At 71.3% G+C, this 115343-nt stretch carries 96 protein-coding genes, 2 pseudogenes and 1 riboswitch (2 of these 99 running past the window's edge); of the genes and pseudogenes, 38 read left to right on the top strand and 60 right to left on the bottom strand.

What is annotated here, in order from left to right; all coding sequences use genetic code 11:
* The 21 genes from OG746_RS24895 to rpmB all read right to left on the bottom strand — a co-directional run.
* Positions 1-591 carry the 5' portion of a hypothetical protein gene (locus OG746_RS24895; protein ID WP_524540449.1) on the bottom strand. The gene continues 729 nt to the left of window position 1, outside the view, so the window shows 591 of its 1320 coding nt (coding positions 1-591); its start codon is at positions 589-591; the stop codon falls past the left edge of the window.
* The gene (locus OG746_RS24890) at positions 588-1886 is read right to left on the bottom strand and encodes a DUF4910 domain-containing protein (protein WP_266718036.1); all 1299 of its coding nucleotides are present in this window, start codon (positions 1884-1886) and stop codon (positions 588-590) included. Before OG746_RS24890 ends, OG746_RS24895 begins: the two co-directional genes overlap by 4 nt.
* The gene (locus OG746_RS24885) at positions 1883-2908 is read right to left on the bottom strand and encodes an NAD-dependent epimerase/dehydratase family protein (RefSeq protein ID WP_266718034.1); all 1026 of its coding nucleotides are present in this window, start codon (positions 2906-2908) and stop codon (positions 1883-1885) included. Before OG746_RS24885 ends, OG746_RS24890 begins: the two co-directional genes overlap by 4 nt.
* A 3-nt stretch (positions 2909-2911) precedes the next feature.
* Complete coding sequence (locus tag OG746_RS24880) at positions 2912-3589, bottom strand: PIG-L deacetylase family protein (RefSeq protein WP_266718032.1); 678 nt, start codon at positions 3587-3589, stop codon at positions 2912-2914.
* On the bottom strand, positions 3586-4380 hold the full coding sequence (locus OG746_RS24875; protein ID WP_266718030.1) for a glycosyltransferase family protein: 795 nt from the start codon (positions 4378-4380) through the stop codon (positions 3586-3588). Before OG746_RS24875 ends, OG746_RS24880 begins: the two co-directional genes overlap by 4 nt.
* Positions 4377-5627 (bottom strand): class I SAM-dependent methyltransferase, encoded by a 1251-nt coding sequence (locus OG746_RS24870; protein WP_266718028.1) that lies wholly within the window; start codon positions 5625-5627, stop codon positions 4377-4379. The genes OG746_RS24875 and OG746_RS24870 overlap by 4 nt, the downstream gene beginning before the upstream one ends.
* A gap of 36 nt (positions 5628-5663) precedes the next feature.
* Positions 5664-6848 (bottom strand): glycosyltransferase, encoded by a 1185-nt coding sequence (locus OG746_RS24865; protein ID WP_266718026.1) that lies wholly within the window; start codon positions 6846-6848, stop codon positions 5664-5666.
* Positions 6849-6850: 2 nt separating this feature from the next.
* On the bottom strand, positions 6851-8179 hold the full coding sequence (locus OG746_RS24860; protein ID WP_266718024.1) for an O-antigen ligase family protein: 1329 nt from the start codon (positions 8177-8179) through the stop codon (positions 6851-6853).
* A 1-nt stretch (position 8180) separates the two neighbouring features.
* On the bottom strand, positions 8181-9722 hold the full coding sequence (locus OG746_RS24855; protein WP_266718023.1) for a right-handed parallel beta-helix repeat-containing protein: 1542 nt from the start codon (positions 9720-9722) through the stop codon (positions 8181-8183).
* Positions 9719-11674: an alginate lyase family protein gene (locus tag OG746_RS24850; protein WP_266718021.1), complete on the bottom strand. Its 1956-nt coding sequence runs from the start codon at positions 11672-11674 to the stop codon at positions 9719-9721. The genes OG746_RS24855 and OG746_RS24850 overlap by 4 nt, the downstream gene beginning before the upstream one ends.
* Positions 11671-13857, bottom strand: coding sequence for a bi-domain-containing oxidoreductase (locus OG746_RS24845; protein WP_266718020.1), 2187 nt, complete (start codon positions 13855-13857; stop codon positions 11671-11673). Before OG746_RS24845 ends, OG746_RS24850 begins: the two co-directional genes overlap by 4 nt.
* Positions 13858-13875: 18 nt before the next feature.
* Positions 13876-15810 (bottom strand): asparagine synthase (glutamine-hydrolyzing), encoded by a 1935-nt coding sequence (gene asnB, locus OG746_RS24840; protein WP_266718018.1) that lies wholly within the window; start codon positions 15808-15810, stop codon positions 13876-13878.
* A gap of 3 nt (positions 15811-15813) precedes the next feature.
* Entirely contained in the window at positions 15814-17340 is a 1527-nt protein-coding gene (locus OG746_RS24835; RefSeq protein WP_266718016.1) for a Wzz/FepE/Etk N-terminal domain-containing protein, read from the bottom strand.
* Positions 17337-18704 (bottom strand): Wzz/FepE/Etk N-terminal domain-containing protein, encoded by a 1368-nt coding sequence (locus tag OG746_RS24830; RefSeq protein ID WP_266718014.1) that lies wholly within the window; start codon positions 18702-18704, stop codon positions 17337-17339. Before OG746_RS24830 ends, OG746_RS24835 begins: the two co-directional genes overlap by 4 nt.
* Entirely contained in the window at positions 18701-19978 is a 1278-nt protein-coding gene (locus tag OG746_RS24825; RefSeq protein ID WP_443059765.1) for a glycosyltransferase family 4 protein, read from the bottom strand. The genes OG746_RS24830 and OG746_RS24825 overlap by 4 nt, the downstream gene beginning before the upstream one ends.
* Positions 19968-21293, bottom strand: a complete 1326-nt coding sequence (locus OG746_RS24820; RefSeq protein WP_266718012.1) for a nucleotide sugar dehydrogenase — start codon at positions 21291-21293, stop codon at positions 19968-19970. The genes OG746_RS24825 and OG746_RS24820 overlap by 11 nt, the downstream gene beginning before the upstream one ends.
* Before the next feature lie 75 nt (positions 21294-21368).
* Positions 21369-22832, bottom strand: coding sequence for a sugar transferase (locus OG746_RS24815; RefSeq protein ID WP_524540477.1), 1464 nt, complete (start codon positions 22830-22832; stop codon positions 21369-21371).
* Between the two features lie 775 nt (positions 22833-23607).
* Positions 23608-25614 carry a glycoside hydrolase family 84 protein gene (locus OG746_RS24810; RefSeq protein ID WP_266718009.1) on the bottom strand — a complete coding sequence of 669 codons (2007 nt, stop codon included), beginning with the start codon at positions 25612-25614 and terminating at the stop codon, positions 23608-23610.
* Positions 25615-25728: 114 nt separating this feature from the next.
* Complete coding sequence (locus tag OG746_RS24805; RefSeq protein ID WP_266718007.1) at positions 25729-27564, bottom strand: ATP-binding SpoIIE family protein phosphatase; 1836 nt, start codon at positions 27562-27564, stop codon at positions 25729-25731.
* A gap of 150 nt (positions 27565-27714) precedes the next feature.
* Positions 27715-28020, bottom strand: coding sequence for a 30S ribosomal protein S14 (gene rpsN, locus OG746_RS24800; RefSeq protein ID WP_266718005.1), 306 nt, complete (start codon positions 28018-28020; stop codon positions 27715-27717).
* Entirely contained in the window at positions 28020-28256 is a 237-nt protein-coding gene (gene rpmB, locus OG746_RS24795) for a 50S ribosomal protein L28 (RefSeq protein ID WP_266718003.1), read from the bottom strand. Before rpmB ends, rpsN begins: the two co-directional genes overlap by 1 nt.
* A gap of 83 nt (positions 28257-28339) precedes the next feature.
* Here rpmB and rpmG point away from each other — a divergent pair, with 83 nt between their 5' ends.
* From rpmG to rpsR, 4 genes are all read left to right on the top strand, one after another.
* On the top strand, positions 28340-28504 hold the full coding sequence (rpmG, locus tag OG746_RS24790; protein ID WP_266718001.1) for a 50S ribosomal protein L33: 165 nt from the start codon (positions 28340-28342) through the stop codon (positions 28502-28504).
* A gap of 61 nt (positions 28505-28565) precedes the next feature.
* Entirely contained in the window at positions 28566-28820 is a 255-nt protein-coding gene (locus tag OG746_RS24785) for a type B 50S ribosomal protein L31 (protein ID WP_266717999.1), read from the top strand.
* Complete coding sequence (locus OG746_RS24780; protein ID WP_266717997.1) at positions 28820-29974, top strand: CobW family GTP-binding protein; 1155 nt, start codon at positions 28820-28822, stop codon at positions 29972-29974. Before OG746_RS24785 ends, OG746_RS24780 begins: the two co-directional genes overlap by 1 nt.
* Before the next feature lie 22 nt (positions 29975-29996).
* On the top strand, positions 29997-30233 hold the full coding sequence (rpsR, locus tag OG746_RS24775; RefSeq protein WP_266717995.1) for a 30S ribosomal protein S18: 237 nt from the start codon (positions 29997-29999) through the stop codon (positions 30231-30233).
* A 106-nt stretch (positions 30234-30339) separates the two neighbouring features.
* Here rpsR and OG746_RS24770 read toward each other — a convergent pair.
* From OG746_RS24770 to OG746_RS24760, 3 genes and pseudogenes are all read right to left on the bottom strand, one after another.
* Positions 30340-30483, bottom strand: a pseudogene (locus OG746_RS24770) (amidohydrolase); the annotation flags it as partial.
* A gap of 110 nt (positions 30484-30593) precedes the next feature.
* Positions 30594-31382: a class II aldolase/adducin family protein gene (locus tag OG746_RS24765; protein WP_266717993.1), complete on the bottom strand. Its 789-nt coding sequence runs from the start codon at positions 31380-31382 to the stop codon at positions 30594-30596.
* Positions 31379-32392: a C-terminal binding protein gene (locus OG746_RS24760; RefSeq protein WP_266717992.1), complete on the bottom strand. Its 1014-nt coding sequence runs from the start codon at positions 32390-32392 to the stop codon at positions 31379-31381. The genes OG746_RS24765 and OG746_RS24760 overlap by 4 nt, the downstream gene beginning before the upstream one ends.
* Positions 32393-32548: 156 nt before the next feature.
* Between OG746_RS24760 and OG746_RS24755 the strand changes: the two genes are divergently transcribed.
* The 3 genes from OG746_RS24755 to OG746_RS24745 all read left to right on the top strand — a co-directional run bounded on the left by OG746_RS24755 (position 32549) and on the right by OG746_RS24745 (position 36866).
* On the top strand, positions 32549-33448 hold the full coding sequence (locus OG746_RS24755) for an Lrp/AsnC family transcriptional regulator (RefSeq protein ID WP_266717991.1): 900 nt from the start codon (positions 32549-32551) through the stop codon (positions 33446-33448).
* A gap of 212 nt (positions 33449-33660) precedes the next feature.
* Positions 33661-35304 (top strand): amidohydrolase, encoded by a 1644-nt coding sequence (locus OG746_RS24750; RefSeq protein ID WP_266717989.1) that lies wholly within the window; start codon positions 33661-33663, stop codon positions 35302-35304.
* Positions 35305-35513: 209 nt separating this feature from the next.
* Positions 35514-36866, top strand: coding sequence for an MFS transporter (locus OG746_RS24745; protein ID WP_266717987.1), 1353 nt, complete (start codon positions 35514-35516; stop codon positions 36864-36866).
* A 74-nt stretch (positions 36867-36940) separates the two neighbouring features.
* Here the strand turns inward: OG746_RS24745 and OG746_RS24740 are convergent, their stop codons facing one another.
* Complete coding sequence (locus tag OG746_RS24740) at positions 36941-40672, bottom strand: S8 family serine peptidase (protein WP_266717985.1); 3732 nt, start codon at positions 40670-40672, stop codon at positions 36941-36943.
* Between the two features lie 183 nt (positions 40673-40855).
* On the opposite strand from OG746_RS24740, the gene OG746_RS24735 reads away from it, so the two are divergent.
* Entirely contained in the window at positions 40856-41695 is an 840-nt protein-coding gene (locus tag OG746_RS24735) for a winged helix-turn-helix transcriptional regulator (protein WP_266717983.1), read from the top strand.
* A gap of 31 nt (positions 41696-41726) precedes the next feature.
* Here the strand turns inward: OG746_RS24735 and OG746_RS24730 are convergent, their stop codons facing one another.
* Entirely contained in the window at positions 41727-45809 is a 4083-nt protein-coding gene (locus OG746_RS24730) for a S8 family serine peptidase (protein ID WP_266717982.1), read from the bottom strand.
* A 177-nt stretch (positions 45810-45986) separates the two neighbouring features.
* Between OG746_RS24730 and OG746_RS24725 the strand changes: the two genes are divergently transcribed.
* Both OG746_RS24725 and OG746_RS24720 read left to right on the top strand, forming a co-directional pair.
* Positions 45987-46238 carry a hypothetical protein gene (locus OG746_RS24725; RefSeq protein WP_266717981.1) on the top strand — a complete coding sequence of 84 codons (252 nt, stop codon included), beginning with the start codon at positions 45987-45989 and terminating at the stop codon, positions 46236-46238.
* A 120-nt stretch (positions 46239-46358) separates the two neighbouring features.
* Positions 46359-50627, top strand: a complete 4269-nt coding sequence (locus tag OG746_RS24720) for a S8 family serine peptidase (protein WP_266717979.1) — start codon at positions 46359-46361, stop codon at positions 50625-50627.
* A gap of 15 nt (positions 50628-50642) precedes the next feature.
* Here OG746_RS24720 and OG746_RS24715 read toward each other — a convergent pair whose 3' ends face one another.
* Both OG746_RS24715 and OG746_RS24710 read right to left on the bottom strand, forming a co-directional pair.
* Positions 50643-51233 (bottom strand): hypothetical protein, encoded by a 591-nt coding sequence (locus tag OG746_RS24715; RefSeq protein ID WP_266717977.1) that lies wholly within the window; start codon positions 51231-51233, stop codon positions 50643-50645.
* Positions 51233-52327: a baeRF3 domain-containing protein gene (locus OG746_RS24710; protein ID WP_266717975.1), complete on the bottom strand. Its 1095-nt coding sequence runs from the start codon at positions 52325-52327 to the stop codon at positions 51233-51235. Before OG746_RS24710 ends, OG746_RS24715 begins: the two co-directional genes overlap by 1 nt.
* A 182-nt stretch (positions 52328-52509) precedes the next feature.
* On the opposite strand from OG746_RS24710, the gene OG746_RS24705 reads away from it, so the two are divergent.
* The 6 genes from OG746_RS24705 to OG746_RS24680 all read left to right on the top strand — a co-directional run bounded on the left by OG746_RS24705 (position 52510) and on the right by OG746_RS24680 (position 60655).
* Positions 52510-53961: a basic amino acid/polyamine antiporter gene (locus OG746_RS24705; protein WP_266717973.1), complete on the top strand. Its 1452-nt coding sequence runs from the start codon at positions 52510-52512 to the stop codon at positions 53959-53961.
* A gap of 34 nt (positions 53962-53995) precedes the next feature.
* Positions 53996-55258 carry an arginine deiminase gene (locus tag OG746_RS24700; RefSeq protein ID WP_266717971.1) on the top strand — a complete coding sequence of 421 codons (1263 nt, stop codon included), beginning with the start codon at positions 53996-53998 and terminating at the stop codon, positions 55256-55258.
* Positions 55259-55288: 30 nt separating this feature from the next.
* Positions 55289-57475 carry a phosphoinositide-specific phospholipase C-related protein gene (locus OG746_RS24695; protein WP_266717969.1) on the top strand — a complete coding sequence of 729 codons (2187 nt, stop codon included), beginning with the start codon at positions 55289-55291 and terminating at the stop codon, positions 57473-57475.
* Between the two features lie 52 nt (positions 57476-57527).
* A riboswitch (cobalamin riboswitch) is annotated at positions 57528-57717 on the top strand.
* Between the two features lie 36 nt (positions 57718-57753).
* The gene (locus tag OG746_RS24690; protein WP_266717967.1) at positions 57754-58809 is read left to right on the top strand and encodes an ABC transporter substrate-binding protein; all 1056 of its coding nucleotides are present in this window, start codon (positions 57754-57756) and stop codon (positions 58807-58809) included.
* Positions 58810-58835: 26 nt separating this feature from the next.
* A complete protein-coding gene (locus OG746_RS24685) occupies positions 58836-59882 on the top strand; it encodes a FecCD family ABC transporter permease (RefSeq protein ID WP_524540448.1) in 1047 nt (348 codons plus the stop codon).
* On the top strand, positions 59879-60655 hold the full coding sequence (locus tag OG746_RS24680; protein ID WP_266717965.1) for an ABC transporter ATP-binding protein: 777 nt from the start codon (positions 59879-59881) through the stop codon (positions 60653-60655). Before OG746_RS24685 ends, OG746_RS24680 begins: the two co-directional genes overlap by 4 nt.
* 35 nt (positions 60656-60690) lie before the next feature.
* Here OG746_RS24680 and OG746_RS24675 read toward each other — a convergent pair whose 3' ends face one another.
* Positions 60691-61311 (bottom strand): L-threonylcarbamoyladenylate synthase, encoded by a 621-nt coding sequence (locus OG746_RS24675; RefSeq protein ID WP_266717964.1) that lies wholly within the window; start codon positions 61309-61311, stop codon positions 60691-60693.
* A gap of 158 nt (positions 61312-61469) precedes the next feature.
* Here OG746_RS24675 and OG746_RS24670 point away from each other — a divergent pair, with 158 nt between their 5' ends.
* On the top strand, positions 61470-62618 hold the full coding sequence (locus OG746_RS24670; RefSeq protein WP_266717962.1) for a hypothetical protein: 1149 nt from the start codon (positions 61470-61472) through the stop codon (positions 62616-62618).
* A gap of 62 nt (positions 62619-62680) precedes the next feature.
* On the opposite strand, the gene OG746_RS24665 is transcribed toward OG746_RS24670, so the two are convergent.
* On the bottom strand, positions 62681-63043 hold the full coding sequence (locus tag OG746_RS24665) for a hypothetical protein (RefSeq protein ID WP_266717960.1): 363 nt from the start codon (positions 63041-63043) through the stop codon (positions 62681-62683).
* A gap of 74 nt (positions 63044-63117) precedes the next feature.
* On the opposite strand from OG746_RS24665, the gene OG746_RS24660 reads away from it, so the two are divergent.
* Entirely contained in the window at positions 63118-63474 is a 357-nt protein-coding gene (locus OG746_RS24660) for a DUF779 domain-containing protein (protein ID WP_266717959.1), read from the top strand.
* Between the two features lie 98 nt (positions 63475-63572).
* A complete protein-coding gene (locus tag OG746_RS24655; RefSeq protein WP_266717958.1) occupies positions 63573-64745 on the top strand; it encodes a phosphodiester glycosidase family protein in 1173 nt (390 codons plus the stop codon).
* Between the two features lie 120 nt (positions 64746-64865).
* Here OG746_RS24655 and OG746_RS24650 read toward each other — a convergent pair whose 3' ends face one another.
* Together OG746_RS24650 and OG746_RS24645 are read right to left on the bottom strand one after the other, a co-directional pair.
* Entirely contained in the window at positions 64866-65060 is a 195-nt protein-coding gene (locus OG746_RS24650; RefSeq protein ID WP_266717957.1) for a hypothetical protein, read from the bottom strand.
* Positions 65061-65171: 111 nt separating this feature from the next.
* The gene (locus OG746_RS24645) at positions 65172-66065 is read right to left on the bottom strand and encodes a phosphatidylinositol-specific phospholipase C/glycerophosphodiester phosphodiesterase family protein (protein WP_266717955.1); all 894 of its coding nucleotides are present in this window, start codon (positions 66063-66065) and stop codon (positions 65172-65174) included.
* A 193-nt stretch (positions 66066-66258) separates the two neighbouring features.
* Here OG746_RS24645 and OG746_RS24640 point away from each other — a divergent pair, with 193 nt between their 5' ends.
* Positions 66259-67011, top strand: coding sequence for an aminoglycoside adenylyltransferase family protein (locus OG746_RS24640; protein ID WP_266717953.1), 753 nt, complete (start codon positions 66259-66261; stop codon positions 67009-67011).
* A gap of 229 nt (positions 67012-67240) precedes the next feature.
* Here OG746_RS24640 and OG746_RS24630 read toward each other — a convergent pair whose 3' ends face one another.
* From OG746_RS24630 to OG746_RS24590, 9 genes are all read right to left on the bottom strand, one after another.
* Positions 67241-67894 carry an ABC transporter ATP-binding protein gene (locus OG746_RS24630; RefSeq protein ID WP_266717951.1) on the bottom strand — a complete coding sequence of 218 codons (654 nt, stop codon included), beginning with the start codon at positions 67892-67894 and terminating at the stop codon, positions 67241-67243.
* On the bottom strand, positions 67887-68804 hold the full coding sequence (locus OG746_RS24625; RefSeq protein ID WP_266719176.1) for an ABC transporter ATP-binding protein: 918 nt from the start codon (positions 68802-68804) through the stop codon (positions 67887-67889). Before OG746_RS24625 ends, OG746_RS24630 begins: the two co-directional genes overlap by 8 nt.
* Positions 68805-68845: 41 nt before the next feature.
* Positions 68846-69751: an ABC transporter permease gene (locus OG746_RS24620; RefSeq protein ID WP_266717949.1), complete on the bottom strand. Its 906-nt coding sequence runs from the start codon at positions 69749-69751 to the stop codon at positions 68846-68848.
* Positions 69744-70736 (bottom strand): ABC transporter permease, encoded by a 993-nt coding sequence (locus OG746_RS24615; protein ID WP_266717947.1) that lies wholly within the window; start codon positions 70734-70736, stop codon positions 69744-69746. Before OG746_RS24615 ends, OG746_RS24620 begins: the two co-directional genes overlap by 8 nt.
* Positions 70733-72316 (bottom strand): ABC transporter substrate-binding protein, encoded by a 1584-nt coding sequence (locus tag OG746_RS24610; protein WP_266717945.1) that lies wholly within the window; start codon positions 72314-72316, stop codon positions 70733-70735. The genes OG746_RS24615 and OG746_RS24610 overlap by 4 nt, the downstream gene beginning before the upstream one ends.
* A 112-nt stretch (positions 72317-72428) precedes the next feature.
* Entirely contained in the window at positions 72429-73559 is a 1131-nt protein-coding gene (locus OG746_RS24605) for an acyl-CoA dehydrogenase family protein (protein WP_266717944.1), read from the bottom strand.
* The gene (locus OG746_RS24600) at positions 73556-74740 is read right to left on the bottom strand and encodes an acyl-CoA dehydrogenase family protein (protein ID WP_266717942.1); all 1185 of its coding nucleotides are present in this window, start codon (positions 74738-74740) and stop codon (positions 73556-73558) included. The genes OG746_RS24605 and OG746_RS24600 overlap by 4 nt, the downstream gene beginning before the upstream one ends.
* Positions 74737-75726 carry an NADPH:quinone oxidoreductase family protein gene (locus OG746_RS24595; protein WP_266717940.1) on the bottom strand — a complete coding sequence of 330 codons (990 nt, stop codon included), beginning with the start codon at positions 75724-75726 and terminating at the stop codon, positions 74737-74739. Before OG746_RS24595 ends, OG746_RS24600 begins: the two co-directional genes overlap by 4 nt.
* Positions 75727-75813: 87 nt before the next feature.
* Entirely contained in the window at positions 75814-76440 is a 627-nt protein-coding gene (locus tag OG746_RS24590) for a helix-turn-helix domain-containing protein (RefSeq protein WP_266717938.1), read from the bottom strand.
* Positions 76441-76535: 95 nt separating this feature from the next.
* Here OG746_RS24590 and OG746_RS24585 point away from each other — a divergent pair, with 95 nt between their 5' ends.
* Positions 76536-77567 carry an NAD(P)/FAD-dependent oxidoreductase gene (locus tag OG746_RS24585; protein WP_266717936.1) on the top strand — a complete coding sequence of 344 codons (1032 nt, stop codon included), beginning with the start codon at positions 76536-76538 and terminating at the stop codon, positions 77565-77567.
* A gap of 60 nt (positions 77568-77627) precedes the next feature.
* Here OG746_RS24585 and OG746_RS24580 read toward each other — a convergent pair whose 3' ends face one another.
* Together OG746_RS24580 and OG746_RS24575 are read right to left on the bottom strand one after the other, a co-directional pair.
* The gene (locus tag OG746_RS24580) at positions 77628-77849 is read right to left on the bottom strand and encodes a helix-turn-helix domain-containing protein (protein ID WP_266717934.1); all 222 of its coding nucleotides are present in this window, start codon (positions 77847-77849) and stop codon (positions 77628-77630) included.
* Complete coding sequence (locus tag OG746_RS24575) at positions 77849-78340, bottom strand: DUF2975 domain-containing protein (protein WP_266717932.1); 492 nt, start codon at positions 78338-78340, stop codon at positions 77849-77851. Before OG746_RS24575 ends, OG746_RS24580 begins: the two co-directional genes overlap by 1 nt.
* 132 nt (positions 78341-78472) lie before the next feature.
* On the opposite strand from OG746_RS24575, the gene OG746_RS24570 reads away from it, so the two are divergent.
* From OG746_RS24570 to OG746_RS24550, 5 genes are all read left to right on the top strand, one after another.
* On the top strand, positions 78473-78883 hold the full coding sequence (locus tag OG746_RS24570; protein ID WP_266717930.1) for a VOC family protein: 411 nt from the start codon (positions 78473-78475) through the stop codon (positions 78881-78883).
* Between the two features lie 29 nt (positions 78884-78912).
* Entirely contained in the window at positions 78913-79446 is a 534-nt protein-coding gene (locus OG746_RS24565; protein WP_266717928.1) for a helix-turn-helix transcriptional regulator, read from the top strand.
* A 5-nt stretch (positions 79447-79451) separates the two neighbouring features.
* Positions 79452-80105, top strand: coding sequence for a VOC family protein (locus OG746_RS24560; protein ID WP_266717926.1), 654 nt, complete (start codon positions 79452-79454; stop codon positions 80103-80105).
* A 70-nt stretch (positions 80106-80175) separates the two neighbouring features.
* Complete coding sequence (locus OG746_RS24555) at positions 80176-80664, top strand: iron chaperone (protein WP_266717924.1); 489 nt, start codon at positions 80176-80178, stop codon at positions 80662-80664.
* A gap of 134 nt (positions 80665-80798) precedes the next feature.
* Complete coding sequence (locus OG746_RS24550; protein ID WP_266717922.1) at positions 80799-81704, top strand: SDR family oxidoreductase; 906 nt, start codon at positions 80799-80801, stop codon at positions 81702-81704.
* 24 nt (positions 81705-81728) lie between these two features.
* Here OG746_RS24550 and OG746_RS24545 read toward each other — a convergent pair whose 3' ends face one another.
* Positions 81729-82160, bottom strand: coding sequence for a PPOX class F420-dependent oxidoreductase (locus tag OG746_RS24545; RefSeq protein ID WP_266717920.1), 432 nt, complete (start codon positions 82158-82160; stop codon positions 81729-81731).
* A gap of 69 nt (positions 82161-82229) precedes the next feature.
* Positions 82230-83069 carry an enoyl-CoA hydratase/isomerase family protein gene (locus OG746_RS24540; protein ID WP_266717918.1) on the bottom strand — a complete coding sequence of 280 codons (840 nt, stop codon included), beginning with the start codon at positions 83067-83069 and terminating at the stop codon, positions 82230-82232.
* A 128-nt stretch (positions 83070-83197) separates the two neighbouring features.
* Between OG746_RS24540 and OG746_RS24535 the strand changes: the two genes are divergently transcribed.
* Complete coding sequence (locus tag OG746_RS24535; protein WP_266717916.1) at positions 83198-83794, top strand: ArsR/SmtB family transcription factor; 597 nt, start codon at positions 83198-83200, stop codon at positions 83792-83794.
* Positions 83795-84052: 258 nt separating this feature from the next.
* Here the strand turns inward: OG746_RS24535 and OG746_RS24525 are convergent, their stop codons facing one another.
* On the bottom strand, positions 84053-85024 hold the full coding sequence (locus OG746_RS24525) for an SDR family NAD(P)-dependent oxidoreductase (RefSeq protein WP_266717912.1): 972 nt from the start codon (positions 85022-85024) through the stop codon (positions 84053-84055).
* A gap of 63 nt (positions 85025-85087) precedes the next feature.
* Here OG746_RS24525 and OG746_RS24520 point away from each other — a divergent pair, with 63 nt between their 5' ends.
* The 3 genes from OG746_RS24520 (at position 85088) to OG746_RS24510 (ending at position 87681) form a co-directional block, all read left to right on the top strand.
* Entirely contained in the window at positions 85088-85630 is a 543-nt protein-coding gene (locus tag OG746_RS24520; protein WP_266717910.1) for a TetR/AcrR family transcriptional regulator, read from the top strand.
* An 81-nt stretch (positions 85631-85711) separates the two neighbouring features.
* Positions 85712-86299 (top strand): TetR/AcrR family transcriptional regulator, encoded by a 588-nt coding sequence (locus OG746_RS24515; RefSeq protein WP_266717908.1) that lies wholly within the window; start codon positions 85712-85714, stop codon positions 86297-86299.
* The gene (locus OG746_RS24510; RefSeq protein WP_266717906.1) at positions 86296-87681 is read left to right on the top strand and encodes an MFS transporter; all 1386 of its coding nucleotides are present in this window, start codon (positions 86296-86298) and stop codon (positions 87679-87681) included. Before OG746_RS24515 ends, OG746_RS24510 begins: the two co-directional genes overlap by 4 nt.
* A gap of 18 nt (positions 87682-87699) precedes the next feature.
* Here OG746_RS24510 and OG746_RS24505 read toward each other — a convergent pair.
* From OG746_RS24505 to OG746_RS24475, 7 genes and pseudogenes are all read right to left on the bottom strand, one after another.
* Positions 87700-88344 (bottom strand): annotated as a pseudogene (locus OG746_RS24505) (LysE family translocator).
* 262 nt (positions 88345-88606) lie between these two features.
* The gene (hemC, locus tag OG746_RS24500) at positions 88607-89539 is read right to left on the bottom strand and encodes a hydroxymethylbilane synthase (protein ID WP_266717904.1); all 933 of its coding nucleotides are present in this window, start codon (positions 89537-89539) and stop codon (positions 88607-88609) included.
* Between the two features lie 62 nt (positions 89540-89601).
* On the bottom strand, positions 89602-90255 hold the full coding sequence (locus OG746_RS24495; RefSeq protein ID WP_266717902.1) for an HD domain-containing protein: 654 nt from the start codon (positions 90253-90255) through the stop codon (positions 89602-89604).
* Positions 90256-90322: 67 nt separating this feature from the next.
* A complete protein-coding gene (locus tag OG746_RS24490) occupies positions 90323-91075 on the bottom strand; it encodes a PIG-L deacetylase family protein (protein ID WP_266717900.1) in 753 nt (250 codons plus the stop codon).
* A gap of 39 nt (positions 91076-91114) precedes the next feature.
* The gene (locus OG746_RS24485; RefSeq protein WP_266717898.1) at positions 91115-92419 is read right to left on the bottom strand and encodes an alpha/beta fold hydrolase; all 1305 of its coding nucleotides are present in this window, start codon (positions 92417-92419) and stop codon (positions 91115-91117) included.
* A gap of 137 nt (positions 92420-92556) precedes the next feature.
* The gene (locus OG746_RS24480; protein WP_266717896.1) at positions 92557-93060 is read right to left on the bottom strand and encodes a nitroreductase/quinone reductase family protein; all 504 of its coding nucleotides are present in this window, start codon (positions 93058-93060) and stop codon (positions 92557-92559) included.
* Between the two features lie 101 nt (positions 93061-93161).
* Complete coding sequence (locus tag OG746_RS24475; RefSeq protein ID WP_266717894.1) at positions 93162-94190, bottom strand: LacI family DNA-binding transcriptional regulator; 1029 nt, start codon at positions 94188-94190, stop codon at positions 93162-93164.
* 276 nt (positions 94191-94466) lie between these two features.
* Here OG746_RS24475 and OG746_RS24470 point away from each other — a divergent pair, with 276 nt between their 5' ends.
* Positions 94467-97571 carry an alpha-L-rhamnosidase gene (locus tag OG746_RS24470; RefSeq protein ID WP_266717892.1) on the top strand — a complete coding sequence of 1035 codons (3105 nt, stop codon included), beginning with the start codon at positions 94467-94469 and terminating at the stop codon, positions 97569-97571.
* Positions 97572-97667: 96 nt separating this feature from the next.
* On the opposite strand, the gene OG746_RS24465 is transcribed toward OG746_RS24470, so the two are convergent.
* Complete coding sequence (locus OG746_RS24465) at positions 97668-98630, bottom strand: helix-turn-helix domain-containing protein (RefSeq protein WP_266717890.1); 963 nt, start codon at positions 98628-98630, stop codon at positions 97668-97670.
* A gap of 273 nt (positions 98631-98903) precedes the next feature.
* On the opposite strand from OG746_RS24465, the gene OG746_RS24460 reads away from it, so the two are divergent.
* The 4 genes from OG746_RS24460 (at position 98904) to OG746_RS24445 (ending at position 104291) form a co-directional block, all read left to right on the top strand.
* Positions 98904-101648 carry a LuxR C-terminal-related transcriptional regulator gene (locus OG746_RS24460; protein ID WP_266717888.1) on the top strand — a complete coding sequence of 915 codons (2745 nt, stop codon included), beginning with the start codon at positions 98904-98906 and terminating at the stop codon, positions 101646-101648.
* A 96-nt stretch (positions 101649-101744) separates the two neighbouring features.
* Positions 101745-102569: an alpha/beta fold hydrolase gene (locus OG746_RS24455; RefSeq protein ID WP_266717886.1), complete on the top strand. Its 825-nt coding sequence runs from the start codon at positions 101745-101747 to the stop codon at positions 102567-102569.
* An 88-nt stretch (positions 102570-102657) separates the two neighbouring features.
* Positions 102658-103488 (top strand): alpha/beta fold hydrolase, encoded by an 831-nt coding sequence (locus OG746_RS24450; protein ID WP_266717884.1) that lies wholly within the window; start codon positions 102658-102660, stop codon positions 103486-103488.
* An 11-nt stretch (positions 103489-103499) separates the two neighbouring features.
* Complete coding sequence (locus OG746_RS24445; RefSeq protein ID WP_266717882.1) at positions 103500-104291, top strand: alpha/beta hydrolase; 792 nt, start codon at positions 103500-103502, stop codon at positions 104289-104291.
* A gap of 28 nt (positions 104292-104319) precedes the next feature.
* On the opposite strand, the gene OG746_RS24440 is transcribed toward OG746_RS24445, so the two are convergent.
* Genes OG746_RS24440 through OG746_RS24415 form a run of 6 tightly spaced genes read right to left on the bottom strand, consistent with a single transcriptional unit; the run spans position 104320 to position 110413 of the window.
* Positions 104320-105357 (bottom strand): LacI family DNA-binding transcriptional regulator, encoded by a 1038-nt coding sequence (locus tag OG746_RS24440; protein ID WP_266717880.1) that lies wholly within the window; start codon positions 105355-105357, stop codon positions 104320-104322.
* Positions 105350-105670, bottom strand: a complete 321-nt coding sequence (locus tag OG746_RS24435; protein ID WP_266719174.1) for an L-rhamnose mutarotase — start codon at positions 105668-105670, stop codon at positions 105350-105352. The genes OG746_RS24440 and OG746_RS24435 overlap by 8 nt, the downstream gene beginning before the upstream one ends.
* Positions 105671-105693: 23 nt before the next feature.
* Positions 105694-106773, bottom strand: coding sequence for a rhamnose ABC transporter substrate-binding protein (gene rhaS, locus OG746_RS24430; protein ID WP_266717878.1), 1080 nt, complete (start codon positions 106771-106773; stop codon positions 105694-105696).
* 50 nt (positions 106774-106823) lie between these two features.
* On the bottom strand, positions 106824-107810 hold the full coding sequence (locus OG746_RS24425) for an ABC transporter permease (protein ID WP_266717877.1): 987 nt from the start codon (positions 107808-107810) through the stop codon (positions 106824-106826).
* Positions 107803-108858: an ABC transporter permease gene (locus OG746_RS24420; protein WP_266717875.1), complete on the bottom strand. Its 1056-nt coding sequence runs from the start codon at positions 108856-108858 to the stop codon at positions 107803-107805. The genes OG746_RS24425 and OG746_RS24420 overlap by 8 nt, the downstream gene beginning before the upstream one ends.
* 43 nt (positions 108859-108901) lie before the next feature.
* Entirely contained in the window at positions 108902-110413 is a 1512-nt protein-coding gene (locus tag OG746_RS24415) for a sugar ABC transporter ATP-binding protein (RefSeq protein ID WP_266717873.1), read from the bottom strand.
* Positions 110414-110688: 275 nt separating this feature from the next.
* Here OG746_RS24415 and rhaI point away from each other — a divergent pair, with 275 nt between their 5' ends.
* From rhaI to OG746_RS24400, 3 genes are all read left to right on the top strand, one after another.
* Positions 110689-111855 (top strand): L-rhamnose isomerase, encoded by a 1167-nt coding sequence (gene rhaI, locus OG746_RS24410; protein WP_266717872.1) that lies wholly within the window; start codon positions 110689-110691, stop codon positions 111853-111855.
* A gap of 52 nt (positions 111856-111907) precedes the next feature.
* A complete protein-coding gene (locus OG746_RS24405) occupies positions 111908-113947 on the top strand; it encodes a bifunctional aldolase/short-chain dehydrogenase (RefSeq protein ID WP_266717871.1) in 2040 nt (679 codons plus the stop codon).
* Between the two features lie 181 nt (positions 113948-114128).
* On the top strand, positions 114129-115343 hold the 5' portion of the coding sequence (locus tag OG746_RS24400; protein WP_266717870.1) for a rhamnulokinase. It continues 228 nt past the right edge of the window; only the first 1215 of its 1443 coding nucleotides appear in the window; it begins with the start codon at positions 114129-114131; its stop codon lies off the right edge, out of view.

Genomic DNA, 115343 nt, shown 5'->3' with positions numbered 1-115343 from the left:
CCAGGCGAGCACGAAGCCGGCCACGCTGCCCGCGCGCGCCGCCAACACCAGGGCCGGGATGAGCGCGACGCCCCACACCACGTCGTTGACGAACGCCTTCCGCCCGGTGCCCGCGGCGAAGAACGAGAACCGCCACGCGTCCTGCAGCAGCAGCCCGGGCAGCACCACGCCGAGTGCCACGAACGCGGCCCCCACGCTGCCGCCGAGAGCAAGGCCGACCACTACGGACCCCACGCCGATGGCACCGCCGACGCCGAGCGCGGTACCCGTCGAGCGTGCGGTCGCCGCGCGCCAGGACGCCTCCGGCACGCCGCTGAAGCGCACCACGAGCGGGTCGGTGGCGAGCCCGCGGGAGACGTTGAGCACCACGCCGTAGGTCACCCAGACCAGGCTGAACGCGCCGAACGCGGACAGCCCGAGCGAGCGGGCCACGTACATCCCCACCAGGAAGTTCGACATGCTGGAGGCGGCCTGGTCGGCGAGTCCCCAGGACAGCCGTCCGACGATGGCCCGCCTGGCGCTCGGCCGGTCCTGCCCGGCTCGGGCCGCCGTTGCCGCCATCTTCTCCCCCTTGGTGGTCATCGGAGTCATGCCTTGACCAGTCCGGCGGCGCCCAGGGCACCGGCCGCGGCGGCGACGGTGTCGAACGGCAGCCCGGACCGCTCGGCGACGTCGAGCAGGCTGTGCTCACCGTCGGAGAGGTTGAGCACCCAGAGCATGGCCAGCTGCGCCTGCTGGGTGTCGCTGCGCCCGCCGAGCGCTCCGTACAGCCCGCGGCGGCCCAACTGCGGTTCGCCGTACGGGCTGAGGTTGAGGTAGCTCCGGTTGCGGTCCAGGAGGTGGAACGCCTCGCGGCAGACGTCGAGCGTGTCCGCCATCGCCTTCGGGGAGACGAAGTCCAGGTTGTCCGCCGAGGTGTGGTACTCGGGGTACCCGGCGTACGGGGTCCTGGTGAGCGAGCCCACGCCGAGGTTGAACCCGGGCGAGCAGTACTGCCGCTCGTCGTAGCCGTACGGCGTGAACTCCGTTACCCGGTGCGGGCGTTCGGAGTCGGCGAGCACGTGCCGCATCACGCGGTCGATCTCCGCGTCGCCGCGCCTGCTCTGCTTGTACGTGAGCCCGCCCCGGTCCCCCGCACAAGCGAGCACGAGCCCGTGCTTGACCCGGTCCACCCGCTCCTTGTTGCGGGCGAGCCAGGTGATCGCGCCGATGGTGCCGGGCGCGAAGATGAACCGGTAGGTGTAGTACGGAGTCTGCTCCGCCAGCGCCCGGGCCAGGAACGTCGCCACCGCGATGCCGGCCAGGTTGTCGTTGGCCAGCGACGGGTGGCAGACGTGACAGGAGACGATCACCTCGTCGGTGACCTGCCCGGGGACCACGTGCTCGGCGTAGGTGAGGTGGCCGTCCTCCAGCGTGGAGTCGACGCACACCTCGTAGTCGCCGTCGGGCATCGCGTCCAGGGTGTCCTGCGCCAAACAGAAACCCCATTGCGGCTTGTAGTAACTGGTGCGGTACGGCACCCAGTTCGGGTGATCCGGCAGGGTGTGCAGGTGCTCGCGCAGCTCCGCCAGCGGCAGGGTCTGCGACACCGGGACGCTGTAGCCGAGTACGTGCAGGCTGGACGCGGCGAAGTCGACGACCCGGTTGCCGGAGCTGTCGGCGATGTACGCGTCGCGGATGTTCCACTCCTGCGGCACCGTCCAGTCGAGCACCTGGGTTCCGGTCGGCACCTCGTGCACCTGGAGCGGGATGTACTCGCCGACGATGTCCAGGGTGGCGCGCACGCCGTCACCCGTGATGCTCCGGCAGAGCGGGTAGAGCCGCTCCACCAGCTCGTACATCTCGGCGCCCGGCGCGGTCGGCGGCGCCGCGTCGGCCGCGGTCATCCGCGCCACCGCAGGGTGTCGTCCACGGCGCCGGACTCGGACGCGGCACGCAGCACGGCGAGGCGGGTGAAGCGGCGGTCGAAGTCGTCCTTGGTGAGCCCGAAGTTCCGGTAGGCGTCGCAGAGTTCGAGTGCGCCCCGCTTCACGTTCCACTCACAGTCGAAGCCGGGAATCGCGGCGCGGAAGCGGGCGAAGTCGACCCGGTAGGAGCGCGGGTCGGCGCCGTTCTCCCCGGTGATGCGCACCTTCGACCCGGACACCGCCTCGGCGACCTGCTCGGCGATCTCGGCGACGGTGACGTTGTTGGTCTCGCTGCCGATGTTGAACGCCCGGTCGTGCACCGCCTCGCGGGGCGCGGTGAGCACGGCGGTGAAGGCGCGGGCGATGTCGGCGGCGTGCACCAGCGGGCGCCACGGGGTGCCGTCGGAGAGCACCAACACCTCGCCGGACAGCAGCGCGTGGCCGACCAGGTTGTTCAGCACGATGTCGGCGCGCAGCCGGGGCGAGAAGCCGAAGGCGGTGGCGTTGCGCATGAAGACCGGGGTGAAGTCGTCGTCGGCCAGCGCGTGCAGGTCGTCCTCCACCCGCACCTTGGACTCCGCGTAGGGGGTCACGGGGCGCAACGGGGCGTCCTCGCCGACGAGTTCGTCGCCGCCCGCGGCTCCGTACACCGAGCACGTCGACGCGTAGAGGAAGCGCTTGACTCCGGCCTCGCGGGCGAGGCGGGCCAGGTGGACGGAGGCGTGGTGGTTGATGTCGTAGGTGAGCTCGGGTGCCAGCGAGCCCAGCGGGTCGTTCGAGAGCGCGGCCAGGTGGATCACGGCGTCCACCCCGGCCACGTGTTCGGCGGTGACGTCCCGCAGGTCCACCCGGTGGCCCGACGGGTCGTCGGGTGCCGGGCCGAGGACGCAGTCGGCGAACAGGCCGGAGTCGAGGCCGACGACGTCGTGTCCGGCGTCCTTGAGGACCGGGGCCATGACGGTGCCCAGGTAGCCCTGGTGTCCGGTCAGTAGTACGCGCAAGGTTCAATCCCCCAGAGTGAGAGCGCCCGGTGTGGGGGCGCCCAGGTCGAGCGTGAGCTTGGTGACGGCGAACGCCTCGGCGTAGCGCTCGTGGCATTCGATGCCGCGGATCCGGGCGAGGCCGAGGAAGGCCTCGCGGTCGTACCAGGGCCGGTGCCGCTGCGAGGGGTAGTGCTCCTGCAGCAGCCCCACCTTCTGTTCGGCGATCTCCGGTGTGAGCGGCTGGTACGCGGTCATCCGGCCGAGATCGCCGTCCCACTTGACGATCTCGTAGCCGAGCACGAGGTGGTCGCGGAACGCGGTGGGTATCAGCTGCGCCAGGCCCCGGTGGTCCTGGTGCGCGTCGTCGCTGCGCGGGGCCAGGACGAGGTCCGGGTCGGTCCCCAGGCGCAGTTCCTCGACCGCGGCCTTGGCCTCTTCCCAGTGGGCGGGCAGTCGGCCGTCCGGCAGCTTGTGCACGGTCAGGCGCAGATCGGCGCCCGGGCAGAAGGCGGCGAGCGCGGCCTGCTCCTCCTGCTCGCGCTCGCTGCCGCCGCCGGAGAGCACCAGCGCGTCGACGCGGATGCCGGGCCGTGCGCGGCACAGCGCGAGGAGTGTGCCGCCGGCTCCGATGGCGATGTCGTCGCAGTGCGCGCCCACCGCGACGATCCGGTCCAGGGGCCCGCCCCCGAATCCGATCACGCGCTCACCCCCATGGCGTCGCGTTCCCAGATGGCCCACGGGCGCTCGCCCCGCGCGTAGCCGTCGTCGAGCGCGGCCCGCTCCTTCACGGTGTCGGTCGGCTTCCAGAAGCCGCGGTGCTGGTGCGCCACGAGGCGGCCCTGCTTGGCGAGTTGGGCGCAGCCGTCGGCGACCAGGTCCCCGTTCTCCGGTATGTGGTCGAAGACCTCCTGGCGGAGCACGAAGTAGCCGCCGTTCTCCCACAGCGGCATGTCGCTGACCGCGGTGATGCCGCCGACCAGGCCGTCCTCGCCCAGGTCCACGCAGTGGAACGAGGACTGCGGCGGCACCACCATCATCGACGCGCCCGCGTCGCGTACCGCGAAGTTCTCGATCATCTCGGGCAGCGGGGCGTCGGTGAGCACGTCGGCGTAGTTGGCGAGGAACATGTCGTCGCCGTCCAGGTGGTGGCGCACCCGGCGAAGCCGCTCACCGATCGGTGACTCGATGCCGGTCTGCGCGAACGTGATCGTCCAGTCGGCGATGTCGTTCGACAGCAGCTCCGTGTGCCCCTTGCGCAGCACGAAGTCGTTGGACGTCGTCTCCTCGTAGTTGAGGAAGTAGTTCTTGATGTGGTGCGCCCCGTAGCCGAGGCACAGGATGAACTCCTTGTGCCCGTAATGCGCGTAGTAGCGCATGACGTGCCAGATCAGCGGGCGAGGGCCGACCATCGCCATCGGCTTGGGCACGTCGTCGGCGGCGCCGCTGCGCATCCGCATCCCGTAGCCGCCGCAGAACAGAACGACCTTCATACGGCTACCTCTTTCGTGGGCTCCTCGACAACGCTCAGTTCCGGGACGGGAAAGACGAGCCGGCCGCCCCAGTCGTGCACGTAGGACAGCTGCTCGACCAGCTCGGCCCGCAGGTTCCACGGGAGGACGAGGACGTAGTCCGGCTTGTCGACGACGATCTGCTCGGGCGACAGGATCGGGATGCGGGTGCCCGGCGTGAACCTGCCGTGCTTGTAGGGGTTGCGGTCGACCGTGTACGCGAGCAGGTCGGGGCGGATGCCGCAGTGGTTGAGCAGCGTGTTGCCCTTGCCCGGCGCGCCGTAGCCGACGACGGTCTTGCCCTGCTCGGCCGCCTCGATGAGGAACTTGAGGAGGTCGCGGCGCACCTTGGCCACGCGGGCGGAGAACTCGGTGTATCCGGACAGCTCCTGGAGTCCGGCGGCCTTCTCGCGGGCCAGCACGTCGATCACCCACTGACTCCGTGCGCCCGCCACCTCGGCCGGCCGGGCCCACAGCCGGATGGAGCCGCCGTGGGTGGGCAGCAACTCGACGTCCACGAGGGCGAGTCCGCCGCTCGCGAGCGCCCGGATCGCGGAGGCGACCGTGTAGTACTGGAAGTGCTCGTGGTAGATCGTGTCGTACTGGTTCTCCTCGATCAGGGTCAGCAGGTGCTGCACCTCGATGGAGACCCAGCCGTCATCCGCGACCAGGGCGCGCAGGCCCTGCGTGAACCCGACGACGTCGGGGATGTGCGCGTACACGTTGTTGGCCACGACCAGGTTCGCCGGGCCGTGTTCGGCGCGGACGGCCGAGCCGGTCTCCGGGCTCAGGAACTCCGTGAGCGTCGGCACCCCTCCGTCGCGCGCCACGGCGCCGACGTTCACCGACGGCTCGATGCCCAGGCAGCGGATCCCCCGGTCCACCACGTGCTTCAGCAGATACCCGTCGTTGCTCGCGACCTCGACCACGAAGGCGTCGGAGTCCAGTCCCACCCGTGCCGCGGCGTCGGCGACGAAGGTGCGCGCGTGCTCCACCCAGGACGTCGAGAAGGAGGAGAAGTACGCGTACTCCTTGAACGTCTCCTCCGGCGTGATCAGCGGCGGGATCTGCGCCAGCCAGCACTCCGTGCAGACCCGCAGGTGCAGCGGGAACGTGGGCTCCGCCACGTCCAGTTGGTCCGCGGCGAGAAAGCTCTCACACGGTGGCGTGGCCCCGAGATCGACGACGCTCGCCAGCGTCTCCGAGCCGCAGAGTCGGCATCGTGTCATTTACTGCCCCCCATTGTTTCCGTCCCCCATTGACTGCTACCGACCCGCGATCGCGGTGCGGTACTCCTCTTCCAGGTGCTCCAGGCCGACGGCCGGGCTGAAGTACTTCTCGTAACGGCGCCTGGCCGCCTGGCCCATCTCCCGGCCCAGGTCCGGGTCGTCCGCGATCCGGCGGATGCAGGCCGCGAGCGAGGTGTGCTCGTCCGGCCGGTGCAGCAGCCCGGTCGCCCCCTCCTCGACGAGTTCGACGAAGGCGCCGTGACCGGCGGCGACGGCCGGGACCCCCGCCGCCATCGCCTCCACGACCACCAGGCCGAACGCCTCCAGCCACGTCGAGGGAGCCACCACGGCGACCGACCGCGCGACGACCTTCCGGCACTCCGCCGGATCCAGCAGGCCGGCGTAGTGCACGTCGTCCCGGCCCGCCGCCCAGGCGGTCACCTCTGCTTCCAGCGGCCCCGCCCCGGCGATCACGAGCGGCACACCCACCCCGCCGCTCGCCGCGACCTCGTCCCACGCGGCCATGAGCAGCCGTATGCCCTTGGCCTCCGCGAGGCGGCCGAGGTAGAGCAGATGCTCGCCTTCGCCCACTCGGTAGACACCCGGGTCCGGCACGAAGTTGTGCTTCAGCGCCAGCCGTTCGGCCGGCATTCCGGCCCTCACCAGGACGTCGCGCTGCGCATCGGAGATGCAGAAGAACCGCTGCACGCCGGACCACCACCGCCGCCGGTTGACCGACAGGCTGAGCGCGAGCGGCACCGTCGCGAGGCGGGAGCCCCGATAGCAGCCGTGCCGGACGGCAGGCAGCGGTGTCGAGCCGACGCACTCGGTGCACGGCCGGCCGTCCCGCTGCAGCGTGCCCGGCGGGCAGACCTGCGTGTAGTTGTGCAGGGTGGCGACGACGGGCACCCCGGCGTCGCCACAGGCGGCGATGACCGCGGGCGACAGCAGCGGGAAGACGTTGTGGACGTGGACCACGTCGGGGCGCGAGGCGCGCAGCCGGGCGGCGAGTTCCTTGCGGACCGACGGATTCCACGGCACGAGGAGCGGCACCGCGGCCTTCTCGAGCAGGGGCATCGCGGCGATGTCGTCGCTGCGCCGCTCGAACACCTCGACCCGGTGGCCGGCCGAGCGCAGCAGGTCCACCTCCCAGTCGACGACCCTGTTCTCCCCGCTCGGCTGTCCCGAGGAGTAGCGGTTGTGCACCACGAGGATGTGCATGCTCAGCTCACCTCCGATCCGCGGGCCCAGCGCGGGACGCGCCGTCGGGGTACCGCGGGTGTCGAGAGTCGAGGGGCTTCGGGCAAGGACGGCTCCGTGGTCTCGGTGGGTGCCGCCAACAGCGAGGCGGCCAGGGCCAGATGCAGCAGATACGGCGAGGCGTCGCCGAGGCCCGCCTCGGTGTACGACGCGATCAGGCAGTAGCTGATGAGGAAGATCGCGCAGGCCCTCTGCAGCGACGGCGGCCGAAGCAGCGCGACGCCGCCGAGGACGAGGACGATCACCGCAACGAGGATGACGCCCATCAGTCCCTGCTCGTGGTAGGCGGCCAGCCAGCTGTTGTCGATCGGCAGCCCGCCGAACGACTTGTCGCCCAGGCCCACGCCGAAGAACTGCTCCGACTTCGTCCGGGGCGCCGCCAGCAGGGCGTCCCAGACCTTGGCCCGACCGGTGAGGCTGGTGAAGTACTCCTGGGTCTGTCCGCGCAGGAACCACGCCTGGAGCGCGGAGGCGAAGCCCACCGCGGCCACCACGCCGCACAGCACCGCCCAGGCGAAGAACCGGCGCGCGGCGGCGCTGGTCAGGAAGAGCGAGCCGATCGCCAGCGTCAGCCCGATGACCAGGCCGAGCATGGCCGTTCGGGTGTGGGTCATCGCGAGCAGCACGAACGACGGCACGATGACCACCGCCGCACTGGCCCGGTCGGTGCGGCGGCCCACCAGGAGCAGCACGGTGAGCCCAATGATCACCGCGGAGTACTGCCCGATCTGCGGCGGCGTGAGCGGCCACAACGCGCCGACGAGACGTCCGCCGTACACGTCCGGCATCGCCGCACCCGGCGAGACGACCAGGCCGACGGCCACCGTGCCGAGCACCACGGAGTAGGTCCGGATGTGGTGCCGGACGAACGTCAGGCTTCCGTCCCACCAGCGGCTGAGCAGCCACAGCGTGGCGACGAACAGAGCGAACCGGGCGCAGCGGAACAGCGCACCGAAGCCGGACTCCAGGTGCAGGCTGGAGATCAGACTCGGCACCAGGAGCAGGGTGAGCAGGAGCACGTAGGCGCTGGCGCGGATGCGCAGCCGGAGATTGACCGCGAGCGCCAGCGCGAACGCGGCGACCAGCGCGCCCATGGTGACCATCTGGACGAGGGAGCGCGGCAGCGGGATGACGGTCTCCGCTCCGGTGGAGCCGAGCGTGTTGAGGACCAGCAGTCCCCAGGCGACGCCGACGGCTTTCGGCGTGCCGGCTCGGCGCGGTTCGGCGCCGGGCCCGGTGACCGCCTTGTCCGGCACGTCCGTCGGCGCGGCGTGCCGCAGGTTCCCGGACATCTCAACCACCGGCCCGTTGCTCGAAGGTGCTGCCCACGTCCTGCTCGGAGGACGTGCCCTGCCACCGCCTGAAGTCGAACACCCGGCTCACGTCTTCGGAGACGAATTTCCACGGTCCGACGTAGACGTTGTCGTGCCACCGGTTGTGCTGGTCGCGGGTGACCGCCCGGGCCACCTTCGAGCCCTTGTACGGCGACCAGTCGGGATAGGTGCCGTAGTTGGCGAGCACGGCCATGCGGTCGCACTTCTCCTTGCACTTCATGACGGACTTCTCCAGGACGAAGCGGTTGTCGTGGATGTCCACCCGCTGGGTCTTCCAGCGGCAGTCGGCGTAGAGCGGCGCCTTGGTGATCGCCGGCCTCGCGCAGCTCTTGGTCTTCTTCACGAGCAGCGTGCAGCCACCGGACGAGGTGTTGGCCGGGCTGTTGCAGAACCGGTCGGCGTTCTCCCACAGGGTGATCCCCGACCAGTTGTTCTCCAGCACGTTCCCGTAGATCTCGAGCTTGTCGGTGCGGGCCTTGATCCGTGGTTCGCCGCCGGACTCGGACACGTAGACGGTCGCGAACGGGAAGCTGTCGCCGCCCTTCGACTGTTCGCGACCCTCGACCCAGTTGTTCCGCCGGATGGTGTTCTTCTTGATGATCGCGTTGTAGCTGGTCTCATAGATCAGCGCGGCGCCGTCGTTGTCCTCGATCACGTTGTTCTCGAGGAGGAAGTCGTTGTTGTTGGTGTCGGCCCACAACCCGGTTCCGCGGTTGTCGTGCACCCAATTGCCGCGTATGTCAGCGCCGTTGACGGCCCAGAACTTGACGCCTCCGGTGCAGCCGCAGCCCTCCCGCCGGCTCTCCCAGTCGCCGGTGTTGTTGCCCACGATCTCGTTGCCCTCGAGCACCAGGCCGGTGATCCGGCCGGTGGGCTTGTACGCGTTCATTCCGTACTGGCCGTTGTCGCGCAGGCAGTTGTCGCGGACCCGTTGGCGGATGCCCGCCATCAGTCCGGCGCCGTCGTTCTTCTGGATCGTCGAGTGCTCGATCACCCACCCGTCGGCCGAGTCGTGGTTGACCACGCCCTGGTCCTGCGGTGCCACGAAGCGCTGCACGGTCAGGTAGCGGATGGTGACGTCGCGGGCGTTGCCGCCGAACGCGTACTGGTTCTTCTTCCCGCCGTCGAGCACCGCGCCGGGGGCGCCGATGTAGCGGTTTCCCGCCTTGGGGATGACCTGCGAATAGCGGTCGGGGTCGAGCCTGTGCTTGCCCGGACGGAGCCAGAACGTGGTGTGCGCGGGGTTGCTCTTGGTCTTCGCCGTCAGGTCGCCGACGACCGAAGGGTCGACCGTCACGGCGCCCGCCGGCGCCTTCGCGGCTCCGGCCGGGGGCTTGGCGCACACCCGGGCCACGGTCGACGGGGCCACGGCCCCGGCGCCGGTCGGCGAGACGCTCGGCTTGTCCTCCGTGTCCGGCGTGCCGGTACAGCCGGTCGCCGCCAGCAGGGCCAGCATCACCGGCACCGCCGGTAACGCCCAGTGCCGCCACTTCATCCTCATGTGTCCCCTCCTCCCTCGTCGCGGAACCTGAGCACGGTGGTGAACTCGCCTCTGTCCTCGGCGAATCCGGTGCCCACCAGCGCGGTGGTGGCTTCCTTGCGACCGAATCCGGCGGAGTACCACCCCAACGGCGGGGCGCTCTCGCCGCGGTGCGCCCGCCAGGACAGCTCCCCGGGCAGCTCGAGCACCGCGGAGCGCCCCTCCCCGTCCCGGATCCAGGTGAGCACGGCCCGGTTTCCCACCAGGTCCGCGGCGATCGCCGGGCCGAGGTGGAAGGCCAGGCGCACGTCACGGCGCGGGCCGCGCACCTCGTCGACCACTGTCAACTCCCGGCTGTTGGCGCCCAGTTCCACGCTGCGACGGTGCACGGAGGGCCGGTAGCCGTCGTGTTCGGCGGACCAGCGGGTCGCGCCCGCCTCCAGTACGCGGCTGCGCGCATGCCGGATCCACAGGAACGGCCCGCCGGAGACGGACTGGTCGGCGTCGTCGATCTGCACGGTGTTGTGGCCGAGCGTCGACCGGAAGTACCGGCGCCACTCGGGCTGACCGTGGTAGCAGTACGTCCCCGGGTCGGCCAGCACATCGACCCCGTCGTGCCTGACCTCGACGGACAGCGCGTCGGCGTGGGCGTGTGCGGCGATGGACAGGAAGCCGTGCGGGCCCGCGTCGCAGCGGCACCAGACCTCCCCCGCGGGCCCCTCGCCGCGCAGGACGGTGAGCCCCGCGTCGGCGAAGTGCGCCGGACGGACCGCCGGTCGGCGCACGGACCACGCGGAGGGCTTGATGAGCGCGGCGAGCAGCGGGGTACGCACATCGGATCCGGTCACCGCGGGCCACCAGTCGAGCCGGCCGAACACGGCCTCCCCGGTGGCCAGGAGCGAGGCCCAGCGGTCGGTGCCCGCCCCGTCCACGATCAGACCGTGTCCGTCGTCGGCGTCGCCCTGGCGCGGGGGCCGCAACCGGCTGTCCACGACGGCGGCGAGCGCATCGGTCATCCGCAGCAGCACGAGGCGTACGGTCGCGGGGACCGGCACGTTGGCGGCGTCGGCCTCGGCCAGCGCGGCCAGGCCCAACTCCAGTACAAGTCCGTGGTATTCGGTGGCCAGCTCGCGGTTGAGGCCGGAGAGGAACGTGTTGCTGCGCAGGTGCCGCTCAAGGGATCGCAGCGCACCGGTCCGCCAACTCGCGGACGTGGGGAACCAGTCGAACGCGCAGGACGCGGCGAACTGTCCGGCGGCCTCGGCGATGACGTGATTGTTCGCCGAGGAGCCCCGGCTGGGGAAGGCGGCGAGCCAGCGCTGGTGGTGCCAGATCTGGTTCAGCGCCATCGGGTTGTCCTCGAACAGACCGGCGGCGCCCTGCCATCCGTCGAGCAGCCGGCGGATCCACACCCACGAAAGGAGTCGGATGCCCAGCTCGATCCCGCTGACCCAATGCACGCCGCGCAGCGGCGGGTTGGCCGCCCACCACGACCGCAGGTGACCGGCCACGCGCTCGGCGTACCGCTCGTCCCCGGTCATCGCATAGGCGGCGGCGAGCACGGTGAGGTACTGGTGCCGGGACGGCTCCCAGATCTGCTTGATGTCCCCCACCGCGTCCTCGTTGCGGTACGGCACGTCGAAGGCGTAACCCCACGGGGCCCGGCGCCCGGTCTTCGGGTCGTACCACCAGTCCGGGTCGACGAGGTCGTCACGGACCACGCCGAAGTACTCGATGTGCCCGGCCATCAGCCGGTCGGCCTCGGCGATCAGGCGCTTCGCGGCGTCCGGCGGCACGGCGGCGGTCGCCCCGGTGGGCAGCACCGCGGTGAACCGGGCGCCCGTCACGGACGGACACTCCGGCCGCGCCGACCGCCACCGCCGCCTGCGCACGGCGTCGGCCGCCCGGCCCGCGACCTCCTGCGGCCCCATCCGGGAGAGGCGCCGCAGGTACCAGCCCGCACTCATGGTCATCGCGGCCCCGCCAATGTCACCGGCGCACCACTGGCCAGGCCGGTCCCCACGGCGAGCGTGGCCGCGGTGGTGGCGACGAGCGACTCCAGCGGCACCGGCATCGGCCCGCCGGACCGAACGGCCCTGACGAACGCGGCCAGTTCGGCGTTCTGCCCCTTGTCCCGCGCCTTGGGGAGCCGCGAACTGACCCACCGCTTGCGGCCGTAGACCGAGGCGCGGACGAAGTCGTCGAGCCGCAGCGCCCGCCCGTCGGCGACGAGGTCGAGCGTCTCCTTCGGGAAAGCGGCCGGGCCGGTGGTGACGTAGCTGATGGTGGCGGTGGACCCGTCCGGGTAGCGCAGGACGACCTGAAGGTCCTCGTTGCCGGACGGGGCGACCGTGTAGACGGAGACCGGGTCGGCCTCGAGCAGCCAGCTCGCCGTGTCGATGAAGTGCCCGCCCTCACCGGCGAACCGGGAGCCCTGGGTGCCCTGTTGGAGGTACCAGCTGCCGTGGTCGAGGCGGCCCGCGTTGACCAGGTAGCGGAGGTTCGCCGGTCCCGTCCTGGCGCCGAACCGCTCCTTGGCCTCCCGCAGCAGGGGTGCGAACCGGCGGTTGAAGCCGACCTGCAGCCGGTCGTTGCCGGACTCCTCCACAGCGGCCAGCACGTCGGCCAGTTCGCCCTCGGTGAGGGCCAGGGGCTTCTCCACGAACACGGCCTTGCCGGCGAGGAGCGCCTTGCGGGTCAGTTCGGCGTGCGAGCTGTGCCGGGTGACCACGAACACCGCGTCGACGGACTTGTCGCCGAGCACGGCGTCGAGGTCGGTGGTCGCCTCGCCGAAGCCGAACTTCCGCTGCGCGTTGGCCGCGGAGAGCGCCGTCGTGGTGACGACCGTGGACAACTCGACGCCTTCGCGCTGCACGAGGTGCGGCAGCAGCATCGACGTCGCGTAGTTCCCGGCGCCGACGAAGGCGAGGCGCACCGGTGTGTTGGCGGGCCTCGCAGGCGCGGTCCTCTTGGTGGACACGGCCACCGCAGGCACGATCACGGCCGGGGCCTCCGCCTCGGCCTCCACCGTCTGCTCGGGGTACTTGAACAGCACGGCGACGGCCTTGAGTTCACCGTCCTTCAGGCTCTGGTACGTCTCGACGGCGTCGTCGAAGTCGGCGACGTGGGAGACCAGGGGCTCCACGTCGACGCGGCCGAGAGCGAGAAGGTCGAGGAAGCACGCCAGGTTGCGGCGCTCGGTCCAGCGCACGTAGCCGATCGGGTAGTCGCGCCCCTCCAGCTCGTACGACGGGTCGTAGCGACCGGGGCCGTAGGAGCGGGAGAAGCGGACGTCGAGCTCCTTCTCGTAGTACGCGTTCCACGGCAGGTCGAGGCGGCACTTGCCGATGTCCACGACCCTGCCGCGGTCCCGGCAGAGCCGGGCGGCCAGCTCGACGGGCTGGTTGCTGCCGCCGCCGGCGGCCAGGTACACCTGGTCCACACCGTGCCCGCCGGTGAGTTCGGCGACGGCCGTCTCCACGGCCGGTGACTCCGGATCGCCGCAGGCCGCGGCGCCCACGCGCTCGGCGAGCTCGCAGCGCACCGGGTCGGGGTCGGCGCCGACGACGCGGACTCCGGAGGCGGCGAGGAGCTGCACCACCAGCTGCCCGATCAGGCCGAGGCCGATGACGAGCGCCACCTCGCCGAGTTGCGGCTCGCCCTGGCGGACGCCCTGCAATGCGATCGACCCGACGGTGCCGAAGGCGGCGTGCCGCGGCGCGAGGCCGTCCGGCACCCGTGCGTACAGGTTCTTCGGCACCCAGTTCAGCTCGGCGTGCAGCGCGTGCTCATTGCCGGCGCAGGCCACGACGTCGCCGACCGCCACGTCGTCGATGCCGGCGCCGACCTGTTCGACCACACCGCACAGCGAGTAGCCGAGCGGCGTGTAGGAGTCCAGCTTGCCCATCACCTTGCGGTAGGTGGCGGGCAGGCCGTTGCTGGCCACGCTCTGCATGACCTTGGCGACCTGGTCCGGGCGGGAGCGGGCCTTGCCCACCATCGACATGCCGGCCTCGGACACCTTCATCAGCTCGGTGCCCGTGGAGATCAGCGAGTAGGAGGTGCGGACCAGCACACCTCCTGGCTTGCACCCCGGTACCGGCACGTCCAGTACCGCCAACTCGCCGCTCTTGTAGTTCTGTACAACCTGCTTCACCCGAACTCCTCTGAATTCCTAAGCCGTTGACCGAGTGCTCTGGCCGGACCCAGAGGTCGCGTCGCGATACCAGTACTCGAGCGTCAGTACGTGCCACAGATGCTTGGAGAAGTCCCGCTGCCCCGAGGCGTCCTCGGCGACCATCCGCCGCAGCGCGTCGCGCCGCAGGAACCCGGAACGGACCAGCTCTCCGTCGTTGATCACTTCGCGCACCAGCGGCGCCAGATCCCGGCTCATCCAGGCCCGCAGCGGGGCGCTGAACAGACCCTTGGGCCGGTACACGATCTCCTTGGGCAGGATCGAGGTGGCCGCCTCCTTGAGCACGGACTTGCCCTGCCTCCCGACGATCTTGCGGTCGCCGGGGAAGGCGAACGCCGCCTTCACGACCTCGACGTCCACGTACGGCACCCGTACCTCGGTCGACGCGGCCATGCTGGAGCGGTCGGTGTACGTGAGGTTCAGGCCCGGCAGGAACATCCGGGCGTCGGCCAGGCACATCCGGTTGACGAAGTCGTCGAGTTCGTTGTCCTCGTACACGTCCGCGTGCTCGGTCAGCACGTCGTCGACCGTTCCGGCCAGGTCCGGATTCAGTAGCGCGAGCAGCTCCTGCTGGTCGTACATCGTGTAGCTGCGCCGGAACGCGGTCTCCTCCGGCAGATCGGCGAAGGACAGGAACCGCTTGGCGAAGCGCACCGACCGGAAGCCGCGGCGCGACGTGGCGACCGGCAGCCGGTCCACGGCCGCGGACACACCGCGCCGCAGCGGCCGGGGCACGCGCTGATAGCGCAGCGCGATCATGTTGGCCAGGTGCTTGCGGTATCCGGCGAACAGTTCGTCGGCGCCCATCCCCGAGAGCATCACCTTGACGCCGGCCTCGCGGGCGGCCTGGCAGATCAGGTACGTGTTGATCGCGGCGGGGTCGCCGATCGGCTCGTCCAGGGAGTACGTCATCTGCGGCAGCAGGTCGAGGACGTTGGGCGCGATCTCGATCTCGTGCAGGTCGACGCCGAACCGCTCGGCGACCTGCCGGGCGTAGCGCAGGTCGTCCGGCATCGCCTCGAACTTGGCGTCCTCGGCGCGGAATCCGATCGTGTAGGCGGAGATCCCCGGCTGTTGGCGGGCCGCGATCGCGGTCAGATAGCTGGAGTCGAGGCCGCCGGAGAGGAAAGTCGCCACCGGCACGTCGGAGAGCAGGTGCTGCCGGGTCGAGTCCTCGACGATGGCGGCCAGGTCCGGCAGCTCACCGCTCAGCGCCCGCTCCCGGCCCTCGGAGGCGACGTCCTTCAGGTTCCAGTACCGGCCGCGCTCCACCTGCCCGTCGGGCCGGAACCTCATCCAGCTGCCCGGCGGCAGCTTCTCCGCCTCGCGGAACGCGCACCGCGAGTCCGGCACCCAGTAGTAGAGCAGCGAGGCCACAAGCGCCGCGTCGTCCACCTCCAGCTTGCCGCCGGTCGCGGCGGCGAGCGCCTTCAGCTCGGAGGCGAACACCAGGCCGCCGCCCCGCCGCAGCAGGAACAGCGGCTTGATGCCCAACTGGTCGCGGGCCAGCACCAGTTCACCGGTGCGCTCGTCGAAGACGCCGAACGCGAACATGCCGCGCAGCCGGGGCAGGCAGTCCGTACCCCAGCGCCGCCAGGCCTCGAGCAGCACCTCGGTGTCGGAGGTGCCACGGAAGCGCACGCCGGCGGACTCCAACTCGGCGCGCAGCTCCGGGGCGTTGTACAGCTCGCCGTTGTAGGTCAGGGCGAGGCCGTCCGAGACCATCGGCTGGGCGCCGGTCTCGGACAGGTCGATGATGGCCAACCGACGGTGTCCGAGCTGCACTTCGCCGTCACCGGCGGGGTGGCCGTAGCGGCCCGCCCCGTCGGGACCGCGGTGGGCGAGGATATCGGTGAGCCGGTCGGTCACGACCTTCCCGTCCGGCCATCTGTACGTACCTGCGATGCCACACACGTGCTACCTCGCCTCCCCGTCGTTGTCCGCGCCCTGTCCGGCCCAGACCGGCAGCCGCTCCGAGGGCAGCTGGCCCGTCCCGTTGTGCCGGGCCGGCCGCTCGGTCCTGCCGCGCAGCGCGGTGTGCACCCCGTCCCACAGCGTGCCGTCGGTCCGGTCCCGCGGATCGGGGTCGATCAGCACCACACCGAGCACCGGGATGTGCTGGTCCGCGAGCTGCCGCGCCACCGTGTGCAGCCATGCGGCGCTACCGCGACCGGCTCGCACGACGAGCACGGTCCGGGTGCCGAGGTACTGGAGGTCGGTCCACGCCGTGCCGGGCGCCACCGATCCGACGCCGATCCGGCGGTCCTGGGCCGACGCGGCCGCGGCCTGCTCGCCGGTGACCACGGCGGGGTCTCCCGGCCGCGGGTGATGGTTCGCGAGCTCCCGGCCGGGCAGGCCGTCGACGACCAGGACGGGTCCGTCCTCCGTCATCGCCCGCGCGAGGTCCAGGGCGATCGCGCTGGCGCCGCGCGCACAGCCCAGTTCGAGCAGCGACACCGGTTCCGCGGAGCCGCGCAGGGTGCGGGCGAGGTGCGCGGTGAGCCGGGTCCGAGTGGCCCGGTTCCGGCGGCGCCGCCACAGCCTGCCCGACCGGCGGGGCAGCTCGGCGATGACCGAGGCACCCAGGTTGGCCGAGATGTCCCGGCGCAGCACGGGGCGGTCCGCCACCACCGCGGTGACCGCGGCGAGCGCGAGCCCGAGCGCGAGCCCGAGGGCCAGACCGATCGCGCCGTTGGTGACGATGGACTTGGGCAGGGAGTGCCGCAGCGCGCGCGGTGCGTCCACGATCTGCGTTCCTGCGGTGACCTTGGGCGTGCCGGTGCGCGCGTCCGCGGCCCGCTCGTCGAAGTCGGCGATCCGCGAGTTGAGTTCGGACCGGCGCGCGAAGAGCGACTCCAGGCTCGCCGACGACTTCGGGTCGGTCACCGCATCCGGAGAGCGGCCTCCGATCTCCTTGTTGACCTCGGCGAGTTCGGTCTGCATGCGGTCACGCTGGTCGAGCAGGGCCTGGGACTCGGCCTTCGCGCTGTCCCGCATGCGCTGCACATGGTCGGCCCGGAACGCGTCGGCCAGCGCCTTGGCCCGGGCCACCGCCTCCGCGTCGCTGTCACCTGTCACATCGATCTGCAGCAGGTTGTTGGTCACGCCGGTGCCCCGGTAGTCCTTCATGAAGTCCTCCGCCTTTACGGAGGACTTGAGGTCCTTCAGGGCCTTGTCGGCGATGCGCGTGGTCCGCAGCACCTCGACATCGGTACGGATCAGCGTTCCGGTGTCGTTCGGCTGGTCCTCCGCGTGCGCGACCAGCAGTTTGACCACCGCACTCGGCGGCGGGGGCAGCACGACCGCCATCGCGGCGCCGGCCAACAGCCCGAGCAGGGCCATGGCGCCCCAGAGGCGGCGGCGCCTGCGCACCGCCACTACCAGTGCGTGCAGGTCGAAGAGCGGAGTGGCCGCCGACGACTCCAACGTCTTGCTCGTCGTCACGCTGAACCTCCCGTCACATGGCCGCCCGCCGCGAGCGCCGGAGCGGCCTGGTCGGGCGGTTGGTCGACGGATCGCGTCGGACGGTCCTGGACCGGCCCTGCGACGACGATGCCGACGAGCTCGTGCCTGCCGTCCGCACAGGCCTGGGCGATACCGGCGAGTTCCTCCGCGGTCCAGTTGCCCGCGCTGAGGACGACCACGACACCGGACTCGGTGCCGCGGTCCGGCACGGTCGGCCGGTCCATCGAAACCACCACGGTCCGCAGCAGCGGATCACCCTTCGCCTCGGCGACGAGCTGCCCCGCAGCCCGGAGGGCGAGTTCGTCGCCGTCCGGCACAACGGCCAACAGCCCCCGCGAGGAGGCGAGTTGACTCCGGAGACGGGCGCACACCCGCCGGTAGCGGGTCCGCCTGTCGGCCTCGTCACCGGACCTCTGCGGGGTCGGGACGTCCCACCGGTTGTCCATGTCGAGCAACCGGCGGACGCCGGCCAGCGCTCCACCGCCCTGCGGCCGGGGCGCCTGCAGTGTGCCGGGCACGTCGACGGTACCGAGGAGCGTCGAGCCGAGCGCCGCGGCGATCTCCGGTTCGGTGCGCAGTCGGCGATTCATCCGGGCGGCCGTGAGATGGGCGATGACCCCGACCAGCAGGAACAGGAGCGCCCCGCCGACGGCGAGTTGCGTGGTGGTCGGCGGCGCCTCGCCGGTCGGCGGCGCGGAGAGACCCATGACGACCGGTCCTGCCTTGTCCGTCGCCGGGCTGGTCTCGTCCAGCTTCTTCATGGCCTCCTCCAGCGAGGTGCGCATCTTCTCCAGCTCGGTGCGGACCTGCACACCCTCCACCGTCTGTCCCGGGTCGGCCTCGTCGGCCAGCTCGGTGATGCGGCGGTTGGTCTTCTGCACCTCCTTGCGCAGCGCATCGGGTCGCGCGGCCGCTTCAGGGCCTGTTTCGCCGCTGGCGATCCGCGCGGCGAAGGCGACGTACTGCTCGGCCACCCTGTCGGTGAGCCGCTGCGCACGCTCCGGGGTGTCGGCCGCACCCGAGATGGTGACGATGTTCCCGTCGGCGGGCTTGACGGTCACGTCGTCCCGCAGCTCGGCGCCGTCGACGCCCGGCCAGCGGAGCTTGTCGGCCGCGCGGTCGAGCACGGACGAACTGGTCGCGACGTCCACCTGGGTCAGCAGCTCGCGCTCTTCCCACGCCCCGGGCAGCAGGACCGACGCGGACGTCGTGTACTTCGGCGGGAACACGGCCGAGATGCCGTATCCGACGAGCGCGCCGAGCACGGCGAGAGCGGCGAGGAGCCGCCACCGCCGACGGAATATCTGCCCGATCGTGACCAGGCGTATCGTGTCGTCGCTCACCTGCGCCGCCTCCTCCCTGTCCGCACCGGGCCGTCCTGCGACACCGGAGCGCGGTCACGGCAGGCAGCGGCGTAGGCAGCGAGCAGCGACTCTTGCGAATTGCGCCAGGAGAGCGGACCGCTGATCCGCTCCTGGCCGATCTTGCCCATGCGGGCCCGCTGCTCCGGATCGTCCAGCAACAGCGCGATGAGCCCGGCGAATTCGGCCTCGTCGTTGGCACGCGCGTAGACCGCCGCATCACCTGCGGAGACGCGCGCCTCCCGAAGATCGAACGAGACGATCGGCCGGCCCATCGCCATGTACTCCAGAACCTTGTTCATGGTCGACACGTCGTTGAGCGGATTGCGCGGGTCCGGAGAGAGGCACACGTCAGCGGTGGACAGGTAGCGCACCAGGTCCGCGTCCGGAATGCGCCCGGTGAACTCCACCTGGTCGGAAAGGCCGAGCTCCTGGGACAGCTCCACCATCGCGTCGAAGGCGTCGCCCGAGCCGACGAACACCGCGTGCCAGTCGCTCCGCCCGAGCCCGTCGCGCAGCTTCGCGAGGGACCGCAGGGCGTAGTCGACACCGTCCTGCGGGCCCATCACGCCGAGATAGCACAGCAGATGGGGCTTGCCGCGCTTCAACTCCGGCTCGGGCGGCACCGGTTGGAACCGCTCGATCTGGGGCGCGCTGCGCACCACGAACACGTCGTCGGCGTGCCGGCCGCCGCGGCTCAGCGCGACGTCCCGGTAGCTCTCGTTCGTGGCGAGGACGATGTCCGCGGCCCGGTAGGTGCGCCGCTCCAGCGCGCACACGGCGCGGTAGAGCAGGTCCTCGCCGCGGTCGAACCGGGAGAGGTACAGCTCGGGCACCAGGTCGTGCTGGTCGAAGACGAACCGCGAGCCGCGCCGCCTCAGCCAGCGTGCCGCCAGGAACAGCAGGTCGGGCGGGTTACAGGCGTGGACCACGTGGACCGGGCCGACCTTGCGGGCCAGACGGGCCGTGTGCCACAGCGCCGATCCGTACTCCCGCAGGTAACCGGCCGGTCCGCCGGTGGCGGCGCGCAGCGGGTAGCGGTGGATCCGCACCCCGTCGATCACCGCTTCCGGCTCCGTGTCCCGCTTCGTGCCCTGCGGACAGATGACGTGCACGGTCCAGCCGGCGTCGCGCAACGTCGTGCACTCCTGCCACACCCGCCGGTCGAACGGCACCGACAGGTTCTCCACGAGGATCAGTGCGCGCCGGCCGTGCCCGCCGCTTCGGGTCGCGTCACTGATCGGGTCACCAAGCAAGGCCCACGTATCCCGGTTCGGTCCGGCGCGCCTCGGCGTCGGGAAGGCGGACGAGATCGACGACCACCGGGCCATCACCCTGGGGCAGCGCCGCCAGGACGGCCGGGTCCCGGGTCCCGACCAGGCACACCTCGGCGTGCTCGAGCACCTCGTCGACGGAGTCCGCGAGCAGCTGCGCGAGGTGCGGCAGCCGGTTCTCGATGTATTCGCGGTTCGCGCCCATCAGCCGGGACAGGCTCACGTTGGCGTCGTAGATCTTCAGGTCGTACCCCTTGCCGAAGAGCCGCTCCGCCAGCTCCACGAGCGGGCTTTCGCGGAGGTCGTCGGTGCCGGGCTTGAAGGACAGGCCGAACAGGCCCACCTTGCGCTTGCCGGTGCGCTCGACGAGCTCCACCGCGCGCTGCAGATGTGCGGAGTTGGAGGCCAGTACGTGGGACAGGATGGGCACCGATACGTCGGCCCGCTGCGCCGCGTGGACCAGGCTGCGCAGGTCCTTGGGCAGGCAGGAGCCGCCGAAGGCGAAGCCGGGCCGCAGATAGGCGGGGCTGATGTTCAGCTTGCGGTCGGCCAGGAACACGTCCATCACCTGGTGCGAGTCCACGCCCAACGCCTGGCACACCGCGCCGAGTTCATTCGCGAAACCGATCTTGAGGCCGTGGAAGGAGTTGTCCGCGTACTTGATCGCCTCGGCCACCGGGACCGGCACCCGGAACACCTCTCCGGGCAGGCCCTCGTACAGCGCCGCCACGACGTCACCACTGGCCGGGTCGAGCTGGCCGATGACGGTCTTGGGCGGATCGAAGAAGTCCCGCACACTCGTGCCCTCGCGCAGGAACTCCGGGTTGACGGCGACCCCGAAGTCCACGCCTGCCGTGCCGCCGAGGCTCTTCTCCAGGATCGGCACCAGCAGATTCAGGCAGGTGCCCGGCAGCATGGTGCTGCGGAACACGACCGTGTGCCGCCCGTCCTCCGCCTTGCGCTCGGCCAGCGCGGCGCCGATCTGCTCGGCGACCCGCTCCAAGTACGTCGTGCACAGGCTGCCGTTGGCCTCCGACGGCGTACCCACACAGATGAGGGACACGTCGCTGCCCAGGATCGCCTCACGGACGTCGCGGGTGGCGCGCAGGGCCCCGGTCCGCACGACCTCGGCGGTGAGTTCGCCGATCCGCTCCTCGACCACAGGCGCTCTGCCGTCGTTGACCAGGTCGACCTTCGCCTGGTTGACGTCCACCCCGATGACCTCGTGGCCCTGGCCCGCCAGGCACGCGGCCGAAACACAGCCGACATAGCCGAGCCCTAAGACGCTGATCCTCATGACCTTTACTCCCCCCAGAGCAGGCCCTTGTGGCCTGCCGTCCATGCGCCGCCGTACGGCGACGCCCCCCTCGTTTCAGTAAGCCCCGTGCCCGTGGAGCACGGCGCGCAGCGTCTTCCACAAGATCACCGTGTCCAGGGCGAGCGACCAGTCCTCGACGTACCGCAGGTCGAGGCGGACCGCCTCCTCCCACGGCAGGTCACTGCGTCCGCTGATCTGCCACAGCCCGGTGAGCCCGGGCTTGACCAGAAGTCGCCGCCGGATGTCCGGGTCGTACGCGGCGGACTCCTCCGGCAGCGGTGGCCGCGGGCCGACGAGCGACATCGACCCGGTGAGTACGTTGAACAGCTGCGGAAGCTCGTCGAGCGAGTACCGGCGCAGCACTTGTCCCACCCGGGTCACCCGCGGGTCCCTGCGGAGCTTGAACAGCAGCCCCGAGCCCTCGTTGCGCTCGGCGAGGCCGGCCCGCTCCCGGTGGGCCCCGACGACCATGGTGCGGAACTTGAGAATGGTGAACTCGCGGCCGTCCTTGCCGACCCTGCGCTGGCGGTAGAACACCGCACCGCGGCTGTCCGCCAGGACGAACAGCCCTATGACCGCCATCAGCGGTGCGAACACCAGGAGCAGGACCGTCGCACCGAGCCGATCGACGACCTCTTTGATCACCCGGCGCCCTCCGGTGAAGGCGGGCATGCTCACGCGCAGCAACGGAATCCCCAGGACCGCGTCGACATGCAGCCGCGGTCCTGCCACCTCCATCAGCACGGGGGCCACGACCATTTCGGCGTCGCTGCCCTCGAGGTTCCAGGACAGTCGTTGCAGCCGGTGCGGTGTCCAGTGCGGGTCCGGGGTGACCGCGACGACCCGGTAGCCGTCGCGGGAGACGTGGCTCGCGACGTCCGTCAGTGGGCCGACGACCGGCACCCCGTCCAGCTGGTCACCCTCGAGCCCGCGGCTCTCCGACAGGCAGATGGCCTCCACCCGCCACCCGATGTGCGGGAACTTGCGGGTCCGGTTGATCAGGTCGCGCACGGTGGCCGGGCTCCCGGCGGCGAGCACCGGTCGCAGGCAGCGTCCCAGCTTGCGCTGTCTGTGCAGCCAGAGGCGGAGCAGATATCGCGCGGTCATGGTGACGAGCGCGATCGCGGGGATCGCGACGAAGATCCAGAGCTTGATATTGCGCGAGGTGAGGGCTATTCCGCCGAGCGCCAGCACGACGGTCGCCATGAACAGTGAGCGGCCGAGCCGGCGGAATTCCTCTGCGCCCTGGCCGAGTACGGCCGGAGCCCACGATCGGCTCACCGCGAGCGCTCCCAGCACCAGCAGTTCGGTGCCGAAGGCGAGGATCTTCCACTTCTCGTGCCAGTTGGCCGCGTCCCGGACTCCGAAGAAGCCTCCGAAGGCCGCCACCACCACGGCCGTGGCCACGGTATCGCTGACGATCACGATACGGCGGTACCGCTGTTCCCAGTCGCTCGCGGGTCGACGGAGTGCCCCGTTCGCCGGGCGCACGCGCCCAGGCGGAAACGGGTTGATCAAGTCCCCCTGCTGTACAGCCCCGTCCGGGTCGCCAGCGGGCTCGACGTGCTCGCTCAACACGGTAACTCCCCCCTCGGAAGGCCCCCCGGCCTCCCGCGCTGTTCCCCTCCTCGGGAGGCCCCCAGCCCCCCGCGCCGCGCCGCTCCTCCCCCACGAGAGGCCCCCGCCTCCCGCACATGACATGCCCGGCTGTTTCAGCGCTACTTGAGCATTCCGCCCATTCGGTTCAGTCTGCGGCGGACTCGCATGCTCTGCTCCACACTCGACGCTCGAGGTACGCGGAAGTCCGCGGCAACCCCGGATGCTCCCCGCACCCAAGGTCCCTCTCGGGCACCAAGAAAATGATCACCCCCCGTTCGGCTCCGGAGACGCGGCTGTCAACTGCCCGTCGAGCCGGACCTATAGATCGCCATTTGTCGCCTGGTGTCCCAGCATGTGAAGCACGGTCAATCTAGACCATTGAACCGGTCCATAGAGAGGGATGTGTGGAATTTGTGGTCACCGTTTGAAGCGGGGCATGCGGACCGGCCACGGCCTGCGGATTCCCTGACGACGGAGACATTCCGTGTGACCTGCGACGACGGCCCCACCCCCGGCCACGGGGACCGACGATTCCAGGACGTTCCGGAACCGCGGATCGCGATCAACTCGACCCTGTTCGGCCGATGTTGGTGGTGCACACGGGGCTGCGGGTGCGAGTACGGACCCCCTGGGTCAATACATACGAAAGCGCCCGCTCCGACCATCCGTCGAAGCGGGCGCCTTCACAGGAGCGTCACATCTGTGGCGCCTGCTCGATGAAGGTGTCCAGCACGCCGTCGGCCACCTTGATCGGACCTTGCGGCCGGGTGGTGTCGGGGATGGTGGTGATGGCGGCGGCCCGCTTCGCCAGGTCGGCCGCCTCGGCGAAGTCCGACTCCCCACTGCCCGAGCCGAGTTGGGCGTGCAGCCCGTCGAGGGTGGCGTTCAGGGAGTCGCCCCACAGGGCGAGGGCGTCGAGCCAGGGCTTCGTCTGCGCCAGGAAGGCCGGATCCTGCACTCCGGCACGGATCCGCTCGGGAGCCCCGGCCAAGAGGTCGGCATAGCCGGCCAGCTTGCGCAGGGCCGCCCGCCGCTCGGCCTTGGACCCGCCGTCCCACGCCTTGCGGAACTCCGCGAGGCGCGCCGCGAGTTCGGGCGCCTGCGGCTGCCAGTTCGTGTCGCCGAAGGTCGGCGCGAGGTGCTGGGTGTCGAAGAAGGCCAGCAGGGCCCGCGCGGTGTCCCGGTCGCCGCCGGCCAGGTAGTCGGCGGACGCGCGCCAGGTGCGGTCGGGGTCGTAGTTCTCGTCGTTCCAGGCGAACGAGGCGCCACCGAAGAGCGCGACCTTGCTCGGCGCCGCCTGGTTCATCGGGTTGAGCACGATGCCGCTCAGCTCCTTGTGCAGGCCGGCTTCCCGCTTGTCGTACGGGGCCATCAGGAGCCGGCCCGCGGTCTGCCCGTAGTCGTTCACCGGGTAGTTGTCCCAAAGGAACACCTTGCGCCCCCACACCGTGGACGCGGCCTTGGCGTCCGCGAGGCTGATGGAGGGCGGCACGACGTCGGTGCCGGTCCACTGCACGACGACCTTCGGGTCCAACTGCTCGCGCAGCACCGACTTGTACGCGGAGTCCGCCGTGTCGGAGTACTCGGTGGGTACGAACTGGAGCGGCTTGGCACCCTCATGCGTGTCGATGAAGTCCTGCTGCACCGCATTGAGCAGATCGGCCTGCGCCTGCCCCGCGGCGGCCCGGCCCGGCGCCCCGTACTTCGCCTGGTCGGCGTCGCAGTTCCACTTGGTGTAGCTGATGTCGTCGAGCGCCACATAGAAGCTGCGGGCCCCCTGCTCATACAGCGAACCCAGCTTCTCCTTCAGGGACTTCACGTCGTCGGGGTCGCTGTAACAGACGGACAGACCCGGGGAGACCGCGTACGTGAAGTCGACATGGTGGGCTGCGGCCTGCTTGATCAGTTCGCCCAGATCGGCGAGCTTGTCCGCGGGATAGGGCGTACGCCACTTCTCCCGCAGGTACGTGTCGTCCTTCGGCGTGTAGATGTACGTGTTCGCCTTGACGTCGCCGTAGAACGCGAGTTGGTCGACGCGGTCGCTGTGCGACCAGGGCGCGCCGTAGAAACCCTCGATGCTGCCGCGCAGCGGCATGCTCGGGTAGTCGGTGACCGAGACGGCCGCGATGCGGTGCGATCCGGTCACCAGCTGACGCAGCGTCTGGGCGGCGTAGTAGACACCGTCGCCGTCGTTGCCCGCGAGGACAACGATGTCAGAACCGGCGGCGCCCCGGGACGCGAGGGAGTAGCCCTCCGGGTTCAGGGTGTCCGGCACGGTGCCGCCCGCGGCCTTGAGCGCGGCGGCCACCGCGGTGTCCTTGATGGAACCGGCCACCACGGTCAACACACCACGCGCCGGCGCCTTCTTGACCGCGTCGCCGGCCTTGACGGTGTCGACGGAACGGGCCCCGGCGGCGGCCAGCGCCCGCTTGATCACATCGATGCTCGACGCGTCGACGCCGTCACCGAGGACGAGCCGCACCCGGTTCGGCACCCGCAGGTCGGCGCCCGCCGATCTCATGGCCTGCGGGGTGGGCGTGACAACGGGCAACCTCGCCGCCGAGCCGGCACCGACCGCGCCCGGCGCACCGTCGCGCGCCTGGGCGGGTACGGCGACCGCCCCCAGGGTCAGCAGGAGCGCGGCGCCAACGAGAGCGGGGCGGGAGACACGGGGGAGACAGGACGAATGACGTTCAGGCATACGGGACACTGCACCTCCACGGAAGCGGACCCTCGCCTTCGGGCGGGGGCACGTGGTCTAAACCACCACCCATCCATGGCGGTGTCAAGATCCCGTAAGCGATGGGGAGTTGCTTCACGGCTCCTCGGGACCGTCCTCGTCCAGTTCGAACCACACCGTCTTTCCCTCCGGCTCCGGGCGGAGGTTCCAGCGGTGGGCCAGGAGGTCGAGGAGGACGAGGCCGCGGCCGGAGGAGGAGAGTTCGCCGGGGGCGCGGCGGCTCGGCACCTCGTCGCTGCGGTCGGAGACCTCCACGCGCAGCCGGCGGTGACCCTCGGCGCCGCTGATGTCGGCGCGCAGGACGGCGGCCTGCTCGGTGTGGATCAGTACGTTGCCGAGGAGTTCGGAGACGAGCAGCAGGGCGGTGTCGACCTGTTCGGGGCGGGCCCAGTCGTGGAGCAGGCCCTGGAATTCGATGCGGGCGTCGGCGATGCCCTGGGCCTGGTCCTGTTCGAGGGTGAACCGCAGATTGCGCCCGGGCCGGTCCGCGTGGTCGCCGAGCGGGTCGCGGCGCAGGAGCAGCAGGGCGATGTCGTCCTCGGTGAAGGAGGTCACGGGACGGTCGCCCGGCTGCGTGGACTGCGGGGCGACGACCGCGTTCAGGAGCCGGTCGGCCATGCCGTCGATGTCGTCGGCGCCGCCCGGTGTCAGCGCGCCCCGGACCCGGAGCCAGCCGGAGTACATGTCGTGGCCGCCGGACTCGATCAGGCCGTCCGTGCACAGCATGAGGATCTCGTTCTCCCGCAGCGTGAGAAGGCTGACCGGGTAGTCGTCCTCGCCGAGGTCGAGCCCCAGAGGCAGCCCGCCGCGCACGTGCTTGAGCAGACAGGTGCCGTCCGGCAGCCGCAGGACCGGGTGCGGGTGCCCGGCGCGGGCGATGCGCAGCGTGCCCGTCGCGGGGTCGGCCTCCAGGTAGATGCAGGTGGCGAAGCGGCCCTCCCCGAGGGATGCCAGGAAGTGGGAGGCGCGGACGAGGACGGCGTCGGGGCCGTGGCCCTCGGCGGCGTAGGCGTGGATGGCGGTGCGCAGCTGTGACATCAGCCCGGCGGCCTGCACATCGTGGCCCTGGACGTCGCCGATCACCAGGCCGAGGCGCCCGTTGGGCAGGGTGATGCTGTCGAACCAGTCGCCGCCGACCATGAGCCCGCCGCCGGTGGGTACGTAACGGGCGGTGACGGTGACCCCTTCGGGCCCCGGACCGATGCGGCCCATGCTGCTGCGCAGGCTCTGCGACAGGGTGCGGTCCGCCTGGCCGTCGTAGGTCTGCTCGATGCACTGGCCCAGCAGCCGGGCGAGGGTCACCAGGAAGGTGCCGGTGCCCCCGGTCGTCTCCACCGGGGCGTCGAAGGCGGCCATCCACACGCCGGTGAGCTGGCCGTACGTGGTGAGCGGCAGGAACGCCCACGACTCGTACTGCGCCGGCTCCGCGTACCCACTGGCGGAGGGGAACCGCTCCCGGTAGTCCTGCGGCGAGGGCAGCACCACGGGCCGCCCTGTTCTGGCCACCTGGGCCGCGGGGTGAGCCGTGCGCAGCGGCAGCCGGAACGCGTCGGCCTCGCCGTCGCTCAGGCCGAACTGGCCGACGCAGTGCAGCACTTCACGGTCCGCCCGGAAGACCGCCTGCCCGCGCAGCGGGAACGTGTCGTCGGCCAGCTGGGAGATCAGCGCGAGGGCCTCCCCCAGTGACGCGACGCGAGCCAGCGCGTGTCCGGTGACGAGCAGGTCGGTGTCGTGGTGTCTCGTACCCGTACGCCGCGGAGGCCGGTCCGAGCCCGTGCCCGGCCCCCCGGAGGCCGGTCCGGCCAGCCGGTTGAGCACGTCGACCTGGCGAACCTCGGCGTCGTACGCCTCTGGTTCCTCGTGCTCCTCGGGCTCCTCTTCGGGGATTCCGCGCTCGCGCCCGCCACCCACCTGCGGCACTCCCCTCGGCTCGACGCACTCCGGTTTCACCCCATCGTCCGACGATCGGCCGTGCCGCGCCTGCTCTCGCACGCCATGCGGGCGACCACGCCGGGCGCCCGACCGGGCCGGAGCCCGTCCGGGCGCCCGGACGCGCCTGTGTCACCAGGAGGACTTGGTGACCCCCGGCAGATGTCCCGCGTGCGCCTCCTCCCGCAGCCGCACACGGGAGAGGCCGAATTTGCGCAGGTGCCCGCGCGGCCTGCCGTCCACGCTGTCGCGGTTGCGGACCCGCGTCGCGCTGGCGTCGCGCGGCTGCCGGCGCAGTTCGGCCAGGGCCGCGGCACGCTCGGCCTCCGGGGTGCCCGGGCGCCGGACGATCTCCTTCAGCGCCGCGCGCCGGACGGCGTACCGCTCGACGATCACCTTCCGCTTCTCGTTCTTCGCGATCTTGCTCTGCTTCGCCATCAGACCTTCCCCCCTCGCGCGCGGATCCGCGCGACCGCGGCCTCGACACCGATGACGTCGACGGTCTTGACTCCCCTGGCGCTCAGGGTGAGCCGCACGCTGCGGCCCTCGCTGGGCAGCCAGTAGCGCTTGCGCTGGATGTTCGGGTCGAAGCGGCGCGAGGTGCGCCGGTGCGAGTGGGAGATGCGATTGCCGAAGCGCGGTGCGGCTCCGGTCAGTTGACAGTGGGCGGACATGCGGTCCCTCTCCGTTCGTCCTGTGTCGTGCGTGACCATGGCCCCGTTATTGAACATGGAAACCATTGCCATATAGTAGCGGCATGGCACGCAACGAACTGCGCCCGATCGTCAAACTCCGCTCCACGGCAGGCACGGGCCACACCTACGTCACCCGCAAGAACCGCAGGAACAACCCGGACCGCCTGGTCCTGCGCAAGTACGACCCCGTGATCGGCCGGCACGTCGACCACCGCGAAGAACGCTGAGCGTCGGCCCCCGCACAACCACTCGAACCACTTGAAGCACCCGAACCATCTGGAGTCCGCCATGAAGCCCGGCATCCACCCGGCCTACCGGCCCGTTGTCTTCCGCGACAAGGCCGCCGGATTCGCCTTCCTGACCCGTTCCACGCTCACCACCGACCGCACGGTCGAGTGGGAGGACGGCCAGACCTACCCCGTGTACGACGTCGAGGTCTCCTCGGCGAGCCACCCCTTCTACACCGGCACCGCCCGCGTCATGGACACCGCGGGACGGGTCGAGCGCTTCGAGCGCCGCTTCGGCCGCCGAGGGGACCGGTGATGGGCGGCCACGACCGGCTGCCCGTCGTGATCGTCGGCGGCCTGCACAGCGAAGCGCGCCGGGAGGTGGTGCGGGGCCTGCTCGACGCGGTGCCGTCCAGCGTGGCCCTCCACCACGACCTCGGCACCGCCCCGTCGGGGACCGTGACCCGCACGATCCGGGACGCGTCCGGTGAACTCGGCCGCGGGGAGGCGCCGTTGGTCAACGACTGCGCCTGCTGCGCCCTGCGCGAGGACCTCGTGCCGGAGCTCGAACGCCTCGCGGCCGACGGGCTGACCCGCCTCGCCGTCGTGGAACTGTGGGACTCCGTCGAGCCACAGGCCATGGCGGATGTCGTCGCCGCGCACGGTGCGCCGGCGCTGCAGCTGACCGGCGTCGTCACGGCCGTCGACCCCGCGCTCGTCCTCCCCTACCTGGGCAACGGGGACGACCTCGCCGAGGCCGGACTCGCGGCGGCCGCGAGCGATCAGCGTACGGTCGCGGACACCTGGGCCCGGCAGCTGGAGTACGCCTCCGTCGTCGCCGTCACCGAGAGCCCGGAGGCGGACGAGGAGGACCGGGCCCTGCTCGCCCAGCTGCACCCGACGGGGCGGCAGGTGCCGGCCCGGTCGACCGAACTGGCCCGGCTCGCCCTCGCCGGGTTCGACGTCGAGGCGGCGCGCACCGCCCAGCACCCGGCCAGCGCCCGGCTGCCGCAGGAGGCGGAGGAGGCCGGGGTCGGCACCCTCGTATGGCACCGCCACCGGCCGTTCCATCCGCAGCGGCTGTTCGACGCCCTGGAGGACCTGTGCTGCGCCGCGGCCCGCAGCCGGGGGCGGTTCTGGCTCGCCGACCGGCCCGACACCCTGCTGTCCTGGGACGCGGCGGGCGGCGCCCTGGGCGTCGACGACTGCGGGCCCTGGCTGCACTCACTGCCCGACGCCGCCTGGGAGTTGGTGCCGCCCGAGCGGCGCGCGGCGGCGGCCATGGACTGGCACCCGGAGCACGGCGACCGCTGCCAGCACCTCGTGTTCACCTCCCCCGCCCTCGACCGCGAAGGACTGACCGCGCTCCTCGACTCCTGCCTGCTCACCGACGACGAGTACCGCGCTGGCCCAGCCGGTTGGAGCCGGCTCCCCGCCGCCTTCGACCCGCTCCTCGACCCCGCACGCTGACCCTCCGAAAGGAAGAACCGACATGCCCCGTTCCCGTACTCCGCGCAAGCCCGCCAAGCCGCGCCCGAACCCGCTCGACGCGGCCGACATCACCTACGTCGACTACAAGGACACCGACCTGCTGCGCCAGTTCATCTCCGACCGCGGCAAGATCCGCAGCCGCCGCGTCACCCGCCTCACGGTGCAGCAGCAACGCCAGGTGAGCGCCGCCATCAAGAACGCCCGCGAGATGGCGCTGCTGCCGTACGGGAACAGGTGACCGGGGCGGCCGCGGCGCGGCCAGCCATGCCGGGGTGGCCACGGGATCCGTGCCGCCGATCCCCCAGTACGTGAAGGGCACGCCGAAGCGTCTCGAACTCCGGTGTGCCGGCGGCGGTCTGCGCGGTGGCGGTCGAGGCGTAGGGAAGGCCCGTCGCCTCGGCCACCGGCAGGGCGTCCGTGTCGGCGCGGAGCAGCACCGTGGGGCCCTCGCCGCCGCGCAGCACGCCGATCAGGCCGGTGCCACCGATGCCCTCTCCTCAAGTCCCTTGAGGACGGTGTCGGTTGCGCGGGTCACGAAGGGGGCCCTTCACCTGGGGGCGTCCCTTCAGTACAACCCGGCCCCGGCACCGCCGCACGCTCACTCCTTGTAGTCCGGCGCGATCCGCTCCACGAGCCGCAGCAGCGCGCCCCAGGCCAGGTCGTACGCGATGTCGTCCTCGACGTCCGAAGACGCCTCGCCCTCGCCGGTGAGCTGCTGGGCGGTGTATTCACAGACCTGCTCGGACGGGATGATCAGCTGTCCGCCCGCCTGCGCGGTGACCTGGATCTCGCAGGCCTTCTCCAGGTAGTACATGCGCAGGAACGCCGACTTGGCGCTGTCGCCGACGGTCAGCAGGCCGTGGTTGCGCAGGATCAGCGCCGGGTGGGTGCCGAGGTCCTCGACGAGGCGCTCCTGCTCGGCGAAGTTGAGGGCGACGCCCTCGTAGTCGTGGTAGCCGACGCGGTTGTGGAACTCCATCGACATCTGGTTGACGGGCAGCAGCCCGCCCTGCTGCGCGGCGACGGCACAGCCGGCCTTGGTGTGGGTGTGCAGCACGCAGTGGGCGTCCGGGCGGGCCTTGTGGATCGCGCTGTGGATCATGAAGCCGGCCGGGTTGACGGGGTGCGGGCTCGGCTCGACCGCGTTGCCGTCGAGGTCGATCTTGACGAGGTTCGAGGCGGTGATCTCCTCGAAGAGCAGGCCGTAGGGGTTGATCAGGAAGTGGTTGTCCGGACCCGGGAGGCGCTGCGAGATGTGCGTGAAGATCAGGTCGGTCATGCGGAAGTGCGCGACCAGGCGGTAGACGGCGGCCAGTTCGCGGCGCAGGCGCAGCTCCTCCTGGGCGGCGTCGTCGGCCGTGACGGGGGCGGTGAGGGTGTCGGTCACGCGAGTGCTCCTTGCGTACGAGAGGCGTTACGAGGGGTGGGGTCGACGACGGGGGTGTGCGGGCGTCCGGTGGCCCACCAGGCGATGACGTTGCGCGCGGGCTCGGTGACGTAGGCGCGCAGCGAGGCGTCGGAGAGGAAGGCGCTGTGCGGTGAGAGCAGCAGGCGCGGGTGGCTGCGCAACCGGTCGTCCGGCGCGGGCGGTTCGACGGGGAAGACGTCGAGGGCGGCGCCCGCGAGGTGGCCGCCGTCGAGGGCGGCGAGTAGGGCGTCCGGGTCGACGAGGTCGCCTCGCGAGACGTTGACGAGGACGCTGCCGGGGCGCATGCGGGCCAGCATGCCGGCGTCGACCATTCCCCTGGTCTGCGGGGTCGAGGGGACGTGCAGCGACAGGACGTCGGCGCGTTCCACGAGCGTGTCCAGGTCGAGGCGTTCGACACCCTCGGGCCAGTTCGTGGCGCGCGGGTCGTGCGCGGCGACCTTGCCGAAGAGGGGCGCGGCGAGGCGGGCGAGGGTGCGGGCGATGCGGCCCATGCCGACCAGACCGAGCGTCAACTCGCTGGCCCGGCGCGGCACTTCGTGCAGTTCGGTGTTCCAGCCGCCGGAGCGGACGACGGCGTCGGCCTGCGGCAGGCGGCGGGTCAGCGCGAGCGCCTGGGCGAGGGCGTGCACGGCGACGTCCTCGGTCGCGGAGTGCGGCAGGTTCGCCAGCCAAAGACCGCGCCGCTCCACCTCCGCGACATCGATCATGTCGTAGCCCGCCGACATGGTGGCGATCATGCGCACCTTGGGCGTGCGGTCGAGCAGGTCCGCGTCCACGCGCGCGTACCCGACGATCAGCGCGTCGGCGTCGTGCGCGACGGCGCCGATCGCCTCCGGGTCCCGGCTGCCGACCACCCGCACCTCCCAGCCGGCATCGACGAGGAGACGGACGCCCGGCTCGGGGTCCAGCTCCTCGGTGTCGGTGATCACGACGACGGGTCGCGGCACACCATCCTCCAGGGCACTCATAAATGATTCGATCGACTTACGGGAACGAAACCTACGTTTCGACTGCCACACTTGTCCAGACCGAACGAGACGGTCGCCCATCCGGTGACCGACAATGATCGGGCGCCCGGCCGGTCCACGGCCTGGCCGCAACCGAACCGCCGAGGGGAACAGCACGTGGATCTCGACGAGACCGACCTGCGCATCGTGCGCGAGCTGCAGAGCGACGGCCGCCTCACGTACGAGACGCTGGCGCAGCGGGTGGGCCTGTCCCGGCCCGCGGCACGAATGCGCGTGCAGCGGCTCCAGGAGTCGGGCGCCGTACGGGTCGTCGCGATCGTGCACCCGGCGGTGCGCGACCTTTCGGCCTCCGCACATCTGGCGATCGACACCGAAGGACCCGCGGGCCCGGCCGCCCGCGCGATCGCCGCGCTGCCCGAGGCGCCGTTCGTGACGCTGACGAGCGGGCGGCGCGCCATCATGACGGAGCTGCGCACGGCGGGCTTCGGCGCGCTCGACCGGACCATCGAGCAGATTCGGGCGCTTCCGGGGGTACGCGCGGTGGACGCGCTCGTCGCGACCCGCCACGTGAAGGACCCGTACCTCCTGACGCAGGAACCGACCGTGAGCGCGCTCGACGCGATGGACGAGCGAATCCTCGCCGAACTGGAGGAGGACGGCCGCCTCGCGTTCGCCGAACTCGCCGCGCGCGTCGGCCTGTCGGCGGGCGCGACCCGCGCGCGCACCCTGCGCCTGTTGGAGGGCGGGGTCGCCAAGGTGGTGGCCCTGGTCCGCCCCGACGTGCTCGGCATGGGCTACCTGTGCGGGTTCAGCCTGCGGGTCGACGGCGTGGCGGCGGACGTCGCCGAACGGGTCGCCGCCTTCGAGCGCGTGACGTTCCTGTCGACCTGCCTGGGTGGCGCCGAGCTGGTCGGCACGATCACCGCGGAGTCGTTCGCGGCGGTGCGCACCACGCTCGAAGAGATGCGCGAATTGCCCGCCGTGCGGGAGGTGGAGAGCTGGCTCCACCTCGAACTGATCAAGGAGCGCTACGACCTGGGGCCGCGCACGGACTGACCCTGGGGACGGGCCACGCGGACCGATCGCGCGGACCGATCACCGGTCCGCACCGGGGCACACAGTCGATACGTAACTCAACCGGCGATTCGACTTTACAAACATTCTTGGCCGGACCCTCTGGTCAATCAGTCGTTCGCTATCTATGGTTCAGCGAGCCGAATCGTCTGTCGGCACACCCCCGTACGTTCCCGGTCGAAAGCAGGCCTGCCATGCCCCGCTCCCCCGAGCACACGCTCCTCGTCACCGGCGCCGCCGTAGCCGCCGCCGGCACCACCGTCCGGGCCGAGGCCCTCGCCGTCCGCGGCGAGCGCATCGTGCACGTCGGCACCGTCGAGGAGGCCCGCGCCGCGCTCGGCGGCCGGGTCGACGAGGAGCTGACGCTCGACGGCGGCCTCGTCCACCCCGGCTTCGTCGACGCCCACTGCCACCCGGTCATGTACGGGCAGGCGCTCGCGTGGGTCGACCTGCGCCCCGAACGCGTGCCGGACATCGACACACTCGTCGAGGTGCTGACCGAGGCGGCCCGCGAGCTGCCCGCCGGCGTCCCTGTGCGCGGCTTCGGCTACGAGCACCGTCGCCTCGCCGAGGGCCGCCACCCCAGCTGCCACGACCTGGACCGCGTCGCCGACGACCGCGAGGTCTACGTCATGAACGCCTCAGGGCACGGCGGCGTCGTCAACTCCCATACGCTGCGCACCTGTCGCATCACCGCGGGCACCCCGTCGCCCGAGGGCGGCAGCATCGGCCACTTCGAGAACGGCGAGCCCGACGGACAGCTGTGGGACGCCGCCTGCGACCTGCTCACCGGGCCTGCCGGCGTGAAGATCGGCAACCACGGCCCGAACTTCCACCTCTCCGAGCCCGAAGACATCATGGCCGACCACCTGCTGCGCGCCCAGGAGGTGTTCCTCGCCGCCGGTGTCACCACGATCGGCGACGCGCAGGTCTCGCGGCGCGAGATGGAGACGTATCTGCGGGCGCGGTCGGACGGTTCGCTGCGCATGCGTGTGTCCGCCTATCTCACCTCGGCGTTGCTCGACACTGCTCTGGAGCTGGGCGCTGTGCGCGGCTTCGGCGACGACCTGTTCCGCATCCAGGGTGTGAAGTTCTACGCCGACGGCACGCTCGGCGGCTGGACCGCGTACTTCCCCGAGGGGTACGCCGCCGACTGCTGCCACCACGGGCAGCTGTACCACTCGGTCGAGGAGTACGCGGAGATCGTCCGCCGTGCCCACGCCGCCGGTCTGCAGACCGCGACGCACGCCCAGTCCCCGTACGCCATCGGCATGGTGCTCGACGCGATCGAGAAGGCGCAGGCCGACCGGCCCCGCGCGGACATGCGGCACCGCGTGGAGCACTCCGGTCTGCCGACCGACGAGCAGATCGAGCGGATGGGCGCGCTCGGCGTCGTCCCCGTCATGCAGCCGCAGCACCATCTGCGCACCGGCGACGGCACGTTGACCGCGATCGGTGACATGGGGCACCGCTACAACCCGGCGGGCCGCTGCCCCGGGGCCGGTGTGCCGGTCGTCTTCTCCTCGGACGCACCGGTCGCGCCGCCCGCGCCGCTGGAGGCGGTGTCCGCGGCGGCCACGCGGCGGACGGTGCTCGGCACGGTCCTCGGTGACGAGTCGCTGCGGCTGCCGGTCGAGGCCGGTCTGCATGCGCACACTGGGGCGGCGGCGAGTGCGCTGCACCGTGAGCACGAGGTGGGTGCGCTCGCGCCCGGCATGCTCGCCGACTTCTGCGTCCTCGATGCGGATCCGCTGACCGTGGCCGCGGATGAGCTGGCCGGGATTCGCGTGCGGGAGACGTGGATCGGCGGCAGCCGGGTGTGGTCGCTTCGCGGGTAGCCGGGTCGGGTCCTGGCCGCGCCGTGCATGGCCGGGGCCCCTTGGCGCGCCACACCGTGGCTGGGGTTGCGCAGTTCCCCGCGCCCCTGAGGGCACCGGCCCCCGCCACCCCGCAACTCTTGGTCGCCCTCACCCCGCATCTCAGGGGCATACCGCCCCACGTTTGAGCACGTCCTGTCCCCGACCGCACTCATTCGCCGGAGGTCCCCTTGACGGACCGCACCACGTCCCGCTCGCCGCAGAGTCCGTTCAGGACGGCGTTCGCCGCTCTGTCCGGTACCTCCATCGAGTGGTACGACTTCTACGCCTTCGCCACCGCCGCGGCGATCGTGTTCAACGACGTCTTCTTCCCCGCCGACATGCCGACGGCACTGAAGACGATCTCGTCCTTCGCGACCTTCGCCGTCGGCTTCCTGCTGCGTCCGCTCGGCGGCATCGTCTTCGGGCACATCGGCGACCGCGTCGGCCGCAAGAAGACGCTCGTCATCACGCTCCTGATGATGGGCATCGCCTCGTTCGCGATCGGCCTGCTGCCGACGTACGACCAGGTCGGCGTCCTCTCCCCCATTCTGCTGATCACGCTGCGCCTCATCCAGGGCATCGCGATCGGCGGCGAGTGGGGCGGCGCCGTGCTCATCGCCGTCGAGAACGCGCCGAAGGGCAAGGCCACCTTCTTCGGGTCGTTCGCCCAACTCGGCTCGTCCGTCGGCGCGTTGCTGTCGACCGGAATGTTCAGCCTCATGAACCTCTTCGGCGACTCCGCGTTCAACAGCTGGGGCTGGCGCGTGCCGTTCCTCGCCTCCGCGGTCCTCGTCGTCATCGGCCTGGTGGTGCGCACCAAGCTGGAGGACTCCCCGGTGTTGGACGACATCCATGCCGCCGAGGCCGAGAAGGAGACGCCGAGCCGGCTGCCGGTCGCCGAGGTGTTGCAGAAGGACTGGAAGACGGTCCTGACCGGCGTCTTCGCGCTGGCCACCGCGACCGGCGGCTACTACGTGGTGACCAGCTATCTGCTCTCGTACGGCACCGAATCGCTGCACCTGTCGGAGTCGATGCTGCTCAACGGCCTCTCGCTGGCCGCGTTCCTGGAGCTCGTGGTCACCCCGCTGCTCGCGCTGCTCGGTGACAAGGTGGGCGCGCACAAGGTCGTCGTCGCGGGGCTGGCCGGTGTCGTGCTGCTTTCGATCCCGCAGTTCATGGTGCTCGGCGGCGGCAGCGTCGTGCTGATCTATCTGATGATGCTGGCGATGCGCCTGGTGATGTCGGCACTGTACGGGCCGATGGCCGCGATCCTGGCCGACGGCTTCGCCCCGCACGTGCGCTACACCGGCATCTCGCTCTCCTACCAGGTCTGCAACATGATCTTCGCGGGCTTCGCCCCGGTCGCCGCGGTCTGGCTGTCGTCCCTGGCCGGCGGGGCGTACTGGCCGCCGGCCGCCGCGCTGATGGCGGTCTCCGTGATCGGCATCTGGTGCACGCTGCGGCTGCGGGTCCACTTCGAGCGCCGGGTCGCCACGGAGGCCGCGACCGCGGCGAAGACCCTGGCGCCGGCCGACGCCTGACGGCCGAGCACGTACGGGTGGCCCGGTCCGGCTCAGTGCGGCCGGACCGGGCCACCCGTATGTCGGCGGGCGTGTCAGCGCACTTCGTACGCCCGGACCATGGTCTGGCTCACCTTCGCGCCGTGCCGGTCGGCGAGCGTGACGCGCAGATGCACGAACGTGCCCGCCGGGGCGTCGCCCGGCAGCTTCGCCGTCCACGTGCCGTGGGCCCGCACGATCCGCGCCGCGTGCCAGCCCGTGACCGCGTCGACCGTGACCTGGTCGCCGTACGCGTAGTCAAGGCGTACGTCGTCCAGGGCGACCGGGCCGTCCGCTCCGTCGATCACGGCGCCGAGGCGGATGCCGGTCACCTCCCCCGCCGGGCGTGCGTTGCGCAGGTCGGAGGGGACGTCGACGGTCGGGACCAGGAGACGCTGGGCGCCCTGGTCCGCCGCGGCGGAGTGGAAGGTCCACTCGGTGGCGTAGGCGAGCCCCAGGCGGTTGACGGCCGACACCGTCCGCTGCCACTTCTGCCGGAACGTCAGCTCGGCGTTCTCCTGCGGCAGCGTGAACAACCCTGACGTCGGGACCAGCGGCTCTCCGTTCAGCAGGAGTTGACGGGTGCCGGAGTCGGTGGACGCGGCCGTCGCGTCGTGCCCGCCCGCGTCGCCGACCGGCGCCATGACGTACGACAGGCGGTTGCTGTCGCGGGTCAGCAGCGGTTTGTCGTAGGTGTTGCGCACCGGACCGTACGGCGTCTTGTACCAGTCGGCGGTCGCGCGGCCCGCCGTGACGGCGTGCGGGCCGTCGTAGGAGGTGCTGCCGTACGGGCCGAGGTCCCGGCGCATCAGCGTCGTCCAGGCCACGCCGTCGCCGCCGGTCTCGGTGAAGAAGTCGGTGCGGCGCTGCGGCGCGTGCAGCGGCAGTGTGGTGCCGCCCGCCCAGACGGAGGCGATGCCGGGCAGCCCGACCTGCACGTCCGACCAGTAGGTCGCGTCGCCCGCGCCCTGCGCGTGGTAACGGGCGTCGGTCGCGGCCAAGTCCTTGTCGTGGACGCGCTGCTTCCCGGCGCCGATCGAGCCGTGGGAGACGTACGCCAGGTTGTAGACGTAGGGGCTGCGCGCGGTCGCGGTGCCGGACCAGGACACGGTGGCGGTGCCCTGCGCCGCCTCCGCCTTGAGGGCCAGGGAGTCGGCCCAGGTGATGGTGGCCTGTGGCACGCCCTCCGAACCGGTCACCTGGAAGCGGCCCTTGGTGTCGGGGACCGCCGCGAGCACGCCCACGGCGCCCGCCTTCGCGGCGGCCGTGTTCCAGGTGTACCCGTTGCCGCCGCCGGTGCCCGCGTCGACCAGGGCGATCTTCCCCTTGATGTCGTGGGCGGCGAAGCCCGCGTCCGTGCCCTTGCCGATGGGTACGACCGCGGCCGTGCCCTTGCCGTCGAACTCGGTGGCCTTCTGTAACGGCAGCGAATCGAGGGTGCGACTGCCGGACGAGGTGAACCGGGCGAGCGGTGCGGGCTGTCGCGCCGACGCAAGGAAGGTCAGATCGTCGGCGCCGCCGACCGGCTGGGCGTACAGCGCCTTCACGTACGACGGGACAGAGGTCAGGTAACCGGCCTTGAGCTGCTTGCTGTCGTCGAGGCCGACGGCGAGGCCGATCGCGTAGCCGGCCGCCCGGCTGGGCCGGTCGGTGTCCCAGGACAGGCGCTTCGCGTCCCGGGCGTCGAGGGCGACGGTGGTGTCGCCGTCGACCGTCAGCTTCGGGTCGTACAGCTGGGAGACGGAGTCGACGCTGCCGATGTTGCCGGGCTCGTCCCTGGTCATGATCAGGCCGCTCAGTGAGTACGTGCCCAGCGGCACGCGGATCGTGGTGCTGCCGGCCTGCGGGTAGCCGAGGGTGTACCGCTTCGCGGTGTCGTGGTGGTCGTCGAAGAGCTGGAACGTCGACGGGTCGGCCGCCGGATCGCCGTGCCGGTCCAGGCCCTTGACCGTGAGGTCGGCGGACGGCTCCTCCATGTGCACGCCGAACGGGACGACCACGCGGGCGCCGCCGTCGGTGGTGGCCACGAGCCGCCCGGTGACGGTGCCGTAGTCGCCCGCGTCGAGGTCGGCCGACGGGTCGACGCGGACCGGGACGTCGGCGCTGCCGCCCGCGGGGACGGTGACAGAGTTGTGCGCGGGGGCCGCGAAGCCGGACAGCTTGGTGTCGTCGTCGCCGCGCACGTCCCGGACGGTGACGTCGAGGGTGACGTCCTTGCCGGTGACGTTGGTGAGGGTGACCGGCTTGTCGACCGGGTCGAGTGCGGCCTGCGGATACGCGAAGTCGCCAAGGAGCGGCGCGGGTTCGGCCACCACGGGCTGGGTGATCGCCCGCGCGACGTCCATCGGGCCCGCGCCCTGTTCGAGGACGGGGGCGTGGGTGTCGGCGGCGGACGACGTGAGCAGCGCCTTCAGCCGGGCCGGGGTCAGGTCGGGATGCTGCTGGAGCAGCAGCGCGGCGCCGCCCGCGACGTGCGGTGTGGCCATGGAGGTGCCGGACATCTGCTGGTACGCCTGGTCGCTGCGGCCGCCCGCCTTCGCGGCGACGACGCCGACGCCCTGCGAGGCGATGTCGGGCTTCGCGCTCTTGCCGTCCACGGAGGGGCCGCGGCTGGAGAAGGACGCGGTGGCGCCCGCGCGGTCGACCGCTCCGACGGTGAGCGCGCCGGGCGCGCAGCCAGGGGTGGAGACGGTGCCGCGCAGCGAGGCGTTGCCCGCCGCGATCACGAACAGCGCCTTGCCGCCGAGGCGTTGGACCGCCTCCACGTCCGGGCCCGCGCAACTGGTGGCGCCGTCGGCGCCCAGCGACATGGAGACGACCTGCGCTCCCTGGTCGACGGCCCACTCCATGCCGTCGACGATGCCGCTGAGCGTGCCCGAGCCGTCGTCACCGAGGACCTTGCCGATGAGCAGGTCGGCCTTCGGCGCCATGCCCGCGTACATGCCGTCGGACGCGGCGCCGGTGCCCGCGACGGTCGACGCGGTGTGGGTGCCGTGGCCGGTGCGGTCGTCGCTGTCCTGCCCGTTGGTGAAGACCTTCGTCCCGGCGACGCGTCCCGCGAGGTCGGGGTGGCCCGCGTCGATGCCGGTATCGAGGACGGCGACCTTGACTCCGGAGCCGTCGAGCCCCACGTGGTGCGCGGCCGTGGCGCCGGTGAGGGGGACGGTGGGCGTGCCGAGGCCGGAGACGGCGTTGCCCTCGACCTTGGCGTCGAGCCAGAGCTTGGTGACGCCGTCGGTGGAGCGCGCCTTGCCGGATTTCGGGGCGAGGTCCTTCCAGGTGTCGGAGGCGGACTTCTTGGTGACGGCGAGGCCCGCGCCGCCGATGGAGTCGAGGTGTGCCGTGACCTCGGTGCCGGGGGTGGCGCCGCGCGGGGTGCGGCCCCCCGCGTACTCGGCCACGACAGGGACGGTGTCGGTGTGCGCGTCGTCGTAGCCGTCGGCGACGAGCTTGCCGATGTCGAACAGGGCGGAGTCGACCACACCCGCGTCGACCAGCTTCTCGACGCCTTGCGGGAACACGTAGGTGTGCGTGCCGTCCTGCCAGACCGCGGCGGGGTGGTCGGTGCCGTCGGCGGCGCGCGGGGCCGCCGAGAGGACCCGACCGTGGGCGCTCACACGGGCGTCGACGACATCGCCGGTGATCAGGGTGACGGTCACGGCCCGGCCGCCCGGCCCGCCGGTGGCGGGCAGCGCGTCGTCGGCGCCGGCCGCGGGCGCGCCCGCGGCGAGCAGGGCGACGGCCGCGAGCCCGGCGGCGGTCCGCCGCCAAGGTCTGCTGCGTCTCACAGGAAATCTCCAGGGAGGAGGATGCGGTGGACCAGCAGAGTGACCAATTCCGTTGCCCTGTGGGGGTGTTCGGGGTGGCGGGTCGCTGCCATGACGTATTCCCGACAGCGGCGCGCCTCCGGATCCCGGCCGCATTCAGGGGGTCACTGTTATGCCGGATCCGGGCATGACGACACTGTTGCCATGTCGTCCGACCTTGGAACATCCGCTCGGCAGACCGCCGACCCCGACTCCCTGCGTGCCCGATTCACCGATCTGCAGGAGGATCTGCGCAGGGCCGACGACGCCCTGACCCACCTGCTCGACACATGGCGGCCGCCCGAGCACACCCGCGGCGAGGACCGCTTGGTCCGGATCCTCGAACGGCGTGCGGAGCAGGCGCGGCGCGTCTACGAGGTCGAGTACGGGGCGCGTACATCCCTGCTCGTCTTCCAGTCGGGCGCCAACACGGTCGCGCCCGTCCCGACGACCCTGCTCGAGCCGGAGCCCGAACCGAATCCCGGTCCCGAGCCCGAGCCCGAAACAGCGGGATCGGACGATGAGTTGACCCGCCGGGGCGGCAACCCCGCCGCCGCCTACCGCGTGGTCGTCGACCGCGCGTTCCTTTCGGAGCCCGCCGCCATCCGGGCGCTCGACGAACGCCTCGCGGCGGGCCATCTGGTCCGGGTCGTCGACCAGCCGCTGATCAAGCTGGTCGTGGCGGACGGGGAGACGGCCCTGGTCCAGATGGAGCCGGGCCGCACGGTCGAACTGCGTGCACCCTTGGTGCTGTTGGCCACCGAGCTCTTCGAGTCGGTGTGGCGGCGTTCGCGTCCGTATCTGCGCGAGGACGGCGATCTGAACCCGACGGACCGCCGCATTCTGCAGCTGATGCTCTCCGGACTGACGGACGCGGCGACGGCCCACCAGCTCGGGACGTCGCCGCGCACGGTCCAGCGCCGGGTGCGCGCGCTCATGGACCTGGCCGCCGTGTCGTCACGCTTACAGCTGGGCTGGTACGCGATGCGCAACAACTGGGTGTGACACGGCGGCCGTTCACTCACCTCGGATCAGGTCACATGAGGTCCAGGTAGTCCTCCAGAGTGCGGCCCTTGGAGCGCTTCACGGGGGCGGTGTACCGGTCGGCCATGGAATTCTGCCGGAGGTAGTTCTGCGCCACCCAGGTGAGGTCCTTGGCACCGACCGTGCCGTCGTGGTCGATGTCGGCGTTCCGGTCGGCGGTGCCGCGCGCGGCGTACACGGCGGCGGCGTCCCGCACGTCGATGACGTCGTCGCCGTTGACGTCACCTGCGACGAGCGTCGCCGACGACCCGGCGCTGGTGCCGGCCAGGCCCCACTCCCCCTTGAGGCCCAGGTCGATGTCCTCGGACCAGGTGAAGTGGCCGGGGATCTTGACCTGGAACCGGTACGGCTTCTCGGCCGGCGTGAGTGAACTCGCAACCACGCGCGCCGCCTTGTCCGCCTCGAGGGTCGTCACGGTGCCGTCCGGCGCGGTGAGGGTGGCCTTGATGTCGTCGGCGCTGTAGTCCCGGTCCGCGTCGTAGGAGTAGCCCTTGGTGAGAAGGGCCTCGGCGGCGGGCCGGGCGCTGAACGAGGACTTCGCGCCGAGCATGCGGACCGCGCCGTAGAACTGGATGTTCAGATTCGTTTTGGTGCCCGCCGTGTCGACGGCGGAGGTGGTGCCCGTGTTCAGGCCCGCCACCGACGTCTGTGTCCCGCCGGTCACCTCGTAGGTGAGCTTGAGCAGCGGCATCGAGTCGCCGGTCAGGCCCTGGGTGTCGCCGACGTCGAAGGAGACGGTGCTGTACGAGGACGCTCCGGCGGAGACGTCGGTCCTGCGGATCCCGGACGGGTCGTGCGCGGCGAGTTCGGCGGTGGGTTCGATGCCGACGAGCTTCACGTTCCGGTCGTCGTAGCGGATCTGCGAGGTGTACGACTTCCAGCGCGCGAGCTGGTGCGCGGTGATGGTGTAGGAGAGGCGGTCGCCGGCCCGGGCGTGGGGCGCGCTCGCGTCGCCGACGAGGTACGGCTGGCCCTTCTTGATGACGTTCACGACGCGGGGTGCGGCGATGTTGCCGGCGGCGTCCGTGGGCCACAGCTTGACGACGGAGGTCGGCGCGCTCGCGGGGAGCGGGATCCGCGCGTTCACCTTGCCGTCGGTGTCCGGGCGCGTCTGCCCGGCCGGGGCGACCAGGTTGTTGACTCCGTAGTGCAGGACGTTGTCGCCCTGGCCGATGTCGATGCCCGCGGCGCGGATCGCGTCGGTCTCGCCGTCGCGCAGGGTGCTCCGGACGGCGAGCGACGGCGTGTCGGCGGCGCGTTCGACGACAGTGGGGTGGGCGGGGTTCCAGGCGCCGTACGTGTCGTCGTAGGTCGGCAGCTTCGAGTCGACGTACACGTCGCGAAGTTCGCTGTCGGTGCCGCCCCGGGCGTCGGTGCCGACGATGCGCAGCTTGTAGTGGCCCTCGTCCATCCAGCGGCCGCGCGGGTCGACGGGCGTGGCGTCGTCGCCGGTCAGAGGGTAGTACCAGGCACCGACGGTCGCGGGCCCGTACAGGATGCCCTCGGTGAGGCCGACGGTGTTGATGCCGCCGACGTAGCCGATGTCCTTGCCGTCGGTGTCGGCGAGGAACACGTCGACGCTGCGCAGTTGCCCGGCCATCTTGAGGTTGAAGGTCGCGGCGCCGCCGCCGACGGCACCGTCGTCCGAGCCCTGGGCCGTGGAGAGGACCGACTTGGTCATGTCGATCTCGTCGAAGCCGGACGTGGCGAGCCGCATCCCGAAGGGGACGCGCAGGGTGTGAAGTCCCTTGCCCTTGACGGGAGTCAGCGTGAGGTGGCCCTCGTAGTAGCCCGCAGGCGCGTCGGCGGGCACGTGCAGGGCCGTACGCACCGCGGACTTTCCGTGGGCGCCGACGGTCACCTTGTCGTTGGTGGTGAGCGTGACGTGCGCGGCGGCGGCGTCCCGTGAGTCACCGGACCCACGGGTGAACTCGGCGGCGACCGCGTAAGTGCCGGGCGTGCCACCGTCGTTGACGAGCTTCAACTTGTGCGTGGCGTCCGTGGCTTCGCCGAGCGGCAGCACACCGAGGTCAAGGGCGCCGGTGCGGTGATCGAGGTCGCGCTCGGTGCCGTCCACGGTGGTGTACGCGGTGGTGGCCGGGACCTGGAGCGTGGTCGTGGCGTGCACGGCGGCGTACGGGTCGACGCCGCCGGCGCCCGCTTCGAAGACACTGACGTCGCCGGGCAGTGGGGCGGCGGTGTTCATCAGGGCGGTCTTGATGTCGTCGGGGCCGAGGTCCGGATCGTGCTGGAGCATCAGGGCGGCGACTCCGGCGACGAACGGTGTGGCCATGGAGGTGCCGCTCAGGCGGGCGTACGCGTACGTGTAGTCGCCGCCCGTCGGGTCGACGATGTCGGCCGGCACCGACGACAGGACACTGACGCCGGGCGCGGTGATCTCGGGCTTGATGGCGCCGGTGCCGTACACGGGTCCGCGCGAACTGAAGTCCGCGAGGGAGCCGTCGCCGAGGGTGAAGGTCCCAGCCGCGGCGAACGTCACCTCGGCGGCGCCGGTCAGTGCCGAGCCGTCGGCGGCGGTCAGCGAGAACGCCGGGACGTAGTCGGGGTTCTCGCCGATGTAGGCGGGGATGTGCCCTTCGCCGGCGTTGTCGTTGACGAGGAGGACGGCCACGGCGCCCTTGCTCTTCGCGCGCCGCACCTTCTCGTCGAGGCTGATGCCGCCCCGCTTCACGAGGGCGGCTTTGCCGGTCACGTCCTTGCCGTTGTAGCCGGCGGCGGTGCCGGTGCCGACCTCGGTCACGGCGAGAGCGCCGTCGGTCAGCCGGTCGACGGCGTCGCCGTAGGGCTGGGCCAGCAGTCGGCCCTCGGTCTTCGTGTCACCGACGGCGACCGTGTACGACGGCAGGGTCAACGGGGAGTCGTGGGCGCCGACGGTGAGCGCGAGGGCGGCGGCGCCCGGGGTGCCGAGGGTGTTGCTCTTCGGCCCGCTGTTGCCGGCGGCTATGACGGTGGTGATGCCGGCGAGGACGAGGTTGTCGGCGGCGACGGCCTGCGGGCTGAGCGGGTCGTTGATGCTCGCGCCGAGCGACATGTTGACGACGTCCATGCCGTCGTCGGCCGCCTTGTCCATCGCGGCCATGATGTCGCTGGTGGTGCCGCCGCCGTACGGCCCGAGCGCCCGGTACGCGTACACGGAGGCGCCGGGGGCGACGCCGTGCGCGGCGCGTTCCTTCGTCTCGGCGCCGCGGCCCGCGACGATGCCCGCGACGTGGGTGCCGTGTTCGGTGTAGTACGTGGAGCCCTGGTCGGTCTCGGCCTGGCCGGAGCCCTTCCAGTCGGCGTACGTGGTCTCCATGGGGTCGGCGTCGTCGTCGACGAAGTCGTAGCCGCCGGCGTAGGCCGCCTTCAGGTCGGGGTGGTGGTAGTCGATGCCGGTGTCGATGACGCCGACCTTGACCCCCTTGCCTGTGAGGCCTTCGTTGTGCAGTCGGGCAACGTTGTCGTCGCTGGACTGTCCGCCCGGCGCGACCGTGGTGGCGGTGGCGCTTTCCGGGTCGGCGAGCGCCTTCACCTTGGTGTCGGGCCACACGGCGGTGACCTCGTCGTGGTCGAGGAGGTCGGCGACCCGGTTGCCGGGCAGAGTGAGGGCGACGCCGTCGAAGCTGTGGGTGTACGTGCGGTGCGGGGTGGGCGCCTTGGCGCTCTTGCTCTTGCCCTGGGGGAACATGTCGTCGAGGGCGGTGCGGAACGACTTGTGCGCCTTGGTCACGGCGGCGCGCGCGTCGGCGTCGCTGAGGCTGCGGCCCTGCTCGGCGGCCAGCAGCCGCGCGGTGCGCGCGGGCGGGGTCTTCAACTGCACGATCACGTCCACGGGCTTGGCGGAACGCAGCGCCGCCTTGTCAGTGACGTGCAGGCCGCCCAGGTCGAGGGCGGCCATCCGGTGCAGTGCCCGGGTCTCTTGGTCGTCGAGGGAGGCGAGTACGCCCCGGGCGTCGGCGCGCGCTGCCGCCTGCGTCGAGGGAACGGCCGACGCGGCGGTGGCGGCCAGGGTGGCGAGGGCGGTGGCCGCCGCGACCGCCAGGGCCAGGCGTCTGCGACCCGGGACTTGCGTCATGATTGCTTGCTCCGCTCTGCGCTGCGACGGGAGTTGCACATCGCACGATCATGGGCGAGCGGCCGCGCCGCGCGGAAGGAGAGCCGCTGGCGGGATCACGACGTGGCAGCATCTCGCCACGCGGTCGCCGGTAGGGTGCGGGCGGCGAAGCAGCGGGCCGAACGGGGAGAAGCAGACGTGAGCGTCGGACGATACCGGGACATCGACGTCTCGAACCTGCCGCCGGGCCTCGTGGTTGTCCTGGGGGTGCTGCTCCTCGTGTTCATCGCCGTCCTGGTGTGGGGTTTCCAGCTGATGGGCCGCGACGCGCGGATCAAGGATCCCGAGGCCCGCGCGCGGGCACGGCGCCGCAAGGAGAGCCACAAGCGGCAGAAGGCGCTGCGCGCCCGGCGCGAGAAGCTGCGGCGCAAGGCGGCGCGCGGCGGCTGAACGGGACTGTACGGCTGGCGACTTCACGACGTGGCACGCATCCGCCAGCCGTCCGTGCTGCGGCGGTCGCACCGGACCCAGTAGACCCGTGCGGGACACCCACCCTTCCGAAAGGGCATCATGTCCCGTCCTCTTCTCCCGCGCCGCAGACGCCGGTTCACCGCCGCCGTGCTCGCGGCCGGTCTGACCGGCTCGCTGCTGAGTCTGTCGGCGCTGCCCGCGCAGGCCGCCGAGGTGCCGCATCCGCTCGGCACGGCCGTCCCCGACTCCCCCAAGAAGGCCCTCAAATCCCAGCGGGACAAGCTGGGTTCGCACGACCGCACCCTGCTGCAGAAGGCCGAGAGCAAGAAGCGCAAGACCGTCACGGTCATGCTCGCCACCGGCAAGGGCGACACCGAGCAGGCCCGCAAGAAGGTGACCGCGGTCGGCGGCCACGTCGGCGAGGTCGCCGACAAGCTCGGCTACGTACGGGCCACGGTACCCACCGGCAAGGTCACCGCGCTCGCCGCCCTCGGCTCGGTGCGCGCCCTCGACCTGAGCGAGACGTACAAGATCCCTGATCCTTCGCCCGTGACCGCCAAGGACGCGAAGAGCGGGGGCGGTTCGGGTGACGAGGCCCCGGCGGCCCCGGGCAAGGACACCCCGGCCGACAACCCGTACCTGCCGACCGGCGACACCGGCGCGACGGACTTCACCGCCCACCACCCCACCTGGGACGGCCGCGGCACCACCATCGGCATCCTGGACACCGGCGTCGACGCCGCGCACCCGGCGCTGCGCGCCACCACGACGGGCGACCCGAAGATCAAGAACTGGGTGACGGCGACCGACCCGGTCAGCGACGCCGACCCGACCTGGCTGCAGATGAGCACGAAGGTGACCGTCACCGACGGCACGTTCAAGAGCGGCGGCGTGAACTGGACGGCCCCATCCGGCAGTTACGAGTTCGCCACCTTCGCCGAGTCCAAGACCTGGGGCAGCGAGCTGGAGGGCGACGTCAACCGGGACGGTGACACCAAGGACAGCTTCGGCGTCCTGTACCGCGAGTCCGACCACACCATCTGGGTGGACGCCGACCTCGACCACGCCTTCGGCGACGGCGACATCGTCGAGCCGTACGCGACCGGCGGCACGTGGGGCCACTTCGGCACGGACGACCCGGGCACGGCCGTCACCGAGTCGATGCCCTTCACCGTCGAGCACCGCGACGACGTGGACCTGTCCGCGCGCGGAGGCACCAGCGCCGGCAAGACCGCCGACTTCGTGAACATCGGCATCGTCTCCGGCGCGCACGCCACCCACGTCGCCGGAATCGCCGCGGGCAACGGCCTGTTCGGGGGCGACATGAACGGCGCCGCGCCGGGCGCGCGGATCGTCTCCGAGCGGGTCTGCCTGTTCGCTTCGGGCTGCACCTCGTACGCGCTGGCCGAAGGCATGATCGACGCCGTCGTGCACCAGGGCGTCGACGTGGTCAACCTGTCGATCGGCGGTCTGCCCGCACTCAACGACGGCAACAACGTGCGCTCGGTGCTCTACAACCGGCTCATCGACGAGTACGGCGTGCAGATCGTGTCGTCGGCCGGCAACGACGGCCCCGGCATGAACACCGTCTCCGACCCGGCCGTCTCCGACAAGGTGCTCGCGGTGGGCGCCTCCGTAAGCAGGGACACCTGGTGGGCCGACTACGGCTCGCAGGTGAAGGCGCCCCAGTCGCTGTTCCCGTTCTCTGCGCGCGGACCGCGCGAGGACGGCGGGATGAAGCCCGAGGTCGTCGCACCGGGCGCCGCGGTGTCGTCCATACCCACCTGGATGCCCGGCGAGGGCGTCCCGCAGACCGGCTACCAACTCCCCGCCGGGTACGGCATGTTCAACGGCACGTCGATGGCTTCGCCGCAGGCCACGGGTGACGCGGCGCTGCTGCTGTCGGCCGCGAAGGACTCCGGCGTCAAGGTCTCCCCCGCCGCGCTGCGCACCGCGCTGACCAGTTCGGCCCGGTTCCTCGACGAGGTGCCCGCGTACGCGCAGGGCGCCGGGCTGCTCAATGTCCCGGCCGCATGGAAGCTGTTGGCGAAGAAGACCGCCGAGCCGACCGCGTACCGCGTGACGGCCCCGGTGTGCGGCGCGCTCGCCGGGCTGCTCGCCACCCCGAAGTCCGGCGTCGGCGTGTACAACCGCTGTGCGCGGGGCGACGGCGGCCAGGAGCTGAACCGGCCGAAGGACTACGCGGTCCGGCTCACCGGCAGCGGCAGGGCCGAGCTGTCGTGGCTCGGCAACGACCGCACGTTCAGCGCCCCCAAGTCGGTCACCCTGACCGACGGCAAGGCGGCCACCGTAATGGTCCGCGCCCTGGCGAAGTCGACGGGCGCGCACTCCGCGCTGCTGCGCGTCGACGACCCGAAGACGGCGGGCGTCGACCTGTTCGTGCCGGTCACCGTCGTGGTCGGCGACAACCCGGCGAAGCCGTCGTACGCGGTGTCCGGCAAGGGCAGCGTGGACCGGGGCGCGACCCGGTCGGTGTTCGTGACGGTGCCCGAGGGCGCCGCCGCGCTGCGGGTCGGCCTCGACGGCGTCGCCGACGGCAGCCAGACCCGGTTCCTCGCGATCGACCCGCAGGGCATGCCGGTCGAGGACACCGCGGTCGGCCGCTGCTTCACCCACTACTCCGACACGACGGACTGCGACCCGAAGACGCGCACGTACGAGCAACCGATGCCCGGGATCTGGGAGTTCGAGGTGGAGGCACGGCGCACCTCACCCGTCCTGAAGAACACGTTCGCCCTGACCGCGACCGTGCTGGGTGCCGCGCTCGACCCCGCGTCCTCGGTGATCGACACGGCGGCCGTGCACGCGGCGACCGAGAGGGCGTTCACGGCCGTCAACCGGTTCGCTCCGGTGACCGCGCACGCCGCAGGGGGTTCGCTGGGCGCGCTGTCGCAGGCCACGCCGACCCTCGGCGACCAGCAGGCGACCGGCAAGACGGTCACGGTGCCGCGGGACGCGACGCGTCTTGAGGCGTCGATGGGCAACGCCTCCGACCCGGACGCCGACCTCGACCTGTATCTCATCGCGCAGTCGGGGGCGCTCGTCGCCTCGTCCACCAACGGCGGGTCCCGCGAGTCGCTGACGGTGAAGGACCCCAAGCCCGGCTACTACACGCTCTACATCGCGGGCACGAGCGTGCCGTCCGGCTCCACCACGTTCGACATCCAGGACACGCTGTACTCGAAGTCCCTGGGCACGACGACCGTGGACGACGACAAGCCGGTCCGTCTCGACTCCGGTGAGTCGCTGAAGATCGGCGGCCGCCTAGTCGCGGACACTGCACCGCCCGCCGGAACGCGTCTGGTGGGCCGCTTCTCGCTGGCCACCGACTCCGGTACGACGCTGGGCAGCGCGGACGTGCTGCTCGGGAAGGTCACCCAGCCGAAGGCCGACGTCACCGCGTCGTTCGGCCCCGCGATCGCGTACGGCCTGGACGACAACGGGAGCATCGCCGGCTCGAAGCAGGTCTCCGGCGCCGGCCGGCCGATCCGCTGGAACGCCGCGTCCGGGGTCACCGTCCTCGACGACGGCGGCGCCCGCAACGGCTACGTCCTCGACCAGAGCCGCACCCGCGGCTACGCCACCGGGCAACTGACGTTCGCCGACACCGGCACCCGCGCAGCGCTGTGGGACGCCGACGGCAAGCTCACCACGCTGCCGCTGCCGGACTGGGAGAAGTACACCTTCGACCGCGGCTTCGCCGTCAACGATGCGGGCACTGTCGTCGGCAACGCGACCGGCTACATCCCCAACCCGGCGACCGGCGGCAACCAGCAGGTCAACGACCCGTTCCGGTGGACCGCGAAGAACGGCTTCCACCGGCTGCCGCACCTGACGGGAGCCCGGACGCTCACCGAGCCGCTCGCGCTGAACGACGCCGGCGTCGTGGTGGGGCACTCCATGAAGGACGGCAAGCGCCGCGCCGTGAAGTGGGAGGCCGACGGCACCATCACCGATCTGGGCACGCTGCCGGGCATGGCCGACAGCACCGCCTCCGCGATCAACGCCTCCGGGGTGATCGTCGGCAAGAGCGGTGACGACGCGTTCGTGATCCGCTCCGCCGGCGGCATGACGCGGCTGCCCGACTTCGGTTTCGACGCCGAGGCCCTCTCGGTGAACGACGCCGGCTGGATCACCGGCACCGCCGAGACGGGCCCCGACGAGACCACGCCGGTGGTGTGGGACCCGCAGGGCCGGATGTACGACCTGAGCGCCATGGTCGACCGGTCGCGGTGGGCGCCGACCGAGGGCATCGCCCTGAACAACCGGGGCGACGTCGCGTTCTACGCCATGGATCTCGCGGACGGGGGGTCGGTCAAGGTCGTCATGGCTGAACTGCCCTTCTGATCCGCGGCGGTACGGTCAATAACGCTGCGCCTTCGCCACACTCGCCTTGAGATGCGGCTCGGGGGGCTTGGTGCTGATCGCCAGCGGCTGCGCCCTGTCCCCCGCCTTCAGGTCCTCGGCTCCGACGACCTTCGACTCGACCACCTTGCCGTCGGAGTCGCTGAAGTCGACCTGAACCGCGTACGAGGCGGTCTTGTCGGTGGTGTTGGTGATGTGGACGACGACGGCGCGCACGCCCTTCGTGTCCGCGAGGCGCTTGCCGGTGAGCTCGACGTCGCGCACCGCGTTGCCCTGCCCCTCGGCCTTGTCCAGCTGCTTGGTGAACTCCTGCCGCTTGCGCTCCAGGTTGGCCGAGACGGATGCCTCGAACGAACTGGCCCGCGCCGAGGCCGACTTGGCGACCTCGGAGGTGGAGGCCTTGATCGACGCCTTCTTCGAGGCCAGCGCCGAGGGCGGCGTACCGGAGAACCTCGACGCGTCCGGTGAGGTGGGCCGCGCGCTGGCGCTCGCGCCCGTGTCCTGCTCGTTCCCTGAGCCGCATGCCGCGAGCGCCAGCACACCCGCCAGCGCGCAGGCGATCGGCGCGATCGTCGTCCGCCCGCGCATCAGAACCTCAACACCGCGGCGACGCGCCCGGCGTCCGCGAGGGTGTCGTCGGGGACGAACACCACCTCCGCGCCGGTCTCCAGGGCGGACTCGACGACTTCGTCGACGATGTCGTGCACGGCGTCCAGATCGTCGTCTGCGGCCGGTTCCAGGTGGCCGTCGCCGGCCCGCACCGTGATCCGGTAGTTCTCCTCGACGACGAGGCGGCGGATCCGGCCGTCCTGGGCCTCCTGCCACACCTCGTCCACGCCCGCCGCGTACTTCCGCTCACCGCGCGCCTGCTCCAGTTGATCGAGCGCCTCGGCGACGACCAGCCGCGCCGCTTCGTCCCGGGCCGGGGCCACGGCCTGCGCGACCTCCTCCGGGGTGCCCTGCGCGAGCCCGCCGACCGACACCTCGATCGCACCCTGCGCGGCGCTGCCGACCTCCGTCAAAAGGGTCAGTGCGGCCGACTCGCCGGTGACGTAGAGCGGCCTCGGCTCCTCGCCGAGCACATCGCTCAGCTCGGTGTCCGCGTCCCGGAAGAACTGCCGGGTCTGCTCGTCGCGGAACGTGCTGGGCAGGTCGCCGACGCGCTCCTTGCGTTCGGCGTCCGGGTCCTCGAGGCTGCGGGTCAGCGGGAAGCCGTGCTCCGTGTTCTCGGTGACGCTGTCGCCGCGGCCGTCCCACAGCGTGATCCGGTCGGCGGCCAGGGTCAGCACCCAGTAGGGGCGCCGTGCGGCGTCGGCGGCGACCAGGTTCCGGGTCAGGAAGGTGTCCGCGACCACGACCCGCTCGGGGACCCTGCGGTCGACGACCCAGGCATGGTGCTCGCCGGGCGCCGCGAAGACGATGAGGCCGTCGCGCACCTCGGCGGGATCGACCTCCTGGACCGCGGCCCGCAGTTGCGCGACGACGTCCTCCTGACGCTCCTTGGTCACCGCGGGATCCGCCCCCAGCTGGCGCTCCGCCTCGCTGACGAGGTTGCCGAGCCGGACCGGGTCCTGCTCGTTCTCCGGTCGTCGCCGATGGGTGGGCATCGCCAGGGACACGGCGGGATAGGAGCGCGGCTCGCGCAGCTCCCGAAGGATCACCGGGGTCAATGAGGATTGCATGGCTGCTTGTCCTTCTCCTGAGACGGCTCGCACCATGCTGCCCACAACTCGCACAATCGGCCATTTGGAATGAACACCTTGTGACACCGGAACGCCCCTAAAAGGTGCACCTCTCAACATGTTGGTAGAAAACTGTTCCCCGAGCGTCCCAGCTCCCCCGCACCGCAACCGAAGGGGACGTGATGGAGCAGCAGGTCTCTACGGAGTCCCAGACCTCCCCACCGCCCGCGAAACTGGCCCTGTTCACCCTCACCACCATGGTCATCGGCTCCATGGTCGGCGCCGGGGTGTTCTCCCTCCCGGCGCGTTTCGCCGAGCAGACGGGGGTGGCGGGAGCGCTCATCTCCTGGGCGATCGCCGGTACCGGCATGCTCATGCTCGCCTTCGTCTTCCAGTCCCTCGCCGTGCGCAGGCCCGATCTGGACGCGGGCGTCTACGCCTACGCCAAGGCGGGCTTCGGCGAGTACGTCGGCTTCTTCTCCGCCTTCGGCTACTGGGCCAGCTCGTGCGTGGGCAACGTGACGTACTGGGTGCTGATCATGTCGACGGTCGGCACGATCTGGTCGAGCCTCGGCGAGGGCGACACCGCGCTCGCCGTGATCCTCTCCTCCGTGGGCCTGTGGGCGTTCTTCCTGATGATCCGCCGCGGTGTGAAGGAGGCCGCGGCGATCAACAGGATCGTCACCGTGGCCAAGGTCGTGCCGATCATCATCTTCGTGATCCTGGCGCTCGTCTTCTTCGATCCGAGCGCGTTCGCCGAGAACTGGGGCGGCGCCGATTACGCCGGCTCCTTGTTCAGCCAGGTCAAGGGCACGATGCTGGCCACCGTCTTCGTCTTCCTCGGCGTGGAGGGCGCCAGCGTCTACTCTCGGCACGCGAAGCGCCGCGAGGACGTCGGCAGGGCCACGATCCTCGGCTTCCTCAGCGTCTTCGCCATCTTCGCCTCCGTCGTGATCGTCAGTTACGGGATCATGCCGATGAGCGAGATCGCCGAGCTGCGCCAGCCGTCCATGGCGGGGGTCCTGGAGGAGGCGGTCGGCACCTGGGGCAAGGTCTTCATCAGCGTCGGCCTCATCGTGTCCGTGCTCGGCGCCTATCTGGCCTGGACGCTGATGGCCGCCGAGGTACTGTTCGTCGCCGCGAAGGACGACGACATGCCGCGCTTCCTGCGCCGCGCCAACGCCGCGGACGTGCCGGTGCCCGCCCTGCTGATGACCACGATCCTGACCCAGGTCGTGCTCGTCGTCACCGCGTTCTCCGACGACGCCTTCAACTTCGCGCTCGACCTGACCAGCGCCCTGTCCCTGATCCCGTATCTGCTGGCGGCCGCGTTCGCCGCGAAGATCGGCATGCGCGCCGATCCGCTCACCGCGGGCGGCCGCACCTCGAACCGTGAACTGACCATCGCGTGGGTGGCCGTGATCTACACGGCGTTCCTGCTGTACGCGGCGGGGTTGAAGTTCGTCCTCGTCTCGCTGATCTTCTACGCCCCGGCCACCATCCTCTTCGTGATGGCCCGCCGCGAGCAGGGCCGCCGCCTGTTCTCGCCGCGTGAGTTCGTCATCCTCGCCGTCTCCGTCATCGGCGCGGTGATCGGCATCGTCGCCCTGGCCGCCGGCTGGATCAGCCTGTGACCACCCGTCCCACCCCCGCCCCGGGAGGCACCCCGTGACCGACCCCGACAGCTCCGCTCCCGTCCCGTACGGCGTCCACTCCGAGGTGGGCCGGCTGCGCAAGGTCCTCGTCTGCGCGCCGGGGCTCGCGCACCGCAGGCTGACCCCGACCAACGCGGACGACCTGCTCTTCGACGACGTGATGTGGGTGGAGAACGCCCAGCGCGACCACGCCGACTTCGTCAACAAGCTGCGCGGGCGCGGCGTCGAGGTCGTCGAGCTGCACGAGCTGCTCGCGGAGACGATGGCGATCCCGGAGGCGAAGTCCTGGCTCCTGGACCGGAAGATCGTCGCCAATCAGGTCGGGCTCGGCCTGATCGACGACACCCGGGCGTTCCTGGAGGGTCTCGATCACCGGCAGCTCGCCGAGTACCTCATCGGCGGGCTCGCCACCACCGACCTGCCCGACGACTACCGCTCCCCGTACGTGTCCCTGGCGCGCGAATCCACCGGTGTGCGCGAGTACTTGATGCCGCCGCTGCCCAACACCCTCTACACCCGCGACACCACGTGCTGGCTGTATGGCGGCCTCACCCTCAATCCGCTGTACTGGCCCGCGCGGCACGACGAGACGCTACTGATGAAAGCCGTGTACGAGTTCCACCCGGACTTCGCGGGCTCGACCGTGTGGTGGGGCGATCCCGAACAGGACTGGGGGCAGGCGAGCTTCGAGGGCGGCGACATCATGCCCGTCGGCAAGGGCGTCGTCCTGATGGGCATGAGCGAGCGCACCTCGCGGCAGGCCATCACGCAGGTCGCGGCCTCCCTGTTCGAGCGCGGCGCCGCCGAGCGCGTCATCGTCGCCGGGATGCCGAAGCTGCGCTCCGCGATGCACCTGGACACCGTCTTCACCTTCGCCGACCGCGACATCGTCACGCTCTACCCGAAGATCATGGACGCGGTGCACACGTTCTCGCTGCGCCCCAGCGACAAGGCGCCGGGCCTGGAGATCACCGACGAGGGCTCGGCCGCGTTCACCGACGTCGTCGCGAAGGCCCTGGGCATCGGCGACCTCCAGGTGATCGAGACGGGCGGCGACGTGTACGCGTCCGAGCGCCAGCAGTGGGACAGCGGCAACAACGCGGTCGCCCTCGAACCCGGCGTGGTCTTCACCTACGACCGCAACACCCAGACGAACACGCTGCTGCGCAAGGCGGGCGTCGAGGTCATCACCATCGTCGGCGCCGAACTCGGCCGGGGGCGCGGCGGCGGCCACTGCATGACCTGCCCCATCATCAGGGACCCGCTCGACTACTGAGAAGGGCCCGGGACCGGTACCGTCAAGGGCATGGAGAAGGTCGCGCTCCATACGCTGCTCCGCGTGGTGGCCCTCGTCGTGGCCGCCCTCGCCACCCTGACCGTGTGCGTCACGGCCACCGTCCGCGGCACGCTGCTCGACCCCGGCTTCCACGCCGCGGTCCTCGACGAGCAGCACGCCTACGACCGGCTCTACAACGAGGTCCTGGTGGACCCGGAAGCCTCCCCGGTCACCCGCGACCTGCTGGCCCGGCTCGCCGTGCCGGAGGCCCAGATCACCTCCAACATCAAGCTGGTCCTGCCGCCGGACACGCTGCGCGACCTGACCCGGCAGCAGATCGACGCGGTGGTCGGCTATCTGAACGGCGACCGTGACGACCTGCGCCTCGTCGTCGACCTGCGCCCGGTCCTCGCCAACCTCGGCGATCTGGCGCACACCTACTTCGGCGATCTCGTCGCGGGCGTCCAGAACCGCTCCGAGCCCGACTTCGACCGGTTCCGGGCGACGCTCGCCGACGAGGTGCGCGAACTGGCCGCCGGGCGGGCGCCCGAAGGCCTGCCGCAGCTGCCGCTGACGCCGGACCAGGCGAGCCGCGTCACCGACACGCTGCTCGCCCTCGTACCGGCCGGGGAGCGCGCGGAACTGCGACCGGAGGTCGAGACGGCGCTCGCGGACGGGGACGTCGGCACCGCGCTCGCCGCCGTCGCCCCGGCCACCGTCACGGAACGCTTCCAGGGCGCCGCGGCCCAGCTCCGGGCGCTCGTCGATGGCGGCACCTGGGACCTGACCGACACCCTCGAGGCGTCCGGCAACGATCTCTCGGGCCTGCACGAGGCGCGCCCGTACACGGCGGTCGGCCTCGGGGTGCTCGAAGTCGTCGCGGCGGTACTGCTGTTGCTGTCCCTCACGGCGCTGTGGCTGCTCGGTCCGCAGCAGCCGGGGCGCCGGCTGATCCTGCTCGGGGTCCCGCTCGTGGCGGGCGGGGTGCTCGCCGCGCTGGCCGCCTGGGTGACGCGCCTGGTCACGGACGGGCAGCTCGTGGCGCCTCCCGACTCGTGGCCGCCGAGCCTCACCCGTCTCGTCGACGACGTGCAGCGCGCCGCCGTCGGCCACCTCACCAGCACGGCGCTGTGGGCCGCGCTCGTCCCCGTGCTCGCCGGGGCGCTGCTCGCCGGGGTCGGCCTGCTCGCCCGCTCGGAGCGGGTGGGCCGGGTCCCGCGGGTGGCGCGGGAGCGGCTCGGGTCGCCGCGGCGGGCGGTCGGCCTGGGGTTCGGGGCGACGTGCCTGGCGGTCGCGGGGATGGTGCTGATGCCGCTGGCCGCCTCCCCCGCGGCGGCCCGCGAGTGCGAGGGCAGCACCGAGCTGTGCGACCGCCCCTATGACGAGGTCGCGTATCTGACCTCGCACAATGCGATGTCGACGACCGCCGACCACTTCATCGGGCCGCTGCAGGACCCGCCCATCAGCACGCAGCTGGACCACGGGGTGCGCGCGATGCAGCTGGACACCTACCGCTGGGAGACTCCCGAGGAGATCACCGAGCGTCTGGACAACTCCGACTTCACGGCCGAGCAGCAGGCGCTGGTGAGGTCCGCGGTCAACCGGATCAATCCGCCGCGCAAGGGGCTGTGGCTGTGCCACGCGGTGTGCAGGGCCGGGGCGATCTCCCTGGTGCCGACGCTGCGCGAGATCGGCGACTGGATGAAGGACCACCCGAACGAAGTGGTCACCCTGATCGTCCAGGACGCGATCTCCGCCGAGGACACCCGAAAGGCCTTCCACCAGGCCGGGTTGGACAAGCTGGTCCACCGTCCCGACGCCGATCCGGCGAAGCCCTGGCCGACGCTCGGCGAGATGATCGACAGCGGCCGCCGCCTGGTCGTCTTCGCCGAGAAGGCGGACACCCCGGCCTCCTGGTACCGCAACTTCTACCGCTACGGCATGGAGACGCCGTTCTCCTTCCGCTCCCCGGACCAGATGAGCTGCGTCCCCCACCGCGGCGGCGACGACAAACGGCTGTTCCTCCTCAACCACTTCATCACCAACAACGGCGGCAGCCGCATCGACGCGGGCGAGGTCAACGCCCGCCGCTACGTCCTCGACCGGGCGCACCGCTGCGAACGCGAGCGCGGCAGGCCGGTGAACTTCGTCGCCGTGGACTACGCGACGATCGGGGACGCGCAGGGCGCGGTGGACGCGCTCAACGAGGGCCGCTGACCGGCTCCGGCACCGCCGCCGGGACCACGATCGCCTCCGCGTGATAGTTTCGCCGAGCCAGTCGTACCTTTGTGTGTTTTTCTACGCACACGGGTCAGGGAATCCGGTGCGAACCCGGAACTGACGCGCAGCGGTGAGGGTGACGGGCGGAGCCACTGCCACTGGGTCGGCACATCGACCCGGGAAGGCGCTTCGCGCGGACGACCCCGAGTCCGAAGACCTGCTGGCGGCCTCCAGTGCCGCGTGGCACGGGGGCGGACCGTAGGCCGGCTCCGCGTATGAGCCCTGGACGCGAAGGAACTTCCGTGCTGTTCGCACGTCAACTCCGCCGATGCGCACCCCTGTTGGCGGGCGCCCTGCTGCTCACCGGGTGCGGCACGACCGCCGCCACCGAGGACGGTGCCGACAAGGGCGGCGGTGTCACGCTCGACAACTGCGGCGAGAAGGTGCGGGTCGAGCACGCCCCGCGCCGCGCCGTCGCCCTCGACCAGGGCTCCGCCGAGATCATGCTCTCGCTCGGCCTCGAGGACCGGATGGTCGGCACCGGCACCTGGACCGACCCGGTCCCCAAGAACCTGGCGAAGGCCAACGCGAAGGTGCCGCGCCTGGCCGACCGCTACCCGTCGTTCGAGAAGGTCCTCGGCACCGAACCGGACTTCGCGGCGGCCTCGTTCACGTACACCCTCGGCAAGGGTGGTGTGGCGCCGCGTGAGGAGTTCGAGAAGCTCGGCGTGCCCACGTACCTCTCCCCCAGCGACTGTGCGGGCAAGGACAACGGCGGCGACGGTGACGGTGTGCGGACCAAGGCCCTCGGGCTCGACGTCGTGTACGGCGAGATCCGCGATCTGGCGCGCGTCTTCGACGTCGAGGAGCGCGGCGAAAAGCTGATCGACAAGCTCAAGTCACGCGTCCGCACCGCCACTTCGGGGGTCGACGCGCACGGCGTGGACGTCCTGTACTGGTTCGCGAACTCCGACTCGCCCTACATGGCGGGCTGTTGCGGCGCCCCCGGCGTCGTCACCAAGGAGCTCGGGGCGCGCAATGTCTTCGACGACACGCGCACGGAGTGGCCACAGGTCAACTGGGAGACGGTCGCGGACCGTGATCCTGACGTGCTGGTGATCGGCGATCTGACGCGCCGCTCGCAGTCGGCGGAGTCGGCCGCACAGAAGATCAAGTTCCTGGAGTCCAACCCGGTCACCAAGCACATGACCGCCGTGAAGAAGAAGCGGTACGTGCGTCTGAGCGGGCAGGCCATGAACCCGACCATCCGCACGGTCGACGGCGTGGAGAAGGTCGCCGCGGGGCTGCGCGAGTTCGGCCTCGCCAAGTGACGGCTCGCACGGTTCCGGCTCCCGCGGTGACGGCAGCGCCCCCGAAGGCTTCTTCGCGGGTCTCCCTGCGCGCCACGCTCGCCTGGGCGGCCGGCATCGCCGCGCTGTGCGCCTCCGTCGCCTTCGCCATCACCCTCGGTCCCGCGCAGATCCAGGTCGGTGACGTGTGGGCTGCGGTGGGCGACCGGATGGGCCTGGCGACCTCGGATCTCTCGCCGATCCGGGACGGCATCGTATGGAATCTGCGGCTGCCGCGGACGCTGCTCGCGGCGGTGTGCGGGGCGGGGCTCGCGGTGTGCGGCACGGTGCTTCAGGCGCTGCTGCGCAATCCGCTGGCCGATCCGTTCGTGCTCGGCGTCTCGTCGGGCGCGTCGACCGGGGCCGTGCTGGTCGTCGTGCTCGGGCTCGGCGGGGGCGCCATCTCGGTGTCCGGCGGCGCGTTCGTCGGCGCCGTCTGTTCGTTCGCGCTGGTCCTGGTGCTCAGTCACACGCTGGGCGGCAGCACGGACCGGGTGGTGCTGTGCGGGGTCGCCGCGATGCAGCTGTTCTCGGCGCTGACCTCGTTCGTCGTACTGACTTCTGCGGACGCGGAGACGACGCGCGGCGTGCTGTTCTGGCTGCTCGGCTCGCTCAGCGGAGTCGGCTGGACCGAGGTGTGGATGTGCCTGGCCGTGCTCGCCGTCACGCTCGTGGTGTGCCTGGCCTACGGGCGCACCCTCGACGCGTTCGCCTTCGGCGCGGAGGCGGCGGCCACGCTCGGCGTGCGGGTGGCCCGCACCCGGATCGTGCTGCTGTGCGTGACGGCGCTGCTCACGGCGGCCCTGGTCAGCGCGGCGGGTGCGATCGGCTTCGTCGGCCTGGTGCTGCCGCACGCGGCGCGCGCCCTGGTCGGTCCGGGGCACACCCGGCTGCTGCCGGTGACGGCGCTCGCGGGAGCGGTGTTCCTGGTGTGGGTGGACACGGTGGCGCGGACGGTGCTCGAACCTCAGGAGGTTCCGGTGGGTGTGGTGACCTCGCTGATCGGTGTCCCGGCGTTCGTGCTGGTGCTGTACCGCGGGCGGGGTGTGCGGTGACGGCGGGGCTGCGCGCGGAGCGCGTGTCGTGGTCGCCGGGTGGCGCGCTGGTGCTCGACGGGGTGTCCGTGGCGCCGGAGCCCGGGACCGTCACCGGCATCCTCGGCCCCAACGGCTCGGGCAAGTCGACCCTGTTGCGCCTGCTGTCCGGGGTGCTCGCCCCGGACAGCGGCGTCGTCACGCTCGACGGTGACCCGCTCGCCTCCGTGGGCCGCAGGCAGGCCGCGCGGCGCATCGCCATGGTGCAGCAACAGCCCGACGCCCAGGTCGAGTTGACCGTCGCCGACGTCGTACGCCTGGGCCGGGTCCCGCACCGCCGCGCCTGGCAACCCGCGTCGGCGGCGGACGAGGCCGCCGTGCGCTCCGCCCTGGACCGCAGCGGGCTCGCCGACCGGGCGCACCGCCTGTGGCACACGCTGTCCGGCGGCGAACGCCAGCGGGTGCAGATCGCGCGGGCGCTCGCGCAGGAGCCGCGCGAGCTGCTGCTCGACGAGCCGACCAACCACCTCGACATCCAGCACCAGCTCGAACTCCTCGACCTGATCGGCACGCTGGGCATCACGTCCGTCGTCGCCCTGCACGACCTGAACCTCGCGGCCACCTACTGCGCGCGGGTCGTCGTGCTGTGCGAGGGCCGCGTGGTGGCGGCCGGGGAGCCGGGCGACGTACTGACCGAGGAACTGATTGCCGACGTGTACGGGGTGCGCGCCGAGGTCACCCGCCCCGGCGCCCGCCCGCACATCCGCTATCTGGGCACGACGTCACCGGACTGAGTCACCCGGACCGCCTCACCCTCACTCGACCCGCGTCACTCGAAGCGCTCGGTGTCCCCGGCACCGCGCCGTACGATCTCGGCCTCCCCGCCGGAGAAGTCGATGACCGTGGTGGGCACGGTGCCGCAGTCGCCGGAGTCCACGACGGCGTCCACCTGGTGGTCGAGCTGCTCCTTGATCTCCCAGCCCTGGGTGAGCGGCTCCTCCTCGCCGGGCAGCAGCAGCGTGCTGGACAGCAGCGGCTCGCCGAGCTCGGCGAGCAGCGCCTGCGTCACCACGTGGTCGGGGATGCGCACGCCCACGGTCTTCTTCTTCGGGTGCTGCAGCTGCCGCGGCACCTCGCGCGTCGCGGGCAGGATGAAGGTGTAACTGCCGGGCGTGGCCGCCTTGATGGCGCGGAACACGTCGTTGTCGATCTGGACGAACCTGCCGAGCTGGGCGAAATCCTGACAGACCAGTGTGAAGTGGTGCCGATCGTCGAGCTGCCGGATGGTGCGGATCCGGTCGACTCCCGCCCGGTTGCCGAGCCGGCAGCCGAGCGCGTAGCAGGAGTCCGTGGGGTAGGCGACAAGCGCGCTGTCGCGGATGCCGTCGGCGATCGCGGAGATCAGGCGCGCTTGCGGGTTTGCTGGGTGCACGTCGTAGTACCTGGCCATTCGGCGAGCGTACGTGATCGGGCGCGCCACGCCGGGGTACACGAGGGGCGAATCGGGCGCGTACGCGCGACAATCCCGACACCGGACCACCCTGCCCTGGCCCTCGCGCGCCCACGGACCCATACTGGTCGCGCCCCGATCACTCACAGAACGACTCCATGGCGAAGAAGAACTCACTCCCGACACCCGTCCCCGACACCGCCTGGCTCGGACGCGGACGCCACCTCGGGCCCGATCCCGAGCGCGACGTCCGGCGCAACCTGATCGCCCTCAAGGCGGCGGGTGTGCTCGACGACTTCCTCGACCTCGATCCCGAGGACGCGGCGCGGTCCACCGTGCTGCACCCGCGCGCAGAGGAGGCCGGTCCAGGACCCGGCGCCCGCCGGGTGTTCGAGGCGCGCTGGCGCGTCGCCGAGAACGTCACCGTGCGCGGCCAGCTCACGACGTACGACCCCGACACCCGCGCCAAGGACTCCGAAGGCGTCACCTGGATTCTCGCCGCGGAGGCGGAGCGGGCCTGGGAGCTGGCCTGGCCGTCGCCCGCGCCGATGTTCTGGCCGGACAGCGATCGGGTGCCCTGGGACCACGACACGGTGGCGGGGCTGCGCCTGCGGGCCCCGAACCACCTCCCCAAGGACGACGACGCGCTGCGCCGCCTCCTCAAGGACTGCTCGCGCTCCAGCTGGTACGTGCATGTCGTCATCCACGAGGCGATGACGCCGGACGCCCGCGGCCAGCAGTCGATCACGCAGCACCTGCCGCCGAGCCTGCAGCACCGGGTGATCGAGCACCGGGCGACGCCCGACCAGGCGCAGATCGTGGACTTCGGGCTGCGCAAGGACTTCAAGGCCGGGATGCCGCGCGGCGGCGGCATCGTGCTGCCGACCACGCCGCCGCACCCGGACTATGCGGCGGACCGTTTCACCGTGCGCAGCGTGTTCCTCGACGGCAGCGAGCCGACCGAACTGATCGACCGGATCCGGGAGTTCACCGCGTTCCCGCGGCCGCTGACCGACGAGGCGCAGCAGGCCCTCACACGTCTGCGCGACGGCTGGCATCTGCTCACGCCCGACGAGGAGCTGACGCACGCGCAGGACATGGTCACGAAGTACGCCGAGGCGCTCGACGCGATGACCAGGTCCCGGGACAGCTACCGCGAGGCGGCCGAAGCGGCACGCGCCGCGCTCGCCGAGGTGCCGCGCGGCGACGCCCCGGCGCAGGCGCCGACGGACCCGGACGCCAAGGACGCCTCACCGTTCGGCACCCTCGGCAAGGCGTTCGGACGCTTCCGGGGGCCGCAGAAGTAGGTCCCCAACGGCATTGATGGCCAGTCGGTCGGGCGCCCGCACGGGGCGGGCGCCCGCTCCCCTCACTCCTCCTCTGCCTCCGCCGCGCCCGGATCGGACATCCGCAGCGCGATCTCCTGCAGCAGTTCGCTGGAGTTGACGTCGATGCGGCCCTCGTCGTGGACCTTGGCGAGCTGCGTGAAGAGGAACGCGAACGCCTCCACGAGCGACACGCTCGCCGGCATCAGCGCGGCGATGGCCAGTTCGGCCGCCTCCTCCGCAGTGGCCCCCGACGGGATCTCGATGGTCGGGAACACCTCCGACACGAGCCGCCCCAGTTGCGTCAAGTCGGTGTCGAGTGCCTCGCCGTCGCTGAGCCTGCGCACCATCTCGTGCGTCTCGGTGAGCACGCCGATGGCCCGCAGAATGATCTCCCTCTGTTCCATGTGGGGAGCTTATGCCGGGGTCCGTGTCGCGCGTGCAACGTGGTCGCAACGTCCCACCCCTTTGACTGGGTGACATGACCGACGTACCCCGCGTGGAGCTGACGGACGCGGCCGCCGAGCTGGTGCGGCGGCTGCACGAGGCCCACGGTCCGCTGATGTTCCACCAGTCCGGTGGCTGCTGCGACGGCAGTGCACCGATGTGCTATTTGGCGGGCGAGTTCCGCACGGGAGCCTCCGATGTGCTGCTCGCCGATCTCGTGGTGGAGGGGGTGGCGGAGCCGGTCTCGTTCTGGATGTCCAAGAGCCAGTACGAGGTGTGGAGCCATACGCGGCTCATCGTCGACGTCGTCGAGGGACGCGGCAGCGGCTTCTCCCTCGAAGCACCCGAAGGCGTACGTTTCCTGATCCGTTCCCGGCTGGTCGGTACCTAGCCATCGACGTGCGACCCCGCGTCTGCTGAACTCCCCGCATGCAGACGAGAGTTGGCAAGCGAGGCAGAAGAGTCCTTGCGACCCTCGGGGTCGCTTCGATGCTGGCCGGTGCCGCCCTGACGGGTGCGGCGCCGGCCGGCGCCGCTTCGGGCGAGCGGGTCGCTCCGGGCGTCACGTACACGGAGTTCGACGTTCCCGCCGCCAAGGGCACCGCACACGCCCATGTCCTCACCGTCGATCTGACCGACCCGCGCGTGCGGGTCGACCTCCTGCACCCCGGCGCGGTCGGGGCCCGCGCCACCGTCTCCTCGATGTCCGACACGGCCGGCGCCGTCGGCGGGGTCAACGGGGACTTCTTCAACATCTCGGAGACCCAGCATCCGGGCGTCGAGGTCACCGGCGCCTCCGTCGGCCCCGCCATCGCCCGCGGGCACACGCTCAAGGCGGCCGTGCCGGACGGGCAGCGCTTCGGCCCGGCCCTGCCGCCCGGCACCTCCACCCGGGACGTCCTCGGCGTCGGGGTCGACCGGCGGGCCCGCCTCGACAGCCTGGAGCTCGACGGCTCGATACGTACCCGGGACGACCGCATGCCGCTGGGCGGGCTGAACCAGTACGCGCTGCCGGTCGGCTCGGTCGGGGCGTTCACGTCCGACTGGGGCAGCGTGTCGCGGGTGCGTGCCACCTGCGGCACCGACACCCAGCGGGCGGCTCCCTGCACCACGGACACGTACGAGGTGACGGTGCGGCACGGGCGCGTCGTGTCGTCGGCCGACACACCCGGCAGCGGGCCCATAGCGGCCGACACCACGGTCCTGGTCGGCAGGGAGGCCGGCGCGCAGTGGCTGCGCAAGCTGTCACCGGGTGACCCGGTCGCGGTCCACCACCGGCTCGTCGCCGCGCGCTCGCACATCCCGTACCGCTTCGCGATCGGCGGGTATCCCGTGCTGCGGGACGGCGCGCCGCTGCCCGGCCTGGACGCGACGACGTCGGCGGTGCGCACGGCGGCGGGCATCGGGGACGGCGGCCATGAGCTGATCCTGCTGGCCCTGGACGGCGCGCCCGCCTACCGCACCGGCATGTCGATGACCGAAGTGGCCGCCACGATGCGGTCCTTGGGCTCGGACGACGCGTTCAGCCTGGACGGCGGCGGTTCGTCGACCCTCGTGGCACGCGCACCCGGCGCGCCCGCAGTGTCGGTCCGCAACCACCCCAGCGACCCGCCGGAGCGGGCGGTCGCGAATGGGATAGGGGTGTTCTCGGCCACGAAGTAGCACCACGGGAGGGCCACAACGGCCGGTCGCCCGGACGGAACCGCTGAAGTTCGTGCGGGCGACCGTGACTGCACCAGCTTCGGGTTGTCTTCAATTGCCCGGCATGCTGAGCCGGTTGCCTCACGGGCTGAGGCTGCTGACCAGCCCCGCGGTGGAATTGATGCCGTCGTGGATGGTCGGCGCCGCGTCGGTGCCCGCGAGCAGGAAGCCGAGCAGGACGCAGACGAGCGCGTGCGAGAACTTCATCGCTCCGTTGCGCAGGAAGATCACCGCGACGATGAGCAGCAACAGCACCACGGAAATGGACAGAGACATCGCCGAACCTCCTCCGCCACGTCAACACCGTGGCTATCGGCCGCAAGTGTGACGCAGCGGAGGGCGCCGACCGGGGCATGACCTGTCCCCCGAACGGGTGTTAACCCGGGGTCACCGGCCGGAACTCTTGCCGTGGGCTCCGGCGTGCACCTTGTCATGGGCCTCCAGGAACGCCCGCAGCCCCGCGAGGTCGTCCGTGTTGAGGTGGTCGACGTCGGCGGCGATCAATTCGGCCCAGACGGCGTCGCGTTCGGGCCCGGCGACATCGGGTGTCTCCCAGAAGCGGACGCGCTGGCCGCGCGCGTGGGCGGCGCCGACGATCCCGCGCAGCTTGTCGCGTTCGGCGGCGGGCATCGGCCCGCTCCCCCGCCAGGTGAAGTTGTTGGCCCAGTTGTCGCTGATGAGCGGGATGAGCGAGGCGGGCGCCGCGCTACCGAGGTCGGTGAGGCGGCCGTCGTAGAAGGCGCTGCGCCTGGCCTGCGCCTCCATCGGCGGGCGGGCGGCCCGGTCGCCGGAGACGACGACGGTGACGGCTCCGCTCCGCACGCGCCCGCGGTCGTACGTGGTGAAGAGGCGGCCGTAGCGGCGCAATTGGCGGTCGAGTTCCTGGTACGTCGCCGCGCCGTCGGTCTTGATGTCGACGAGGAGCTGCAGCGGGGTGCGCCAACCCCGGTACACCGAACCGTGGTTGGCCTTCACGCGGGCGGCGAGTGGGGCGAGGTAGAGGGAGTCGAGGGTGCGCGCGGGGTCGAGGTCGACGGGGTCGTGGGCGACGAGGAGGTCGCCGTTCACGAGGTAGATGTCGGCCTCGACGCTGTTGAACCGCTGGTCGAGCGCGTCGAACAGGGGTCTCGGGTGCTCGTAGTCGTTGTGGGCGTGGGCGCGCCGCAGGGGCGCGGGGCCGCGCTTGGCCGCGGCGGCCTGGGCCAGGTTGGGGGTGGTGACACCGACGGCGAGCGCGGCGGCGAGGGTACCGAGGGCTCTGCGGCGGGTGGTCGGGGCCATGCGTGCCTCCCGTGGTGGGCCGGTGGGACACGGTGAGTATGCGGGGCGCGGGTCATCAAGGGGCAGAGGTGTGACGGGAGTTGGCGCGACTGGCACCCCCGGTTCACCGCGGGGCCACCACAACCCACTGGTCACGGGCGTGCATGATGGCGGGGACGGGCGAAGGATCGACGGAAAGCGAAGGGAGTCGGCCGTGCGCCAGGTGGAGTGCGTGGTGGAGGTGCTGCGCGAGGTGCTCGGGCCGGATCTGGTGGCCGCGTATCTCTACGGCTCGGCGGTCTCCGGCGGCCTGCGCCCGCACAGCGACGTGGACGTGTTCGCCGTGACGGGCGCTTCCACGACCCCCGACCAGCGCGCGCATCTCGTCGGCGGGCTGATGAACCTGTCCGGGGCGGGTGCGGCACACGGCCCGGACCGTCCGGTGGAGTTGACGCTCGTACAGCTCGCCGATGTGCGGCCCTGGCGGTTTCCGCCGGTGCGGGAGTTCCAGTACGGCGAATGGCTCCGGGACGCGTACGAGCGCGGGGAGATGCCGCGGCCCGAGGCGGACGAGGACCTGGCGCTGCTGGTCACGATGGTGCGACAGCGCGGTGTCGCCCTGTTCGGGCCGCCCGCCACCGAACTGCTCGACCCGGTTCCGGAATCCGATGTGCGCCGCGCGACCGCGGCCGGGATCCCGGCGCTCCTCGAGGAGTTGGAGACTGACACCCGCAATGTGGTCCTGACACTGGCCCGCGTCTGGGCCACCCTCGCGACCGGCGAGATCCTCTCGAAGGACGCGGCGGCGGACTGGGCCCTGGCTCGGCTCCCGGAGGAGAACCGCGCGGTGCTGGCGCATGCCCGCGCGGTGTACCTGGGCGAGGCGGAGGAATCGTGGGCGCGGCTAAGGACCCGGCTGCGGCGCGACGCGGAGGTACTGGTCGCCGAGGCCGAGCGAGTCACGTAGCCGCCGCCCGCCCCGTCACGAACGGCTCATGCGCCGGCGTCGTCTCGGAGCGTCAGCTGCTGAGTGCCAGCCTGATACCGAAGACGCCGATGACGGTGCCGGTGATCCGGTCAAGCGGCCGGCGTGCCTGGGGGATGAACTGAGGCAGGACGGCGACGTAGAAGACGCCCATCTTCGGGTTCAGGAGGCCGTCGCTGCTGCTGTCACCGCCACAGACAGGCGAACCCGCCTACGCCCCCACCAGCTCCCCCCACTCCACCGTCCGCCCGCACCACCGCTCCAGGAGCACCCGGTCGTGCCCCACGGCCAGCAGCCCCGCCCCGGTCTCCCGCCGGTAGTCCTCCACCACGCCCACCAGCGCGGCCGTGGTCGACGCGTCGAGCATGGCGGTCATCTCGTCGCAGATCAGCCAGCGGGGGCGCAGGGTGAGGGCGCGGGCGAGGCAGGCGCGTTGGAGTTGACCGTCGCTGACCTCGTGGGGGCGGCGGGTCAGGAGGTCGGTGGACAAGCCGACCGTGTCCGCCAGTTCGCTCACCCGCGCCGCGGGGTCGGCGCCGTTCGCGCGCAGGGGTTCCGCGATCAGGTCGGACAGGCGCAGGCGCGGGTCGGCGGACAGGCGTGGTTGCTGGAAGACGACGCCGAACGCGGTGCGTTGGGCGCGTGGGGCTCGGTGGCGCCAACCGTGGGCCGGTTCGCCGTCGATGACGACGCGGCCGGCGTCCGGGGCGTGCAGCAGCGCCGCGACGCGGGCGAGGGTCGACTTGCCACAGCCGCTGGGGCCGAGGAGTCCGACGCTCTCGCCGGGGCGGACGGTCAGAGTCACGTCGCGGACGACCGGGGCTCGTCGGTCGTAGCCCGCGGTGATGGCGTGCAGTTCAAGCACGGGTGGCCGCCTGGTGGGCCGGTACGGGGTGGTGGCAGGCCACGCCGTCCGTGACCGCCGGCATCGCCGCGCACAGGCCGTCGGCGCCCGTGCAGCGCGCGGCGAACGCGCAGCCCTCCCCCAGCGCGCTCAGTTCCGGTGGCATCCCGGGGATCGGGGTGAACTCGCGGTCGGGCAGGGCGTTCAGGAGGCCCCGGGCGTACGGGTGGCGGGGGCCGCGCGCCCCGAAGAAGGCGTCCGCATCGGCCAGTTCGACGATGCGGCTCGCGTACATCACCGCCACCCGGTCCGCGATCCGCTCCGCCGCCGCGAGGTCGTGCGTGATCAGCAGCAGCGCCCGGTCGGTGCCGATGTGGCGGCGCAGTTCCTCGACGGTCCGCTCGACGAGGTCGCGGTCGAGGCCGGTGGTCGGCTCGTCGGCGAGGAGCAGCGGAGCGTCCCCCACGAGGGCGAGCGCGGTCGCGGCGCGCTGCGCAAGTCCGCCGGAGAGTTCGTGGGGGTAGCGGTCGAGATGGTCCAGCGGGAAGGCGGCACGCTCGGCTGCCTGCCGGACGGCTTCCTGCAGCCGCGGGCCGCGACGCGGCACGCCCGCCAACTGCCGCAGTGCCTCGCCCAGTTGTGAGCGCACCGTACGGACCGGGGTGAGGTGCGCGGCCGGGCTCTGCGGCACCAGGCCGATCCGGCGGCCCCGCACCGTGCGCGCGAGCGTCGCCTCGTCGGCCGCCATCAGGTCGAGGTCGCCGAGGCGCGCCGAGCCCGCCGTCTCCGCGTTCTGCGGCAGCAGGCCGAGGAGCGCGGAGGCCAGCACCGATTTTCCGCAGCCGCTCTCGCCCACGAGGGCCAGGCACTCCCCCGCCCCGAGGTCGAAGGAGGCGTCGCTGACGGCCCGTACGTACGCGCCGTCGCGCATCCGGAACCGTACGGACAGGGAGTCCACCGAAAGCACCGTGGTCACAGGGTCAGCTCCGATCGGCGGCGGGGGTTCAGGCGTTCGCGCCAGGCACCCGCGAGGCCCGCGACGGCCAGCGTCGGCACGATGATGAACAGGCCGGGGAAGAGGGTCGGCCACCAGTCGCCCGCGAGCAGCGAGCCGCGCGCCGTCTGGACGAGCGTGCCGAGGCTGGCCTGGTGGGTGGGCAGGCCCAACCCGAGGAAGGACAGGGCGGATTCGTGCCAGATCGCGTGCGGGACCATCAGCACCGCGGCGAGCGCCGCCTGCGGCAGGACGCCGGGCAGGAGGTGTCGGGCCGTCACCCGCCACCGTGACGATCCGCCGGAGATCGCCGCGTCGACGTAGGGCCGTGAGCGCAGCGACAGGACTTCGGCGCGCACGATGCGGGCCGTCGACAGCCAGTGCGTCAGGCCCACCGAGATCACGACCGGCCAGACCCCCGGCCGGAACATCGCCACGATGAAGACGCCGAGCAGCAGGTGCGGCACCGACGAGAAGGTGTCCACCACGCGCATCACGCCCCGGTCCACCCAGCCGCCGAGCGCGCCCGCGAGCGCCCCGACGGCGGTGCCGATGACGGTCGCCACGACCGCGGCCACCACACCGACGAGCAGCGAGACCCGCAGCCCGTACACGCTGCGCAGCAACAGGTCGCGGCCGACGTCGTCGGTGCCGAACGGGTGCGCCCAGTACGGTGGTTGGAGCTTCGCGGCGAGGTCGACGGCCTGCTGGTCCAGTTGAGTCAGCGGCGGCACAAGCAGCACGGCGAGGACGACCACGGACACGATCACCGCGGACGTGTGTATCCGCCACGCGCGCGTGGAGCGGCGCCGCACTCCGTGCGTGCGCCATTGCGGGGCCTGTCCTGCCACTGCTCGGGCAGCGCCAACTGCTTGCTCAGCCATCGAAGCCCACTCTCGGATCGGCGATGCCGTACAGCAGGTCGGCGGCCCAGTTGCCGGCGAGCACGGCGAGGGTCGCGAGGACGGTGACGGCGGCGAGCAGCGGGAAGTCCACGGACGTGGCCGCCTGCACGGTCGCGGCGGCGATGCCCGGCCAGCTGAACACGGTCTCCACGAGCAGCGCCCCCGTGATGAGTTCGGGCACCCGTGACCCGATGAGCGTGAGCACGGGCAGCATGCCGGAGCGCAGCGCGTGCCCGAACAGGACGGTGCGCGGCGCGAGTCCGCGCGCCCTGGCCCCGCGCACGGGGTCCTCGTCGAGCGCGTCGCCGACGCCCTGACGGACGTACAGGACGAACCACGGCAGCTGCGAGACCGCCAACACACCAGCGGGCAGCGCGAGATGGGACAGCACCTGCCCGGCGGTGATTGTCGAGGAGCCCGTGTCGGTGAGCCCGCCGGCCGGTAGTACGCCGAGTTTCAGCGCGAACAGCCACACGGCGAGCAGGCCGAGCCAGAACGGGGGCGCGGCCTCCAGCGTGTACGCGAGCGAGGTGACGGCCCGGTCGAGCCAGCCGCCCTGCCGGCGCGCCGCCAGCACGCCGAGGAGCGTGCCGAGGACGACCGCGACGAGGAACGCGGTGGCTGCCAGCAGGACCGACCAGCCGAGCCGCTCGCCGATCACCTGGGCGACCGGTTGCCGCATGACGGCCGAGTCGCCGAGGTCGCCGGTGACCGCGGACGTGAGCCAGTCCCACCAGCGGGCGAACAGCGGCTGGTCGACGCCGAGGTTGACCCGCAGCTGGTCGAGGTTCTCCTGTGACGCGGTGAGCCCGGCGGTGCCCGCGTAGGCCTTGACCGGGTCGAAGGGGGAGGCCGCGGCGATCGCGAAGACGCCGAAGGTGACGGCGGCGAGGACGGGCACGGCGAACGCGATCCGCCGGCCCGTCAGGCGCACCATCGGCCCCCAGGGGAGCCGCCTGCTCATGCCTTCCAGTCCTCCACGTTCCACCACGGCCCAGAGGCAAGACCGTGGTCGTGCGGCTCGACCTGCGTGGAGAGGTCTCCGAACTTCTTGTCGACTACGTAGAGGTGGTCGATGTGGGTGAGGAAGGTGTAGCCGGGATCCTTCACGAGTGCGCGCTGGACGGTGTCGTACGCGGCCTGCCGCTTCGCCTTGTCGTCGGTGCGGCGGGCTTCCTCCAGGGCGGCGTCGACCTTCTTGTTGTCGTAGTGCGCCATGTTGTTGAAGCCGTCGCCCGCGAGGGACGACTTGAGCAGCGAGTACTGGTCGAAGTCGGGGTCGGCGGGCGCGCCGCCGCCCGCGAGGACCGCGTCCTTGGGCATGCGGGGCATGATGACTTCCCAGGTGCCGCTCTCGACCTTGACGTCGATGCCGAGCTTCTTGGCGTCGGAGGCGTAGGCGAGGGCGTGGTCCTGGCGGAGCTTGTCGCCGGTGAGGTACCAGAGCGGGAAGGCGGCGCGGACGCCGTCCTTCTTACGGATGCCGTCGGCTCCGGTCTTCCAACCCGCCTGGTCGAGGAGCTTCTTGGCCTTCGCGAGGTCGTGCTCGCGCTCGGTGCCCTTGGTGAACCACGGGCTGTCGGTGGGCACAGGACCGTAGGCCGCCTTGCCCGCGCCCTCCAGGATCTGGTCGACCATGGCCTTGCGGTCCACGCCGATGTCGAGGGCGCGGCGGATGTCGGTGTCGCCGGCCACCTTGTTGCCGGTCGGCAGGGTGACGACGCGGTAGTCGAAGGAGTTCGCCGCGTAGGTCTTCTTGGCGGTGTCGGCCTTGAAGGTCTTGGCCAGGTTGGGCGGCAGGATGGCGCCGTCGAGGTCGCCGGAGCGCAGCCGGGTGGCGCGCACGTCGTCGTCCTTGATGATCGCCATGGTGAAGTTCTTGATCTTCGGTGCGCCGCCCCAGTAGTCGGGGTTGGCCTTGAAGACGAGCTTCTCGCCCTTGGACCACTTCACCAGCTTGTACGGGCCCGTGCCGATGGGCCTGGTGGTGAACCTGCCGTTGTTCACGTCCTGTTGACCCGCGACGTGCTCGGGCACGATGGGCAGCACGGTGCGCTCGGCGAAGGGCGCGTAGGGGTACTTGAGGTGGAAGACGACCGTGTCGTCACCCTTCGCCTCGACGTCCCGCACGGCGTCCAGTTCGGTCTTGGAGGCGTTGTTGGTCTTCTTGTCGAGGATCGTGTCGTAGGTGAAGACGACGTCCTTCGACGTGAACGGCTTGCCGTCGCTGAACTTCACGCCGTCGCGCAGCTTGTACGTGTAGGTGCGGCCGTCGTCGGTGACCTTCGGCAGCTCGGCCGCGAGCGCGGGCTTGAGCTTCATGTCGGCGTCGTGCGTGAGCAGTCCGTCGAAGATCTTCGAGTTGCCGTCCTTGCCGTAGCCGAGGAGCGGGCTGAGGCTGTCGGGCTCGTAGGCGATGCCGACGACGGCGCTGTCAGTGCCGCCACTCTTGGCGTCGTCGTTCGGCGCCGCGCAGGCCGCAGCGGCCACCGCCAGTGCGGTGACCGCTGCCCCTGCTGTCGCGCTCCGTGCCGGCCTGGCCACGTCACCCACCCCTATTCAAGATCTACCGCTATTGCGAACGAGTCGCAATAATGCCATCTCGTCAAGGAGAGGTAAAACCCCGGCTGTGAAGTTGTGTGCGTAGCGGCTTCCCTCAGGGAGCGCGCAGGTCGACCAGTTCGGCCAGCTCCTCCCGGTGCCGGCCCGCCGTGCCGAGCGCGATCGAGTCGGCCTTGGCGCGCTTGAGGTACAGGTGGATCGGGTGCTCCCACGTCATGCCGATGCCGCCGTGCAGCTGCAGCGCCTCCTCGGCGGCGTGCACCGCGACGGGTGCCGCGTACGCCTGGGCGACGGCGACCGCGATGTCCGCGTCCTCGCTGTTCGCGGCGAGAGCGTCGGCCGCATTGCGCGCGGCGGCGCGGGTATTGACCGTTTCCAGCCACAGCTGGGCGAGGCGGTGCTTGAGCGACTGGAAGGAGCCGACGGGCCGGTTGAACTGGTTGCGCTCCTTCGTGTAGCGCACGGTCTCCGTCAACAGCCAGTCCGCGAGCCCCAGTTGCTCGGACACGAGCATCCCGGCACCGGCCCGAAGTGCCCGCCGCACCGCCGTCGCCGCACTGTCGGTCAGCTTCCGCCCGGCGGCCCCCGCGAACGTCACGGCGGCCAGCGGACGCGTACGGTCCAGCGAGATCTGCGGCTCGACGGTGACACCCTCGGCGCCCGCGTCGACCGCGAACAGGCCGCTCGCGGTGGGCACGAGGAACACGTCGGCGGCGCCCGCGTCCGCGACGCCGGTGACGCGGCCGGTCAGGGCCCCGCCCTCTTCTCGTACGTCCCTGAAGTCCTGCCCGGGCGCGGCCGACAGCGGCACGGTGAGCACGCCGATGGAGCGGCCTGAGGCGAGCGCGGCGAGGACGGTGGCCGCCTCGTCGCCCTCGCAGGCGAGCAGCGCCTCCGTGGCGATGACCGCGCTGGTCAGGTACGGCACCGGGGCGACGGCGCGGCCCAACTCCTCCAGGACGACGGCCGCTTCGCGGTGCGTGGCGCCCTGGCCGCCCTTGTCCTCCGGGACGAGGAGGCCGGCCAGGCCCATCGTCTCGGCGAGGTTCTTCCACAGCTCACGGTCGTGCGGCGCGTCCGTGTCGACGCGGGCGAGGACCTCGGTGGCGTCGCAGTGGTCGGTGAGCAGGTCGCGGACCGCCGAGCGGAGCGCTTCCTCCTCCTCGGAGTAGAGGAGGTCGGGTTCAGTGTTCACAGAGGCGTTCGAAGCGGCCGAAGCGGTCATCGGGCGAGGTCCTTCCAGGCGACGTCCTTGTCGGTGCGCGGCTCGGACGGCAGGCCCAGGACGCGCTCGGCGACGATGTTCAGCAGGATCTCGCTCGTCCCGCCCTCGATGCTGTTCCCCTTGGCGCGCAGATACCGGTAACCGGCATCGCGGCCCGCGAAGTCGACGATCTCGGGCCTGCGCAGGGTCCAGTCGTCGTACAACAGCCCTTCCTCGCCGAGGAGTTCGACCTCCAGGCCGCTGATCTCCTGGTTGAGGCGGGCGAAGCCGAGCTTCATGCCCGCCCCCTCGGGTCCGGGGTGTCCGGCGACGAGCTGCTGGCGTAGCCGCTCGCTCGTGAGGCGGGCGACCTCGGCCTCCACCCACAGCTTGACGAGGCGCTGGTGCAGGTCGTGGGTCCGCAGTTCGGGGCGCTCGCGCCAGGTCTTGGCGACGATGCCGACGAGTCCGCCCTCGCGCGGCACGCGCATGCCGCCGATGGAGACGCGCTCGTTGTTGAGGGTGGTCTGGGCGACCCGCCAGCCGTCGCCGACCTCGCCGAGCCGGTGGGCGTCGGGGATCCGGACGTCGGAGAGGAACACCTCGTTGAACTCGGCCTCGCCGGTGATCTGGCGCAGCGGCCTGACCTCGACGCCGGGGTCGGTCATGTCGCACACGAAGTACGTCATGCCCTTGTGCTTGGGCACGTCCGGGTCGGTGCGGGTGACGAGGATCGCGAAGCGGGCGTTGTGCGCGTTGGACGTCCACACCTTCTGGCCGTTGACGACCCAGGTGTCTCCGTCACGGACGGCGCGGGTGCCCAGTGCGGCCAGGTCGGAGCCGGCGCCCGGCTCGCTGAACAGCTGGCACCAGACCTCCTCGCCGACCCAGAGCGGCTTGAGGAAGCGCTGCTTCTGCTCTTCGGTGCCGTAGCGCAGGATGGTGGGGGCGGCCATGCCGAGCCCGATCCCGTTGCGCCGCGGGTTGTTGTCGGGCGCGCCCGCGGCCGCCAGCTCGGCCTCGACGACGGCCTGCAGGGCACGCGGCGCGTCGAGCCCGCCGAGTCCCTCGGGGTAGTGCACCCAGGCGAGCCCGGCGTCGAAGCGGGCGCTGAGGAAGTCCTCGCGGGACGTGCTCGCGGGCGGATGCGCGGTGAGGAACTCCTTTGTGCGGTCCCTCAGTTGGGCGGCGTCGAGGCTCATGCGACGGCTCCTTCCTGCTGGCGGGCGTTCAGACCCGGCACCACCACGACGCGGCCCGTCGTGACGCCGTCGGCGACGCGCTGGACGGCGGACGCGGCGTCGCTCAAGTCGACGCGCTCGCTGACGAGGGGCTTGATGGCGCCGCTCGCGGCCAGCTCGGTGAGCTTCTGGTGGCAGTGCGGGATGAGCTTCGGGTTCTTGGTGGCGTACAGGCCCCAGTGCAGCCCGAGGATCGAGTAGTTCTTCACCAGCGCGTGGTTGAGCGCGGCGGTCGGGATCGCGCCGGAGGCGAAGCCGACGACGACGATGCGGCCCTCGAAGGCGACGACCTTCGTGGACTGCCGGTACGCGTCGCCACCCACCGGGTCGTAGATCACGTCGGCGCCCTGGCCGCCGGTGGCCTCCTTCACGGCCGCGATGACGTCCTCGGAACGCCGGTCGATCACGACGTCGCAGCCGAGCTCGGCCGCGACCTTCGCCTTCTCGGGGCCGCCGACGACGCCGATGACCCGGGCGCCCGCGGCCTTGCCGAGCTGCACGGCGGCGCTGCCGACCCCGCCCGCGGCGGCGTGCACGAGGAGCGTCTCGCCCGCCTGGAGGTGGGCGCGCTGGTGCAGGCCGAACCAGCCGGTCTGGTAGCCGATGTGCAGGGCGGCGACCTCGGCGTCGTCGAGCGAATCGGGCGCGGGCAGCAGGGACTTCGCGTCGGCAACCGTGTACTCGGCGAGGCCGCCGCGCGGCAGCGTCGGGTTGGCGATGACGCGGCGGCCGTCCTCGGTCTCACCGCAGATCTCCACGCCCGGCGTGAACGGCAGCGGCGGCGTCACCTGGTACTGCCCCTTGCACAGCAGGGCGTCCGGGAAGTTGATGTTGGCGGCGCGCACCTTGAGCAGAACCTGCCCCTCACCGGGCTCGGGACGCTCCACCTCTTCGAGGCGCATCACCTCGCTCGGCTCGCCGTTCTCGTGCACTTGCCATGCCTGCATGCGGAGCCTCCACGGGACTGCTTCGTCAAACCGGGTTCGGCCGCATACTAAGCGGTCGCTTGCCGATCTGTGAATCCCCTGCGAGGGTCACTGGTCCTTCTTCCGCGCGGGCCGCGCACGTACGTGCATCCGCTCCCCCTGAGGCCCGAACAGCACGAGGAACTCGGCGGGCCCCTCCCCCGTCGACCCGAACCAGTGGGGCACGCGCGTGTCGAACTCGACGACCTCCCCCGGCTCCAGCACCACGTCGTGCTCGCCGAGCACCAGCCGCAGCTTGCCCGAGAGCATGTACATCCACTCGTAGCCCTCATGCGTCTTCTGCTCGGGCTCGAGCCTGCGCTGCGGCTCAATCACCTTGTACGCCTGGAGCCCGCCCGGCTTCCGCGTCAACGGGATCATCGTCCGACCGCCCCGAATGATCGGCTTCGCCTGCACCCGCGGGTCCTCCACGGGCGGGGCGCCGACCAGCTCGTCCAGCGGCACCTTGTGCGCACGGGCGATGGGCAGCAGCAGCTCAAGGCTGGGCTTGCGCAGGCCCGACTCCAGGCGGGACAGCGTGCTCACCGAGATGCCGGTGGTCTCGGAGAGCCCGGACAGGGTGGCGCCGCGGTCCTTGCGCAGCGCGCGCAGTCTGGACCCCACGCCGGACAGGACCGCGTCCATGCTCGCGTCGGACTGCTCGTCTTCGTGGTGCTGATGGCCTCGCCGATTCATGAATCCATTGCAGTTTCGGCAAGCTTGTTTGTCAATACGGCGAGAGCGGGTGCACCGTCGAGAGCAAGGCATTTCACGGTTATGAGGCGGTCACCATGCAGACACAAGTCAAGCAGGACACACAGGACACATACGAGGTCGTGATCGTCGGCGGCGGAACGGCGGGCCTGACCACCGCGCTGATCCTGGGACGCTCGCGCCGCTCGGTCCTCGTGGTCGACGCGGGCGAACCGCGCAACGCGCCGGCCGCGCACATGCACGGGTTCCCGTCGCGGGACGGCATGCCGCCCGCCGAGTTCCTGGCAGAGGTGCGGCGGGAGGTCACCGAGTACGGCGTCGAGCTGGTACGTGACCGGGTGACGGCGGCCGAGCCGGACGGGGCGGGCGAGTTCGAGGTGACGCTGGCGGACGGTGGCCGGGTGCACGCACGACGCCTCGTCATCGCCACCGGCCTGGTGGACGAGCTCCCGGACATCCCCGGCCTCGCCGAGCGCTGGGGCGACGACGTGATCCACTGCCCGTTCTGCCACGGCTACGAGGTGCGCGACCAGCCCGTCGCCGTCCTCTACCGCAAGGCGACGGGCATCCACCAGGCCCTCCTCTTCAGCGGCCTCTCCTCCGACGTGACGCTGTTCCTGAACGGCGCGGACGAGGACGACCTCCCGGACGAGCACTGGCAGACGCTGGCGGCGGCCGGGGTGAGCGTGGTGAGCGGCAAGGTCCACGGCATCGAGGTGACGAACGACCGGCTGACCGGGGTGCGCCTCGAAGGCGGCCGGGTGTTCCCGCGCTCGGTCCTCGTCGTCCCGACGGTGATGGTGCCGCGCGACTCCCTGCTGAACGCGCTCGGCGCCCGCACGAAGGACACCCCGGCAGGCCCGTTCGTCGAGGTGGACCCCACCGGCCTGACCAGCGTCCCGGGCGTCTGGGCCGTCGGAAACGCAACCGGCCCCGCGGAACAGGTCGTCAACGCGGCAAGCGCCGGCTACCGCGCCGGCGTCACACTCCACGCCCAGCTGCTCCACACGGACCTGGAACGTGAGGTGACGCGACGCCGCGCCGGGGTGTTCTCACCGGAGGGCGAGCGGGCGGTGGCGCGGGCGCGGCGGGAGGCGGTGGGGGCGTGAGGGATGACCGGGGTGTGCGGGATACCGGGGCGTGCCCCTCACGCCCCGCCCCGGGATGCGTCAGCCGGCCGCGCCGACCTCGCCCTCCCACCGCAGCAGGTCCCCCGGCTGGCAGTCGAGGACCTCGCAGAGGGCGGCGAGGGTTGTGAAGCGGACTGCCTTGGCGCGGCCGTTCTTCAGGACCGCGAGGTTGGCGGGGGTGATGCCCACGCGGTCGGCCAGTTCGCCGACGGACATCTTGCGTTTGGCCAGCATCACGTCGACGTCGACGACGATCGGCATCAGATGACCTCGTCCAGCTCGGCCCGCAGCCCCGTCGCCTCGACGTCGCGGGCGACCGCCTGGGCGAGCAGCAGGCGCAGCACGAGCACGATGAGCGCGACCCCGAGGATGGCCAGGCCGATGCCGCCCATGATGAGGGTGACGCCCGGGTCCTCCCGCTGGCCGGGGGCATTGACTGCGGTGACCGTGAACCAGAGGACGGCTGCCGACACGATGGCGCCGATCACGCCGTCGACGTAGCGGAACGCGGCATCGGAGAACACGGTTCCGCGGCGCACCATCGCCACCAGCCGCCAGACGCAGACCAGGGCGACCTGGGCCGTCACCATGCCCAGGATCGTGATCACGCGCAGCGCGGTCAGCGGGAGTGTCCCGTCCTCCGGGTCGTTCCCGCTGATCAGCACCCACGCCATCGACGCCTGGACGAACACGGTGCCGGCGAGCACCACCACGAGTACGGCGCGCAGCGCACGCACGGTCAGCTTTCCCATGACCCACCATTCCATCGATTTGCGATGGGAATCTATCGTTTTTCGATAGGTGAAGCAAGGGGCGATATCGCGGCCGGATCCATCAGAAATCGAGAAGCGCGGAACGGGGGGTTCGGATCTAGCCTGCTCGTCATGGACCTCACCATTCACACCAGCTTTCTGCCGCACGTCGACCCGGACGCCTCGCTCGCCTTCTACCGCGACGTCCTGGACTTCGAGATTCGCAGCGACGTCGGGCAGGGGAAGATGCGCTGGATCACGGTCGGCCCGGCAGGTCAGCCCGGCACCTCCATCCTGTTGGCGCCGCCGGCCGCCGACCCGGGAATCACCGAGGACGAGCGCCGCACCGTCGCCGAAATGATGGCCAAGGGGACCTACGGCTGGATCCTGCTGGCCACCCCGGACCTCGACGCCACGTTCGAGAAGGTGCAGGCGGGTGACACCGAGGTCGTCCAGGAGCCGACCGAGCAGCCGTACGGCATGCGTGACTGCGCCGTCCGCGACCCGGCGGGCAACCTGGTCCGCATCCAAGAAGTGCGCTGAGCCGCGAGGAGAGAAGAGGGGACGCTCCTATGTGTCAGCCCGAGTGGCGACGTGCACGGGTCGAGGCGCAGCGCCTGGCCGATCTCGCGCGGCTGCGCCGCGTCCGTGACCGGATCGACAGGGAGTACGCACAGCCGCTGAACGTGGAGGCGCTCGCCCGCGGTGTGCACATGTCCGCCGGACACCTCAGCCGCGAGTTCCGGGCGGCGTACGGCGAATCGCCGTACAGCTACTTGATGACGCGGCGCATCGAGCGCGCGACGGCACTGCTGCGGCGCGGCGATCTCAGCGTCACCGAGGTCTGCTTCACGGTCGGCTGCGCCTCGTTGGGCACGTTCACGACTCGTTTCACGGAGCTGGTCGGCATGCCGCCCGGGGCCTTCCGGCGCCGCGCGGCGGACGCGGCGGACGGCCCTGCCGGCACAGCCGTCGATCCCGCGCGTACGGCCGAGGACGCGGGGCCCGCGGTCACCGTGGAGGGGATGCCGGCGTGCGTCGCGAAGCAGGTGACCAGACCGGTCAGGAATCGAGAAGCCCCGGACAAGGCCCGGCCCCTAGCGTGAAGGACATGGCAAACACCGCTTCCACCGCAACCGACACGTCCCTCGCGTCCGTCACCCTTGAGGTGGCCGACCTCGAGGCGGCCCGTAGCTTCTACCGCGCCTTCGGCGTGGACACGTACATCCGCCTGCGGGCGTCCGAGGCACAGAGCGACGGATTCCGCGGCTTCACCCTGGCGCTCACGGTGTCCGGGCCCGCCACCGTCGACGGCTTCATCGCCGCCGCCGTGGACGCCGGCGCCACGCTGCTCAAGCCCGCCACGAAGTCGCTGTGGGGCTACGGCGGCTTCGTCCAAGCGCCGGACGGGACGCCCTGGAAGGTCGCCACCTCGGAGAAGAAGGACACAGGCCCGGCCACCCGCGAGATCGACCAGGTCGTCCTGCTGCTCGGCGTCGAGGACGTGAAGGCCACCAAGGAGTTCTACGTCGACCGGGGCCTGAGCGTGGCCAGGAGCTTCGGCGGCAAGTACGCCGAGTTCACCTCCGGCGGCTCCAACCCCGTCACGCTGGCCCTGTACAAGCACCGGGCCCTCGCCAAGGACCTCGGCGTCCCCGCCGACGGCACCGGCTCGCACCGCATCGTCCTCGGTGGCGCCCCCGGCCCGTGCACCGACCCCGACGGATACGTCTGGGAGGCGGCCGCGGAGTCCACGGCGTCCTGACGCCCGGCCCCGAACTCCCGCCCCGGCCAACCCCTTTGCTGCTCCATTCCTGTACGAGAGGACATCCGACATGCCGCACACGAAGTCGCCTGCCGAGAACTCCGCCACGACCGCCGAGCAGTACAACGGGTTCACGGCCGAGGAGCGGGCCGCGATGAAGGAGCATGCCCGGGAGCAGAAGCAGGCCGCGGCGCGGCGCGGCTCCTCCCGGGCGGACAAGGAGGCGGCCGCGGAGCAGGACGTACTCGCGAAGATCGCCGAAATGCCGGAGGAGGACCGGCTCCTCGCCGAGCGGATCCACGCCATCGTACGGACCGCCGCTCCGGACCTCGCACCCAAGCTCTGGTACGGGATGCCCGCCTACGCCAGGGACGGCAAGGTCGTCTGCCACTTCCAGAGCGCGCACAAGTTCAAGTCGCGGTACGCCACGCTCGGATTCAGCGACCAGGCGGCGCTGGACGACGGCGCCATGTGGCCGGCCGCCTACGCCCTCACGACGCGACTGACCGCCGCGGACGAGAAGCGCATCGGCGAGCTCATCAAGAAGGCAGTGGGCTGAACCCGCTGCCCTCCGCCGACATCCGCCCCGTCGCCGACTGCCGGCATCCGCCCCGCCCCGCCCGCGGGCGTCCCGGAGACCAACACCTGCGCGGCCATGGAAGGTTGAGCGTTCAGGGGGTATCCATGTGCGCCATGACGCACTCCTCGCCCGCCCCGCGCGGCCTCCCCGCCCCTCCCCCGCTCGGCACATCCGCACTGCCCCCGGGCACGTACGACGACCGGCTCGTGCTGGTGACCGGGGGTGGTACGGGGCTCGGGCGGGCCGTTGCCGCGGAGTTCGCGCGGCTCGGGGCCGGAGTGATGATCGTCAGCCGGAAGGCGGAGCATCTGGCGCCCGCGCGCGAGGAGTTGCAGGCGATCGAGGGCGCGGGGCTCATCACTGCGGCGACCTGCGACATCCGGGACGCGGCCCGGATCACGGAGGTCTTCGACGCGGCATTCGCGGCGCACGGCCGGATGCCGGACGTACTGGTGAACAACGCGGCCGCCAACTTTCCCGTTCCGGCAGAGGAGTTGTCGCCGAACGGCTGGCGCTCGGTCATCGACATCACGCTCAACGGAACGTACTTCATGACCCGCGAGTTCGGACGCCGGCACCTGGCGGCGGGCACGCCGGGCTCGGTGATCGCCGTCGGCGCGTCGTACGCGTGGACGGGCGGGCCCGGCTACGCGCACAGTTCGGCGGCGAAGGCGGGCGTGAAGAACCTGGTGGAGACGCTCGCCGTGGAGTGGGGGCCGTACGGGATCCAGGTCAACGGCCTGGTGCCGGGCCTCATGCCGCACGAGGACATGACGCCCGACATCCGCGACAACCTCGACCGCGCCGAGGACCCCGCCGCCCGCCAGCCCGCGCTCCGGGTGGGCGCGCCACGGGAGTTGGGGTGGGCGGCGACGTTCCTCGCCTCGCCGTACGCCCGTTTCGTCAGCGGCCACACACTGGTGGTGGACGGCGCGAACTGGCAGCGACGCGGTCTGGTCAACGCGCCGGTGACGCCGGTGCGGGAGCAGATGGGTCGCGGCCCGTTCGAGGCCGGTTGACGGGCCAGGCGCGCCGTGCGGGACTCAGCCGATCCGCTGCCCGTACACGTGGTCCACGGCCATCACCATCAGGACCCGACGGTCGGACACCATCACCGACCGGTACTCGTCCCAGTCCGGGTGCTCGCCGGCCGCCTTGCGGTAGTACTCGACGAGCGCCTCGACCTCGGGCCCCTTGGGGTCGGTGCCTGGACCCACGAGTGTCACGGCGCCCTCTGCGGTGGCCCAGGCCCGGCCGTCGGAGGCTGTCACCTCCAGCGCGGCACGGGGGTCACGGCGCAGGTTCACGGTCTTGGCGCGGCCCTCGGTCATCGACACGTACAACGTCTCGGTGTCGGGGTCGAAGAACGGCTGGACCGGCGAGAGTTGAGGCCTGCCGTCGACCTTGATCGTGGCGAGGACACCGAGCCTGCTCTCGGCGAGGAGGGTGCGGGGGTCGAAGGGCGCGGATGTCATGGTCACCTTTCGGGCGGGTGGACGGACGCTATGGCGTCGACGCGATCCGCCGACACCCTTGCGAACATCTCACGCGCCCCGGTATTCCGGCGGCCTGCGCCGCGCTTTCGCCGTGAATCCTTCGGTCGCGTCCTCGGAGGTGAGCGTCAGCGCCGCGCTCATGGCGACCCGGTCGAGCGCCGCGTCGAGCCCGGCATCCGCGTACGCGTCGATGTCGCGCTTGACGGACTGCACGGCGAGCGGCGCGTTACCGGCGATCTCGGCGGCCACGTCGCGTGCGGAGCGCTCCAACTCATCGACCGGCACGACCTGTTGGAGGAGATTCAGTCGGTGGGCGGTGTCCGCGTCGATCCGCCGCCCGGTCAGCGCGAGGAACTTCGCCCACCCGGCCCCTGCCTCGCGTGCGATCCGCAGATCCCCGCCCGCGTCGACGGCGACCCCCAACTGCGCCTCCGGCAGCGCGAACACGGCGTCGTCGGCCGCGATCCGCACATCCGCCATGAGCGCCAGCTCGAACCCGAAGCCCAGGCAGTACCCCTGCACGGCCGCGACCACGGGCTGCGGCAGCCGCGCGAACGCGGCGAACCGCTCGTGCACCCACCGGATGCCTTCGTAGTACGCCCGGTGCCGCGCGGAACCGCTCTCCCCCTCGATGCCCCCGCCGGGCGCGGTCACATCGATCCCCGCACAGAAGGCCCGCCCCTCGGCGCGCAACAGCACGACACGTATCCGCTCGTCGAACCGGATCCGGTCGGCCATGACGCCCAGCTGCCGACTGGACTCCCAGCTCCAGGCGTTGAGCTTGGCCGGACGACACAGCGTGAGCACACCGACGCCGCTCTTCTCGACGTCGAGGCGCATCCGCCGCTCGTCCCCTTCGGGGATACGGGTGTCGGTCGTGTCGATCATCCGCGCAGGGTAGCGGCGCGGGGACGCATCCTGAAGACCCGTCAGCTCCCCAACTCACGCAACCGGCCGGGGCGTTGCTTGCAAAGAAACCCTTGCAAGGCTTTCTTTGCAACGTTACCTTTGCATGCATGACCGAGCCCGAGCCCGCACCAGCACAGCCGAAGGTCCGCAATCTCGACGCCCGCTCCCTGCGCGGGCTCGCCCATCCGCTCCGTATCCGCCTGCTGGACGCGCTGCGCTTCGGCGGCCCCGCCACCGCGTCCCAACTCGGCGAGAAACTGGGCGAGTCCAGCGGCGCCACCAGCTACCACCTGCGCCAACTCGCCACTCACGGGTTCATCGAGGACGCGCCGGAGCACGGCAAGGGGCGGGAGCGCTGGTGGAAGTCGGCCTACCAGGGCCTGCGCTTCGACGACGCCCTGCTGACGGACGAGAACCCCGAAGTGCGCGGCGCGGCCGATCTCTACCTCCACGAACTGCTGACCACACACAACCGCGACCTGTCGACCTGGCTGGGCAACCGTCACGCCTGGCCCGAGGCGTGGAACAGCACCTGGGACCTGAGCAGCGCCACGCTGAACCTCACCCCCGAGCTGACCCGTGAGCTCGTGGAGAAGCTGCACGCAGTCATCGACACCTTCCGCGACCGGGCCGCACCCGAGGGCACCGATGAGGCGGCGCAGGTACGCATCCACACCCATACGTTCCCGCTGACCACAGAGTGAGAGGCCGTACGCCGATGCACACCGACCCGCACATGCATCTCTTCCTGTACCACACGCGCGCCGGCGAACTCCGCGCCCAGACCGACACCCACCGTCTCCCCCGCACGACCGGTCGCCCTTCCCGAGGCCTGCGTACGCGGGTGGGCTGGACACTGGTGGAGGTGGGCCTGAAGCTCGCCGCACCGGCAAGGTCGGCGAGCGCCACACCATAAGCCCGGCATAGCCCGGCATAGCTCGGCATAGCTCGGCGTCGAAGCGTCAGGCGCGGAGCAGGTCGGTCGAGACGGCCCAGAGGCGCTCGGCAGCCGAGGGATCGAGTGCCCATTCCTTGACGCCGTGCGGGTGCTGCGCGAGTTCGGCGTCGTTCGGCACGGTGTACGCCTCTCGCCCATCGTCGAGGTAGTGACCCCCGGTGTGGGCGAACTGCGGAGCGACCGCCGCGACGATGCTGGTGGCGGCCCCCTGCCCGACAGTCTTGTAGGTGAAGGTACCGGCGGCCTCGGCCGCGTCGAGCGACGCCTTCTGCTCGGGCGTGAAGTTCCGCTGCAGCCCCGTCGCGACACCCCCTGGGTTCACCGCGTTGGCCACGATGCCGTCGGATGCCCAGCGGCGGGTCACCTCGACGGCGAAGAGCGAGTTCGCCGTCTTGGACTGGGCATAGGCGAGCTGCGGATCGTACGCGCGACGCTCGAAGTGAAGGTCGCCGAAGTCGACACCGGCCCGCATGTGCGCCGTGGAACTGACGGAGACGATCCGCGCCCCGTCGCGCTCGACCGCTCCCCGCGCGAGGGCGCCACGTAGCCCAGTAGTCAGCGCGAAATGACCGAGATGGTTCGTCGCGAACTGCAACTCCCAGCCCTCACGCGTGCGTTCGAGCCCACCAGTGACCACACCGGCGTTGTTGATCAGCAGATGAAGCGGGCCGTCCCAACTGTCGACGAAGCGTGCGACAGAGACCCCGTCCGCAAGGTCCAGCCGAACGACCCGCGGCCGGACACCAACCGTCGACGCCACGAGCCTCTCGGCAACGGCCTCACCCGCGGCCTTGTCGCGGACGGCGAGCGTCACCTCCGCCCCGGCTGCGGCCAGCACACGCGCCGTCTCGGCCCCGAGTCCAGAGGAAGCCCCTGTCACGACCGCGCGGACACCGGCGAGGTCGACACCGCGCAGCACCTCTTCCGCGGTGCTCGAGGCGTTGAAGGGAGTGGTGATGAGGGCGGGAGCATCCATGCGACCGACTATACGCACTGGACTGGATTTGTATAGCTCGCTTACCGCTCCTACGCTCACCCCATGAGCACCCCCGACGCCGACCGCCGCACGCTGGTCCTGGACTCCGCCATGGCCACGTTCGCGCGCTTCGGATACCGGAAGACCTCGATGGACGAGGTGGCACGCGCCGCGCACATCTCCCGGCCAGGCCTGTACTTCCTCTTCTCCTCGAAGGAGACCCTGTTCCGCGCCGCGGTCACCCAGACCCTTGAGCGGGACATCGCCGCGATCGAACACGTCCTGGCCGACACCGACCGCCCCCTCGCCGACCGACTCGTGGACGCGTTCGACCGGTGGGCCGGCCGGTACGTCGGCCCGATGTCGCGCGACGTAACAGCGGTCATCGAAGACAACCCAGGACTCCTCGGCGAGATCACCGACACCGCGCCGCGACGCTTCGAGGAACTGATCACCAACGCGATCGCCCTCGCGTCGACACAAGAGGCCGCCACCCCCGTCGCCCAGACACTGATCAGCACATCGATCGGCCTCAAGTACCAGGCAGCGTCACGGGAGTTCTACGTGGACCGGATGAGGACCGCCGTCGCGCTTCTGGTGCGCTAGACACTCCGCCAGGCGCCCCGTCGGCGACCCACGCACACACCAGAGTAGACACTGTCTACCCACATCGGGTAGACAGTGTCTATGCAGCCGAACGACACCGCCTCCGGCGGCCTCCGCGAGCGCCTCATCGACACCGGCGTGACACTCGTCGACGCGGAGGGCGCGGCCGCATTGTCGCTGCGCGAGATCGCCCGCAGGGCGGGGGTCTCGCACGGCGCGCCCCGCCGCTACTTCCCCACCCACCTCGAACTGCTGTCGGCGATCGCCCGACGCGGCTTCACCGACCTCGGCGAACACGCCACGCGGGCGCTCGCCGATGCCGGGCAGGACCCGCGCGCCCAGGTGACCGCCCTGTCGCGCACCTATCTCGACTTCGCGGCGCGGCACCGCGGCATGTACGAGCTGATGTTCCGTCACGATCTGTTGGAAAGCGGCGAGTTGGGGCTGCGCGAGACCAGCCTTCCGCTCTTCAAGGTGTTCACCGACCTGGTGGCGGCGGCTCGCCCGGACACGGAACCGGCCCTCGTGGCGGGCGCGTTGTGGGCGAATCTGCACGGTGTCGCCCAGCTGTGGGGCTGGGGCAGTCTCCAACTGGCCGTCGCCGTCGTGGACATCGAGCCGCTCCTGGCCTCGGTCCTCGACGCCCACCTGGGCCCGGCGCCCCGGTGAACGGCCATACGCGACGGCGCGTCACGCTCGCGGGCAGCGTCGTCGGCGCGGTCCTCGTCGCGCTCGACGGCACGGTCCTGACCATCGCCCAGCCCGCGCTTCAGGACGACCTCGGCGCCACCCTCGCTCAGGTCCAGTGGACCAGCACCGGCTATCTGATCGCGGTGGCGAGCCTGCTGGTGTTCGCCGGGCGGCTCGGCGACCGCTACGGGCACGCCCGGCTCTTCGGATACGGGATGCTCGGGTTCGCGGCGGCCTCCGCGGGGATCGGTTTCGCGCCGGACATCCGCTGGGTGATCGCGCTGCGCGTGCTCCAGGGCGTGTGCGGCGCGCTGCTGCAGCCTGCGACGCTCGGCATGCTGCGGGCCGCGTACGACGCCGATTCGCTCGGTATGCCGATCGCTCTGCGCACCAGCGCGATCGGCGTCGCGGCGGCCGCGGGCCCGCTGGTCGGCGGGGTACTCACGGCGCAGCTGGGCTGGCGCTCGGTGTTCTTCCTCGGCGTGCTGCCGGCGGTGGCGATCGCGGTGCTCGTCCTGGTGGTACGCGACCGGGCCGCGGAGGCCGGAACACGCGCCGTCGGGCTCGACCCGGGCGGTGCGCTGCTGCTCGCGGTGGCGCTGGGCTGCCTGGTGGCGGCGCTGGCCGCCCTCCCGGGAGCCGGTTGGTCGGCGGGCACGGTGTTGCTCGCGGCCGGTGCGGGGACGGCGGTGGTGGCCTTCGTCGTGCACGAACGCCGCGCGACGGACCCGCTGTTGTCCCCCGCACTGCTCGCGTCCCCGGCCGTCGCGCCGGCGCTCGGCATCTTGTTGACGGCTTCTGCGGCCTTGTTCGGCACGCTGTTCGTGGCCACGTACTTCTTGCAGGACGTGCTCGGCCTCGACCCGCTCGGCACGGCGCTGCGGATGCTGCCCGCCGCCCTGTGCATGGTGCTCGCGGCGCCGCTCACCCCGGTGCTGCTGCGCCGTTACGGGTCCCGTGCGACGACGTCGGCCGGGATGCTGGTCCTCGCGGCGGGGGTGTTCGGCTTCGGCCGCCTCGACACGTCGGCGTCTCAACTGGCCATCGGGGCTTGCGCGTTGGCGATGGGCACGGGTTTCGGCACGGTGATGGTCGCCGCGACGGAGTCCCTCGTCCGCCGGGCCGATCTCGGCGCGGCCGGCGTGGCGGGCGGCCTCCAGCAGACGGCGATGAACGTGGGCCCGACGCTCGGCGTGGCGACGGCGACGACGCTGCTCGCGTCCGGCGCGGACTTCGTGGCGTCGATGGGCGTGACGCTGACGGCGCTCGCGGTCCTGGTGCTCGCGGCCGGTGCCGCGGCGGTGCGACTCCCCGACAGGGCGCCGCGGGCAGCGGCCCGGGCCCGCACACCAACGCCGTAGGAGAAGCGGGGGCTTGGCTCAGCCGGAGACAGGCGTACGGGACAGCGCGGTGCGCAGCGCGAAGACGCCGAGCAGGCCGCCTGCCGTGAACCGCTGGGCGGTCATGGCGCGGGGGCGGGCGGCCAGGAATCCCGACACCCGGGCGGCGCCCAGCATGATCAGGGCGTTCACGGTCATCCCCACGATGATCTGTACGCCGCCGAGTTGGAGCAGCTGCCCCCAGGCAGGACCGGCGTGCGGGTCGAGGAACTAGGGCAGCAGCGCGGCGTACATGAGCGCGATCTTGGGGTTGAGCAGGTTGGTCAGCAGCCCCATCGAGAACAGCCGGGCGTCGGAGACCGGGGGCAGGTCCGCCGCCGGAGCGAACGGCGAGCGGCCGCCGGGCTTGAGCATGCTCCAGGCGAGGTAGGCCAGGTAGGCGGCTCCGGCAAGCTTGACCACCAGGAACGCCACCGGCACGGCGGCGAACAATGCGGACAGGCCCGCGGCCGCGGCCAGCAGATAGGCCACGAATCCCACGGCCGTCCCGCTGAGGCTGACCAGGCCCGCCCTGCGCCCTTGGGTGATCGCGAGGGAGGCGAGGTGGATCATGTTCGGTCCCGGCGTGAGGGCCATGCCCAGTTCGATCAGGGCCACTCCCCCGACTGCGGTCGCACTGATCACCGGTCACCCTCCTGGCCGTCCGTCGGGCACCTGACGCGGATCGGGGCACCCGGGCGCCGGGGACGGCTGCGACGCATGGCCGGCAACCACCCGAACACCCGTGCCACAGGTTACGCGACCAGGCGAACCCGCCGGTCAGACCCTCAGGGCGAGATCCCGCCGGTCGGACCCTCAGGGCGAGATCCCGCCGGTCAGGTATCGGGTTGTCAGCGCGGAATACCGTCGATCAGACCCTCGGTGCGGAATCCGGCCGGTCAGACCCTCAGTGCGGAATCCCGTCGATCAGTTCCCGCGCCCCCTGCCGCAGCAGCGCCACCGCCACCGACATCCCCAGCGTCGCCGGGTCCAACGGGCCCGCCCACTCCTGCGCGTTGAGCACCCGCTTGCCGTCGGGGGTGAACACACAGCCCCGCAGCGACAGGTCGCCGGAGCGCTCGGCGCGGGCGTAACCGGCGATCGGTGAATTGCAGTGGCCCTGCAGGACGTGCAGGAACATGCGCTCGGCCGTCGCCTCACGCCAGGTGTCGCGGTCGCCGAGACCGGTCACCGCCTCCAGCGTCGACTCGTCGTCCTCGCGGCACTGCAACGCCAGGATCCCGGCGCCGATCGGCGGACACATCGTCTCCGGCGAAAGGGTCTCCGTGATGACGTCGGTGCGCCCGATGCGTTCGAGTCCCGACAGCGCGAGCAGGAGCACGTCCGCGTCGCCCGCCGCCATCTTCTCCATGCGGCGATTCGCGTTCCCGCGCATCGGGACGCATTCCAAGTGCGGGTGGGATGCGGCGAGTTGGGCCACACGACGGACCGAGGACGTGCCGACGCGAGTCCCTTCGGGCAGCTCGTCGAGGGTGCGGCCCGCCGGGTCGATCAGCGCGTCCCGTACGTCGTCCCGCTTCAGGTACGCGCCGAACGTGCAGCCCTCGGGCAGCGGCCGGTCCGCCGGGATGTCCTTGAGGCAGTGCACCGCGAGGTCGGCCTGCCCGTCGAGCAGCGCCCGGTCGACCTCCTTGGTGAAGGCACCCTTGCCGCCGAGCTTCGACAGATCGCCCATCCACTTGTCGCCGCTGGTCGTGACCGGCACGACCTCGGTCCGGACTCCGGGGTGCAGCGCGGCGAGCTCGGCGCGGACACGCTCCACCTGGGCCAGCGCCATCGGCGACGAACGGGAGACGATACGGATCAACTCGGCTGACATGCCGACACGATAGCCCCTTTGGTGATGCGGGGATCGCCACCCCCGCTTGTCGCGAGCCGCACTCAGCGGGGCTCGGCACGCCGCGACCAGCCGCGCTCCTCGCCCTCGTCGATGAGCCGTCGCCCGGCCCGCCACAGGGATGCGGACGCCTCTCCGATCACCGCTTTACGTGCACGGACGTCGTCGGCGGTGACGCCCGGGGTGCGCCATGTGCCGCCGCGCGCCATCCAGTTGAGGAGCAGGGGCTGCAGCCGGTCCATCGCCTTGGCGAATGCCGCTTCAGGGGTGCGCCGTTCCTCGAACTCGTCCCACAGTGCCCTCATCCGCCTCCCCTGGTCCGCCGGAAGCAGGCCGAACAGCTCATCGGCCGCGGCGCTCTCCCGCTCTTGTTGATCGGCGCCCGCGGCACTGTCGTACAGAGGTGTGTCGCCGGCGTAGATCTCCACCAGGTCGTGCAGGAGCACCAGCTGGACGGTGTGCCCGACGTCGATGGGCCGGTCGGAGTGCTCGGCGAGGACGACCACCATCATCGCCAGGTGCCACGAGTGCTCCGCGTCGTTCTCCCGGCGGTCCGCCGCGGCCAGCGGTGACTGCCGGAGGACGGTCTTGAGCTGATCGACCTCTACGAGAAAGGTGAGTTGGTCCCGCAGCCGTTCGTCGAGGCCTTCGGGAAAGGGCGTCTTGTCGGCAAGCAGGCTGCGGCGCTCATCACTCATGCCTTCATCGTGGCATGCACGGCCCGGCCCACGGCGCCCCGCCGCTCGCCCGCGGCCGCTTGGTGGACTACCGGCCGAACACCTCGAACGGCACCGCCGGCTTTCCGCCGAACCGCTCCGCCGTCGCCTGCGCGTTCCCCGTCAGGAAGGTGCGGCAGTACGTCTCCGGGTCCTCGTCCGTCAACACCTCGATGTACGTGCGGTGTTCGAGGAGGGAGCTGATGGAGCGCTCCAGCCCGGCCGTGGCGTCGACGGCGTGGGTGGGCTGTGCGGAGCCGGCGATGGCCACCCACCGCACACCGTTCCACGGCTCGAGGCCCTGCTCGGTCAGCTCGGGGAAGATCCACCGGTTGCCCGCGTCGCCGGCCGCGTCGAGCGTGGCCCGGCCCACGGCGACATGGTCGGGCGTGTTCCAGGCGACGCCGCCCCACGTGTCACGGTGGTTGAGGGTGATGACGAGTTCCGGGCGGTGGCGGCGGATCGCGGCGGCGATGTCGCGGCGCAGCGCCGTGCCGTACTCGATGACGCCGTCCCGGTGGTCGAGGAACTCGACCGTCTCGACGCCGACGACCGCCGCGCTCGCCCGCTGCTCCTGTTCGCGCAGCGGACCGCATTTGGCGGGTTCGAGGGTGTCGATGCCGGCCTCGCCCCGGGTGGCGAGTACGTAGGTGACCTCGCGGCCCGCATCCGTCCAGGCCGCGACGGCGGCGGAGCAACCGTACTCCAGGTCGTCCGGGTGGGCGACGACGGCGAGGGCGCGCTGCCAGTCCTCCGGCATGGGCTGCAGCGGGGCTTCGGTGCTGGATCCGGGCAGGGTCATACGGGCATCGTATGGCCCTGCCCGGTTCGAGGGCAGGCCCTACGCCTCGCCGCGCGCCATCGCCAGCAAACGGTCGAGCACCCGCGGCCCGCCCGCGCGCAGCCCGTCGTGCTCGAACTCGTTCGTCACCCACGGCCGAAGGCCCCGGATGGTGCGGGCCGTGCGCAGGGCGTGCTCCGTGTCCACGTACATGTCGTCGTGGTAGACGGCGGCGACCGCCGGGACCTCGTTCGCGGCGAGCCGCGTCGGGTCGTACAGCGGCGCCCAGTCGGTGCGGGCCGCGACCCGCTCCGCGACCTCGCGCAGCGGCCGCAGTGCCGGGTCGGAGTCGAACTGCCACGGGTGGATGGTCTCGCCGGTGAACAGCAGCGGACCGCCGCCCGCGAGGGCCTTCTCCCCGTCGAACTGCGGGAATTCACCGCGTACCCGCTCCGCGGACCAGTCGGTGGCCCGGCCGCCCTGCGCGTAGATCGCCTCGTGCAGCACGGCGTACAGCGGGTGGGAGCGGTAGGACAGGGCGCCCGCGACCTGTTCGCAGAACGCGTCCGACAGCTCCCGCCCACCCGGAGTCCGCACGAACGCGTCCTCCAGCAGGTAGTGCAGCCGGTCGCCGCCGTCGCCCGCGCCGAGCCAGATGCCGAGGGACTGGAAGGCGGGCAGGGTCAGCCGGTAGCCGTTCGGCAGGACGGGCTCGTGCTCGAGGACGTACGCGGCGATGTCCCGCGCCCGCTCGACGTCCATCGGGTAACGGGCGTAGTGCGCCCGGACCTTGCGCTCGACGCGGGGGTACGCGGCCCGGTAGACGTCGTCCGCGTGGCCGTCGAGGGTGGGCAGGCCGCCCGTGACGATCGCGGTCTCGAGGCCCTCCGGCGCGGACGACAGATAGCGGACGGCGCAGAAGCCGCCGAAGCTCTGCCCGAGGATCGTCCAGGGCGCGCCGCCGGTGACCTCGCGGCGGATGAACTCGCAGTCGCGCACGATCGAATCGGCGCGGAAGTGTCCCACGTAGGCCGCCTGCTGCTCGACGTCTCCGCGCAGCGGGAGCGTCTGGCGGTTGACGGTGGCGGAGGCGCCGGTGCCGCGCTGGTCGAGGAGGAGGACCCGGTAGTCCTTCAGTGCGCGGCCGAGCCAGGCCGCGGGGCCGGAGAAGCGGTTGGCGCCGAAGCCGGGACCGCCCTGGAGGTAGAGCAGCCATGGCAGGTTCTCGTGCGCGCGCCCCGGTGCGACGGCCTCACGCGCGAAGAGCTCGATGCGCTCCCCGTCGGGAAGATCGTGATCCAGGGGTACGGAGAACCGGCGGTCGGTCAGGACGACCCCGGCCTGTCGATAGCTGGCGGCGCTCAATGCGGCTCCTGTGCGGCGGTGCGGACGGTACGTCCGCCCAGTTCAGCACATGCCGATGGTGCAGGTGGGCGCTACCCCCACAAGGCGTGCCCGCACGGTGTGCATGCGGTCGGGTGTCCTGACACGTACGGCACGGGTCACGTCGAAGCGCCGGGCGACCCGCCGTGAGGCGTGCCGGACAGCGGCTCCAGGACGACCACCGTGGTCTCGAACGACCGCTTCGCCGCATGCGCGTCCAGGTTCTTCTCGGTCTCGCGCCAGCGGTCCCACAACCGCGCCCGCTCGTCGCCCGTCGCGGCGCGCCCTCGTACGACCCGCCGGCCGTTGACCGTGTGGACGATCGCCTCCGGGTGTGCCCGCAGGTTGAGCCACCAGGCGGGCTCGCCCTCGCCCCATCCGTTCATCGCCAGCGTGACCAGGCGTGGACCGTCCTCCACGTAGGCGACGATGACGCCTCGCAGACGGCCGGTGCGGCGGCCCGTGGTGGTCAGCCGCAGGGTGCCCCACTTGTTGAGGCGCGGCTTCCACAGCCCGACCCTGCCGCCGGAGGACCAGTACGCGCCCCGGTGTACCGACCAGGCCAGGCGGATGAACCAGCGCGGCGGGAGCCACGGCGCTTTCGTACGGTCCTGGGCCGGCATGTCGGCCTCCCCACGCACGGTTGGCGGCGGTTCCAGAGCACGCTAGCCACGGCTGTCGGCAGCGGCTAGAGCCGAACGGCCCACAGGCCCGGGTACGCGTATCAGCGCGCGCCCAGGCTCGATCCGCGCACCACCAACTCCGGCTGCAGCACCACCCGTCGGTGCTCGTGCGCACGCTCCGGGTCGTCCGCCGCCTCGATCTCCTCCAGGAGGAGGTCCGCGGCCAGGGCGCCCATGTGGACCGCGGGCTGTCGCACCGATGTGAGCGGGACCGCGGCCGCCGCCGCGAACTCGATGTCGTCGTAGCCGACGATCGCGATGTCGTCGGGCACCCGGACCCCGGCCGCGTACAGGGACTGCAGGACGCCGAGGGCGAGGAGGTCGTTGGCGCAGAAGACGGCGGTGGGGCGCTCGGTGAGGCCGAGGAGGCGGGCTCCCGCGTCGCGGCCCGCTGCCACGTCGAGCCGTTCCGTCGGGAGTTCCCGCAACGCGGAAGAAGGGAGGCCGGCTTCTTCCAAGGCGCGCAGGGCGCCCTGGCGGCGGTCCTGGACCTGGTTGAGCGTGCGGGGGCCGCTGACGTAGGCGATGCTGCGGTGTCCCGCGTCGATGAGGTGGCGCACGGCGAGCGCGCCGCCGTTGACGTCGTCGACCGAGACCGAGCACTCGGTGGCGCCCTCGGCGACCCGGTCGACCAGGACGAACGGGATGTCGTGCCGGCGGAAGGCCTCCACGGTGGGGCCTGTCGCCTCGGCGGGCGTCAGGAGGACTCCGCGCACCCGCTGCTCGGCGAAGAGCGACAGGTACTCGGCCTCTTCGGCGGGACTCTGCGCGCTGTTGCACACCATCACCCCGAGCCCGGCGTCGCGCGCGGCCCGCTCGGCGCCGCGCGCGACATCCACGAAGAACGGGTTGCCCATGTCGAGGACGAGCAGGCCGATGATGCGGCTGCGTCCGGCGCGCAACTGCCGCGCCGACTCGCTGCGGACATAGCCGAGCCGCTCGATGGCGGCCTGCACGCGGGCACGCGTCGCGTCGGCCACGGCCTCGGGCCGGTTGATCACGTTCGAGACCGTGCCCACGGACACCCCCGCTTCGCGGGCGACGTCCTTGATCCCCACGGACTGTCCCATCGGGTGTGGTCCTCCTGGTGAGCTGGTGCGGCAGTCGGAGTGTACGTGGCGGGGCCCGTCCGGTGTTCGACACATCGGACGAGTGGGTGAATCGTTTCGGTCTTGACCACCTCCCCAACAGGCGCGACGTCCCTCCCCCTGCCTCCATCCACCCAGCATGTCGCACCAGTAGGCCAGATACGCCTCATACATACCTCATGCACGCCCCTTGCCTCTCGCGGCGCGGACCTGAATCGTTTGAACCGGAACGCCTTCACCGACGAAGGGACACCCGAGATGCGCAGCGACATACGTCGCAGAACCGTCCTCGCCGCGAGCGCGGGCGCGGTGCCCGTCATCGCGGCCGCGGCCCCCACCGCCGCCGCGGCCCCCACCGGACCCGCCGCTCTCCCCTCTGCACCCGCTCCCCCGAACGGCGCGGTCACCGGCCTCACCACCGAACACCGCACCGACCCGCTCGGCACCGACGCCACCCGCCCCCGCTTCGGCTGGCGGCTCGGTTCGCGGAAGCGGGGCCTGACCCAGGGCGCGTACCGGATCCGGGTGGCGTCGAGCGCCGCGCGGCTCGCCCGCGCCGACGTGTGGGACAGCGGCCGCGTGACGTCGTCCGACTCGGTGGCCGTGCGCTACGACGGTCCCGAACTCAAGCCGTCCACCGGGTACTTCTGGTCCGTGACGGTGTGGGACGCGGACGGCCGCGAGGTCGGCACCTCCCCCGCCGCCCGCTTCGAGACCGCCCTGCTGAGCAGCGACGGCACCACCCGCTGGGACGGCGCGCAGTGGATCGGCATGAAGGGCAAGAAGCCCAACTCGGCGGGCGCGCCGCTGCTGCGCAGCGAGACCGCGCTGCGCGGCAAGGGCCAGATCCGCGAGGCGCGCCTGTACGTGTCGGCGCTCGGTGTCTACGAGGCGTACGTCAACGGCGAGCACGTCACGGTCCCCGAGGGCGAAGGGCGCACGGCCGAACTGCTCACCCCGGGCTGGACCAACTACGACACGACCGTCAACTACATGACGTACGACGTCACGGAGTCGGTCACCCGCGGCGGCGGCCGTGCCGTGACGCTCGCCGCCGTGCTCGGCAACGGCTGGTACAACGCGCGCGTCTCCGAGGGCAGCAAGTACTACTCCAAGGACGGCAATCCGCTCGCCCTCAAGGCCAAGCTCCTGATCCGCTTCGCCGACGGCAGCACGCAGAGCGTCGTCACGAAGCCGGGCGCAGGCTGGAAGGCCACCGACACCGGCCCCTACCGCGCCGACGACATCTACGACGGTCAGACCTACGACGCCCGCAAGGAGCTCACCGGCTGGACGGCGAGCGGCTTCGACGCCTCGAAGTGGTCGGACGTGGAGGAGGTCGGTTACGCCGCGAAGTTCCCGGACGCCAAGCTGACCGCCTACCCCGGCGAGACGGCCCGTCTGATGGAGAAGTGGGACCGCACCCCTCAGTCGCTGACGGTCTACTCCGAGGTCACGGGCGAGGAGTCGAGCGCCAACGGCAAGGGCCGCATCGTCCCCGACCCCGCCCGCTCCACCGACGGCAAGCCGGGCCCGGTCACCCTGCGCCCCGGTGACACCGCCGTCTTCGACCTCGGCCAGAACATGGTCGGCGTCCCCCGCTACACGCTGCGCGGCACCGCCGGAGCCGAAGTTGTCGTCAGGTTCGGCGAGATGCTCAACGACGACAGCAAGGGCGCCGACGGCCCCGAGGGCTCGCTGTACCGGGCCAATCTGCGCTCGGCGAAGGCCACGAGCACATACGTCCTCAAGGGCGCGGGCAGCAGCGAGACACACCAGGACTCGCTCACCTTCTACGGCTTCCGCTACGTGTCGGTGGAGGTGACCACGAAGGACGCCGAGGTCACGGTCTCGGACGTGACCGGCAAGGTCGCCACTTCCGCGATCCGTGAGACCGGCAGCATCACGACCAACGACGAAGACATCAACCAGCTGATCAGCAACGTCCATTGGGGCCAGCGCGGCAACTATCTGTGGGTGCCCACCGACTGCCCGCAGCGCGACGAGCGACTCGGCTGGACCGGCGACACGCAGGTGTTCTCCAGCACCGGCCTCTACAACACGGACTCGGTCGCCTTCCTCAGCCACTTCGAGGACATCCTGATCGAGTCGCAGAAGACGTACGGCGTCGACGGCGCGCAGTTCACGGCGGTCGCGCCCGGCAACCGGTACAACGCGGCGGAGCCGTGCAGCGGTTGGGCGGACTGCGGGGTCGTCGCGCCGTGGACCGTATGGCAGATGAGCGGCGACCGGACCATCATCGACCGCAGCTGGGACGCGATGGTCGGCTACATCGACTGGATCAAGAAGAAGGGCGGCGACAGCTACGCAGGACAGGGCGCGATCTTCGCCGACTGGCTCGCCTTCCAGAACACCGGCACCCAGCTGATGAGCGACGTCTACTACGCGTACAGCGTCCGCCTGATGGCACAGATGGCGAAGGCCACCGGCCGCGCCGCGGAGTCGAAGGCGTACGAGGACCTCTTCACCCGCGTCCGCCGCGCCTTCATGGCCAAGTACATCGTCGTCGACGGCGACAAGATCACCGTACGGTCCAGCCTCGGCGGCAAGCCGGTCATGGGCGGCGACCCTGAGGACAACAGCCAGTCGGCCCTCCTCTGGGTCCTCAAGCTCGGCTTCTACGACACCCAGGCCCAACGCCGGGCGCTGGTAGGCCTGTTGGCGGACAACATCGGCAACGACGCGGCGTACAAGGCCGCCCACCCCGACAGCGCCCGCGTCGACTACGCGGAGAACACCCTGTCGGTCGGCTTCCTCGGGGTGAACGTGCTGGCGCCGGTCCTCACCGACGAGGGCCGCCCCGACCTCGCGTACAAGCTGCTGCACCAGGACGCCATGCCCTCCTGGCTGTACTCGGTGAAGAACGGCGCGACGACGATCTGGGAACGCTGGAACTCCTACTCCAAGGACGACGGTTTCGGCCCGGTGGAGATGAACTCCTTCAACCACTACTCGTACGGCGCGATCATGGAGTGGATGTACGCGTACATGGCGGGCATCGCCGTCGACCCCGACCACCCGGGCTTCCAGCGCTTCCGGCTCCAGCCGCACGTCGACCCGACGGGCGCCATCACCCAGGTGTCGGCGCGGCACATGTCGCCCTACGGCGAGATCACCAGCGAGTGGGAGCTGGCCAAGGACGGGACGTTGACGTTCGAGGCCACCGTGCCCGCCAACACGGAGGCGACGCTGAGTCTGCCCAGCGTGTCGGCGTCGTCGGTGCGCGCGGGGCGTACGCCGCTCGCGCAGGTCGAGGGCGTGCGGGCGGCAGGCTTCGCCGACGGAAGGGCGACGTTCCGGCTGCCTGCGGGGCGGTATCAGCTGACGAGTTCGGTGCGCTGACGCGATCGGGCTCGGTGCGCTGACGCGGTCGGGTTCGGTCCGCTGACGCGAGAGGGCGGGCTCTCCTCATCCTCCGTGGGCACTCGGTGGAGGACGTCAGGAGGGCTCGCCCTGCCGCGACCGCCTTCGCCATTCGCCGGGAGTGGTGCCGTAGGCCTCGCGGAAGCGGCGCGAGAAGAAGGCGGGATTGCCGAAGCCCCAACTCCGGGCGACCGCCTCGATCGTGCGGTGCGCATGCGAGGGCGCCGCGAGGTCACTGCGGGCGCCCTCGAGCCGGCGGCGGACGATCCACTTCTCGAGACTGAGCCCGCCGTCCGCGCACAGTCGGTACAGCGTCCGCACGGACGTGTTGTGCGCCCACGCGATCCGTTGCGGGGTGAGATCGGGCTCCCTCAGATGGACGCGGGCGTAGGCCAGGACCCGGGTCAGGAGGGTTTCCGTGGCGACGGCGCGGCGGGTGGCGTCGTCGCCCGCGACGGACACCACCCAGGCCCGGACGAGTTCCAGGGTGGCCGAGGCCAGGGCGTCGGCTTCGGGGCCCGTGGCGACGCGGTCGGCGATGCCGTGCAGGCCGTGCACGTGGTTGATCAACAACTGGCCCACGGGGCTGTGTTCGAGCGTCGGGATCGCGGCGCGGATCGCCTCTTCGGGCAGCCCCAAGCGTTCGGTGTCGAACATCAGGGCAAGCGTGCTGCCGAGGCCCGACCACCAGTACTCGTACCCGGCTGGCATGTGTTGCAGGGTCGCGCTGTTCGGGCCGATGCGCTGGTGATGGTCGGTCCAGGAGAAGCCGCCGGTTCCCTGGCGATGAATGTTGATCGCGACAGTGTCCAGAGCATCGCGTCGCGCCTGCCGGGGTGAGCGGGAGACGCGCATCCCGGTGCCCTGGGTGTGGAAGAGCGTCAGTGGCCCGAGGGGCCAGAGTTCGAGGCGTTGCCAGACCGTTCCCTCGGGCTCCTCCCCCTGAACGGAGGAGACACCGCCCGCACCGGCGGCCACCGCTTCGAAGGCCGCGATCCGGTCGCCGACCGGAAGGTCGCTTGTGTCGAGGACGAGCACAACGCCTCCCCTTCCGGCAGCGGCCCGTCGCCGCCCGAGGCGCCAGTGTCCGCCGCGTGCGTCTTGCCGGGCAAAGGTGAATGTACGCAGCACAGGCCTGCGCTCACGCCTCCTGTGGCGCACGGTGCGCCAGGTGCGGAGGTCGCGTGCGGCCAGGGTCGTGGCACGGAGGGAACAGGCGCCGGCAGGCAGGGGCAAGCCGACGGACGACACCCGTGCCACGCTCGCGCACAAGTCCTTCACAACTACGGGGTGCGGCGAGAGGTGCTGGGTATGACCTTCCACGGCCGGTCCGATGAGCGCGGACAACTCGACCTCCTGGTCGCGGACTTGCGTCAGGGGCTGAGCGGCGTCCTCTTCCTGCAAGGTGACGCGGGGATCGGCAAGAGCGCACTGATCGACCACGTGGTCACGGAGGCGGCGGACCTTCGGGTGCTGCGGCTGGCGGGAATCGAGGCGGAGGCAGGGTTCGCGTTCGCCGCGCTGCAACGGCTGCTCGTCCCGTTCCAGGACGAACTCAAGGAAGGCGGGGCGTTGTTGCCGCTCCAGCAGGAGGCGCTGAAGGTCGCCTGCGGGCTGGCCGACGGGCCTCCGGCGGACCGGTTCCTGGTGGGGCTCGCCCTGCTGGCCTTTCTCGCGGACAAGGCCAAGCTGCGTCCGGTGCTGTGCTGTGTCGACGACGCCTGCCTGCTCGACCGGGACTCCCTGGAGGTGTTCGCCTTCGTGGGCCGTCGGCTGCACGCCGAGGGAGTCGGCTTCGTCTTCGCCGCCAGGGCCGGTTTCGACATCCCGCCCGGTCTGCCCGTCGTCCCGGTCCCCGGCCTGGCGGAGCCGCATGCGCTGGAGCTGCTGCGGTCCGTGGCGGACGGGCCGCTGGACCCCGTGGTCGGGGCCCGCATCGTGGCGGCGACCGGCGGCAACCCCCGGGCGCTGAGCGACCTCGGCCGGGAACTCTCCGCCGAACACCTCGCCGGTTCGCTGGCCCTGCCCGAGCCCTTGCCTGTGGGGAGCCGGCTGGAGGAGCACTACCGGCAGCAGGTACGCGGGCTGCCCGACGCCACGCGCGCGTGGCTGGTGCTCGCCGCCTCCGAGCCCAGCGGTGACCTTCACTATCTTGCGCGCGCTGCGCACCTGTTGGGGATCGTGGCGGACGCGTCGGGGCCCGCCGAAGACGCGGGGATGGTGGTGTTGCGCGCCGCCGTGGAGTTCCGGCATCCGCTGGTGCGCCCGGCCGTGTACGGGGGTGCCACGAGCGTGCAACGGCGTGCTGCGCACCGCGCGTTGGCGAATGTCACGGACCGTCCGGACGACCGGGATCTGCGCGCGTGGCATCTCGCTGCCACCGTGCCCGGCCGTGATGCCGCCGTGGCGGACGAGGTGGAGCGTGCCGCCGACCGGGCCGCGACACGCGGCGGGCACGCGGCACGGGTGACGTTCATGACGCGGGCGGCGGAGCTCTCGCCGGACGGCGGCGCCCGTGCCGGGCGGTTTCTCGCCGCCGCCGAGGCCGCCGTCGCCGCCGGAGCGCCACGGCAGGCCGACGTGCTGCTGGGGGCGGTCGACGTCGGCCTGTTGAGCGAGGCGGGGCGAGCCGACTCGCTTCTGGTGCGGGCCGGGGTCGTCGACGGCCTGGGCGGGCCCGATGCCCATGCGCGGGCGTCGGCGCTGTGCCTCGCCGCCGCGTCCGCGTTCGGGGCCCAGGAGCCGGGGCGCACACGCCAAGCGCTGCTGCACGCGGCCGAGTTGACGTTCACCGCACGGCAACGCACCCCCGCCACGACGGCGGCCGAGATCGCGCGCGCGGTGGACTCCCTGGCGGCATCCGGGCCGCCGACGGGCATCGACGAACTGCTGCGCGGCTTCACCGTCCTGGCCGGTGACAGCTACGAACAGGCCGTTCCCCAGCTGCGCAAGGCTCTGACGTCGCTGCTCGCACCGGACACTCCGGACGACGTGGTGCTGGGCGGCTACGGGCTCGGCGCCTGGTTCTCCACCCTGTTGTGGGACCACGACGCCCGTACCGCCCTGTTGGAGCGCGCCGATGGCATCGCCCGGCGGCGCGGCGCCCTGGGACACCTCGACGCGATCCTCTCCTGCTCCGCCACGGCCGAGACCACGCTGGGACATCTGGCGGCCGCCGAGGCACTGGAGGCCGACGGCCGCCAACTCCGGGCGGCGATGGGCAGACCCGCCGCCGAGCCACAGCACCGTCGGAATGCCGAGTTGCTGGCCTGGCGTGCCGCCGACAACGGCCCGCGAGAAGCACTGCACCGGGCCTTTGAGGACGCCCGCACGCGCGGCGACGGAGCGCTGGAGTCCCTCGCGCACGGCGGTGTACTGATCCTCGCGCTGGGAAGCGGGGACTACGCCACGGCCCGCCCGGTGGCAGAAGAACTCGTCCGGCCCGATGCGCTCGGGCTGCACTCCCGGCACCTGCCGGCGGTCGTCGAGGTGGGCGTGCGCTCTGGGGACCGCACGCTGGCGACCGCGGCCCTGCGCATCCTGGCCGGCCGGGCCACAGCCGCGGGCACGCCGTGGGCGCTGGGGCTGCTGGCGCGCTCCCGGGCCCTGCTCGCCGGGGCGGGGGACGCCGAGCCGCTGTACCGCGGGGCCGTCGACCTGCTGTCCCGGACGAGCGCCGAGGCCGATCTGGCCGTCGCCCACCTGTTGTACGGCGAATGGCTGCGCCGGCGAAGGCGCCGCAGGGACGCACGGGCGCCGCTGCGGACCGCCCTGACCATGTTCCGCACCATGGACGCGGGCGCCTTCGCACAGCGTGCCGCACGCGAACTGGCCGCCACCGGCGCGCACTTGACCAAGGTTCCCGAAGGGGCACGGGAGCCTCTGACCTCCCAGGAGTTGAAGATCGCCCACCTGGCGGCGCAGGGCGCGACCAACGCCGAGATCGCCACCCAGATGATCATCAGCGCCAGCACGGTCGACTACCACCTGCGCAAGGTGTTCCGGAAGTTGGACGTGCCCTCCCGGCGTCGGCTCGCCGAGGCCCTACGCGCGTGACCGCGCCCACTACGCGGCGCACGTGATGCGGCGACCGCCCGGACCGGCGAACCATCGAAGCGTCGCAGCCAACCCCTCCTCGGTCGGGAGCAGTTCATGCCCTACGTCACCACATCCGACGGTGCGCAGATCTACTACAAAGACTGGGGTACGGGCCGCCCCGTCGTCCTCAGCCACGGCTGGCCCCTGAGCTCCGACAGCTGGGAGGCCCAGCAGCTGTTCCTGGCCACCCACGGCTACCGCGTCATCGCCCACGACAGGCGCGGCCACGGCCGCTCCACCCAGACGTGGAGCGGTAACGAGATGAACACCTACGCCGACGACCTGGCCACGCTCATCGACACCCTGGACCTGCGCGATGTCACCCTGGTCGGCTTCTCCACCGGCGGTGGCGAGGTCGCCCGTTACGTCGGCCGCCACAGCACCGCCCGCGTCGCCCAGGTCGCCCTCGTCTCGGCGGTGCCGCCATTCATGCTCAAGACGGCCGACAACCCCGGCGGCGTCCCCGTCGAGACCTTCGACGCCATCCGGGCCGGTTCGCTCGCCGACCGCTCGCAGCTCTACCGCGACCTGGCCGACGGTCCGTTCTTCGGCAACAACCGGCCCGGCGCCGATGTCTCCCAGGGCATCCGGGAGGCGTTCTGGCGCCAGGGTCTGCAGGCCGGGCACCGGAGCGCCTACGAGTGCATCGCGGCGTTCTCCGCGACCGACTTCCGCGCCGACCTGGACGCCATCGACGTGCCCACGCTGGTCATCCACGGCGACGACGACCAGGTCGTGCCCTTCGAGGTCGGCGGCAAGGCGTCGGCCGCCCGCATCAAGAACGCGACGCTGAAGGTCTACCCGGGCGCTCCGCACGGCATCACCGACACGCACAAGGACCAACTCGGCGCGGATCTGCTGGAGTTCCTCAACTCCTGAAGCGGCTCCCGAGCCGCCGCCGCACCGAGCCCGGCACATGGTTTCTGCACGCCCCTTCCCTGCCTGCCCGCTTCAGAAGGAGTCACCCATGAACCCCGGTCATCCTCCGCGCCGCCGTATCCTCGGCGGCGCGCTCGCGGCCGGCGCCGCGAGCCTCGTCGGCGCCGCCGGCACCGCATCGGCCACGTCCGCCGGAAAGGCCGCCGGCACCAAACCGACGGTCGTCCTCGTGCACGGCGCGTTCGCCGACGCCTCCGGCTTCAACGCCACCATCGGACTGCTACACAAGAGCGGCTTCCCGGTGATCGCGCCGGCGAACCCGCTGCGGGACACCGCGGGCGACGCCGCGTACATCTCCAGCGTGCTGGACACCCTCACGGGACCGGTGATCCTGGCCGCCCACTCCTACGGCGGCATCGTCATCACCAACGCCGCCCGCGGGCACGCGAACGTCAAGGCCCTGGTGTACCTGGGGGCGTTCGCGCCCGACGAGGGCGAGAGCGCGCTGCAACTGGCGCAGCAGTTCCCCGGCAGCGAACTGGGGGCCGCGCTCGTGCCGCGCCCCTATCCGCTGCCCGGCGACGGCGAGGGCACCGACGGCTACATCGCGGCCGAGAAGTTCCATGCGGTGTTCGCGGCCGATCTCCCCGCTGCCGAGACACGTCTCATGGCGGTCACCCAGCGCCCCGGTTCGGTCGAAGGGCTGAGCGGCCCGAGCGGCGCGCCCGCCTGGAGAACCATCCCTTCCTGGTACCTGATCCCGACCCAGGACAAGGTCATCCCGCCCGCCGTCCAGCGGTTCATGGCCAAGCGCGCCGGCAGCAAGGTGACCGAGATCCGCTCCTCGCACGTCGTCATGATCTCCCACCCGCAGGCCGCCGCCGACGTCATCAAGTCCGCCTACCTAGCCACCCGTTGAAGGGTCCACCCGTGAAACCCGACACGATCGTCCTCATCCACGGCTTCTGGGTCACACCCCGCAGCTGGGAACACTGGATCACCCACTACCAGACCAAGGGCTTTCGGGTCCTCGCACCCGGCTACCCGGGCTTCGAGGTGGAGGTGGAGGCCCTCAACGCCGACCCGGCCCCCATCGAGCAGCTCTCCGTCCCCGCGATCATCTCGTCGCTGGAGAAGCTGATCGACGGCCTCGACACCCGGCCGATCCTCATGGGGCATTCGGCGGGCGGGGTGTTCACCCAGATCCTGCTTGACCACGGCTACGGCGCCTGCGGCGTCGCGATGAACTCCGCCCCCACCGAGGGCGTCGCGGTCATCCCCCTGGCGCAGGCCAAGGCAACGTTCCCGGTGCTCAAGAACCCCGCCAACCGCCACAAGGCCGTCGGTTTCACCTACGACCAGTGGCGCTACGCCTTCACCAACACCTTCCCCGAGGACCAGGCGCGGGCGGCGTACGAGCGCTACCACATCCCCGCCTCCGGCCATGTGTTCTGGGGCAGCGCGCTGGCCAACATCCACCCCGGCCACGCCGACTCGTACGTCGACTACCACAACGACAAGCGCGCGCCCCTGCTGTTCATCTCCGGCGAGACCGACCACCTGATGCCGCCGAAGATCCAGCGCTCCAACGCCAAGCACTACAAGTCGGGGGCCCTGACCGAGATCATCGAGTACCCGGGCCGCTCCCACCTGATGCCGGCGCAGGACGGCTGGGAGGAGATCGCCGACCACGCCCTCGAGTGGGCGCTGGGGCACTCCTGACCGCGAGGTGCGGGTCCGGCAGCCCCCATCAGCGCGGCACCTTGCAGGACCCCCGTACGACCAACTCCGGCTTCAGCACGACGTGTTGATGCCGATGGACGGGTGCCTGTTCCCCCGTCTCCTCCAGGAGCAGCCGCGCCGCCGTCGCGCCGAGGGTGACGGCGGGCTGGCGGACCGAGGTGAGGGGGACCGTCGCCGCCGAGGCGAATTCGATGTCGTCGTATCCGATCAGTGACATGTCGTCGGGGACCCGGACCCCGGCCGCGTACAGGGATTGGAGGACGCCGAGGGCGAGGAGGTCGTTGGCGCAGAAGACGGCTGTGGGGCGGTGGGCGAGGCCGAGGAGGCGGGCGCCCGCGTCGCGGCCCGCTGCCACGTCGAGGCGGTCCGTGGGGAGTTCGTAGAGGTGGGTGGCGGGGAGGCCCGCTTCGGCGAGGGCCTTGTGGGCGCCCTCGCGGCGGTCCTGGACCTGTTTGAGCTGGGGCGGTCCGCTGACGTAGGCGATGGAGCGGTGGCCCGCGTCGACGAGGTGGCGGAGGGCGAGCGCGCCGCCCGCCACGTCGTCGACCGCCACCGAGCAGCCCGGTTCGTCGCCGGCGACGCGGTCCACGACGACGTACGGGATGCCGTGGCGGCGGAAGTCGCGGAGCGTGGCGCCGCTGGGGTCGGCCGGGGTGATGAGGGCGCCGCGGACCCGCTGTTCGGCGAACATCGACAGGTACTCGGCCTCCACGGCCGGGCTCTGCGCGCTGTTGCACACCATCACCCCGAGCCCCGCCTCGCGCGCGGCACGTTCGGCGCCGCGCGCGAGGTCCACGAAGAACGGGTTGCCCATGTCGAGGACGAGCAGCGACACGATCCGGCTGTGCCCGGCCCGCAGTTGGCGGGCGTACTCGCTGCGTACGTAGCCGAGCCGGGCGATGACCTGCTGAACGTGGCGGCGGGTGGGCCCGGAGACCCGGTCGGGCTGGTTCAGGACGTTGGAGACGGTGCCGACGGAGACCGCCGCCTCCCGGGCGACGTCCTTGATGCCGACCGTCGCCCGGCCCGGGGCGCGTTCACGCAAGGTGGAAGACCTCGGTGAGCGGGCGCATCGCGGCGTCGGGCGCCTGCCCGTCCAACGCCTCGAAGAACTCTCCCATTTCGGCCTGCCACCGGGCGTTCACGTCGGTGGCGTCCATCGCGGCGCGCGCCTTGTCGAAGTCCTCGGTCTCCAGGTAGCCGACGAGCAGTCCGTCCTCGCGCAGGAAGAGCGAGTAGTTGTGCCAGCCGGTGGCGGTCAGGGCCTCGCGCATCTCCTGCCACACGTCCGCGTGTCGGGCGCGGTACTCGTCGATGCGGTCGGCCTTGACCTTGAGCAGGAAGCAGACCCGTTGCATGTCACTCATGTCCCTTGCCCCGCTCAGAACTTGTAGTCGTCGATGTTCTTCTTGTTGAAGACGGTCGGCTTGCCGAGGGTGACGACGCCGTCCTTCTCGATCGTGTACTCACCCATGTCCCCGGCCTTGAACTTCTCCCCCGCCTTGCCGGTGATCTGCCCGGACTCCAGGGCGACCGCGGTGTGCGCGGCGAGCGCGCCGAGCTTCGCCGGGTCCCACAGCTCGAAGGCCTCGACGGTGCCGTTCTTGACGTAGGCGCGCATGTCGTTGGGGGTGCCGAGGCCGGTCAGCTTGACCTTGCCCTTGTACTTCGAGCCGGACAGGTACTGTGCGGCCGCCTTGATGCCGACCGTGGTCGGGGAGATGATCCCCTTCAGCTTCGGGTGCTCCTGGAGGAGGCCCTGGGTCTGCTGGAACGACTTCTGCGCGTCGTCGTCCCCGTAGGCGGTCGTGACGAGCTTGATGTCCTTGTAGGCGGGCTTCTTCAGCTCGTCCTTCATGTACTTGATCCACGTGTTCTGGTTGGTGGCCGTCTGGGCCGCCGAGAGGATCGCGATCTCGCCCTTGTTGCCGATCTGCTTGGCCATCTCCTGGACCTGGGTGCGGCCGAGGTCCTCGGCGCTGGCCTGGGAGACGAACACGTTGCGGCAGTCGACCTTGGTGTCGGAGTCGTACGTGACGATGCTGACGCCGTTCTTCATGGCCTGCTTGAGCGCGGTGCACAGGGCGCCCGGGTCCTGCGCGGACACCGCGATGGCATCGGCCTGCTGCTGGGTCAGGGTGTTGACGTAGGAGACCTGTCCGGAGGTGTCGGTGCCGGAGCTGGTGCCGACCTCCTTGTACGTCGAGCCGAGCTGCTGCACGGCCTTCTTGCCGCCGTTGTCGGAGGTGGTGAAGTACGGGTTGTTGACCTGCTTGGGCAGGAAGGCGACCGTGAGGCCCTTCTTGGTCTTCGCGTTGGGGTCGGCCTTGCCCGCGGCGGCGGACTTGGCGTCGCCCTTGTCGGAGTCCGACTTGGTGGTGCCGCCGCAGGCGGAGGCGCCGAGGACGAGGGCGGTGGTCACGGCGAGGGCCGCGGTGAGCCGGCGCGTCTTCTGGGACATGACGGTTCCTTACGTGGGGTGGGCGGGAGTGAGTGGTACGGGTGGGCGCCTCAAGTGACCGCGGTGACCGTCCTCTTGCGGGACCTCGCCTGCGCGATCTGACGGCCGACGCGCGGCGCGAGCACCGAGATCACGAGCAGCACACCCGTGACGACGATCTGCGACTGCGCGGAGACGTTGAGCAGGCTCATCACGTTCTGCAGCGTGCCGAGCAGGAACACACCGGCGATGGCGCCGCCGAGGGTGCCCTTGCCGCCGTCGAAGTCGATGCCGCCGAGCAACACGGCCGCGATGACGGAGAGTTCGAGCCCGGTGGCGTTGTCGTAGCGGGCGCTCGCGTAGTGCAGCGCCCAGAAGACTCCGGTAAGTGCGGAGAGCAGTCCGGTCGTCACGAACATCGACAGCTTGAGCCGCTTCACGCGCACACCGGCGAACCGGGCGGCCTCCTCGTTCGCGCCGGTCGCGAAGAGGGAGCGGCCCATCCGGGTGGCGTGCAGCACGACGATCGCGATGGCGAGGAGGACGACGAAGGGCAGGGCGGCGTACGGGATGAACGTGTCGCCGATCCGGTTCGCACCGAAGTCCAGGTACTGGGAGGGGAAGTCGGTGACCGAGTCCGAGCCGAGGACGATCTGCGCGATGCCCCGGTAGGCGGCCATGGTGCCGATGGTGACGGCGAGGGACGGCAGGCCGAGCCGGGTGACGAGCAGCCCGTTGATGAGGCCGCAGACCACGCCGAGCAGCAGGCACAGCGGGATGATCGTCTCGATGGCCATGCCGTTGTTCCACAGCGCGCCCATCACGGCGCCCGACAGGCCGACCGTGGAGCCCACCGACAGGTCGACCTCGCCGGAGATGACGAGCATCGTCATCGGCAGCGCGATGATCGCGATGGGCAGTGTGTTGCCGATCAGGAACGACAGGTTCAGCGCGTTGCCGAAGTTGTCGACGAACGCGAACGAGCAGAGCAGCAGCACGATCAGCAGGGCGCCGACGGCGGTGTCCCAGCGCACCGAGCGTTTCAGGGAGTCAGGCATGGCGGGCGCTCCTCATCTGTGCGGCCTGCTTGCGCAGCACTGCGGCGACGCGCAGCGCGACGATCCGGTCGACGGCGATGGCGAGCAGCAGCAGGATTCCGTTGATGGCGGTGACCCAGACGGAGCTGACGCCGATGGCGGGCAGCACGCTGTTGATGGAGGTCAGCAGCAGAGCGCCGAGCGCGGCGCCGTAGACGGTGCCCGCGCCGCCGGTGAAGGCGACGCCGCCGACCACGACGGCGCTGACGACGGTGAGTTCGTAGCCGTTGCCTGTGCCGGAGTCGACGTTGCCGAAGCGCGCCAGGTACAGGGCGCCCGCGAGTCCGGCGAGCGCGCCGCACAGCACGTAGGCGGTCATGATGCGCTTGCGGACGGGGATGCCGGCGAGGTTCGCGGCCTCGGGACTGGAGCCGAGCGCGTACATCTCGCGTCCGCTGCGGTAGCTGCGCAGGTAGTAGCCGACGCAGACCAGGACGGCCACGGCGAGCAGCGCCAGATAGGGCACGACCCAGATGCCGTCGTGGCCGAAGTCGACGAAGCCGTCGGGCAGGTCGGCGGCGACGATCTGCTGCGAGCCGACCCAGATGGAGTCGATGCCGCGCACCACGTACAGCGTGCCGAGGGTGACGACGAGGGCGGGCACCTTGCCGAGGCTGACGAGCGCGCCGTTCAGGACGCCGAAGACGGTGCCGATGGCGACGGCGTACACGACGGCGATCAGCGAACTGCCGCCGCCCTGAAGGTAGTCACCGGCGGCGAAGGCCGAGATGCCGAGCACGGAGCCGACGGAGAGGTCGACGTTGCGGGTGATGACGACGATCGCCTGACCGGTGGCGACGAGGACCAGGATGGTGGCGTTCAGGAGGAGGTCCTTGACGCCCTGCTGCGACAGGAACTCGGTGTTGGAGACCTGCGTGGCGAGCAGCATCACCACGAGCACGGCGGCGACGGCGAGTTCGCGCGCCTTGAACACCTTGTCGAGGAGGCGACGGCCCGCGGTGGGCGGTGGCGCCGCGTCCTCGCGTACGGGTGGTGCGGTGATGGTCATGTCGTGCTCCTTGTGGTGCGGGCGGCGTGTGCGGGTACGGACGTCACGCGGCCCTCCCCGTGGCCGCCGCCATCACGGACTCCTCGCTCGCCTCGGCGCGCGGCAGCTCGGCGGAGAGCCGTCCCTCGTGCATCACGAGCACCCGGTCGGCCATGCCGAGGATCTCGGGCAGGTCGGACGAGATCATCAGGACGGCGACGCCTTCGGCCGCGAGTGAGGACAGCAGCCGGTGCACCTCGGCCTTCGTGCCGACGTCGATGCCGCGCGTGGGCTCGTCCACGATGAGCACCTGCGGCCCTGTGGCGAGCCACTTGGCGAGGACGACCTTCTGCTGGTTGCCGCCGGAGAGCGTGCCGACGACATCGGCCAACCGCGCGTACTTGACCTGCAACTTCACCGACCAGTCCAGGGACCGGCTGCGCTCCGCCTTGCGGTTCATGAGGCCCGCGCGGGAGGTGTCGGCGAAGCCGGTGAGGCCGATGTTGCGCTCGATGGACATGTCCATCACGAGGCCCTGGGCCCGCCGGTCCTCCGGCACGAGCGCGAGGCCCGCGTGCATCGCGAGGCTCGGCGCGCCGGGCTTGAGCTTCTGCCCGAGCACCTCGACCTCGCCGCCGTCGAAGCGGTCGACGCCGAACACGGCGCGGGCCACCTCGCTGCGGCCGGCGCCGACGAGCCCGGCGAGGCCGACGATCTCGCCGCGCCGCACCTCGAAGGACACGTCGGTGAACACACCCTCGCGGGTCAACCGGCTGACCTTCAGGGCCACTTCGCCGAGTTCGGTGTCCTGCTTGGGGTACAACTCGTCGAGGTCGCGGCCGACCATGCGGCGCACCAGCTCGTCCTCGGTGAGTCCTTCGACCGGCTCGCTCGCCACCCACGACCCGTCGCGCAGCGTCGTCACCCGCTGGCACAGCTCGAAGATCTCCTCCAGGCGGTGCGAGATGAAGAGGACCGCCGCGCCCTGCTCGCGCAGTGTCCGTACGACGCCGAACAGGCGGGCCACCTCGCTGCCGGTGAGCGCGGCGGTCGGCTCGTCCATGATCAGCACGCGGGCGTCGAAGGACAGCGCCTTGGCGATCTCGACGAGCTGCTGGTCGGCGATGGACAGGCCGCGGGCCGGCTGGTCCGGGTCGAGCTCCACGCCGAGCCGCTTGAACAGGGCCGCGGTGGCCTCCTTGACCGTGGTGTGGTCGACGCGGCCGAAGGAGCGGCGCGGCTGGCGGCCCATGAAGATGTTCTCGGCGATGGACAGGTCGGGGAAGAGCGTCGGCTCCTGGTAGATGACGGCGACACCGGCGTCGCGGGCGTCGGCGGGGCCGTGGAACTCGACCGGGGAGCCGTCGAGCAGAACCGTCCCGGTGTCCGGGCGGTGCACCCCGGCGAGGGCCTTGATGAGCGTCGACTTTCCCGCGCCGTTCTCACCGGCGAGGGCGTGCGCCTCGCCCGCGTGCAGGCTCAGTGACACACCTCGCAGGGCACGCACGGCACCGAAGGACTTGCTCACCCCCTCCAGGGCGAGCACCGGAGTGGTCTCCGGCTCAGGTGGCGTCATGACAGTTCTCCAGGGGTCGAAGGGCACCCGACGTGAAATGTTTCAGTGAAACGTTCCGGAAGCTAGCCACGCCCCGGCGCCCTGGTCAAGGGGTCTGAACGGCCGGAATACATCGACGTACGAAACGATTCCGTAACGCGCTCGAGTTGTCGCACACCCCCTTGACGCACCCCACCAGGGGGACTAGCTTCGCTGCACAATGAATCGATTCACACTCGGTCGATTCAGAGACGATTCAGCAGACGGCTCGCAGACCCGTGTACTCAGAGGTGGACATGCCTGACATCGCTGCCGTGAAGGCCGCACTCGCCAACCAGCGGATCGAGACGCCGTCCTGGGGCTACGGCAACTCCGGCACCCGGTTCAAGGTGTTCGCCCAGGCCGGTGTGCCCCGCACGCCCCGCGAGAAGCTCGACGACGCCGCGAAGGTGCACGAGTTCACCGGCATCGCCCCGAAGGTCGCCCTGCACATCCCGTGGGACAAGGTCGACGACTACGCGACCCTGTCCGCGTACGCCAAGGAGCGCGGTGTCGAGCTCGGCACCATCAACTCCAACACCTTCCAGGACGACGACTACAAGCTCGGCAGTGTCTGTCACCCGGACCCGGCGGTGCGCCGCAAGGCGGTCGACCACCTCCTGGAGTGCGTCGACATCATGGACGCGACGGGTTCCCAGGACCTGAAGATCTGGCTCGCCGACGGCACCAACTACCCCGGCCAGGACGACATCGTGGCCCGCCAGGACCGCCTCGCCGAGTCTCTCGCCACCGTTTACGAGCGGCTCGGCGACGACCAGCGCATCCTGCTGGAGTACAAGTTCTTCGAGCCGGCCTTCTACACCACGGACGTGCCGGACTGGGGCACCTCGTACATGCAGTGCATGAACCTGGGTGACAAGGCGCAGGTCGTGGTCGACACCGGCCACCACGCGCCGGGCACGAACATCGAGTTCATCGTGGCGCTGCTGCTGCGCGCGAAGAAGCTCGGCGGCTTCGACTTCAACTCCCGCTTCTACGCGGACGACGACCTGATGGTGGGCTCCGCCGACCCGTTCCAGCTGTTCCGCATCCTGCACGAGGTCGCGAAGAACGGCGGCTTCGACCCCGAGACCAACGTGGCGTTCATGCTCGACCAGTGCCACAACATCGAGGCGAAGATCCCGGCGGTCATCCGCTCCGTGATGAACGTGCAGGAGGCCACCGCGAAGGCTCTGCTCGTGGACCGTGAGGCGCTGGGCGCCGCGCAGGCCTCGGGCGACGTCCTGACCGCGAACGCCGTGATCATGGACGCGTACAACACCGACGTGCGGCCGCTCCTTGCCTCGTGGCGCGAGGAGCAGGGGCTCGCGGCGAATCCCGTCACCGCGTACGCCGCCTCCGGGTGGCAGGAGCGGATCGCGGCCGAGCGGGTCGGCGGGGAGCAGGCGGGGTGGGGCGCGTAACCACCTCCCCGCAGTTCACCGCAGTCAACTCCTCAGGAATTTAGGACCTTTCATGGCTACGCACCCTCAGGTCGCCGCCCTCCTCGACCGCTCGAACCGGCTCGGCGCCGACCCCCGCAACACCAACTACGCCGGCGGCAACACCTCCGCCAAGGCCACCGAGACGGACCCGGTCACCGGCGGCGACGTCGAGCTGATGTGGGTCAAGGGCTCCGGCGGCGACCTGGGCACGCTCAAGGAGGCCGGTCTGGCCGCGCTGCGCGTGGACCGGCTCAAGGCGCTCACCGAGGTGTACCCGGGCGTGGAGCGCGAGGACGAGATGGTCGCCGCGTTCGACTACTGCCTGCACGGCAAGGGCGGCGCGGCGCCGTCCATCGACACGGCCATGCACGGTCTGGTGGACGCGGCGCACGTCGACCATCTGCACCCGGACTCCGGCATCGCGCTGGCCTGCGCGGCCGACGGGGAGAAGCTGACCGCCGAGTGCTTCGGCGAGAAGGTCGTGTGGGTGCCGTGGCGGCGCCCCGGCTTCCAGCTCGGCCTGGACATCGCCGCGATCAAGGCCGCCAACCCGGAGGCGATCGGCTGCGTCCTCGGCGGCCACGGCATCACGGCGTGGGGCGACACGGCCGAGGAGTGCGAGGCCAACTCGCTGTACATGATCCGCACCGCCGAGACGTTCCTCGCCGAGCGCGGCGAGGAGGAGCCGTTCGGCCCGGTCATCGAGGGCTACGCGGCGCTCGGCGCGGCCGGGCGCCGGGCGCGGGCCGCCGAACTCGCCCCGCTCATCCGGGGGTTGGCGTCCACGGACCGCCCGCAGGTCGGCCACTTCGACGACTCGGGTCCCGTCCTCGACTTCCTGGCGTCCGCCGAGCACCCGCGCCTCGCCGCGCTCGGCACCTCCTGCCCGGACCACTTCCTTCGTACGAAGGTCCGCCCGCTCGTCCTCGACCTGCCGCCCACGGCCGAACTCGACGCCGTGGCTGAGCGGTTGAAGGAGCTGCACGCCGACTACCGCACCGAGTACGCCGCTTACTACGAGCGGCACGCGACGCCAGACTCCCCCGCGATGCGCGGCGCGGACCCGGCGATCGTGCTCGTGCCCGGTGTCGGCATGTTCTCGTTCGGCAAGGACAAGCAGACGGCGCGCGTGGCGGGCGAGTTCTACCTCAACGCGATCAACGTGATGCGCGGCGCGGAAGCGGTCTCCACGTACGCGCCGATCGAGGAGTCGGAGAAGTTCCGCATCGAGTACTGGGCGCTCGAGGAGGCCAAGCTCCAGCGGATGCCGAAGCCGAAGCCGCTCGCCACGCGGGTGGCCCTCGTGACGGGCGCGGGCTCCGGCATCGGCAAGGCCATCGCGCACCGGCTCGTCGCCGAGGGCGCGTGCGTGGTCGTCGCCGACCTCAACGCGGACGGTGCGGCTGCGGTGGCCGAGGAGTTGGGCGGCCCCGACAAGGCGGTCGCCGTGACGGTCGACGTCACGTCCGAGCAGCAGATCGCGGACGCCTTCAAGGCCGCGGCGCTGGCCTTCGGCGGTGTCGACCTGGTCGTCAACAACGCCGGCATCTCCATCTCGAAGCCGCTCCTGGAGACCACGGCCAAGGACTGGGACCTCCAGCACGACATCATGGCGCGCGGTTCGTTCCTCGTCTCGCGCGAGGCGGCGCGGGTGATGCGGGCGCAGGAGATGGGCGGCGACATCGTCTACATCGCCTCCAAGAACGCGGTGTTCGCCGGCCCGAACAATGTGGCGTACTCGGCGACGAAGGCGGACCAGGCCCACCAGGTGCGGCTGCTGGCTGCCGAGTTGGGCGGGGACGGCATCCGGGTCAACGGGGTCAACCCGGACGGCGTGGTGCGCGGGTCCGGGATCTTCGCCGGGGGCTGGGGCGCGAAGCGTGCGGCGGTGTACGGGGTGGAGGAGGAGAAGCTGGGCGAGTACTACGCGCAGCGGACGCTTTTGAAGCGGGAGGTGTTGCCGGAGCACGTGGCGAACGCGGTCTTCGCGCTGACCGGGGGCGACCTTACGCACACGACCGGATTGCACGTCCCGGTCGACGCCGGAGTCGCGGCAGCGTTCCTCCGCTGAACCCGGGGGTTTGGGGGCGCGGGGAACTGCGCGCGCAACCACGTTGGGCACGCCATGTTCCGACGACGCCCGCATCCCCGGGGCCCGGGGGCCCGCCCCCGGTTTCGGGACGGGAAGGGGAGGCGGGGGCGACTTCGCCTCCCCGCCACCCACCACACCGCACACTCGCAAAGGCAACCTCATGCCCACCACTCCCTACGCCGCGATAGACCTGGGCGCCTCGAGCGGCCGGGTCATGACGGCCCACGTCGCCCCGGACACCCTGACCCTGACGGAGTCCCACCGTTTCCCGAACACCCCGGTCCGCACCCCCGACGGCCTGCACTGGGACATCCTCGGCCTCTACGCGGGCATCCTGGAAGGCCTCCGCAAGACCGGCCGGGTCCGCTCCGTCGGCATCGACAGCTGGGCCGTCGACTACGGCCTCCTCGACGCGGACAACGCCCTCCTCGGCAACCCGTACCACTACCGGGACACCCGCACGGACCACGCCGCCGAGAAACTGTGGGCGACGATCCCCCCGCAGGAGCTGTACGCGGCCACCGGCCTCCAGTACGTCCCGTTCAACACGATCTACCAGCTCACGGCGGCCCGCGACACCGCACAACTCAACGCCGCCCAAAGCCTGTTGCTGATCCCCGACCTCCTCACGTACTGGCTGACAGGCCAGCAGGGCACCGAGCTGACCAACGCCTCCACCACCCAGCTCATCGACCCCCGCACCGGCGACTGGGCCCACGACATCGCCACCCGCGCCGGCATCGACGTGAACCTCTTCGCCCCGGTCCGCCGCCCCGGCGACCCCGCGGGCGAACTCCTCCCCCACGTCCTCGACGAGACGGGCCTCACCGGCCCCGTCCCGGTGACGACGGTCGCCTCGCACGACACCGCGTCGGCCGTGGCCGCGGTCCCGGCGACCGAGGAGAACTTCGCGTACATCTGCACCGGCACCTGGTCCCTCGCCGGCCTCGAACTGGACGCGCCCGTCCTCACGGAGGAGAGCCGCGCCGCGAACTTCACGAACGAGCTCGGCATCGACGGCACGGTCCGCTACCTCCGCAACATCATGGGCCTGTGGCTGCTCCAGGAGTGTCAACGCACCTGGAACCAGCCGGACTTGACCGCACTGCTCGACGAGGCCGCGAAGGCGACCCCGCTGCGCTCGGTAGTCGACGCCGGCGACCCCACGTTCCTGCCGCCCGGCGGCATGCCGGACCGGATCGCCGCCGCCTGCCGCGCCACCGGCCAGCCGGAGCCCCGCACCCGCGCCGAGATCACCCGCTGCATCCTCGACTCGCTCGCCCTCGCCCACCGCCGCGCCATCGAGGACGCGGCCCGCCTCGCCGATCGCCCGGTCGACGTCGTGCACATCGTCGGCGGCGGCGCCCGGGGCGCC

It is taken from the genome of Streptomyces sp. NBC_01016, from assembly GCF_026341035.1.
Lineage (GTDB): Bacteria > Actinomycetota > Actinomycetes > Streptomycetales > Streptomycetaceae > Streptomyces.
Note: the sequence above shows the minus strand (reverse complement) of the source record. Positions and strands in the feature narration are given on the sequence as shown.

What these genes read in the sequence shown, in the direction of transcription:
- OG746_RS24890 (WP_266718036.1), bottom strand. Translation starts at nt 1,886, where the DNA reads ATGACCGCGGCCGACGCGGCGCCGCCGACCGCGCCGGGCGCCGAGATG.
- OG746_RS24875 (WP_266718030.1), bottom strand. Translation starts at nt 4,380, where the DNA reads ATGAAGGTCGTTCTGTTCTGCGGCGGCTACGGGATGCGGATGCGCAGC.
- OG746_RS24870 (WP_266718028.1), bottom strand. Translation starts at nt 5,627, where the DNA reads ATGACACGATGCCGACTCTGCGGCTCGGAGACGCTGGCGAGCGTCGTC.
- OG746_RS24865 (WP_266718026.1), bottom strand. Translation starts at nt 6,848, where the DNA reads ATGCACATCCTCGTGGTGCACAACCGCTACTCCTCGGGACAGCCGAGC.
- OG746_RS24860 (WP_266718024.1), bottom strand. Translation starts at nt 8,179, where the DNA reads ATGTCCGGGAACCTGCGGCACGCCGCGCCGACGGACGTGCCGGACAAG.
- OG746_RS24855 (WP_266718023.1), bottom strand. Translation starts at nt 9,722, where the DNA reads ATGAGGATGAAGTGGCGGCACTGGGCGTTACCGGCGGTGCCGGTGATG.
- OG746_RS24850 (WP_266718021.1), bottom strand. Translation starts at nt 11,674, where the DNA reads ATGACCATGAGTGCGGGCTGGTACCTGCGGCGCCTCTCCCGGATGGGG.
- OG746_RS24820 (WP_266718012.1), bottom strand. Translation starts at nt 21,293, where the DNA reads ATGAGGATCAGCGTCTTAGGGCTCGGCTATGTCGGCTGTGTTTCGGCC.
- OG746_RS24810 (WP_266718009.1), bottom strand. Translation starts at nt 25,614, where the DNA reads ATGCCTGAACGTCATTCGTCCTGTCTCCCCCGTGTCTCCCGCCCCGCT.
- rpsN (WP_266718005.1), bottom strand. Translation starts at nt 28,020, where the DNA reads ATGGCGAAGCAGAGCAAGATCGCGAAGAACGAGAAGCGGAAGGTGATC.
- rpmB (WP_266718003.1), bottom strand. Translation starts at nt 28,256, where the DNA reads ATGTCCGCCCACTGTCAACTGACCGGAGCCGCACCGCGCTTCGGCAAT.
- rpmG (WP_266718001.1), top strand. Translation starts at nt 28,340, where the DNA reads ATGGCACGCAACGAACTGCGCCCGATCGTCAAACTCCGCTCCACGGCA.
- OG746_RS24785 (WP_266717999.1), top strand. Translation starts at nt 28,566, where the DNA reads ATGAAGCCCGGCATCCACCCGGCCTACCGGCCCGTTGTCTTCCGCGAC.
- OG746_RS24780 (WP_266717997.1), top strand. Translation starts at nt 28,820, where the DNA reads ATGGGCGGCCACGACCGGCTGCCCGTCGTGATCGTCGGCGGCCTGCAC.
- rpsR (WP_266717995.1), top strand. Translation starts at nt 29,997, where the DNA reads ATGCCCCGTTCCCGTACTCCGCGCAAGCCCGCCAAGCCGCGCCCGAAC.
- OG746_RS24760 (WP_266717992.1), bottom strand. Translation starts at nt 32,392, where the DNA reads ATGAGTGCCCTGGAGGATGGTGTGCCGCGACCCGTCGTCGTGATCACC.
- OG746_RS24750 (WP_266717989.1), top strand. Translation starts at nt 33,661, where the DNA reads ATGCCCCGCTCCCCCGAGCACACGCTCCTCGTCACCGGCGCCGCCGTA.
- OG746_RS24735 (WP_266717983.1), top strand. Translation starts at nt 40,856, where the DNA reads ATGTCGTCCGACCTTGGAACATCCGCTCGGCAGACCGCCGACCCCGAC.
- OG746_RS24730 (WP_266717982.1), bottom strand. Translation starts at nt 45,809, where the DNA reads ATGACGCAAGTCCCGGGTCGCAGACGCCTGGCCCTGGCGGTCGCGGCG.
- OG746_RS24720 (WP_266717979.1), top strand. Translation starts at nt 46,359, where the DNA reads ATGTCCCGTCCTCTTCTCCCGCGCCGCAGACGCCGGTTCACCGCCGCC.
- OG746_RS24715 (WP_266717977.1), bottom strand. Translation starts at nt 51,233, where the DNA reads ATGCGCGGGCGGACGACGATCGCGCCGATCGCCTGCGCGCTGGCGGGT.
- OG746_RS24710 (WP_266717975.1), bottom strand. Translation starts at nt 52,327, where the DNA reads ATGCAATCCTCATTGACCCCGGTGATCCTTCGGGAGCTGCGCGAGCCG.
- OG746_RS24705 (WP_266717973.1), top strand. Translation starts at nt 52,510, where the DNA reads ATGGAGCAGCAGGTCTCTACGGAGTCCCAGACCTCCCCACCGCCCGCG.
- OG746_RS24695 (WP_266717969.1), top strand. Translation starts at nt 55,289, where the DNA reads ATGGAGAAGGTCGCGCTCCATACGCTGCTCCGCGTGGTGGCCCTCGTC.
- OG746_RS24690 (WP_266717967.1), top strand. Translation starts at nt 57,754, where the DNA reads ATGAGCCCTGGACGCGAAGGAACTTCCGTGCTGTTCGCACGTCAACTC.
- OG746_RS24675 (WP_266717964.1), bottom strand. Translation starts at nt 61,311, where the DNA reads ATGGCCAGGTACTACGACGTGCACCCAGCAAACCCGCAAGCGCGCCTG.
- OG746_RS24670 (WP_266717962.1), top strand. Translation starts at nt 61,470, where the DNA reads ATGGCGAAGAAGAACTCACTCCCGACACCCGTCCCCGACACCGCCTGG.
- OG746_RS24665 (WP_266717960.1), bottom strand. Translation starts at nt 63,043, where the DNA reads ATGGAACAGAGGGAGATCATTCTGCGGGCCATCGGCGTGCTCACCGAG.
- OG746_RS24660 (WP_266717959.1), top strand. Translation starts at nt 63,118, where the DNA reads ATGACCGACGTACCCCGCGTGGAGCTGACGGACGCGGCCGCCGAGCTG.
- OG746_RS24655 (WP_266717958.1), top strand. Translation starts at nt 63,573, where the DNA reads ATGCTGGCCGGTGCCGCCCTGACGGGTGCGGCGCCGGCCGGCGCCGCT.
- OG746_RS24650 (WP_266717957.1), bottom strand. Translation starts at nt 65,060, where the DNA reads ATGTCTCTGTCCATTTCCGTGGTGCTGTTGCTGCTCATCGTCGCGGTG.
- OG746_RS24645 (WP_266717955.1), bottom strand. Translation starts at nt 66,065, where the DNA reads ATGGCCCCGACCACCCGCCGCAGAGCCCTCGGTACCCTCGCCGCCGCG.
- OG746_RS24625 (WP_266719176.1), bottom strand. Translation starts at nt 68,804, where the DNA reads ATGCGCGACGGCGCGTACGTACGGGCCGTCAGCGACGCCTCCTTCGAC.
- OG746_RS24620 (WP_266717949.1), bottom strand. Translation starts at nt 69,751, where the DNA reads ATGGCTGAGCAAGCAGTTGGCGCTGCCCGAGCAGTGGCAGGACAGGCC.
- OG746_RS24615 (WP_266717947.1), bottom strand. Translation starts at nt 70,736, where the DNA reads ATGAGCAGGCGGCTCCCCTGGGGGCCGATGGTGCGCCTGACGGGCCGG.
- OG746_RS24605 (WP_266717944.1), bottom strand. Translation starts at nt 73,559, where the DNA reads ATGACCGCTTCGGCCGCTTCGAACGCCTCTGTGAACACTGAACCCGAC.
- OG746_RS24600 (WP_266717942.1), bottom strand. Translation starts at nt 74,740, where the DNA reads ATGAGCCTCGACGCCGCCCAACTGAGGGACCGCACAAAGGAGTTCCTC.
- OG746_RS24595 (WP_266717940.1), bottom strand. Translation starts at nt 75,726, where the DNA reads ATGCAGGCATGGCAAGTGCACGAGAACGGCGAGCCGAGCGAGGTGATG.
- OG746_RS24590 (WP_266717938.1), bottom strand. Translation starts at nt 76,440, where the DNA reads ATGAATCGGCGAGGCCATCAGCACCACGAAGACGAGCAGTCCGACGCG.
- OG746_RS24585 (WP_266717936.1), top strand. Translation starts at nt 76,536, where the DNA reads ATGCAGACACAAGTCAAGCAGGACACACAGGACACATACGAGGTCGTG.
- OG746_RS24580 (WP_266717934.1), bottom strand. Translation starts at nt 77,849, where the DNA reads ATGCCGATCGTCGTCGACGTCGACGTGATGCTGGCCAAACGCAAGATG.
- OG746_RS24575 (WP_266717932.1), bottom strand. Translation starts at nt 78,340, where the DNA reads ATGGGAAAGCTGACCGTGCGTGCGCTGCGCGCCGTACTCGTGGTGGTG.
- OG746_RS24570 (WP_266717930.1), top strand. Translation starts at nt 78,473, where the DNA reads ATGGACCTCACCATTCACACCAGCTTTCTGCCGCACGTCGACCCGGAC.
- OG746_RS24565 (WP_266717928.1), top strand. Translation starts at nt 78,913, where the DNA reads ATGTGTCAGCCCGAGTGGCGACGTGCACGGGTCGAGGCGCAGCGCCTG.
- OG746_RS24560 (WP_266717926.1), top strand. Translation starts at nt 79,452, where the DNA reads ATGGCAAACACCGCTTCCACCGCAACCGACACGTCCCTCGCGTCCGTC.
- OG746_RS24555 (WP_266717924.1), top strand. Translation starts at nt 80,176, where the DNA reads ATGCCGCACACGAAGTCGCCTGCCGAGAACTCCGCCACGACCGCCGAG.
- OG746_RS24550 (WP_266717922.1), top strand. Translation starts at nt 80,799, where the DNA reads ATGACGCACTCCTCGCCCGCCCCGCGCGGCCTCCCCGCCCCTCCCCCG.
- OG746_RS24545 (WP_266717920.1), bottom strand. Translation starts at nt 82,160, where the DNA reads ATGACATCCGCGCCCTTCGACCCCCGCACCCTCCTCGCCGAGAGCAGG.
- OG746_RS24540 (WP_266717918.1), bottom strand. Translation starts at nt 83,069, where the DNA reads ATGATCGACACGACCGACACCCGTATCCCCGAAGGGGACGAGCGGCGG.
- OG746_RS24535 (WP_266717916.1), top strand. Translation starts at nt 83,198, where the DNA reads ATGACCGAGCCCGAGCCCGCACCAGCACAGCCGAAGGTCCGCAATCTC.
- OG746_RS24525 (WP_266717912.1), bottom strand. Translation starts at nt 85,024, where the DNA reads ATGGATGCTCCCGCCCTCATCACCACTCCCTTCAACGCCTCGAGCACC.
- OG746_RS24520 (WP_266717910.1), top strand. Translation starts at nt 85,088, where the DNA reads ATGAGCACCCCCGACGCCGACCGCCGCACGCTGGTCCTGGACTCCGCC.
- OG746_RS24515 (WP_266717908.1), top strand. Translation starts at nt 85,712, where the DNA reads ATGCAGCCGAACGACACCGCCTCCGGCGGCCTCCGCGAGCGCCTCATC.
- hemC (WP_266717904.1), bottom strand. Translation starts at nt 89,539, where the DNA reads ATGTCAGCCGAGTTGATCCGTATCGTCTCCCGTTCGTCGCCGATGGCG.
- OG746_RS24495 (WP_266717902.1), bottom strand. Translation starts at nt 90,255, where the DNA reads ATGAGTGATGAGCGCCGCAGCCTGCTTGCCGACAAGACGCCCTTTCCC.
- OG746_RS24490 (WP_266717900.1), bottom strand. Translation starts at nt 91,075, where the DNA reads ATGACCCTGCCCGGATCCAGCACCGAAGCCCCGCTGCAGCCCATGCCG.
- OG746_RS24480 (WP_266717896.1), bottom strand. Translation starts at nt 93,060, where the DNA reads ATGCCGGCCCAGGACCGTACGAAAGCGCCGTGGCTCCCGCCGCGCTGG.
- OG746_RS24475 (WP_266717894.1), bottom strand. Translation starts at nt 94,190, where the DNA reads ATGGGACAGTCCGTGGGGATCAAGGACGTCGCCCGCGAAGCGGGGGTG.
- OG746_RS24470 (WP_266717892.1), top strand. Translation starts at nt 94,467, where the DNA reads ATGCGCAGCGACATACGTCGCAGAACCGTCCTCGCCGCGAGCGCGGGC.
- OG746_RS24460 (WP_266717888.1), top strand. Translation starts at nt 98,904, where the DNA reads ATGACCTTCCACGGCCGGTCCGATGAGCGCGGACAACTCGACCTCCTG.
- OG746_RS24455 (WP_266717886.1), top strand. Translation starts at nt 101,745, where the DNA reads ATGCCCTACGTCACCACATCCGACGGTGCGCAGATCTACTACAAAGAC.
- OG746_RS24450 (WP_266717884.1), top strand. Translation starts at nt 102,658, where the DNA reads ATGAACCCCGGTCATCCTCCGCGCCGCCGTATCCTCGGCGGCGCGCTC.
- OG746_RS24435 (WP_266719174.1), bottom strand. Translation starts at nt 105,670, where the DNA reads ATGCAACGGGTCTGCTTCCTGCTCAAGGTCAAGGCCGACCGCATCGAC.
- rhaS (WP_266717878.1), bottom strand. Translation starts at nt 106,773, where the DNA reads ATGTCCCAGAAGACGCGCCGGCTCACCGCGGCCCTCGCCGTGACCACC.
- OG746_RS24425 (WP_266717877.1), bottom strand. Translation starts at nt 107,810, where the DNA reads ATGCCTGACTCCCTGAAACGCTCGGTGCGCTGGGACACCGCCGTCGGC.
- OG746_RS24420 (WP_266717875.1), bottom strand. Translation starts at nt 108,858, where the DNA reads ATGACCATCACCGCACCACCCGTACGCGAGGACGCGGCGCCACCGCCC.
- OG746_RS24415 (WP_266717873.1), bottom strand. Translation starts at nt 110,413, where the DNA reads ATGACGCCACCTGAGCCGGAGACCACTCCGGTGCTCGCCCTGGAGGGG.
- rhaI (WP_266717872.1), top strand. Translation starts at nt 110,689, where the DNA reads ATGCCTGACATCGCTGCCGTGAAGGCCGCACTCGCCAACCAGCGGATC.
- OG746_RS24405 (WP_266717871.1), top strand. Translation starts at nt 111,908, where the DNA reads ATGGCTACGCACCCTCAGGTCGCCGCCCTCCTCGACCGCTCGAACCGG.